Origin of the sequence: Bacteroides sp. An322 (assembly GCF_002161765.1) — a bacterium.
GTDB lineage: Bacteria > Bacteroidota > Bacteroidia > Bacteroidales > Bacteroidaceae > Phocaeicola > Phocaeicola merdavium.
Window position 1 is genome coordinate 1 of sequence record NZ_NFIN01000006.1, and the last position, 115,343, is coordinate 115,343.

Genomic DNA, 115,343 nt, shown 5'->3' on the forward strand with positions numbered 1-115,343 from the left:
GTTTGGTACCTGTAAAGATATAACATTTTTCCAATTGACCGGCTGATTCTGAATTGTATGTAGCCCTATAACATTATTCTTAAATCAATTCAAAACAGTTTCTTAATCAATATTCGTCCTCGTTGAAGAAAAAATCTTCTTTGCTGGGATAGTCAGGCCAAATATCTTCAATGCTTTCATATATTTCGCCTTCATCTTCCATTTCTTGCAAATTTTCAATCACTTCCATAGGAGCTCCTGAACGCATTGCGTAGTCGATTAACTCGTCTTTTGTTGCAGGCCATGGTGCATCTTCCAGTTTTGAGGCCAATTCCAATGTCCAATACATAGTATTTTCAGTTTATAAAGTTTATATTCGTGTTATTGAGTCACAAAAGTATAACAAATTATCTCATTTGCAACTCTTATCCCAATAAATTTCATCGTGCTGTGTTAATTGATTTAACTTTCTTGATAAAACAAACAAATAATCTGACAAACGGTTGACAAACTGCTTCACATTTTCATCTATTTCACAATTTTTTTCCACTTCCTCCAATGATAAAATGCGCCGTTCTGCCCGGCGGCATATTGTCCGGCAAACATGGCAAACCGATGCGGGAGTTGAGCCTCCCGGTAAAACAAAAGCATGGAGTTCGGGCAATGAAGCGTCCAATTCATCTATGGCTTGTTCTACCCGTTTTACATCCTCAGGGACTATGTTGCTTCCTGTATGTAAATCGGTCTTGGAAGTGTCTGTAGCCAAATAAGCCCCCAAAGTAAATAGTTTATGCTGTATGAATTGTAACAAGCTTTTATATTCTTCTTCTTCCAATAGCGAAATTAAATATCCTATTTGGGCGTTCAATTCATCAATGGTTCCATAGGCTTCCAGACGTGCATGGGTTTTAGGTACACGTGTCCCGCCTACTAATGAAGTTGTGCCTTTATCTCCTGTACGTGTATAAATCAGACTTTTTTTCATGGTCATTGCTTTTAAAAGAAGTTGACAATGCGGTGTTCTTTCACTCGTTTTTTGTCGAAGAAGACTAATCCGATATCATATAAATCAAATGTGACTCCTGTACGAGGGTCATTTATAATCTGTTTCCACCATATTTTCTTTTCGCGTGTTGCATAAGGAGAACCTATAATAAGACATGTACGTTCTGTTACGTGAGGAAGCAAACGTTCGAATATCTCCTTATAATAAGAAGTATGCCCGATATGGATTAGTTCCGGGAAACTGGCATTTGACAATATCACATCCAATAGCTGAAGGATATCCCCGTTTTGACAGACAACCTCTTTACATCCCGAAAGGAATTTGACGACATTGGGCTTGATTTCCCCTTTATCTAATGTGATGAAAGGAACTCGTTTCGCTTCTGCCATGTAACGTGTCTGCAAACCGCTTCCTGTACCTATTTCCAACATGGAAGCAGGTTGCCAATAATTGACTATCCGGAATAGAAGCCGGTCTGTTTTTTCCCGATAATGAGGCAGATACTCTAAATCTTCGCGCAGATAATGTAACGATTGGAAAGCGTAATACGGCGTTTTTTCATAAAAAACAAAGGTAATTAAGAAAAAATCAGAGGGGGAGTGTACCCCATATCCGCACCGATGTCGGAAACGGCAGCACCAACGTCCTGTTCGTCGAAGTAAATCGGTAATTGTCATAACGAGTGGAATAAAAAATACAGAGACATAAAGACTTAGAGAATTGATATACCCTATGCTTCTGTGTCTCTGTATTCAATCATTTAGCGGTATGAATTATTCGCGTGTGCCTAATTTATCATTCAAATACAAGATGCCGGCATAGTCATTGCATTTTTTCAGTTTGTCGACAATGCCTTGAGCGGTAGCTTCTTCTTCTACCTGTTCGCGGACATATCCCCACAAGAAATCTTGTGAAGCTTTGTCTTTTTCTCCAGAAGCTACGTTTACTAAGTTGTCAATCAACTCTGATACATGGCATTCGTGGTTATAAACGTGTTCGAATACTTCCAACACACTGCCCCAACCTTGCGGAACGACATCGATTTTATCTACCTTAGCTGCACCGCCACGCTTTGCGATATAATCTGCAAGGTCGTATGCATGTTGCAATTCTTCTTGAGATTGCTTGCGCATCCAATGAGCGAAACCGTCAAATCCTTCTTTTTGCAAATAGAAAGACATCGAAAGATACAGGTTAGAAGACCACATTTCTGCTGTGATCTGTTCATTCATCGCGTCTTGTAATTTTTCTGAAATCATAATCGTACTATTTAATGGGTTATTTATATTCAACTTCATTTATTCTTCCGCAAAAGAAGTGCCAAAAGACGAACATGCCAATTTGTCACTTCCGAAAAGGTTGTAGTATTTGCTCTTTTCCCCAAAAATAGGGAGAAATGTGTAAACGGTCCATGCACCAGGCTATGCCGAATGAACCATAAACCGTTATCACCATGGCTATTATCAAAAAAAGGATTCCAGAATTGTCGAATGCAAGGAAAGGAATTAAGATTTTGGAAAGCATGGTGAAGACTGGAGAAAATACCAATAGTATCAAGGTATGCGATCCGATGTAGGATGCAAATTGTTTGAAATGCAAAGGTAATATCGGATAAATGCTTAAAAGCAAGCTGATTATCAGATAAACGATGGCTGCTCCGCCTAGAGTAAAACGGTCTAGGTTAGTCGTGTATGTACTTAACCAAATTAAAGGGATAATGGCGAAAAAAGAAGGACGGAAAAAAGATGTAAACTTCAGACCTCCGTGGCGGATAGCGATGCCTGCAAGAAAATACAAGGCATTGGGCAAAGATACGACTTGAAAGCATTCCGCCAAAATGGCATAACATACACCTGTCAGAATCAAACGGGACAGTTCGTTTATTTTCCCTTTCGGATGGAACACTCCGTAATACACGAATCCGCAAAGCATGAATGTATGCAGATACCAATAAGGACCCATAGGATGCAGGAATAATTTTTCTATGAGCAGTCCGGCACTTAATGCGTCTACTTTTTCACGTACTGGAAGAACGGCAGACATAATGACATAACCGGTTTCCATAATCGCATAGGGGATAAGAATCCAGAACATCATCCGAAAAAAATCGCCCGGATGTTTTTCTATGCGCATCAGGTATCCCGAAAGAAGCAGGAAGGCAGGCATGTGGAAAGTGTATACCCATTGTTTTATCCAGAGGTACTTATCGCTGAAAAACACCAGATGAAACGCAATCATCAATAAAATGAATACGCATTTCAAGTAATCGATTTCAGCTATCCGTTTGCTCATGATTCATTTGTTATTTTCTCCAAAAGTACATAAATAATTTTAGGTGAGCAACAAAAAAAGAAAATCTGCCACGCTTTATCACAAAGAGTGGCAGATTTTGGTTAGCTTAGAGAACGAAAAACACAATGATAATTACATCGTTTTATTCGATATAAATCAATATCCCGGATTCTGGTATGCAGCTTTTTCTGCATCACTCATAGTCATGGCATCCAATTGTCCTTGCGGTATCGGGCGCAGGTAATGGAAGTCTTCAATGGTTCGGGTAAAGGTTTGTGGAGTGTGGTCTCCTGCCTGGTCTCCGCAAATTTCGTAAGTGCCAGCCACTTCTCTCCATTTTTGGGTACGAACCAAGTCGAGCCAACGGTAACCTTCGCCGTAATATTCGCGCGAACGTTCTGCCAAGATGTAATCAATGTCAATCGTAGTGGGAGTTGCTGCAATCATTTCAGCACTATGGTCTTCTATCTTTTCGCAGTTTCCGCTATTGCTCCATCTCCATTTTCCGGCACGTGCACGGATGACGTTAATCAGGTCTCTTGCAGTCATGCCGCTCTGGGTTGTAGCGCCTTTTACAGCCGCTTCTGCAGCTACAAAGTATAATTCAGAGAATTTAGCAATATTAAACGGACGGGTACTTCCTGCATTCGGTTGTCCTGGACCTGTTCCATTGTCTGTACGGTATGGACCCAGTTTCCAAAGTGACGGATACATCAGGCGGCTGATGCCTCTTGGGTTAACAACGTAATCGGCTCTGCCCGGAAGTGTTCCGGCTCCCATTGTGTTTTCACCTCCTCCAGTAGGATAAGTGATCTCAGTATCTGGTTCTTCAAAAAGGAAAGTCAAGATAGGCTCTCCCTCATTCACACGTAATCCGTTTGCATTTTTAACATATTGGTAACCTTCTGCTGCCAGTTCCTTCGACCAATTGGCACGGTATACAGTTGTAAATGTACCGTCATAACGGGAATCGTTGGTCTTGTCGGCAAAAGTTTCTGTGATAACCCCTAATGTCGGGCACATACGGGTCCATGGACGTCCGTAAGCCTGTTCTGCCACACGGCGGAGCGGATTGATAGTGACTTCGCTTCCATCAGCTTTGACGCCTATTGCTTGCATATTGGTATAGTTCCAGTTCATCATCCAGCCTGCAAAGTTATCGGGAGCACCTCCAGAACCGTATGACAAACTACCGCCATTGTAATATTCGTCTTCTTGCGTGTGGTCGGCATAGAGCATAATTTCCGAGTTACGGTCGTTCGAACCTAAATGAATGTCGTAGTAATATTCTTGCAGGCTATATGGACCAGGATTGTTGATGCCTTCTACGGCAATGTTGTATGCCTGCTGGAAATACCAATTGGCATCATGTCCGTCAGGGTCAGTACGTTGGCATTCGGGATAGGTCGGGATATTATTCGGATTTTCCAGCCACCAGCCGTATGTCAGATAAGCTTTTGCTAAAAATAAGCGGGCTACAGTTTTACAAACACCGCCGGTCACGCGCGGATTATCCGGCAAATTCTCGACTGCATTCAGCAAATCCGGGAAAATAGCGCGGGTATATACTTCAGGTACCGTATTCCGTACCGAGGTACGTACTGCGGTGATATTGAATGCCAATTCTCCGGAACCTAAATCCAAAGGTACGCCTCCAAAAGTCTGTACCAGATTGAAATAGTCGAATCCGCGGAAGAAATGGGCTTCGGCAAGCAAAGATTCGGCAACTCCGGCTGCTGTTCCGTTTTGGATGACTCCGTTAGCCGTATTGATATTAGAGAAAGATTCTCCCCAAATAGCATCCGAACGGCTTGTACTGGCGTTTAGATTGCCGACACCCGAAAGGTCTGCATCCTTGAAGTTTCCGTCTGCACTTTGGGCATAAGTGGCTTCGTCTGTACCGGTCAGGCAAGAATTGTAGTAATAGGCTTGTCCGTAAATGTTACGCAGATGCGCATACATGGAAGTGATACCTCCTTCTACACCTCTTTCGGTGTTGAAGAAATCCGGCGTATAGGAGCTACGCGGCTGTTCGTCAAGTATGTCCGAACAGGAAGCGGCAAAGAACAATGCCAATGCGGCGGTTCCTGCAACTTTCATTTTAGTGTATAGTCTTGTTTTCATAATGTCTTTCTAATTAGAAGGTTAAACTGATACCGAATAAATAATTACGTGTAGACGGAGAGTTCGTTCCTACGGTCAGCAAACGGGAAGGACCTGAAGCAACGGCAACGTTTTCATTTGCATACGAGTTGGTTTCGGGGTCAAGGCCTGTCTCTTTATGGAACGGAGAACAGATGACGAACGGATTTTGTACGGTAAAGTAAGCCCGTAAATTGTCTACGCCTAAATCTCTCAGCCATTTTTGCTTTTGATTGTCGAACGTGTAGCCCAAGGTTATGGTACGGATTTTCCAATAAGAAGCATCGAAATATCCCAATGTAGAACCGTATTTAGGATTATCACTGCTCATGATACCGCCCGGCTTCGGATATTTGGCATCGGTATTTTCTTCTGTCCAATAGTCTACATCTACGTTTCCGCGGCGTCCGCTCAACATGTTCAGGTAGCCGCTTGAAGAGTGTAATGTACTGATAAGGATACCTCCGTATTTGAATGCGCCGATGATGTTCAAGTCAAAGCCTTTATAGGCAACACGGGTGCTGAAGCCTCCTTGGAATTTCGGATTGGTGTCCAATTTCTGACGGTCTTCTGCGCCGATGGCACGTGTCGGACTTCCGTCAGGATTGCGCTCTCCTGTATATTTTACCTTAATCATACCGAGGTTTCCGCCCGGTTCCAAAATCTGGAGATATTGTGCGTCAGGGTCATCTGCATTCCAAAGCCCTAATTTTTCATAATCATAGATTACATCAATCGGATGTCCTACGAACCACCAGTTGGCTTCATCTTTCTCTGCACCCGAAGCCAGTTCGGTGATTTCATTCTTGTTCGAATAGATATTGAGGCTGGCATCCCACGTCCAACCGTTGTAGTTGTCTAAAATTGTGCCGTTGATCGTAAATTCGATACCTTTGTTTTGGGTTTTTCCGACATTTGCCATATAGCTTCCTACACCTGTAGTGCCAGGCAAGTTCACGCTTTGCAACAGGTTATTGGTCTTTTGGATGTAGTATTCCAATGTACCTGACAGGCGTCCTTGGAAGAGGGTGAAATCCAAACCGAAGTTCCAGGTCGAAGAATATTCCCAACCCAGTTCTGCATTAGGAAGGCTTGATACGTAATATCCGGTTGCATATCCTGTAGGACCGAAGTTATACGGACGGGTGCTGAGGCTTCCTAAGGTAGAATAAGGATTAACCGCCTGATTTGAAGTCTGTCCGTATCCGGCACGTATTTTCAGTTGGTCCAGCCATTTTACGTTATCCATGAAAGATTCTTCTTTGATATTCCAACCTACAGATACAGCAGGATAAGTATGCCACTGGTGTCCTTTAGCCAGACGTGAAGAAGCATCCGAACGGACTGTTGCACTGAACATATAGCGGTTGTCATACGTATACATGGCACGTGCCATGTAGGACATCAATCCGTAGCGTTGATAATTCCAGTTTCCGGGATTAACAGTGATGGTTCCGGCCGCTTGCCCTAAGTTATAATATTGCATGTATTCTGCCGGAATGTCGCGGGCTGCAATGTGTGATTTGGAATAAGTGGTTTCTTCTGCAGAGAACATGCCGACTACATTCAGGCGGTGTTTGTCATTAAATGTACGGTCGTAGGTAAGCAGATTTTCTACCGCCCAATTGACCGTTTCTTCGTGTTGCAAAGATGCGGTAGAAGGGGTGTCTACCGTTGTACTTGTCACACCTTCGCCGGTGAAGGCTCCGACTTTGCTAGAACGGTAATTCAAACCTAAATTCACACGGTATTTCAGTCCTTCTACCCATGGGCAACTCAATTCTGCAAAAAAGTTGTTGTATGTACCGATTGCGGTTCTATCGTTTACCCAACTATCATCCAGATTTTCTACTACATCACGGGTGATAGTATAATAGCTGTCATTGGGCAATGTAATGGACCTTTTCAGTGACCCGTCTTCGTTGTAAGGATTAGCGATTGGAGTCATGGTAAGTACGTTGTAGATACCCACTTGCGTACCGTTGGTAATATTGTAATTAGAGTTGGTGGTTAATCCGACACGCAAAATGTCGCCTAATTTCTGCTCAATGCTTCCGCGTAATGAATAACGGGTATATTTTTGTGTCGGAATCACGCCTTGATCTTGATAATATCCTAAGCCGAAGCTGTAATTACCGCCTTTCGTACCTCCGTTTACGCTGATATCATGACTGGTCACATATCCGTTGCGGTACATCAGGTCTTGCCAGTCGGTATTGACATCGTTCGATTCGTCCAACGAGTTGGAATATAAACCGGCATATTCGCGCATCTTAGCGAATGTAGGACCGTCCATCATCGGGTATTCCGAAAATACGGTCTTTAAGCCCACATAACCGTTATAATTGAATTTGGCAGGAGATTCCTGAATACCTTTGTTTGTAGTAATCAAGATGACACCATTGGCACCGCGTGAACCGTAAATCGCTGTAGAAGAGGCATCTTTCAGGATATCCATGCTCTTGATGTCGTTCGGGTTAATGTCTGAAATGTTTCCTGCAAACGGGATTCCGTCCAATACGATTAACGGGTCATTCGAAGCGGTCAACGAACGGGTACCGCGGATACGGATTTGGGTCGTTGCACCCGGCTGGGACGAGGTCTGAGACATATCCACACCAGCAACACGGTTTTGCAGGGCATAGGTGATATTCGTTGCAGGAACTTCGCGCAACTTATCACCGCGCATGGAAGAAATAGAGCCGGTTACATCCGATGAACGTGCTGTACCATAACCGATTACAACAACCTCATCCAAAAGTTCAGTATCTTCTTTTAAGGTAACATTGAAGGAAGTTTTGCCATTTACTGGGATTTCTTGAGACTGGTATCCCACAAATGTAATAGAGAGCACTGCATTCGATGAAACTTTGAGTTCAAAATTACCGTCGAAATCAGTAATAATACCATTGGTAGTACCTTTTTCTACAACGCTGGCACCAATGACTGGTTCGCCTGCTGTGTCTTTTACTACACCTTTTACTGTTATGCTTTGTCCGAACGCCCATAGCGGAACCATTTTTACCTTTGAATTCGGATGTTTGGGCTCATCTTCGTTCGTTGGATTCATGCCTATCAAGAAAGCTGCCAGAATGTCTGTCGGGTGCTGACAAAAATGCATACGGATGCGTTAGCTGATGAAGCTGGGTGCATCAACAATCGAAGCAGGCTTCATTAACCGATGAACTTGGCTTCATCAATATAGGCATATTGGGGTGCTTTTATCGTACTCAGATCCGGTACAAGGCATAGAAATCATAGGAAAATAAAAGAATTTATTTTCCTTATTATCAGCCATTTGTATATTTCTTATTTTCTCCATTTTTGCCATATTTTGCCCATTTCCTGTTATTCAGTACACTTTTAGTACACTTTGAAATTCCATTTTCTTTTGTACCTTTGCAATATCGGAAAACAAAAGAAAATCAATTATTTAGTGTAATCACCCGGTTACGGTATCTAAATCGGGATAAAACCTCTAAACAATGGCAAAGTTAGAAAATAAAACGAAAGAAAACCCTAAATTGGAGCAAAACAGGCTGTCGGACGGCAGAATTAGTTTGTATCTGGAGTATTATTTGGGTAGAGAGGAAAAGCCTGTATTGGATGAAAACGGTAATCAGGTGTATTATGAAAGCGGTAAGATGCAGGGAAAGCCGAAGTTCGCTATCAAGCATCACAGGCGAAAAGAGAACCTCAGCCTGTATCTGATAGAGAAGCCACGTACCCCTGCGGAACGCCAGCAGAACAAGGAAACACTGGAGCTTGCTGTAAAAATACGTGCCGAACGTGAACAGGAGTTTAAGGAAAGTATGTTGGGCTATCGCCTGAAAAAAGACCGGAACGTGAATTTCTTGGATTATTTTCAAGCCTATATCAATGACTATACCAAGAAAGACATTCGGATGGTGCAAATCGCCCTAAGCCGTTTCAAGGACTTTTTGAAGGAGCATTACCCGATGCACGAGTTCGGCATCAAGCCGGAACTTATCACGAAGGACATGATGGAACAGTTCGTAGCTTATTTGCAATCCCGGAGCGTGGGCGAAGGGGCTAAAAGCATCTTCCAGCGTTTCAAGAAGGTTATCCACTATGCGATTGACCACGATGTGATGCTGAAAGACCCCTGCAAAGGCGTTACCTGCAAGGCGGATAGCCAGATACTACGCAAGGACGTGCTTTCGCCGGAAGAAATCCAGCGGTTGATTGCGTGCCATTATGACAACGAGAACCCCAACGTAAGGCGTGCGTTTATCTTTTGCCTGTATTGTGGCTTGCGCTTCTGTGATGTGAAAGACCTTACCTATAAGAATATCGACTACGCTAATAAGCTGCTAAAATTTGAGCAGAACAAGACCAAAGGTCATTCCGCCAGTAGCGGTGTGGTCATTCCGCTCAATGACGGTCTTCTTTCGCTTGTGGGAGAACCGCCGGCAGACGGTAACAAAGACGCTCTCATCTTCAACCTGCCTTCGTATGAAAGTTGCTGCAAATCCGTCAAGCGTTGGGTGAAAAGAGCCGGGATAGATAAGCACATAAGCTGGCATTGCGCCCGTCACTCATTCGCCGTGAATATCCTCAACAATGGGGCGAACATCAAGACGGTTGCCAGCCTGCTCGGGCATAGCGGACTGAAACATACGGAGAAATACACCCGTGCGGTGGATAAATTGAAAGAGGAGGCGATAAATAGCCTGCCGGAATTAAAGTTTTAACCATAAAAGACTTACCTTTGCAATTATGGACTTTGAAGCATTAGTAAAACATATCAGCACGATACAAAGCACGTTGCAGGCGCAAGCCGCACACGCTGTAAACCTCGCCCTGACTGCCCGCAATTGGCTCATGGGCTGCTATATCGTGGAGTTTGAGCAAAACGGTGAAGACCGTGCCGCATACGGCGAACAACTGTTGAAGAAACTGGAACAGCGGTTGAATGTCAAAGGACTGAACGAGCGCAGATTTCGTGAGTTCCGGCGGTTGTATCTTGTCTATCCGCAACTGAAAGAGCCTATCGCATTGTATCTGACATCGCAAATTCGGCACACACTGTCCGCCGAATTCACAGACCCAATTCGGCGGTTATTGACCGCCAAATCTGATAATGAAATTCGGCGGTCGCCAACCGCCGAATCCACTCAACACATTCAATCGACTCAAAACAAATGGATTACCCCACCCGAAAAGTTGTTTAACCGCCTATCCTCCACCCATTTGAATGTAATTTCACCCATTGATAACCCTATAAAACGTGCTTTCTACGAAATGGAAGCCATTCGGGGCTGTTGGTCAGTAAAGGAATTGGAGCGGCAAATCAATTCCCTCTATTACGAACGCAGCGGATTATCCCAAAATAAGGAAACCTTGTCTGCCTTGGTGCAGCGGCAAGCCATGCAATTACAGCCCAAAGACATTATTAACACGCCCGTTACGTTGGAGTTTTTGGGATTGAACGACCGTACTTTGGTAACGGAAAACGACTTGGAGCAATCCATTCTCGACAACCTGCAGCACTTTCTGTTGGAAATGGGACATGGCTTCTGCTTCGAAGCACGCCAAAAGAGAATCCTGATAGACGGGGATTATTTCTTTGCCGACCTCGTGTTTTACCACCGCATTTTGAAATGCCATGTCATCGTGGAATTGAAGATAGACAAGTTCCGCCACGAATACGCTTCGCAACTGAACCTATATCTTAACTACTTCAAGGCGGAAGTGATGCAACCCGACGACAATCCGCCTGTCGGCATCCTGCTTTGCACCGAGAAGGGCGACACGTTGGTAAAATACGCCACTGCCGGATTAGACCCGAACATCTTCGTGCAAAAGTATATGATAGAACTTCCCACTGAAGAGGAAATTAAGAAGTTCATTTCAACTGCAAACTATTAGCAATAAAAAACACTACTGGCGAAAAGAAGGAAAGCCATTCTTTCTCTTTTCGCCAGCACGTTTATTACTGCCAACAAGAATAGGTTTAGGTTAGTTTGGATGTATATACAAAAGACAGAACTAAACCGTAAATGCAGACGATAATTATAGCAAGTCACTTATGATACATTCTGTTCTTCCAAGACTATATTAGCATCATTATCGCATTTTTCAGGCTTAATCCGCTCTATACGACGAATATGTTTTGCCCTATTAGCTATAATTAACGGTACACGCTCGACAACAACAACCGATGTGTCAAGCCCCAACGCACTCGGTTCTCCAATGCCTATCTTTCTAATTAAGGCATAAAGGCTCATCAGCAAATTTTGTCGGCGGTTACGGGAATCTTCAGGATAATATATCCGGTGGATAATAATAAAGCGAAAATCACCCGGTATGCCATTCTTATGCAATGAAGGATAAGAGCTTGTTAGTTCTACTTCACCATCCGCAACAAGGTCATCAACTACTTGTCGTAAATAAAGGCTCACGCGCGGTTCTATACGAAAACCTATACGCATGGTTATACTAAACAATGTCCCTTTTATTAATGTGGAACAATTATATTCAAGTGTGTCTGGTGTATCCACAAATTCAAGGTTAATAAGCCAATAATGATCTGCCCGTTTAGGCTGCTTATTAATTATGGAATACAACAATTTATCGTCCACACAACCTTCTTTGTCTGCATGATTCACATAGACAAGATTAGAAGCATATTTGGATATGCTTTCGTCCGCCTTAATATCAGAAATAATGTTGTAGTATTCACTTAACCGTTTGGAAGACATATGTTTTCGACGAATTTTGTTGGCACTTACCCATACAAACATGATAAAACATAATAATCCACCTATTAACAGCGTAAACCAACCTCCGACCATAAATTTGGACAGGTTTGCAGCAAGGAAAATACCTTCAATAACACAATATCCGCCGACAAACAGTATTGATAGAATGCGTGGAATGTTATGCATATGCAAATAGAATCCCAACAACAATGTTGTCATCAACATTGTAATAGTTATGGCAAGTCCATAAGCGGCTTCCATGTGGGTGGAATCTCGAAACAACAATATAGTAAATATTACTCCAATATACATTACAAGGTTTACCATTGGAATAAATGACTGACCTTTTACGTTGGTAGGGTGCTTAATACGCATACGAGGCCAGAAATTCAAGTTCATAGCTTCACTCAATATGGAAAATGAACCGCTTATTAGAGCTTGGCTCGCAACAATAGCTGCCCCGGTAGCCATTGCTATGGAAAACAACAGTATTTCTTGTGGCATGATTGAATAAAATGGGTTCACTGTACCTTCTGCACTTTCCGGATGATGCAATACCCACGCTCCTTGCCCCAAATAATTTAGAATAAGCATCACCTTTACAAATATCCAACTGACCGTAATATTTCGTCTGCCACAGTGCCCTAAATCAGAGTATAAGGCTTCTGCACCAGTGGTACACAAGAAAACGGCACCCAATATCAGAAACCAGTGGGGGGATTCCACTAATAACCGTATGGCATAGTAAGGATTGAATGCCTTGAATACTTGAGGATAGGAAGTCAGACTGATAGCTCCGGCGATTCCAAGAAGCAGGAACCAAAGTAGCATAAATATGCCAAATGACCGTCCTATATTTTCTGTACCAAAACGCTGAACGAAAAATATAATGGTAATAATGGTCAGTGTAATAGGAATCACAGGCAGATGCGGACTGATACTTTCAAGTCCTTCTATGGCAGTTGTGACCGTAATGGCTGGAGTGATAATACCATCAGCAAGCAAAGTGCTCGCACCGATAATGGCAATGATGTAAATCCACCTTCTTCTGTGGCGGCGTAAAAGGGCATAAAGCGCAAGTATGCCACCCTCCCCGTTATTGTCGGCACGGAGAGCCACCAGCACATATTTCACCGTAGTCTGAAGAGTAAGCGTCCATATGATACAAGACAATGCGCCTAAAACATAATTTTCATCAAGAGCTTCTCCAGTATGAATGATGGCTTTCATAACATAGAGTGGCGATGTTCCAATGTCACCAAAAACAATACCCAATGTGATGAGTAACCCGGCAAATCCAAGTTTATGTTGAATATTGCCTTCTTTTGATAAGTTTGCCATAAAAAGTAGTTTTTTGTTCTACATATATTTATTTTCCTTTTAAGCGGCGCAAATATAAAATAAAATCTTAACAATAAGATTTCACTTTTCTTTTTTCGTGAAAAATATCATATAAACCTTGACGATGGTCAAGGCTTGTCTAAAAAAATAGTCTGTTTGAATTACGTATAACTATTAAACTCAAAAGCCGAAGTTATGGGACTTATCCTTCACCTCGGCTTTTTGCTATTTACTGATTTCCTAACCTATCAGCTTCCTTTTTCAACTGCTCAGCCTGCTCATTAAGCAGCTTTGCCCGTTCCAAGGCTTCCGCCTGCCTGCGGCAACGTTCCTCAAAATCTAGTACCGAATCCGTCAGGTTGCGGATAAAACGCTCGTCCCGCTGCCACTTGAACTTATTCTCCAGTCTTTCAAGGGTATTGCCGTCCGCTTGTCCCTGCATCAGCAGATAACGGTATTTCATGTCGTTGTCCTGCAACTGCCCCATCCGTTCAGCCAGACGGACATTCAGGAACAGGGACGTGGCACAGACAATCAGACCTGCCGAAAAGAGGAATAGCTTCGGGCGTACCAAAGAAGTTACTTTGTTGTAAATCCGCCGATGAAACGGTACGGGTTTGGCTTCTTCTTTTTCTGCCATGCGCTCATCATGGTACCGCTTCATTGTTTCCAGCATTTCCTTGAGACAGCCGAAAGTGGCTACTACATAATTCTTGACCTCCCCGAAAGATTGCCGTTGTTCCTGTCCTGATTTCCGCAGTTCGGCAAGCCGGGTCAGGATGTCTTGCAACTCTCTTTCGGGAACCGCCGGGTTCCTGCGTAACTCAGACAATGCCCGTTCTATAGCCTCCAGTCGGGAAAGGGTTTCCTCGCGTCCGGCTGGCGTCACCTGCGCTTCCTGCTTCTCCTTCAGTTCCGTGACCATGGAGAGAAGCCCCTCTAAAATCAAATTTTCTTCCATATCCGTTTACAGTTTAAGTTGTCTTTTCTTTTTCTTCTTCTTTTTTCTCAGACTCCAGTCAATTTCTTCGTCCGATGGAGCAGACGGCGAAACATCGAACAAGCTGAACAAGCCGCCCATTGAAGGGCTGTCGTTCCTTTGCGGTGTTTGCTCAGGCTCCAAAATAGGTGCGGAAACTATCTGCTGGCGGCTATTTTCTACGGTATCCATTCCTGCGTTCCCGAAATGCTTATCCAGTTTGGAGAAGCTGAAATTGCGGTCTATTTCCGAACCTTTGAACGTATAGGCACCTTTGGTGAAGGAGATGCCCTGCACCTCGTCTGTACGCCCTTTATACTTGAAGCGGATTTCGATGCCCTTTCCAGCCAGCCGCTCTTGCAACTGCCGCCAGTTCCGGGATTTGCCGATTTCATCCCTCACAGCCGTGTAAATCTCGTATTTCGACTTGTCCGGCTCTTTCAGGCGGTGCCGCTTAACCAGTTCCTTGCCTTTGGCGAAGTATAGCCCGTGCTTGGCTTTCAGCTTCTTGCACACCTGCTCGTTGCGGTACATGTCGTTCCTGTCCGAGATGGTCTTGCCGTTGTTGTCTATGCGATTGAACACGATATGCACATGCGGATGCTCCCTGTCTTGGTGGCGCACGATGATGTACTGCGTATCGGTGATTTTCATCTCGCGCATATACTCTTGCGCAAGTTGTATCATCTTCTCGTCCGTCAGCTTGGGCGCATCGTTTACCGAATAGCTCAGCGCGATATGTCCGACTGGCTTGCCCAGACGGGGATTCATGGAGGCTTGCGTGCAGAAGCTGCGGATGATGTCCTGCCTGCTTTCCGCCAGTATCCCGTCCGCATGGAGCAAGACCGCCTGCTGCTTGCCCAGCACGTAGTCCACACAGCCCTTAAACCCGCTTCCTTTCCTTATTTTTCCAATCATCCGACAAATGGCTTATGATTTCCACTATCCTGTTCTTAAGTTTCACCAGTTCGACCGCCACTTTCGCAAAGCCTCCGGCATTTGCCCGGTGCGCCAGCTGGTTGATGTTGTTCGCTTCGCCTGCCAGTTTGCGGAGGATGTCCGTATCCTGCCTGTTCAGCCGGGGCGTTATCTCTGCCGACACGACAGCCTGCCGCACATACTCGCTGACACGCAGCCCGGCTTCTGACGCCCGCTTCCTAACGGCGTAATACTGCAACTCGGTCAGCTTCGTGCTGACCACACGTCTTTGCTTGTCTATCCGGTTCTTTGCCGGACGACCGCCTGATTTGTTCCTTGTATCTGTCATACATTTTTGTCTTTGGAAGTTGTCTTGAAAATTGCGACCGACGGGAGCGGTTTCCTTTGCGGGGAGCAAAGCAAGGCGGTTTCGGTCTACCGAAACATAACCTTGCTCCCCCTAAGAAACGTCTGCCCGTTGCTCACAGTGTCTATCTCCGCTGGGTTAGATTCCCCTGCCTTTCTTCTGCCTTAGCAGCAGTTTCTGTCCGTTTTTCTGTTCCTGCTTCCTGCCGCACAGGTAATCGTTCAGGCCGGAATATTCCCGGTAATTGTGCGAGAAATCCCGTACCCGATAGGAGTATTCCGCTGTGATGGCTTGCGTTGCCCGGATGCCTGCCCCGTCATTGTCGAGCAGGCAGTGGATGCGTTCATACTGCCCCAATGCGTCAATGGCTTTCTGTACATTGGCGGTGGAGTTGAGTATGACGTAATCCTGCCTGTCAAGGTTGGGCATGACAGGGCAGTTCTTTGCCCTTAGCGTGAGGAATGAAAGATAATCCATGAAGCCTTCGAACACCAGGCACTTCTCCCTCGGTTTGCCCTGTTGCTGGATATGGGTGATGTCTTTCGGGGCGATGCAGCCTTTGAAAAAGGAGTTGCGCACCTCGTAGCCGCCAGCCACATTCGGGAAACCGATGGCGAAGTAGGGCTTGCCGTCATGAGTGAAACGCAGTTCCCTGCATTCTCTTTTTGCCAGTGTAAGGTCAATGCCACGCCCCTGCAAGTAACGGAGCAATGCCGGATGGGTGAGGTCACGGACTTCCAAATGTTGAAAACTCGGTGCCGACCTTTGCTGCCGAAAAGAAAAACTGACCGGGCGGACATGCTGTGCCTGTTCTGCTATCCGGTTTAAGAGGTACGGCAGATGGTCGGAACAGTAAAGTTCCTGTGCCAGTGCGATGATGTTGCCGCCTTTGCTAGCCCCGAAGTCATACCATTGTTCCCGTTCTGTGTTTACTTTAAAGGATGCTTCATGTTCCTCCCTCAGTGGCGATTTGTACCATAGATTCGCTCCCTGCTGCTTGACGGGTGAATATCCCAGACTGTGCAGGTAATCGGCGATGGGTATTTTCTTTGCTTCTTCAATGTTCATAATGCAAACTTTTTAGTGGATGATGAATAATTGGGAAGTGTACCAGTCCGGTTTAGACCTTCATATATACGCCCGTACTGTACCGGACTTGATTGCCGGGAGTGACGGGAAACGGGAAGTCTGTTCCCCTTATATATATGTCCGAACTAAACCAAACCTGTTTTAGTAGTGAAAATCGGGATTGTAACGGTATCCCTTTCCTTCCTTTACAATCATACGCTTGTTCACGAGGAACGTGTTCAATGCCACGAGGACATTGCGTCCCCGCTCGTAGCCGATGCTTGCATAGCCCTGCTTCAACGCCTGTATGACGTTGGAATAGCCCTGCACGGTGCGCTTGCCGAAACCGTTTTCCAACGCCGTGCGGTGCTGCTGTTCAGTCAGTTCCGTAAGCGGGAAACTTTTTTCCTGCTTGGGCTGCTGGAATACATAGCCGTCCACGACTTCGGGCAATGCGCTGTCGTTGATGCGGAAGGCGAAAGGCTCGAAGTCCCGGTCGCGTATATGTGCCACCTTTACCTCGCTGATGTTCCCGTCCTGCGTGCTCTTGGTGATTTGCAGGACGGTTTCCGCCTTGTTGTTCAGTTCCGTACCGATATGTCCCCTCGTATTGTCATCCCCCTTGTTCAGATGCAGCACGGTATGAATGTGCAGGTTGTATCCGCTTGACCAGCGCATGAGCAGGTTTATCAGGTCGGTCGATTCGCTGGGGCTGTTGATGTCATACATCAGGTCGCGGATGCCGTCAATGATGAGCAGCCCCACATCGGGCATGTTCTCCAGCATATACTCGATAATCCGCTTCCGCATGTCAGGGGTCTGTTCCCTGAGCACGATGAAAACAAAGTCGTCCCTGTCCTGGTCGGTCGGCAGTCCGGCAAGCCGCAGGATGCGTTCCATCACCTTGTGGCAATGGTATCTGCTCTGTTCGGTGTCCACATAAAGGATTTTCCGTTTGTCCGGAGGCAGGCACGCCGAATAGTGCAGCACCTCGTCATTGGTCAGTGCCGCTGCAACGATGGCGGAGATGTTGAACGTCTTCTTGCTTTTCGCCTTGCCTGTGGAGGCGCTGAAGTTGCCCAGCGTCCCGATGGTGGAGCCGTTCACCCAAAGGATTTCGGGCGGCACGTCGTAGGTATCTGTCACTTTTAGGCGGATGATCTTCCAAAGAGCTGCGAAGTCCTCCTTTTTCATGATGGCACTCCCTTTAGCCTCTATGCTTTCTTTGTTTTCCATGGGCTTTACTTCTTTAAGGAACGGTTAAGGACATACTTCTGCGCTTCCTGCTCTATCTGCGTTTTGGTCTTTACCGGATTCTGGCGGAGCCATGCTTCCAGTTCAGACTTCTCGAAATAGAGCATCTTCCCCTGCGGCTTGTAGTGGGGAATCAGGTTGCCTGAAGTCAGCTTGTAGAGATAGCTTTTCGACAGGCAGAGGAATGCGCTCGCTTCATCGAAGCTAAGCACATTCTTGGTCATAAACAGCATTCTTTCGAGTTCTTCCACTCGCATTTCCAAAGTCTTTTCCATATTGTCTTTAACTTTTCGGTGATACAATATGAAGGTGCGCACCCTCGTTTCTTTTTTGATGGGGCAAAAATCGGCATCTTCCAAAACATCAACACATAAGTTACGGGTAACTCACGTGAAATATTTTTGTTTTGACCTATGCCGACATGCCGCATCGTTTTGTTAACGGGGGCAAAGTTAAAGGCTTGGAAATGAAGTCTAATTGAGCTTTGTTTGACCGCTCAGACTATGCTCAACCTTTTTGCAGTTGCTTGATGTATTTGTCTATGATTTCGTATCCTTTCGGGTAGATGCACTTCACGTTGTCTGTCGCGCTCGACAAGTCGCTGCGTGTGAGGTATTTGTCTTTTATCTTGGCAAGTACCAGCTTGTTGTTGGCTATGACGGACTGCCACTCATAAGCGATATAGTTGTAGCAGCTAAGCTGCATCATCAGATAAGCCAGCAAGCGGTTGTTGTTGGACTTCAATACCCCGTTCAGTTTGCAGGCGAAGAAGTCCGAAAGGATTTTCGGGGTGATTGTCGTGGTGAATATGTGCGCTTCGTTGATACATTCGACCAACAGTTTGATTTGTTGCGTTGTAAGGACTGATTTGAATGGATTGGATTTCCCGACTATCTTGGTCGGCTCAGGCTGTGCCTTCTCTTCTTCTTTTGGCTGTTCTTCTGATTTCTCATCCAAAGGAACAGAGGCATGACTGGCGTCCTCCGATTGTTGGAGGTATTCCAGATATTGGGTCTGCATGACAAGGTGCACAATGGAAGAAAAGAACGGAAGCTGCTCATCATAGCAAGTGGAAGATTGCAGGTATTTGTCCATATCAGAAGAAGAACATTGGAACGAAATATATTTTTTCCGCTCGTCAAGAGAGAGATTTTCGAAGAAACCGCTTTCCCAAAGGAAGTCCGGCATCAGTATGTCAAAACGTATATTGTGCAGGGCACGGTTCTTTTGGCATAGGGATACAAGGTTCTCGGTCACGTTGAAAATTTCTTGCCGGATGTAGTCATTCATTTGCGCTTCCGTCAGGTATTCACGCTTTAAGGCAAGCGCATTAGTTTTCATCCCGTATTCATGGGCAACACATTTATCAAGTAACTGCTGTATCTTTTTGAAGTTGGTTTCTCTGAAATCTTTCATATACGTTGTGCATTAAAATCGGTTTGGGTTACAAAGATAAGTGATGGATACCGTTTTCAAAGCAAACAAAAGCAGGAGAAAGGAAGAAATATGCAGCATCTTCGTTAATAAAGCATAAATATAAGGTTGCTAAAACGGCGAAAGTACTCTTTCTTTTTCTTTTCGTCAGGAAGTACACTTTTAGTACGCCCGATAAAAAGAAAAACCCTTGATAATCAACTGATTATCAAGGGTTTGAAGTACCCAAACCCGGGGTCGAACCGGGATGGATTTTACTCCACTGGTGTTTGAGACCAGCGCGTCTACCGATTCCGCCATCTGGGCAACTTTTTTCGATTGCGGTGCAAAGGTAGGGAGTTTTATTGAAACTACCAAATGTTTCTTGAACTTTTTTGAACGCAGAGGCGCAAAAACGTTTTAAGATGAATTAAAAACACAAAAACACAGAGGCACGGAGTCTTTTTATTTCATTGATTTCTCTGTGTCTCCGTGTCTCTGTGTTCAATTACGGCATACGTTGCATTAATGGTTATAAGCCGATTCACCGTGCTCGTAAATGTCGAGCCCTTCTTCTTCCACGCGCTTGTCTACCCGGAGTCCGATGGTGGAATCCACTATCTTGAAGAGGATGAAGGTGATTACGGCACTGAACACAATCGATACCAACGTTGCTACAATCTGAATCCAAAGCTGGTGCCAATCGCCGTACAACGCTCCCTGAACTCCGTCTTCGCCCGAAATGAAGCGGGTGGCAAATACACCGGTCAGGATAGAACCTACGATACCGCCTATGCCGTGTACGCCGAATGCATCGAGCGCATCGTCATATTTGAACTTAGGCTTGATGACCGCAACCATAAAGAAGCAGATAATCGGGGTGATGATGCCGATGCAGAACGCTCCTAACAGGTCTACCGTACCAGCCGCGGGGGTGATAGCCACCAGTCCTGCTACGGCTCCCGTACAAGCTCCGATGGTGGTCGGTTTCTTGTTGCATATCCAGTCGATGACCATCCAGGTGATAGCCGCCGTAGCTGTAGCTATATGCGTGACCATGAAGGCGTTAGCGGCAAGCCCGTCGGCGCATAGCCCGCTTCCGGCATTGAACCCGAACCAGCCCAGCCACAAGAACGAAGTGCCCATGAATACGAAGGTCACGTTATGCGGTGTGATGGGGTGTCCGATGCGGTAATCCATGCGCTTGCCCAACATGATTGCCATAATCAGCGCGGAAATTCCGGCATTGATATGCACTACGGTTCCTCCGGCAAAGTCGATGGCTCCCATTTCCTGAAGGAATCCTCCGCCCCATACCCAGTGTGCCATGGGGAAATAAGCCAGAATGGTCCATAACACAATGAATACGATGTAGCCCGAAAACTTGATGCGCTCGGCGAATGCGCCTAATATCAGAGCCGGAGTGATGATGGCGAACATGCACTGGAACATGGCGAAGAGGATTTCGGGTATATTCCCCGTGGTCAATGTATTGAGGGTGATTCCGTGCAGGAATGCTTTATCGAACCCTCCCATGACGCATGCCAAGGGGTTTCCCGATTCGGCGAAACTCGTGTCGAATGCCCAGCTATAGCCAAAGGCAATCCAAAGGACGCTCACCACACCCACGATGAAAAGGGTCTGCATAATGACACTCAATACATTCTTCTGGCGAACCAAGCCCCCGTAGAACAGGGCAATGCCCGGAATGCTCATCAATAAAACCAAAAGCGAAGAAGTCAGAATCCAAGCCGTATTGCCCGAGTCGAGGGCAGGTTCGCTGACCGTAACGGTCTCTTCTATAATCTCTTGTGCGGGCAAGGCAGGCGCAAACGTAAAAAGCATGAACAGGATTGCGGCATACCTTAACCAAGCGGTGCCGCCTTTTGTATATGTATCCATAATCTGTATCTCGTTTATGTGTTGTTGTGTTGTGTTTATTTCTCTTGTTCGGCGTTGTATAGCGCGATGTCTCCTCGCTCGCCTGTCCGGATGCGGACGGCGTCTTCTACAGGGATGACAAAGATGCGTCCGTCTCCGATTTCTCCCGTTTGGGCGGCTTTCAGGATGGCTTGAATGGTCTTTTCTACGTTCTTCTCGCGCACCACGATAGAGAGCAGGATGCGCTCTATCGAACTGGTGTCGTACACTACGCCCCGGTAAATGCGCCCTTCGCGGGTCTTTCCTACGCCCCGCACATCGTAATAAGAAAACCATTCGATGTCGGCATCCAACAGGGCTTGCTTTACATCGTCGAACCGGGTTCTCCGGATAATCGCTTCAATCTTTTTCATAATTGTATTTGTATTTTGTATAATTGTATTTTGTAGTTGTAATCAGAAACTTAAGCCTGCTACGAAGTAAGCTCCTTCCGTTGCCGGATTCCATATCACTTGGGCGAATAGCGGAAGCGTCCACGATTCGGTTATCTTCAATTCTTTTGTGGCTTTCACTCCCACTTCGGATACCGCGAAGCCGCTCTTGCCTCCGTTGTAGAAATCATTCTCCCAAGGCGTGGCTCCCACACATGCCGACCAGTCCAGCCCGCCTAAGCGGAAGGGTGCCTCTATCGAGAAATACGAGGCGTAGGCACGTTCTCCGTTGGCTTTATAGCCCACATTCCCGGCGAAATTGGTGTACCAGTTCAAGGCAAGCACTCCGAAGTCATATCCTACTTGAGCCTCGAACGTATGGTTCGTGTTGTGCGCTCCGTAATGGAAATACCCCGGTCCTCCGTTGAACCAATAATCGGTCACCGATACGCTGAACCCTCCTATGCCATAGCCTAACGTAAGGTCAAACTCTTTCGTGTCCGATTTCTCGAATCCTACCGAGCCCCATGCCGAGAGGGAGAACCCTTTATAACCTATTGAAACAGAGGGCTGCACGCTGACATTGCCCAAGTCCTGCCCACGCCAGATATAGCCGCTCACCAAGTCGGCTCCTACGTTGGCTTCCACCTTGTCTTGTGCCATGAGCACCGCCGGAGACGCTATCGCTATCGCCAATAGCATCTGGCATTTTTTCTTCAACAATCTTTTCATCATTCTTTTGTTTTTCTTAAACACTTCTACTGAAAACTCTCTTATTCTATTTACCTTAAAACAATCTCGTTTTTCTTTGTTCCGAGAGCAAAGGTAGAGCTTTTAGCTTTTGCTTCGTATTAGGAATACATACTTTTTTGCTTTTTGTTAAAGGAAGTTTCAATATGTAATGAATGTATGATTATGTGTTTTCAATTTGAAATTATTATTATGTAAAATAATGAAGATTGTAATGAGGTATTTTGTTTGACGAATCAATAAGTAATCGTATATTAGATTTTTCTGTCTTTTTGTTTTGCTGCGTTTGTTTTCCTTGTTGATTTGATACGGAATTTATTTAATGGCTTTTCGGGATAACTTGTTGTCAAAGTACGTGGGCTTTGAGAGAGGAATGCAGAATGTAGGTGGGATTTAGATAAAAGAAAAGCTAAGTAATTGGTTATTCAATACTTAGCTTTTATCTTCGTACCCAGACCCGCATTTGAAATATTAAATCTAGAACAATCAGTTTAAATAGCAAAACGATGAAGTTTAAACTAAACTAAACTGATTATTAAATACTTATATTAGAATATAAAAGTGATTCAATTTAATTGGATTGAAACAAATTTGGGATAAACGGGAACAATTTGGGAACAATTCACTATCTTTGGAGTGTTCAATCCAGAAATAGAATCGAAGCTTATGAAAGTGACTGCATTCATACGAAAAACGGCAAAGAAGAATGATTTGGAGACCAAAGCCACCATCTATTTCCGCCTGCGTGACGGAAAGAAAGACATCAAGGCGGCAAGTGAGCTTTCCATTAGCCCCAATCATTGGAGCCCGGAAAAGCAGGGATATAAAGACCGTGTGGCTTTAGTGCCGGAAGATGAAAAGATAGACTTGAACCATAAGGTACAGGCATTGACTCGAATGATTGAGAAAGAATATAGGGATGATGCCAACAGCGAATGGTTGGGAGAAGTAATAGACAGATTCCATCACCCGGACAAATACAAGACGGAAGAAGAACTGGCCGCTGAAAATCCGCCAACTTTTGCCGAACTGTTTGATGAGTTTTTGGAAAAGCATAGTTTATCGGAAGTGAGGAAAAAGAATTTCCGTGTGGTGAAAAGAGCTCTCATGCGCTATGAACTGTTCATCAGAGAGACAAGAAGGGGGATGAAAGACTTTTCGCTGGACATAAATACAGTTACCAAAGATACGCTTGCAGACATTTGGGATTTTATGGAGAATGAACATGCTTATGCCGAAGAATATCCTGAGATTTACGCTACTATTCCCGAAAAGCGTACTCCACAACCCAGAGGAATTATTATTTGAATTAGAGCATTAATTGTTCCAATAGATGGTCTTGAAATGTTTTCAAATTATTATACCAAAAACGTATAGAACTTGGATGATAAGGATTAATAATACATATTTTATGCTTTATATTGGGGATGCTTAAATGGCACACATACCCATCAGTTTTGATAAGTTCCTTTTTGTCTATCAGATATTTGTTATTTTTGATTGGAGTATTTACAACACATCCCCATACAATAACAATATCAGGCTTCAACTCGGTAACTACATCCAAAAAAGCATTGAAGTCTCTTGGAGATAGGTCTGACTCTTTTGTTTCTCGGTATTTTTCCCCTTCTTCTACAGGTAAGATGAATTGGACATAGTTTGTGAATGATAGATGAGACCAAATCTTTTCGTAGTCATCGGTTCCGACAAATTTGCTTATACTTGTTGCGAACCTCTTATAAGCAATTGTTTCATCTTCTATACTGTAAGTTGGCTCATTATGAAGTGTTTTTCCTTTTGACTTGTAGATTTTGCATTCTTTATCATAAGGACTTGAATCCTTTAGATTTATGTCGGTACATTTTTTGCAATCGTCATTACCGTTAATAAATGGGCAATAAAAGCTGGCACCAATTACAAGAATTTTTTTCTTTTTTGTGCCAACACCACATTCATAGTACTTCCCTTTGAACGGAATGAAAAAATTATTTTTCATATCTATGCGGCTTGTTTAATCGTTTGTTCGGCAACAAGAGTACTCATTCCTCCTGCATGGTCAATGAGTTGATGCACAGCAGAAGGCACACGGATTAAAATAGTGCTGTTCTCTACGTGATGCCATGTATAACCGCTTTCCCATAGATATCCCATTTTTTGGAATAGTGTTTCTGCAGTATTGATGTCTTTTTGGCTATCTCCAGATAAGGTACCTATATTGATTCGAAGGGTCTGGCCATTTTTATCCTTGAAAGCCACCTTCGAGAAATCAGGATATCCTTCTTTTGTAAAAGGCACTCCATCAGGGTAAAGTTTGTCTAACTTGATAAGGTCATCATAAGTTAACGAACCAAATTTCTTTAGAGTTATTGTTCCAGACCTTTTAAGACGTGCCATCAGGCCAAAATTAAGATGTGGGTTGAAATAATAAACATTACCTGCATAGACTTGTCCATTTGGCACCATACGCCCATTTGCAGTACGGGCTACCTTGCTTTTATCAACATGATTTCTTGTATTCAACCACCTCCTTATGTTTAGCTCTGGATTAGAATGAATAAGCTTTGCCAATTCTTCATCTTGCCCCATTTCGCTTAATAAATCTGCCTTTTTCTTTGTTGAGAGTCCTGTCTTAGAAGCAAACTTATTGAGTAAAGAAGCATTTTCTGCTGTTGTAAATGTATTTTTTGCTAAATAGTCAAGGTTTTCAAAAGACTCTGAAATAATCTGCTTGTTATTGGCTTTTATATCTGCCTTAACAGCCAATGGTGTTGTTCCATCATCAGCATACTTTAGAATGATTGTTGCATCAATATCGTTTCCTTTTGATGTTTGTCTGACCGTTTTGAGTTTCTTTGTCCAGTCTGCACCTAAATTCAGATTCTCTTTTGCCAACACAACATTTGATAGCAATTCATTAGCATCTATTCCGGTAGCTTCAATTTTCGAGAAACGCCCTAAATCATCAACGTGATAAAGATAAGTCATACCATTTATTCCCTTAATCTTATAAACAGCATTAGGAATGAGCGTCTTTCTCAAAATCGAATTTTGCCCAAGAAGATTTTTTTCAGCATTAAACGGTTCTTTTATTTGAAAAATTCCATCACGAAATTCGCCAATTACAGTGTTATCAGCCTCGTTGAAAAACTTTATGACGCCCATTTCGTCTTTAATTCCAATATTCCCCAAAGTATTATAAACACCAAAACGCCTTTCCAAATCTCGGCACTTCGCAAAGTATTTGAAGATGTATATATTGTCTGTCGCTTTAGGGGCATTCTTTGTGAATTGAGAAAATTCATCTATTAACCTGTTAGATGATATAAGTGCTGAATAAAAGTCATAGTCAGATTGAATAGCTTTGCCAATTTTTCGTTGGAAAGATCCATCCAAGTGTGACAATGCATCTGCAAGATTGATATTTTCTTTTTTTATCAGTTTCATCAAGTCCTTCCAATCAATTGACCGTAACTCTTTCTTGGTTAAAGTCTTTAATGTTTTCTCTGATGTTTCTTTAGCAATTCCTTTCGCAGTTTTCTCCGTTGTTTCTGTTGCTATTTTTTCAACAATCTCTTTCCCCGACTTTTTACATGAAGACATAATAAGCGGACAAAAGATTATTAAAACTATGTATATGAACTTAAAGGTTTTCATAGAATTTTGCGGTATTGTTGTTTAATGATTTTAAAAGCGTCTCATAGTCATACCTGACCGTTTGATTATGCTGTTTTTCCAAACTCTCTATTAATTTAGTATCATTTGAACTTGACATGAAAACAGAAATAACAACTATGATAATAAATACAATAACATCTATTAGGCATCCCCATAGACCAGCTATTTTGTCAATAAATAGCAAGATTATTTGAACTAATACAAACCCAAGGAACCATCCAAATATTTCTGTGCCGAATTCAATAACCAAATTGTTCCGGGAATGATTGGAGAATGCATCAAGAGTAATTGTTTCTGATGGCAAATCAATTTGAGTGTATGATGGCAATCCTTTGACTGAAAGAAATTGTTGACGTATTTCTTTGATGTCTTTTACATATTCTAAATATAAGGCGTGCTGTTCCTGGCTTACATCAAGGGAATTAAAATATTTGTTTGACATAACAATCATCGCATCATCCCAAGATTGCTTGCTTTTGAAAAGCCAGGAGAACATATTTTTGTAACTCGACAATACGCCTAATTCTTCATTTTCAAATCGCTCTAATTGTCTGGTAAATCCTGTGTTTACGAGAGAATCAAGGTCTTTTATGTATTGTTGATTAATGGATTTCTCCATTTGCATATACTGCGCTTTACTGCCTGATGACAAATTCGTCACTTTATCGGGCCTTGCATATTCTGACTGTAGTTTTTCTTTTAAAGCTACAGCATTCTTATCCTTGCATGATGTTATTAATAAGGATAAGAATGCAAAAATCAACAAGGCATATCGGTTCATTTTATTTGTTCAATGGTTGGATTAATAGAATCTACGTATGAATCTTGTATAGCATCAGGTGAACAAATTAAACTTGTAATCCAAGCAACACACCCAAATATAAGTTCTCCTATAGGAATGAGTCCTAAGACTATAGCTAATGACTCTAAATTATTATACCCTGCAATAAACCCTAAAATAATTAACATAGCATTGCCAAGCCAAAACCACCATGGGTGGTGGAAAGGGAAATTGAGGATAAAATCATACCATCCATATTCAGGGTCAACAATTGATTGCAATTTTGAGAATGATTGGTCATTTTGCATATAATACAATGACACTTCACGTATGCGTTCCTCAAATTGGGCTGTTGGTTCAGTTTCTCCGTTTCGGATTCTTTCTATAGAAGATGGCGTTACATTCATAATGCGTGCAATGGCTTCTACATCTGCATCACTACCTACATATAGATCATTCAACAGGTCTTGACTTGTACGCGATTCAACGATTTTAGCAAATTCTATTCGTTTCTCTGATTCATCTTTTGAACACGAAGAAACAGTCATGATACATAATGCAATAATAACAATGTATAGCACCTTACTTTTCATATACCTTTATTTTCTTTTATTTCGTTCTAATTCTCCATTATAGAACCCTCTACGGGAACAAAATGGGAACATTCTTAAAAGAAGAAAAGGATAAGTCGTTTATCATCAAACACTTATCCCTTATCTTCGTACCCAGACCCGGGGTCGAACCGGGATGGATTTTACTCCACTGGTGTTTGAGACCAGCGCGTCTACCGATTCCGCCATCTGGGCAACTTTTCTTAATTGCGATGCAAAGGTAGGCAAATCTTTTTAAAATACAAGCAATGGGACAGAAAAAATGAAAATATTTTTTCTAACACTATTTATAGGGGCATATAGGCGTTAATTCAAAATAAAAGGTTATCTTAGCATAAACTTTTAAAGCTATTCCGATTATCATGAACAACAACTATTATTGCATTATTATGGCTGGAGGGATGGGACGCAGGTTTTGGCCGTGCAGCCGGAAAAACCTGCCTAAGCAGTTTCTGGATTTCTTCGGAACAGGTCAAACGCTTTTGCAACAAACCTTTGACCGGTATAAACAAATCATTCCAACAGGCAATATTTATATTACTACGCATAAAGATTACGAGCCAATGGTCCGTAAGCAACTTCCTGAATTACAGGAAAGCCAAGTGTTGGTAGAGGAGGAAAGGCGGAATACCGCTCCGGCTATTGCATACGCTTCGCATGTCATTCAGAAAATCAATCCGAATGCAACGATTGTGGTAGCTCCTTCCGACCACTTGATATTGAAACAAGATGAATTTAAAGAAGCGATTTTAAAGGGATTGGATTTCGCTTCGAAGAATAATAAGTTGGTGACATTGGGCATTAAGCCCAACCGTCCGGATACGGGATATGGTTATATTCAGATGGACGAAGAGAAAGAAGGGGATTTTTATAAAGTAAAGACGTTTATAGAGAAACCTGCCAAGGAATTTGCAGAAATCTTTATTCAGAGTGATGAGTTTTATTGGAATTCAGGTATTTTCGTATGGCATGTGAATTCCATTCTAGAGGCTTTCCATGAACTTATGCCTGACTTATGTCCGCGTGTGGAGTGCGACCAGCCGGATTTTGCTTCTTGCCCGAATATTTCCATTGATTATAGCATTATGGAAAAAGCCGATAATGTATATGTGCAATTGTGTGATTTTGGCTGGGCGGATTTAGGGACATGGGAGTCATTGTATGACGCTTCGCCTAAGGATGTGAACCAAAATGTCATTATTCATAGCAATACTTTATTATATAATAGCAAAGATAACATCATTTCCCTTCCCGAAGGGCAGCTGGCGGTTATTCAAGATTTGGAAGGATATCTGATTGCGGCTCATGATAACGCATTGCTTATTTGCAAGAAAGATAATCAGGACGCTATGCGTAAGTTCATCAATGATGTAGAAATGAAATTCGGCGAGAAATATTCATAATTGTTTTTCACCATAGATTACACAGATACCATAAACAATTTCCAGTTTTATTTTTATCTGTGTAATCTGTGGTGAATGCGTTAGTATTCGAATGTAATGCCGATGGTAGGCAGGAGTGTCCCGCTTTCTTGTTTGATAGATTTCATGATGTAACGTTGTTCGGAGGGCGGGGCAGAAGGATTCTCGATTTGCCCTGTGCTCATCAAGACATCAGGCTGGCGTAATTTGCTTGCGGTAATGTTCTGAATATCCAGATAGATGCCGAACATACACTTTTTCCAATAAAACATCTTGTCTACCCGTATGTCTAATTGTCCGAAGGCGGACAAACGTTCCGTGTTATATAAACTGTAATTGTAATAGGCTTTCCCTTGTGCATTCCATGCAGAGGCCAAGGATGATTTTTCGATATCATAAGGTGTATAAGGAGAACCTCCGATGCAACTCACTTTCATTCCGACGCTCCATTGCTTGGGGAAATTATAGGTGCCGCTTACATTTAAGATAAAGCGGTTGTCCCATGCCGAAGATATGTAATCGCTTTTTTCTTGCCGGTTGCGGAATTCGCTTTTGAAAACCGTGAGCGAGGAAGAAAGATTCAGGCGTTGGACAATCAGCCATTTGAACATCAATTCTACGCCATACGACCTTCCTTCGGCATCTGAAACCAATGCTTCATTTCCGATAACGCCATAATCGTTTCCTTTGCATGACAAGGGAATGCCGTCTGCAATTGATAAAGGCATGTTTTTATAATATTTATAGAAACCTTCGGCTGATAATTCCATATTCTCATTGGGGTTCCAGGTCAGTCCGGCACTGGTTTGGGATACCGATGTATAGTCTAAATGGCGATTGACGTAGTTATTGTTTTCTCCTTTAAATCCTAAAGCTGTATAAGGCGGAAGTTGATAGTATAATCCGGTATGCCCGCTAAGGTATAGTCTATCAGCCAATTTCCAAGATACGGACAAGCGTGGCGAAAGTTGACGCCATAGTTCTTTCATTTTATCATTGTAATTATTGGCATCGGTACGGACACCTAATGAAGCGCTAAACCTTTCATCCGGAGTTGTATAGTCCATTGATGCGTATAACCCCCACCTGAATAGGTCTAAATCGGTATGATAATCAAATGTGTGAAGGACATTGGTGTAAATCTGTTGATAAGTGGTATTGGTGTAAAGGGAATAATTCAATTCGATACCAGCATTCAACTTCCATACACCCCAACGTGAAGTATTCTCTATACGGAGTTTTGTTTCTTGCTCTACGGAACGCAGGCGCAAGGTAAGGTTTTTTTCATTACTCTCATCATTGTCCCGGTATTTCAGATTCCGGTTATTCAGATAGCTATGGCTTAGCGTTATGGATTGTACATGCGGACCGGCATAATGTCGGTATACTCCGCCGAGGGTAAATGTTTCCTGTTCTATTTTCGGGAGATAGCTTAAGATGTATTCGGCATCTTCCCCGTCAATGTCTAAATTTAGTTTCATGCGGTCAATGCCTCCCAATCCCAATAAGGTTAGTTCGTTGTATGCATTGAATCGGGTCTTGACCTTAAATGAAGCATCTGTATATTTGGGAAGGAAAGGCAAACCTAAAATCTTGAATAGCATTTGCAGGTAAGATTGGCGTATGGAAACTAAATACGAAGTCTTTTCGCCTATATGTCCGTTGGAACTCAATGAAACTTCAGATGCTCCCAGTGTGGCTTTTATGGAATTGTGTTCCATGTCTCCGTCCCGCAAGCTGAAGTCGAGCACCGAACTCAATGCATTTCCCCGATTGGCGGGGAATGCGCCGCTATAGAACTTCACGTTCCGAATTAAATCGGCATCGATTAAACCGACCGGACCGCCTGAAGCTCCTTGTGTACTGAAATGGTTAATATTGGGAATCTCTACACCGTCTAAGAAGAAACGGTTCTCCGAAGGACCTCCGCCACGCACAATCAAGTCATTCCGATAGCCTATGGGGGAGAAGGCTACTCCAGGGTAATTCTGTACAACGCGGGATATATCCCGGTTGGCTCCCGGCGCTTTCTCTATTTCCTGCAAACCGATAACACGCAGGCTTACGGGGCTTTCCGTGATGCGTTGGAAAGGGGATGCAGTGACCGTGACTTCGGATAATTGTGTCCTTTCTTCTTCCATTTCTATCTGGATATGCGGAGTACGATGGTTTACCCGATATTCGGAAGTCGTGACGGTCTTATATCCCAACATTGAGGCTTGAAGTGCATAAATGCCCGGCGGGACTTGCTCGATGCAGAAATGTCCTTCTTCATCGGTGGAGGAACCGATGCCTAAACCGGCAATCAGCACGTTGACAAATTCCAGTGGTTTCCGCGTATTGCGATCTATTACAGTACCTTCTATCTGGTATTTTTGTTGTTGGGCAAAAAGCATGCTTCCTATCATCCAAATGAGCCAACCGATATAGATTCTTTTGACCATAAATGAGTGTGAAATAAAGAAAGCCATCCGGCAAGTGGGGGATGGCTTTCATGTTACATATTCTAATAGGAGGGTTTGTCTTATGCATTGCCTTCCCAGGCTTTGTTTATAGCTGAGGCTATAGACTTGAACTCTTCATCGCTCAATTGCAATTTCGGGTTGGAGAACAGCATGTCTTTCTCGCTTTGCAAGGGAATCAGGTGAATGTGTGCGTGAGGCACTTCCAATCCCAATACTGCTTCGCCTACTTTCCGGCAAGGGAATGCCTTTTGGATGGCTTGAGCCACATGTTTGGCAAATACGTGCATAGCCGCCAATTCTTCATCGTTCAAGTCGAAGATATAATCTACTTCACGTTTCGGGACAACCAATGTATGTCCTTTTACCAATGGATTGATATCCAAGAAAGCATAAAACCGGTCGTTTTCTGCTACCTTATAGCTGGGGATTTCTCCCGCAATGATTTTACTGAATATTGTTGCCATACCTTTATTATATTAAAGAAGGCAAACTTGCACGACGCAAGCCTGCCTTACCCATTAAAATGATATTCCTGTTACTTCCAAGCTGATTTTGCCTTGCGGAATGGTGATTTCCGCAACATCGCCCACTTTCTTGCCCAACAAACCTTGTGCAATCGGTGTGTTTACCGAAATCTTTCCTTCTTTCAGGTTCGCTTCTGTTTCTGATACGATGGTGTATGCCATCTTCATGCCGTTCTTCACGTTTTTCAGTTCTACACGGCTCAGAATCTGAACGGTGTCAGCTTTCAATTTGGATGTGTCGATGATTTTTGCATCGCCGATAGTCGCTTTCAGTTGGTTGATTTTCATTTCCAACATGGCTTGCGCTTCTTTGGCTGCATCATATTCTGCATTTTCCGACAAGTCGCCTTTATCACGCGCTTCGGCGATAGCCGCTACTACTTTCGGGCGTTCCACCGCTTCCAGATGTTTCAATTCAGCCACCAGTTTCTGGTAGCCTTCTTCTGACATATACGCCATAATTTTTCCTCCTTACTATTCGTTTTTTTACTTAATATAAAACAAAAAAGAATTCCGATACCATGGTTACGTATCGGAACCCTTCCTATTCTGATTTTTGACAAAGGTACGTCTTTTTATAATACCAGTCAAGTATTTACAGGTAATTCTTTTACATGCTTTGTGACATGTTATAATAAATTCTTAATTTCGGCGTCCAAATCGGTGTTGGCATCTATGCGCAAGCTTAACTCATTGCTTCGGTTGACCAAAAAACTGGTAGGCAATTGGGATACGCCGTACATGCGGACATAAGTAGAGTAAGGACCTTGCGGGTCGCGTACGCATATCCAAGGCAAATTATCGGCGGATGTTTTCCAGAAATGTTCGTCTGTATCCAAGGAAATCTGATAAATTTCCAGCCCTTGACCTTTGTATTTGTTATACAATTCGCGCAAAAGCAGATTCCGTGCGCCAGATTCTGCTGTACCGTATATGGTGAAGTCAATCAGTACCACTTTGCCTTTCAGGTCTGTCAGGTGATGCAGGTTTCCGTCTACATCCCGCAATGGGATATCAATAATAGACGTCTCTTCAATCTTATCAGCCGGTATTTGTAAAGGCTGGGTTTGCGGAGTGCGCGTATTTTTCATGCCTTTTATTACCATATTATATAGGTTGCGCGAACGGTCGGCATGTGGATACATATTGTTCATGCTTGTGGCTACGGCGGCAAAGCATTTCACGTCTTCCTTATTGCTCAGCGGGTCGAAAATCATATAGCCGTTCAGTTGTTGGAACAGGGCGAAATAGGCGTATGGCTTGTTGGGACCTGCGAAAATATAATTGCGTTTCACCGTATCCTTATATGCGTTTACTAGGCTTTGTATGCTGTCTTGAGCGATTCCGATAGGCAAACCGGATTGTGCCAGCTGGTTGACTTGTTTTTGCAGTTCAGCCTGCAACAGTACCAGTTCTTTGATTTTGGTATTGTTTTCTGAACCTTCAATCTGATACTCGGTCGAAAGATTTTTAAATCCGGCATGTATTTCTACTGTTTCCGTAGAGTCGATTGAAAAGTTTATGATTTGGTTCTCGATACGCAAGCGGTAAAATTCTGGTGCTTCAGGGCGTGCAGATGAAAAACTGAAGCTTCCGCTTTCGTTCAGTTCTGTAGAGTCAAGCGGTATAATTCCTTCTAGTCCTGTATGTTCCAAATACAGCATTTTGTCTGCTGCATCCGTTATTTCTCCTTGTACAGTAAATGCAGGCTCGTTGTTGCAGGCAGTAACACCTGCGAACAACAGAGCTGCGGCGATATAAGCATTTCTTTTCATTCTGGTTCTATATTTACTTCGGAGTGCAAAGATACGGCTTTTCACGGTTTAACAAAGCTTTTCGAAAAGTTCTTACACGATAAAAAAGAACTTTAACGTAACAACCTTGAAAAAAGTGCTTGGAAGCGGCATTATTTTTATGTCGTTTTCGCTATATTTGTATGCTAATTCTCCTTTTAATATAGCTTTATGGAAAAGAAATCTCTTAGTGAGACACGTGATTTTATCCGGTCGCGTCGTAAGGACGATGTGCATGTTTTAGCTCTTCAGGCAGGAAAATATCCTCAAGTCGATATGCAGGAAGCGGTGATTCAGATAGCTGGGTGGCAAATAGCCGAGAAAAAGATACCTTCGTGGGCAAGTACGGAAGGCATTCGCTATCCGCAGCATTTGTCGATGGAGCAATGTTCGTCCGAGATAACAGCGCGTTATAAGGCTTTGCTTGTGGAAGGGGATACTTTTGCCGACCTGACGGGCGGGTTCGGGGTGGATTGTTCGTTTATTGCCCGCCGGTTTCTTCATGCCCATTATGTGGAACGGCAAGAAACATTGTGTAAATTGGCATCGCATAATTTTGCTTTATTGGGTTTGGGGCATATCGAGGTGCATCATGCCGATGGCATAGCCTATTTGCAGCAGATAGCTCCAGTGGATTGTTTGTATCTGGACCCTGCTCGCCGGGATAGCCAAGGTGGGAAAACCGTAGCTATTTCCGATTGTGAGCCGGATGTAAGCGAGCTTGAGTCTTTGTTGGTAGAGAAAGGGAAGCGTGTCATGATTAAATTGTCTCCCATGTTAGACATCGCCTTAGCCATGCAGGAGTTGAAACATATTTCACAAGTTCACATCGTAGCTGTTAATAACGAGTGTAAAGAGTTGATAATCCTGTTAGAAAAGCAGAGGGAAGGATGTTCGGAATATGCTAATAAAGAAGTTGTTATCAGTTGTGAACAGATTGTTAATAACTTGTTGACAAAGCCGTTTTCATTTACGTTAGAAGAAGAGAGAAATGCCTTCTGCGAATATGCAGACCGGCTTGGAAAATACCTTTATGAACCGGGAGCTGCCTTGTTGAAAGCCGGTCCTTACCGCCTGCTTGCTTCCCGTTATGGAGTGAAAAAGCTGCACCCGAATAGCCATCTGTACACATCGGACACCCTTGTGGATTTTCCGGGACGTTCTTTTCAAATAGAAGCCGTATCGGGTTTCGGGAAAAAAGAGTTGAAAGCCTTCTTGCAAGGAATCGGGAAAGCAAATCTCACGATACGTAATTTCCCTTCTTCCGTGGCGGAATTGAGGAAAAAGCTGAAGGTGAAAGAAGGAGGGGATATTTATCTTTTTGCCACCACCTTAAAAGAAGGGGAAAAGGTCTTGATAAAGTGTGTAAAATGACACATACGGCTGCGATAGCCAATACATACGGGTTCGATAGCCGATGCATACGGCTGCGATGGCCGATGCATGCGGCTTCGTTTTTCATTGCATTTACGCTTCTTTCGCCTTGAATGCTAAAGCGTACATCCGTATTTGCTTCACCATAGCCAAAAGCCCGTTGCTACGAGTCGGAGAGAGGTGCTCTTTCAACCCGATTTTATCTATAAAATAAAGGTCGGAGTTTAAGATTTCATCGGGGGTATGTCCTGAGAGCACCTTAATCAGCAGGGCGATAATGCCTTTCACGATAAGCGCATCGCTCTCTGCCTGGAATACGATTTTCCCGTCTACTAAGTCTGCTTGAAGCCACACCCGGCTTTGGCACCCGTCTATCAGGTTTTGTTCGGTCTTGTATTTCTCGTCAAGAGGTTCTTGTTCGTTTCCCAAGTCGATGAGCAACTGGTATTTGTCCATCCAATCATCGAAGTCGCTGAATTCCTCGATGACTTCATCTTGCAGTTCGTTGATTGTTTTCATGTCTCTTTTGTTTATTTTTCATTATATATCACCGCCATAACGGTTTCGCCTACGGCTTGCAGGGTTACCTTGTCGATGCAATCCATGTTATCGCCCAATGTGTGCCATGTTTCGTGGAACCCTTTTTCGCTATGCGGGTCGTATCCGATGATGTCTACACACGGTATTTGGCGGAATTGGTTTACATATACATGGTCGTCCACTACCTCTCCTCCTTCTTCCTTTACGAAGAATGATTTATGCCCCAAGCGATGCGCCATGTCCCATATCTTTTTCATAGGCTGGTTGGCGGTCCGGCTGGAATAGCCTTCATAATAGAAAGACGAGCCTTTGCCTCCCACCATATCTAACAGGATGCCGAAACGCGCCTTATAGTCGGGCACATGCGGAAGGCGTCCCCAATATTGCGAGCCTAAGCACCACGTGTCTGCCTTGTAATTCCCTTCATAAAATTCGGGAATACCATAGTCTTCCGCATCAAAGAAAGCGATGTCGATACCTATTGTAGGAGCTTGTTGTTGCAGGTGACGGGCGATTTCCAATAAGACTCCCACACCGCTCGCTCCGTCATTGGCACCGTCTATCGGCGTATGGTGATGCGCTTCCTTGTCGGCATCGGCATACGGGCGGCTATCCCAGTGTGCGCATAATAGCACGCGCTTTTTCGTATCGGGATTGTATGCCCCGATGATGTTGCGTGCCTTCAATATTTTTCCGTCATAGCTGATTACATCGGCATATTGGTCATACACCTTGGCACCGAACTCCTTGAGCTTTCCAGCCAAATATTCGCCACATGCCCGATGGGCTTCTGTATTCGGTACACGAGGCCCGAAAGCCACTTGGCGTTCGATATATTGATAGGCACTATCGGCACTAAAAGCCGGTGCCTGAACAAAAGCAGCCGGTGTTTCCTGTTCGGTTTCGGATGTGTTCTTATTCTTGCTGCTCCCGCATGAAGTGAAAAGCGATGTAAGTATCGCTCCTACGCAAAACATAATGATTATAGACTTATTCATGGTTCGTATATTATTGTTTACCACAGATTACACAGATTAAATAATTGATAATTATTTTCAATTACGCCACTCGTAAGGTAATTGTCAATTAAAAAAATCTGTGTAATCTGTGGTGAAAAACATCTATTCGTTTAAATCTTTAAGCCGTCCAATATCGAAATGTAAGTTTGGATAGCCTCTTCTATTTCGCTTATCATCACATATTCATCTGCCGTATGCGAACGGGAAGACTTTCCCGGTCCCATCTTGACCGAAGGGAAGTGCATCAATGCCTGATCGGAAAGCGTAGGCGAACCGAACGGGGTCTTTCCCAATGCGATAGCCTTCTGCACGAAAGGATGTTCTTGGTCGATGTGGGATGAATTCAGGCGGAACGAGCGTGCCTTTGCTTCACATTGGATATGGGCACCTATTTCGTTAAACAACGCTTCGTTCGAATAGCATTCGTTGCTTCGGATATCCACCACAAACGTACACAAATCAGGGATGACATTGTGTTGGGTACCCGCATTGATTTGGGTCACACTCATCTTGACCGGTCCCAAAAGCGGAGAAACTTTAGGGAACTGGAAACTACGGAACCATTCGATATCGTCCAATACCTTATAGATAGCATTATCCCCTTCCTCGCGTGCCGCATGTCCGGCTTTGCCGTGTGCCGCCACATCAAGCACCATCAAACCTTTTTCGGCAATGGCGGGCTGCATCTCGGTAGGTTCTCCTACCACTCCCAATGCAATCGGGGGCAATTGGGGCAAAACGCTTTCAATGCCTCCTTTGCCTGATACTTCTTCTTCGCACGAAGCCAAGAAAATCAGGTTATAGCTCTGCTCGGTTTTAGTCAAGTAGCGGTATGCCTGAAACAAAGACACCACACTGGCTCCCGCGTCATTGCTCCCCAATCCGTATAGCTTCCCGTTTTCCATTTTGGGGGTAAACGGTTGCTTTCTCCAGCCGTTTACAGGTTTCACCGTATCGATATGCGAATTGAGCAAGATAGTCGGACGGTTGGTGTCGAACATCGGGCTGATACACCAGATGTTATTTCCCGAACGTCCTGTCATGATACCCGACTCTTCAATATAGTTCTGTAAAAAGTCGGCGGCGGCTTCTTCCTCCCTACTGATAGAAGGTATGCCGATAAGCGAATGCAGCAAGGTTAGCGCCTCCGAAGTGTAATAACTGATATCCGATAACATAAGATTCTGTTTGTTTTAGGCGCAAATATACTTCATTTATTCAAATTAAACCTTATCTTTGCAGGTAGCGGTTAAAAAATAAATAAAAATTAAATGAGTGAGTCTTATTTGTCCGGTCTGATCGGGCGGCAAGCGGGAGTTTATGGCGACCGTGCCGCATTGAAGTATCGTGATTATAAAAAAGGTGTATGGATTCCGGTTTCGTGGAATCAGTTTGCCGAGAAAGTGAGATACGTTTCTCGTGCGTTGATAGCATCGGGTGTAGGGGTACAAGAGAATATCGGCGTTTTTTCTCAAAACATGCCGGAGTGTCTGTACACCGATTTTGGAGCGTTCGGCATCCGTGCGGTCACTATCCCGCTTTATGCCACGAGTTCCGAATCGCAAGTGCATTACATCGTAGAGGATGCTTCCATCCGTTTCCTTTTTGTGGGCGAGCAATACCAATATGACGTAGCCTATCGGGTGCAGCAATTATGCAAGACGTTGAAGCAAATCATTATCTTCAGTCCCGATGTTGTCCGCTCGGCAGAAGATACGCACTCCATTTATTATACGGATTTCCTGAAGCAAGGCGAAAGCGATGAGCATCAGGCAGAAGCGGATAAGCGGAGAAGCGAATCGAGCAAGGATGACCTTGCCAATATCCTTTACACATCGGGCACTACGGGCGAATCGAAAGGCGTAATGTTGCATCATTCGTGTTATGAAGCCGCATTCCGTGCCCACGATAAAGTGTTGGTAACACTTAACGATCAGGATGTAATCATGGATTTCCTGCCCTTTACGCATGTGTTCGAACGTGCTTGGTCGTATTATTGCATCACGAAGGGATGTCTGATGTGCATCAATCTGTATCCGCAAGATATCCAAATGACCATTAAAGAAGTACGTCCTACCGCCATGTGCAGCGTGCCCCGTTTTTGGGAAAAAGTCTATGCAGGTGTACACGAAAAGATAAACGAGGCTACAGGGCTTAAAAAGAGCCTGATGCTGGATGCCCTGAAGACCGGATACGAACACAATATCCAATATCTGATGAATGGGAAGACCCCTCCTCCTTTGTTGCACTTGAAATACAAATTCTACGAGCGCACCATTTATAGCGTACTGAAGAAAACCATTGGTATCGAGCGCGGCAATTTCTTCCCTACCGCCGGAGCCGCCGTATCGAAAGAAGTAGAAGAGTTTGTCCATTCGGTAGGCATCAACATGGTGGTCGGATATGGTTTGACCGAAACAACCGCAACCGTCTCGCTTGGCTGGCTGGATGATTTCCGGACTGGTTCGGTAGGTAAGACGCTTCCAGGGCTGGAGTTGAAATTCGGAGAGAATAATGAAATCCTGCTCCGGGGCGAAACCGTGACCAAAGGATATTATAAAAAGGAGAACTTGACACGGAACCTGATTTCCGAAGACGGCTGGTTCCATACGGGAGATGCCGGTTATATGAAAGACGGTTTCTTGTACCTGACCGACCGCATTAAGGATTTGTTTAAAACCTCAAACGGGAAATACATCGCTCCGCAAGCCATCGAAACCAAGTTGGTGGTAGACCGGTATATCGACCAGGTCTCTATCATCGCCGACCAGCGTAAGTTCGTATCGGCATTGATTGTGCCCGAATACCGGCAAGTGGAGAAATACGCCCAAGAGCACGGCATCGCTTATTCCAGCCGGAAAGATTTGTTGCAGAAGCCGGAAATCATCGCTTTATTCCAAATGCGTATCGATACCCTGCAACAAGAGTTCGCGCATTACGAGCAAATCAAGAAGTTCACTTTGCTCCCCGAACCGTTCAGCATGGAAAAAGGAGAACTGACCAATACCTTGAAAATCAAACGTCCGGTCTTGATGAAGAATTATGCGGAAGAGATTGAGAAGATGTATGAGGAATGATTTTCTTCTTGCCTAATTTTCACGCTTGCGCAAAAAGTGGTAACTTTGCACCCGGAATAAAAAGAGGAATAGATAATTATGATAACAACAGACCAACTTAAAGACATAAAAGAACGTACCGAAGCGCTTTACCGTTATTTGGATATTGAGAACAAGACGGTGCAAGTGGAAGAAGAACAACTCCGTACGCAGGCTCCGGGATTTTGGGATGACGCCAAGAAAGCGGAAGCCCAAATGAAGAAGGTCAAAACCTTACAAGGCTGGATTGACGGCTACCGTGAAGTTAAGACATTGGCAGACGAACTGGAACTGGCATTCGATTTCTATAAAGACGAATTGGTGTCGGAAGCGGAAGTGGATGAAGCGTATGCCAAAGCTCTGAAAGCCGTAGAAGAACTGGAACTGAAAAATATGTTGCGTTCCGAAGCCGACCAAATGGATTGTGTATTGAAAATCAATTCGGGCGCGGGAGGTACGGAAAGCCAAGACTGGGCATCGATGCTGATGCGTATGTACATGCGCTGGGCGGAAAGTCATGGATATAAATTGTCTGTAGCCAACTTGCAAGAAGGCGATGAAGCCGGAATCAAGACGGTTACAATGAATCTCGAAGGTGCGTATGCCTACGGATATTTGAAAGGAGAGAACGGGGTGCATCGCTTGGTTCGCGTCTCTCCCTATAATGCGCAAGGCAAGCGCATGACTTCGTTTGCTTCGGTTTTTGTCACTCCGTTGGTAGATGATTCGATTGAAGTAACGGTAGAACCGGCACGCTTGTCATGGGATACATTCCGAAGCGGAGGTGCAGGAGGACAGAATGTCAATAAGGTAGAGTCGGGTGTGCGTTTGCGCTATCAGTATAAAGACCCGTATACCGGTGAGGAAGAGGAAATCTTGATTGAAAACACCGAGACGCGCGACCAGCCGAAGAATAAGGAAAACGCCATGCGCCAGTTGCGTTCTATCTTGTACGATAAAGAACTCCAGCACCGCATGGAAGAACAAGCCAAGGTGGAAGCCGGAAAGAAGAAAATCGAATGGGGGTCGCAAATACGGAGTTATGTATTCGATGACCGCCGCGTAAAAGACCACCGCACCAATTTCCAGACTTCGGATGTAAACGGGGTGATGGACGGCAAGATAGACGGCTTTATCAAGGCTTATCTGATGGAATTTTCGGATAGCGAAATGTAAAAGCGTAGAAAAAGTTGGCTCTTTTCAAAATAGTTTGTATTTTTGGGTGAGTTTAATCTAAAAATACAATCACTATGGGAGCAAAACATAACAAACAAGCCAATGGGCGTAGGGAAGAAGAGAAAGCCAATCGCGTATTCAAGAATATCTGCATCGTATTAGTTGTACTCGCTATCTTATTCATTGCGATTGCTATGATTATTTAACCCCTTTGGGAATAAATTATGGAGAAACGCAGATTTGCGCAGATTCACGCTGATGAAATAATAATTTATGATCCGTGGAAATCTGCGTTAATCTGCGTTTCTAAACAGATACGCTATATAAACAAATGATTTATGTCTCAGGAAATCGAACGCAAGTTTTTAGTGGCGGATGATTCTTACCGCCGGTTGGCATACAAGAAAAGCCGGATTGAACAAGGCTATATCTGTAGCGCGAGAGGGAAAACGGTACGCATACGCATACGGGACGACAAAGGCTATATCACCATTAAAGGGCCTTCCAACGCATCGGGTACCAGCCGTTACGAATGGGAGCAGGAAATTTCCTTGGGTGATGCCGAAGAACTGATGGCTCTGTGCGAACCGGGACGCATTGAGAAAGTCCGCTATTTAGTCGACTTCGCTAACCATACCTTCGAAGTCGATGAGTTTCATGGGGAAAACGAAGGTCTGATAGTGGCAGAGGTAGAGCTTGAATCGGAAGCCGAACAAGTAGAATTCCCTTCTTTCATCGGTGAAGAAGTGACCGGTCAGGTTAAGTATTACAATTCGTTCTTAATGAAGCAACCATATACAATGTGGTGATGTGCGGGAAAACCTCCTGTAAACTATCCGAAGAGGGGGTAAAAACTATCAGATGATAGATTTTACCCAGTGGAATACCGGATTTTAGGACATGGCGAGGCTATTTAAAGGGTAATATTGCAGTGTCAATGAGACACAAAAGAATATTAACCCATAAAGAGCAAACAAATGGTAGCAGCAAATTTTACTCAGAATTTATTGAGTGTTCAAACCGAATTACATCACTTCGCATATAAACTCACGGCAGACCGTGAAGATGCAAACGACCTTTTGCAAGAAACTTCGTTGAAGGCATTATATAATATGGAGAAGTATGCTGATGAAACTAACTTCAAGGGGTGGATGTACACCATCATGCGTAACATCTTTATCAACAATTACCGCAAGACTTTGCGTGACCAAACCTATGTAGATAAAACCGATGACCAATATTACTTGAATAAGCAATGGGATATAGAAGGAGATTCGCTTGAAAGCGGATACGATATGAAGGAAATGAGACGTATCGTAAATGCCTTGCCGAAAGAATATCGCCAACCTTTCTCGATGTATGTGGCAGGATTCAAGTATCGGGAGATAGCCGATAAGATGAACTTGCCCTTAGGAACCGTCAAGAGCCGTATTCATTTCACTCGGAAAAAATTGCAAGAAGAATTGAAAGACTTCCGCTAAAACAATTCTTGCAAGACCCGCAAGGATTTCATTTCGGGGAAATCGGGCAAGTGGAGGCGATAATATGCGTTGATAATATCCAGACAACGGTTGCGCTCGATGCGGTTCATGCCGAAAAGATGCATCGTCTCATAATTCATACGCATCAGGTTGCGGATGTGCGAAGCTTCTTCGGGGAAAACAAACATGCCATGTGCAGGGGGTGTCGGGACGAAGCAGGCATTCAGCAAATCAAAATAGTATCCCGAAATGTAGTCTTCCATATTGGGATATAACCCTAAGAAACGAGACAAACGCATCAAGAACACTAAATGGAAATTGGCAAAACTCTTTTCACAAGCATCCAGCCATTGCACTGAATGGATGAGGTAGGCGAAAAGAGGAAGATTGACCGACTCTTCTTTTAAAGCCCGATACAAGAACTCAGCCAAGAACAGGGCAATGGCAGATTTATAAGGATTGTAAGGCAAAGATTGGAATACATACCCCGCTTTTGCTTCCCGTACTGGATGTAAGTTGGCGTGTGGACGTACTTGGGCATCAAACTCTATCAGCGATAAAGGCTGGAAGAGTACCTGCTTGACCATAGACTTGCGCGAACGTTGCGCCGGAATCAGGAATGACATCCTTCCGCCTTGTTCGGTATAAATGTGTGCAATGTTTGACCGGTCATTGTATTTCATCGTATGCAGCACGATTCCTCTGTATTTTTGTAGCATAATTCTTCTTTTAATTCTTAATTTCACAAAGATACGCATTTTTTTTGCCGAAAGTTTTGCAGGAATAAAAAAACTTCCTACCTTTGCATCCGCAAACGAGAGACATGTGTCCTCGTAGCGTCAAGGATGGCCCGTTCGTCTATCGGTTAGGACGCAAGATTTTCATTCTTGAAAGGGGAGTTCGATTCTCCCACGGGCTACATAATAAACAGAATCACGAACAATATTTAAAGATTAGTCGAGATGGCAAATCACAAATCATCTATTAAAAGAATTAGACAAACTGAGAAGAGAAGACTTCACAACAGATATTATGCAAAAACTATGCGTAACGCCGTGAAGAAGCTTCGTATGACTACTGACAAGGCAGAAGCAGTAGCAATGTATCCTAAAGTACAAAAGATTTTGGATAAATTGGCAAAACGCAACATTATCCACAAAAACAAAGCTGCTAACTTGAAGTCTAAATTGGCTGCTCATATCGCTAAATTGGCTTAAGTAATCAAGTGCAGAAAAAGATAACAAGGTTGAATCTTTCCGATTCAGCCTTTTGTCGTTTATGACGGATAATCAAATGCAGAGACGCAAAAGCGCAGAGGGTGACATCGGCTCCGTGCCTATTCTTCTCTAAAAATATTTTCTTTGCGCTTCTGCATCTCCGCGTTTGGTTTTTTCAGCATTTTTATGCCGCAAAACAAGCGGAATCTCACGGAAAATCTGTAACTTTGGGCGTTTAAAACTATCATAGAAAGAAATGAGCGAAGAATTGACACAGAACGCCGGGAGCACGTATTCGGCAAGCAGCATCCAAGTGTTGGAAGGGCTGGAAGCCGTACGCAAGCGCCCCGCAATGTATATCGGCGATATTAGTGAAAAAGGGTTGCATCACTTGGTATATGAAGTGGTGGATAACTCTATCGATGAAGCCCTCGCCGGTTATTGCACCCACATAGAAGTAACGATTAACGAAGACAATTCAATCACCGTTCAAGACAACGGTCGTGGTATTCCGGTAGATTTCCACGAAAAAGAAAAGAAATCAGCCTTGGAAGTGGTTATGACCGTCCTTCATGCCGGAGGTAAATTCGATAAAGGCTCGTATAAAGTTTCCGGTGGTTTGCACGGTGTAGGTGTATCATGTGTGAATGCATTGTCTACACGCATGGTGACCAATGTATTCCGCAACGGGAAAATTTACCAGCAAGAATATGCATGTGGAAAACCACTTTATCCGGTAAAAGAAGTCGGAACGACCGATATCACCGGAACACGCCAGACATTTTGGCCCGATAGTTCGATATTCACCGTTACCGAATATAAATATAACATCCTTCAGGCACGTATGCGCGAACTGGCATACCTGAACAAAGGCATCACGATTACCCTCACCGACAAGCGTGAGAAAGAAGAAGACGGCTCGTACAAGCAAGAAGTATTCCACTCGGAAGAAGGAGTGAAAGAATTCGTGCGTTTCCTCAACTCGACCAATACCCCGCTTATCGACGATGTGATTTACCTCAATACCGAAAAGCAAGGAGTGCCCATTGAGTGCGCTATCATGTATAACACTGGATTCCGCGAAAACCTGCATTCGTATGTCAACAACATCAACACCATCGAAGGCGGTACCCACGAAGCCGGATTCCGCACCGCACTGACCCGCGTACTGAAGAAATATGCCGAAGACAGCAAGGCGTTGGAAAAAGCCAAGGTCGAGATTTCGGGCGAAGACTTCCGTGAAGGATTGATAGCTGTTATCTCGGTAAAGGTAGCCGAACCGCAATTCGAAGGGCAGACCAAGACTAAATTGGGAAACAACGAAGTGAGCGGAGCGGTTAACCAAGCCGTGGGCGAAGCCTTGACCAATTATTTGGAAGAACATCCCAAAGAAGCCAAACTCATTGTAGATAAAGTCGTATTGGCTGCTACGGCACGTATTGCAGCTCGCAAGGCACGCGAATCGGTGCAACGTAAAAGCCCCATGGGCGGAGGCGGACTTCCGGGTAAACTTGCCGATTGTTCTAGCCGTACGCCCGAAGAATGCGAATTGTTCTTGGTCGAGGGAGACTCTGCGGGCGGTTCAGCCAAGCAAGGCAGAAGTCGCCAGTTCCAAGCGATCCTGCCTTTGAGAGGTAAAATCCTCAACGTAGAGAAAGCCATGTGGCACAAAGCCTTCGAGAGTGACGAGGTGAATAACATCATCCAAGCCTTAGGTGTGCGCTTTGGTGTAGACGATTCGGAAAACAGCAAGAAGGCGAACATCGATAAGTTACGCTATAACAAGGTGATTATCATGACCGATGCCGATGTCGATGGTTCCCACATCGACACCCTTATCATGACATTGTTTTACCGCTATATGCCCGAAGTCATCCAAGGCGGGCACTTGTATATCGCCAATCCGCCCTTGTATAAATGTTCGAAAGGAAAGGTTAGTGAATATTGCTATACCGATGAAGAACGTCAGGCATTCATGCAGAAATATGGAGACGGGACCGAAGCCGGCATTCACACCCAGCGTTACAAAGGTTTGGGGGAGATGAATCCGGAACAATTGTGGGAAACCACCATGAATCCTGAAACCCGTATCCTGAAACAAGTCAGCATTGAAAATGCAGCCGAAGCCGATTACATCTTCTCCATGCTAATGGGCGATGACGTAGCTCCGCGCCGCGAATTTATTGAAAAACACGCTACTTATGCGAACATTGACGCATAAGCGGTTTTTTATAACTTCAATATTTATTCATTAAAAATCCTAAACTCGCGTCTTACAACGAGGAAAGCTCCGGTAATCCGAAAAGAATGCCGGAGCTTTTAATTTCTACATACAGGTTATATTCCTAAATTTTTCTTCGCAAAAAGTATGTGTTCTCATTTTATTTCCTTACTTTTGAGACTAACAAACTTTTAACCTTACGCGAATATGAAATTTACATTCCGCATTCAGTACCATACCGTCTGGGGAGAAGACATACGTATTATCTTGCAAGACAACGAGACATGCGCCATTCCACTTTCTACCCGGGACGGAAGCAATTGGGAGGGAAGCTGTAATTATCCTCCTGCCGAAGACAAGGATACTATCTTTTACCGTTACGGAGTCTTCCGGGATGATGTGTGCATCAGAAAGGAATTGGGTGTCATTCCGCATACGATTTATATAGGCAATGCCCAGCAACACCGGTACATTATCGACGATTGCTGGCGAGACCTTCCTGCCGAAAACTACCGGTATAGTTCCGCATTCAATGAACCACACCCGGCGGGACGTCCCAATCGGTTGAGTAACAGCATTGGGAGTTGTATCACTTTCCGTGCCTTATGCCCTAACCTTCATGCAGAAGGAAGAGTGCTGGGGATTATAGGAAGTTGCAACGCCTTGGGCAATTGGGAATATTGCCGTCCGATTCGGATGAACGAGGTGTCGCCTAATGTATGGCAACTGACGCTTGATGCATCGACCTTGAAATCGCCTTTCGAATATAAATTCGTAGCTATCAACGAAAAGACGGGAGCAGTAGAGGAATGGGAAACCCGTCCGAACCGCTTGTTCCAGATACAGCCTCTCCAGCGAGGGGAAACGTATTTGCCTGCCGAAACCGAAGTGTTCTTCAATCGACCTGCGCACCGCATAGCTGGAACTGCAATCCCGGTATTTTCGCTCCGCTCAAAAGGCAGTTGCGGAACGGGAGATTTCGGTGACTTGAAAACCTTTATCTCGTGGGCAGAAAAGACCGGACAACATGCTGTACAGATTCTTCCTATCAACGACACGGTCATGACGGGTACTTGGATGGACTCTTATCCCTATAACAGCATTTCGATTTATGCTTTTCACCCCATGTATATCGACTTGCGCCAGCTTCCGGCATTGAAGGATGAAGCAGAGATGAAGGAATTCGAAAAGCAGCGTAAAATTCTTAACAGCTTGTCTTTAATGGATTATGAGCAAGTAAATAAATTGAAACGGAAATACCTTCAATCTGTTTTTAAGCAAGAAGGGGAACGGATTTTAGAAGAACCTGAATATAAAGCCTTTTTCGCTCAAAACGAAGAGTGGTTGATTCCCTATGCGGCATTTTCGTGCCTGAGAGACCATTACGGGACTGCCGATTTCAGGCAATGGGGGAAAGATAGCGTTTATCATGCCAGTCAGGTCAAACAAATGGCTATGCCTGAAAGCCCGTTCTATCCCGCTATGGCTTTTTATTACTTCCTGCAATACGAGCTTCATGTTCAGTTGTCTGATGCCTGCACATACGGACGAGAGAAAGGGGTTATTGTCAAAGGAGATATCCCCATAGGCATCAGCCGTAATAGCGTGGAGGCATGGGTAGAACCTTATTACTTCAACATGAACGGGCAGGCAGGAGCACCCCCTGACGCTTTTTCAACGAACGGGCAAAACTGGGGCTTGCCTACTTACAACTGGCAGGTTATGGAGAAAGACGGGTATCAATGGTGGAAACGCCGCTTCCAGAAGATGGCTGAATATTTCACCGCATACCGCATCGACCACATCCTTGGCTTTTTCCGTATATGGGAAATCCCTTACCATTCCGTACACGGATTGTTGGGGCAATTCGTTCCTTCGCTTCCCATGGACAAAGACGAAATCCAAAGCTTCGGGCTTGCCTTTGACAAGGAAATGATGACGCGCCCCTATATCAGCGATGACCTTCTGGACTCGATGTTCGGCACGCATGCTCACGAGATTCGCCGCACTTTCTTGCGCCGTATGCGGAACGGACTTTATGCCTTGCGTCCCGAATTCAATACCCAACGGAAAGTGCAGGCTTATTTTGCGGAGAAAGAAGACGAAGAAAGCAAGGAAATCTGCGAAAAACTCTATTCGCTCATTAGCAATGTGTTGTTTATTGCCGACCGGGATAATCCCGAAATGTACCACCCGCGTATCGGAGTGCAGAATGAAGCCGTTTTCCAGCAACTCTCTGTAAAAGAACAAGAAGCGTTCAACCGCTTGTATAATCATTATTATTATGAACGGCATAACGAATTCTGGTATCACGAAGCCATGAAGAAAATGCCTGTCCTGCTACAAGCTACACCGATGTTGGTTTGTGGAGAAGATTTGGGCATGGTCCCGAACTGTGTGCCTTGGGTAATGGACCAACTCCAAATCCTCTCGCTCGAAATCCAACGGATGCCCAAGAAAGCTGGGCTTGAGTTCGGGAAGCTGGAAGAATATCCGTATCTTTCGGTATGCACCATCGGCACACACGATATGACTACCCTTAGGGGTTGGTGGAAAGAAGATGCGGAACAGACCGAACGTTTCTATCATAACGAATTGCATTATTGGGGAAAAGCGCCTGAAGATGCACCGGGTTGGCTTTGCGAAGAAGTTATCCGGCGCCATTTGCAATGCCCGTCCATGCTCTGCATTCTGACGTGGCAAGACTGGACTTCGATGAATGAGGCAATCCGCAATCCGAATATCGATGCCGAACGGATTAATGTTCCTGCCAATCCCCGCCACTATTGGCGTTGGCGTATGCACATCACTCTTGAGGAATTGATGAGCTTAACCGAGTTTAACCAGCATATCCGCCAAATGATTGAGGAAAGCGAAAGAGGGTATTAAATCTTTCGCTTTTTGACCGTAGGAGGAGGGTGGAGTATGCTAATGGTTATTTTTTAATGTGTATGAGCAGGTTGGCAAGTATCGCCGTAATGCCTCCTGTCGTAATACCCGATGAGAAAATGTTGCGTAGTGTATCGGGAAGTTGGCAAAGAATATCGGGAACCAATTCAACGCTTAAGCCAAACGAGAAACTTAAAGCGATGATGAGGGTTGCCTTCCGGTCAATGTGTTGCGCTGATATGATTCGGATACCTGCAGCAGCCACTGTGCCGAACATTAAAAGCGTAGCTCCGCCCAAAACCGGTTCGGGCATTAGCGAGAAGACCAATCCTACTGCAGGGAATAATCCTAGCAGAATCAACATCCCGGCAATGAAATAGCCTACGTAACGGCTGGCTACACCGGTCAATTGAATCATTCCGTTATTTTGGGCAAAGATGGAATTGGGGAATGAATTGAGACAGGCGGCTATCATGGAATTAAATCCATCGGCGAAGATGCCTCCAGCGGCACGCCGGACAAATTTTTCACCCTCTACCGGTTCGCCGGAAATAAGCGAATTGGCAGTAATGTCTCCGTATGCTTCGATTGCCGTAATCAGATAAATAAGGGCTAAGGCGATGATAGACGAAACAGGGAACGACAATCCGTAGCGGAAAGGAATGGGGGCATTTATGCCTCCATAACTTTGGATAGAGGAAAAGTCAACCTTGCCTAAAAAATAGGCGGTAATGTATCCGATAGCCAATCCGATAACAATGGAGCTCATGCGTAGGTAGCGGTTTGAACTTCGGTTGAAAAAGATGATTAATACCAGTACCAGCCCAGCTAATCCTACATGCTGCAATGCTCCGAATGTTCCGTCTGCTTGTGCTGTAGCCCCTCCGCCGCAGGCGGTAATGCCTACTTTAATCAGACTCATACCGATGAGTGTCACCACAATGCCGGATACCAATGGCGTGATAATCCGGCGGGTGTATTTTAACAGGCGGCTGATGAACATTTCTACTGAAGACGCCACCATACAGGCACCGAAGATAGCCGATAATCCCCCTGTCAGCCCTGCCGATATGATAGGGCCGATAAACGAGAAACTTGTCCCTTGGATGCAAAGCAGGCCGCATCCGATAAATCCTACGCGGCGGCATTGGATAAAGGTGGAAATGCCCGATGCGAACAATGCCATTGAGACTAAATACCCGGTAGTTTCCAAATCCAGTTTTAATGCTCCGGCAATGATAAGCGGTGGAGTAATGATAGCCACAAAAATAGCCAGTAAATGCTGGAGGGCTGCAAAAAGCGTATCCCGTAGAGGCGGTCGGTCGTTTAATCCGTAAATCAGGCCTGTGTCTTGGGTGGGGGAAACTTGTTCGGTTGCCATTGTCTTATTCTTTGATTTTGATTTCACAATTCTCTAGACTTTCGATGATAGCCAACGATTCTACATGGATGCCTTGCTCGCGTAAGTAATCGCCTCCGTGTTGGAAGGCTTTTTCTATCAGGAAGCCCATTCCAACCAATTCGGCTCCCGCTTGTCTGACCAAGTCGATAACTCCCTTTGCGGCATTCCCATTTGCCAGGAAATCATCAATAAACAATACTTTATCGCCTTTGCAAAGGTAATCGCTGCTTACACAGACATCATACGAACGGTCTTTCGTAAATGAATATACCGAAGTGACCAGCATGTTCTCCATGGTGCTGGGCTTCTTTTTCTTAGCGAAGACTACGGGAAGTTCCAATAAGTAACCCACCATAATTGCCGGAGCAATGCCGCTTGCTTCAATGGTCATTACTTTATTAATATCGGTGCTGGCAAACCGGCGGACAAATTCAACCGCCATTGATTTCATCAGGATAGGGTCCATTTGATGATTGATGAAATTATCTACTTTCAAAATACCTCCTTCGAAACATTTCCCGTCCCGCAAAATACGTTCCTTCAGTGCTTTCATATTTTCGTGAGTTCTTAAGTTTATAAGTTTTCGGCAAAGGTACGGCTTTTGTCCTACTTATGCTACATTCGTGTTACTAAATCTGTTGGGTTTGGGGTAAAAAAGCGTTTGAGGATTCAGTTTTTCCTTTTGTTTCTTCTTTGGCATTTTCTTTTCTTTATCTTTGCAGACGGTATTTGTTTGATTGTTTTTTAATAGTATAATTATGAGAAAAATTTCATTATCTCTTTTTTTAGTCCTGTTGGTTTCGTTTGCTTATGCCCAACAGGCAAAATACGTGTTCTTTTTCATTGGTGACGGTATGGGAGTCAACCAAGTACAAGGTACCGAGCTTTTCCGTGGTGAATTGGAAGGGCGAATCGGATTAAAACCTTTGGAGTTTGCCCAATTTCCCTCTGCTACCACCTGTGCCACTTATTCGGCTACAGCCGGTGTGACGGATTCTGCCGCCGGAGGCACGGCTCTTGCTACAGGTAAGAAAACCAAGAATGGCACTATCGGTATGGAGAAAGACCAACAAACATCGGTATCGAGTGTGGCGAGTTGGGCTAAAGCGAAAGGATGTCGGGTCGGTATTGCAACGAGTGTGAGCGTAGACCATGCTACTCCTGCTGCATTCTATGCACATAATCCTAACCGGAGTAACTATTACGAGATAGGGAAGGATTTGTATACGGCTGGCTTTGATTTCTATGCCGGCTCTGATTTCTTAGACCCTGATAAGAAAGGGACTTCTGAGAGCTTGTATGCTATGGCTGGGAAGAATGGCTATACAATTGCACGTGGGATAGCTGATTTCCAAACTAAAAAAAACGATGCAGAAAAGTTGATTCTTTTCCAAACGGAAGCGGCTTCGAAGATAGACCGCAATTCCATTCCGTATGCCATTGACCGGAAAGAAGGGGATTTGACATTGACCGATATTACCCGCTCGGCTATCCAGTTCATGTCGAAAGACTTGAGCAAAGGTTTCTTCTTAATGATAGAAGGAGGAAAGATTGATTGGGCATGCCATAGCAATGATGCCGCTACGGCTTTTCGTGAAGTGGAAGACCTGAATAATGCTATAAAAGAAGCTTATGCATTCTATACCCAGCATCCGGATGAGACGCTTATTGTTATTACCGCCGACCATGAGACCGGAGGATTGGTATTGGGAACAGGTGAATATGCACTCAATTTGCAGGTTTTGCAAAATCAGAAAGTAAGCGAGAGCGGCTTGACACGCATCTTGAACCAACTTCGGACAGAAACAGGAAATAAAGTGTCGTGGGAGCAAGTAGAACAGGCTTTGCGTACCAATTTCGGATTTTGGGATAAAGTGAAGCTGACTTCGGAACAAGAAAAGAGATTGCGTGAGGTATACGACCGTACGTTTACCGGAGCACAGGTAAAGTTGGAAAAGAGCGAGTATGCGCAAGACGAGCCTTTGGCATCCGAAGCCAAGCGTATCATAAACGAGATTGCTTTAGTGGGGTGGGTTAGCGGAGGCCATTCGGCAGGTTATGTTCCGGTATTTGCTATCGGAGCCGGAGCCGAACTTTTCCAAGGACGTATGGACAACATCGAAATCCCCGTACGCATCGCTCAAGCAGGCGGATATAAATAAGAATTTATTCAAACGATAAGTAGGGTGTAATTTTCTTTATATCCTCTTCTGAAAAAGCCTCGAACAGGGATAACTGGGAGAGGCTTTTTAATTTTCCCCTTTTCCGGCGGTACTCGATGATGGCTTTGGCTTTATAAAAATCCATATACGGATGCGAGCGCAGGCGGTCTAGGCTTGCACGGTTTATTTCCAGCTTGCGTAGTTCTGCCTGTTCCACCTTGAACCATTGATTCACTTTTGCATCGAGATGCGGAATCTCTTGCAATTGGGATACCGAATAAAATCCGCCTAGACGGTTCCGGTATGCCACAATCCTACGTGCCAGTCCGCTTCCAATGCCGGGCACACGTTTTAAGGAAGCTGTATCTGCCCGGTTCAGGTCGATGACGGTTCCTTCCGGATATTTGGGTAGATAAGGCAAGGTGTCGCGGACGAAAACGGTGTGCCGCATCGTATCCCGTTCCGGCTTTAAGAAGTTTTCTCCTATAATTATATAAGGCTTTAATGTTTCGAATTGGGCAGGACTTAGTCCGTACATGCGGGAAAAGTCTTCGGGTGTATGGAATATGCCTCCCTTTTCGCGGTATTTTACGACGTTTCGTGCGATGAAAGCCGGAAGCCCTAAGGTGCGTAAGGTACTCGAATCGGCGGTATTCGGGTCGAAAGGGCGAAGCCGGACTGGAACGGCTGGTTCTTTGTGATAAGAAGAAAAGGATTTCTTAGGGAAACGTTTCTTTTCTTCCAATCCTGTAAGAAACGAGTCTATCCGTTCGCTCTCTGAAAGCGAAAGTGGCGTCATGTCTTGCTTCTTCAGACGGAACCAGATGCTTCCGCCTGATAAAAGCGCGAGTAATATAAGAAGGACTAAAATCGCTCTCCGTTCCGCTTTCGTGAAATAAAAGAAGTCTTTCCACATCTTGCCTTTAGCCTAACCAGCCCAGTTCGTTGATGAATATAAGCAAAATGCCGATAGGAGTGATGTAGCGCAAGATGAAGATAAGCAACGGATAGTAAGGCGCACGGAGTGTTCCCCAATTGGTCACTTCATCACGCACCGTCTTACGGTCTAACTTCCATGAAACGAAAATCGATACGAACATGCCTCCGATAGGCAACATGATTTTAGCGGTTAGGAAATCAAGTCCGTCAAACAAGTTCATGCCCGCTATCTTTACATGACTCCAGTCGCCTAAAGCTAACGAAGAAACCACACCTATCAAGAAACTTCCTATTGTCACAATCCATGCCGCACGAGTCCGTGTAAAGCCAAACTTCTCATGCAGGAAGGCGGTAGGCACTTCATGCAGGGAAATGGTAGAGGTGAGTGCCGCCATAGCCAATAAAACATAGAAAAGCACTGCACTGATGCAGGCAAATACCGGCATCGAGCCGAATGCTTGCTGGAATACATTGGGGAGTGTGATGAAAATGAGCGAAGGTCCCGCATCGGGCTGGATGCCTACCGAAAACGCCGCCGGGAAGATGATGAATCCCGAAAGCACCGAAATGCAAGTTCCTATAACGCATACACTTACGGCGGTATGCCCCAGCCGGGTATCACGGCTGAAGTAGGAAGCGTAGGTAGACAGGCATCCCATTCCCAAACTCAGCGAGAAGAACGCTTGTCCCATAGCACCCAAAACGGCGTCTGATGTAATTTTGCTGAAGTCGGGCTTGAGCAAGAACTCCAATCCTTTCATTGCTCCGGGAAGCATCACGGCACATACCGCAAGCAACACGATGATGATGAAAAGCATTGGCATCATGATTTTCGAAGCCTGTTCGATGCCTCTTTGTACACCTTTTACGATAATGAAATGCGTCATTCCAACAAATGCCAATAGCCAAATGAGCGGGCGCCAGGGATTTTGAGAAAAGTCCTGGAACTGGGTCACGAAATCATCGGCAGACTTTCCGAGCAGGTTTCCCGTAGCCGACTGGAAGATATATTCCAAAGTCCAACCCGAAACCACCGAATAATAGCCTAAGATGAGGAAGCCCGTAAGCACGCCCAAATAGCCCACGTATTTCCAACCGCCTTTAGGGACTAATACCTTAAAAGCCTCTCCTGTACTGGCTTTGGCTCTGCGCCCGATGGTAAATTCGGCAATCATAATCGGTAATCCGAAGAGAAATACACACCCTAAATAAATAAGGATGAATGCTGCTCCTCCATGATTTCCCGTCTCGTATGGGAAACGCCATACATTGCCCAAACCTACCGCCGAACCTGCCGCTGCAAGGATTGCGCCTATCTTGCTCGCGAAACTGATGCGCTCACTATTTTGCATAAAATTGTCCTTTCTGTTTACATTTTAAAACTTGGATTCGGCAAATGTACGAAAAAGTTTGTATTTTTGCCTAAAATTTGAACAAATTAAATATGAAACATTATCCGTTATCCATTCTTGTCATTGCCATTATTTGCTATTTGTCTTTTTTCACCCCGCCCAAAACTGATATGGAGGAGATTCCGAACATTGACAAATTGGCTCATCTTTGCATGTATGGGGGCTTGACTCTCGTCTTGTGGTTTGAATATTTGCGGCATAATCCGGAAATCCGTTGGAAACGTGTCACGCTTATAGGTTTTGCACTTCCAGTCTTGATGAGCGGGATGATTGAAATATTGCAAGCGACTTGTACATCCAACCGGAGCGGGGATTGGCTTGATTTTGCGGCTAATTGCGCCGGAGTCTTATTAGGGTGTTTGTTCAGTTATTATGTTGTCCGCCCTTTTTTGAATCGATAGAACGGTTATGGATATACTCCTTATTATTATAGGTGTCATTTGCCTGATAGTTGCAATGTTGGGTTGTGTGCTTCCTTTACTTCCCGGACCGCCTCTTGCATACGTGGGCATGCTGCTTTTCCATTTCACCGACCGTTTGCAATTTACCCCTGTGCAGTTAGTCGTATGGGCGGTATTGGTCATCTTTGTGCAAGTGCTCGATTATGTGATTCCGATGTTGGGGACGAAATATGCCGGAGGTACCAAGTGGGGCAATTGGGGATGTGTTATCGGCACGGTGGTTGGTTTGTTTTTCCCGCCTTGGGGAATCATTCTCGGTCCTTTCTTCGGAGCAGTTCTCGGTGAATTGGTTGGGGATAAGAACCTGAAAGATGCTTTGCGCTCAGGCTTCGGCTCGTTGGCCGGCTTCTTGTTTGGGACGGTGATTAAGCTCATGTTGTGCGGTTATTTTGGTTGGCAATTTATTGCAGCCTTTTTTCGCCTTCAGTCCTAATAGGGTAGGACTGCTGTTTTGGCGTGTCAGTACTCCAGTCCTACCCCTGCTGGGACTTCAGTCCTACCCTATTAGGATTTTAGGAGGACTGGAATGTATCGGACGGAGCAGGCTTTTGCGTTGCCGGATGAAGCTTGTTTGAATTAGGAATGAATCTGACGTTTTATCGGATTTCAGTAGATTGAATTATGAATTACGTATGGTTGGGATAGGAACAGAGTAAAATTTATTACTTTTGCCACCGGATTGGTAATTAATTATAGATTCATTAATTGATGCGAAATATACTTTATGTACTCTTATTGGGGATGATTGTCTGCGTGCTGGCTGCTTCGTGTGGAGGTGGACAAGCCCGGCGCGAAGCTTTGCTCGACATTCTTTCATCAACCTCAACGGACGGGCAAACAGACTTCGCCCGCTTGGACTCCCTCGAAAAGGTCGCTCCCGATGCCGATGAGCACGAACGGGTGGTGCGCCGTTTGGTTCGTGCATGGCTGACCACTTTCGAAACCCAGCAAGCTGCGCCCGACTCCGTAACGGCACCCATTGTCGATTACTTGGAAAAGCACGGCACACCCCGCGAGCGGGTTCGCGCCCTCCTTCTGCATGGTATGGGCTTGGAGCGGAGGGACAATGCCGCCGATGCTCTGCTGGCGTACCAAAAGGCACTCCGCTTGGCCCGTCAAGGAGGCGACTCTACGCAAGTGCTCCTGTGCTGGATGAGGTTGGGCGAATTATATACTTTGCGTACCGAACTGCGCCATGAGATGACGGAAGCCTACGGGAATGCCATGCGCCTTGCCGAACAATTGGGCGATACGTCCCGGTTGTCCTCATGCCATGCCAACTTGGGGCGTCTGTATATAGCTGCCTTGCCCGGCGATTCTCTCTACGACCATTGGCAGGAGGGTGTCGCCCATTATCGCAAAGCGATTGAACTGGCGCACGAGGCAGGGGATGAGTTTAATGAGATGGTGGCCAAATACGAACTCGCTACACTCTACATGCACCGCCAGCATCCCTACGAGGCCCTGCCCCTGCTGCAAGAGACGAAAGACTTCGGGCTTCGCACGTTCCCCGACCAAAAAGGAGCCACGCTGTTTTCTCTGATTACTGTCTTCCTCCAACTTGACCGCCCTGACTCGGCGCAAGTCTACATCGACCAGGCTCTTGCCTTGCCTGCCCGTCAGAACAACATCCGCTACCACGTCTATGAGATGCTCTTCCAATACTATCAGGCGAAGAAGCTGCCCGACCTTGCCGCTTGGGCGGCCGACTCCCTCTTCCATTACCAACCTGCGGCTGCCCGGCAGCAGGTGTCTGTCCAGGTGGCGGAAGTCAAGGAGAAGTATGACAATGAGCAATTCTCCGAAGCCCATGCCCGCGTCAGCCGCGAGCGCAATAATAGCATCTTGATAGGCATATCCGTGGCTGTAGTTTTGTTGGTGATTATCGTTTGGGGACGCAAGGCATACCGTGACCGCTTACGCCGCCGTGAACGGCAATTGCACGAGAAGGACGAAGTCATCAATACCTTGCAAACTCATTTAGAAGAAGAAAAGGCGCATGTCGAGGAAGTTTCCGGCAGGCTATCGGATATAGAAGGTCGTGAGCACGAGTTGAGACATGCTCTGACTAACGATACGGAACTGATGCAACGTCTGCGCAAAGAGCCTAAGTTTTTGGACGATTCGGAGTGGGAAAAGCTGAAAGCGGTTGTAGACGATGTATACAAGGACTTTACGGTTCGTTTGCATGAACGTTTCCCTCAATTGTCGGAAGTCTATATACGCTATTGCATACTGATAAAGTTGCGTTTTACCGTGTCGCAGATAGCCATTCTTATGGCTGTAGCTCCCTCTTCTGTTTCCCAACAAAAGTCGCGCATTAAAAAGCGGTTACTTCAGACCGAAGGCTTTGTGTTCGGCGAAGGCGAGACGTTGGATGAGTGGATAGGACGATTTTGATGCCTTTGTATAGATTTCCTTTCTTTGATTTTGTCTATTTTGTTGATTAATAGTTGTTTGTGATTTGCCTCTTGTATAGATGTATAGCAAGGTTATGTCGGAGAAATGCACTAATTTTGTGCCGTTCATGCAATGAAAAACTTTAATGCTATACAAATATGAACAGACGAATTACTTTTCTTTGTATTTGCCTGCTGGCAACATTTGCCTTGCAGGCACAGACCTCGATTACGGGTAAGGTCGTGGACGAGAAGAGCCAGCCCTTGCCATACGCCAATGTAGTGTTGTTATCCCTTCCCGATTCCGCTTTCGTGACGGGAACGGTAAGTGACGAATCGGGTGCTTTCACCTTGCGGAGCGAGAGACCGAATCTGTTGCTTCGGGTTTCCTCCATCGGTTATGCCACTCTATATAATAAGGTAGAGAAATCGGATATAGGGGTGATTCAGCTTTTGCCCGATGCGCAGTTGTTGGGAGAGGTAGTAGTGAAAGGTGATTTGCCCAAGGTGCAGTTGAAAGGGGATGCACAGGTGACGAATGTACAAGGCACAATCTTGGAGAAAGCAGGTACGGGCAATGATTTGCTGAGCAAGCTTCCCGGTGTATCGGCTGATGAAGGAGCGGTAAACGTGTTCGGAAGCGGTGCGGCTGAAATCTACATCAACGGGCGCAAGATGCGCAACGCATCGGAATTAGACCAGCTTTCATCGGATAACGTGAAGCGGGTAGAGGTAGTCCGCAATCCGGGCGCAAGGTATGACGCTACAGTAAAAGCCGTGGTGCGCATCTATACCAAGAAGGCACAGGGCGAAGGTTTTGGTTTTGATAACCGCTTTTCCACTTATTACAAGTACGGATGGATGGTACTCGATCAGTTTAATTTTAATTACAGCAAGAACAAGTTTAACTTAAGCGGAATGCTGTATGGATCGAATACGCACGGAGGGGACGACAAGACGCTGGTGACCGAAACTTTTCTTGATAAGGTGTGGAGGCAGTCGAACGATTTGCGTACTCGGGGGCATGATCAGGATTTGACCGCTATGCTTTCACTCAACTACCAGTTTAACGAGAACCATTCGGCTGGCGTACGTTACGAGTTTGACCGTATGCCTCGGTATATGTGGGATATTAATTCATACGCCGAAGTGACGCAAGACGCAGCACTTTATGAAGAGAACGTCAGTACAGGCTGGCAGAACCGTCCCGGAACTAGCCATTCGTTGAATGCTTACTATAACGGGCAGGCTGGAGATTGGAACATCGACTTCAATGCCGACGGACTTTGGTCGTATAGGAAGATGTTGCAGGATATGATTGAACGGTACACCTTGGCGGGGGAGGCTCCGCAAGAGCAGCGTGTCACAAGTTATAACAAAGACAAGAATACTCTTTATGCCGCTAAGTTGGTGGTGAGCCGTCCATTATGGGAGGGTAATCTTTCGTTTGGGGGCGAATATACTTACACTGACCGCATTAATAATTACGTCAATGAGCAAGGCATCCTCAGCGATGACCATAGCAATATCCGCGAAGATGCTGTTTCGGCTTTTGTTGAATATGCCCGGAGCTTCGGTCCGTTGCAGGTCCGGGCAGGTGTGCGTTACGAACACTTGGTTTCCGATTACTACGAAAACGGTATCCGCATCGATGAGCAAAGCCGTACGTACGACAATGTATTTCCCTCTTTCTCGCTTTCCATGCCTGTGGGCAAGGCCGATCTTTCGCTCAGTTATACAAGCAGCATTTACCGGCCTGCTTACTGGTATTTGCGCAGCAATGTCACTTATGTCAATCGTTATACTTACGAGAGCGGAAATCCTTTGCTTCGCCCTTCGCTCATAAACCGTCTTTCGCTGGATGCTTCGTACAGATGGATTTATTTCAACGTTCGCTACATCCATGGTAAAGATGCCATTGTGCAGGCTTGCAATGCTTATTCGGAAGAGAATCCTACCATATCGTTGTTAGTCAATGTCAATAAGTATAATTCTGATAAGTTATATGCTACGTTGACTTTATCGCCTACTTTCGGTGTCTGGTCGCCCCAACTTACGCTGATGTTTCTTCAGCAATGGTATCAAGTAGATACGCCCCACGGACAGGTCAACTTTAATAATCCGATAGGCAACTTCGTGTGGCGTAATAATTTCCGTCTGCCGCTTGGCTTTAGTTTCGATGTAGACTTGGGGCTTGATACGCCCGGTGATAACGAGACTTATCATCTGAACGATATAGCTTGGTATGCCAATGTCGGTATTCGCAAATCGTTTTGGAATGAGCGTTTTAGCTTGCATCTGCAAGGTACAGACGTGTTTTCTTCTAACCGTATGTGTGGCACATTTTATAGCGGCAATCGGTTGATGACCATTGATCAAGACCCTCGTCGTTTGATTCGTCTTACCCTGCGTTATAAGTTCAATGTCGCAAAGAGCAAGTACAAAGGTACGGGTGCAGGTCAGGATCAGCGGAGCAGAATGTAATTGGTTAATAATGAATAGTGAATAACGGATAATGGGGTGTTGGTGTCCCGTTATCCGTTATTTGTTTATAGGCTGTTGATTTCTTCTTCAGACAAGCCGCTGCATTCAGCAATTATGTTAATGGCAACTCCTTTAGCTTTCAGGCTTCGTGCCATTTCCATCGCTTTCTTCTTTTCTCCTTTTTCGATTCCGATTTTCTCTCCTTCTTTGAGTCCCTCCTCACGTCCTTCCTCCTTCGATTTAATCTTCGCTGTCTCGATGGTATTTATCCAGTCTCGGTACACTTTCAGGCTTTCTTCGTAACTGTCGTATTCTGCTTTGGTAAATTTGGCAACTTCTGCAGCTTCAAACAGCTTGGTGAATATCCGTTCTTGCAAAGCTTTGGGGCGTTCTAATAAGCGGGACAGGTTGCGTAGCACGAAGAGCCATTTCTCGAACATGTCGTTTAGTTCTTCTTCTTTCTTATTGAACTTCGGCATTTCCAAATAGATAAAAGTCAGCTTGTCGTAGAACACTTCCTTGGTGCGGGTGTCTATGAGCTTCACTTCGTGGTGATAGTAGTCATTGCTCTGCTCGTCGAAAGTGAAATTGAGTATACCGATGACGTAGACGGCTTTCAGGCGGTAATTCCATTCGCCTTTCTGCCCTTGCTCGCGGATAGGGAAGGTGGCGTAGTAGAGGCTGCGGTCTTTGAAGAACTGCTGTTCCCCGCGTTGCATTTCGACGAGTATCTTTTCGCCGTTCTCGTTTTCGCAATAGACATCGAACACTGCCTTTCGGTCTGCTTCGCTTGTGCCGAGGTGTTCGGTGTTAAGGTAAGTGAGGTCTTTTACCACTTCCTTTCCGCTCAGCAGGCTGTTGATGAAACTGATAAGTAGGTCTTTGTTCATTTCCGTCCCGAATAGCTTCTTGAATCCGAAGTCGGTATAGGGGTTGACGTAGCGGTCTTTAAGTTCTCTGCTGTCCATAAGTCGATGTGTTTTAGAGATGTGACGTATGCAAAGATAACGGATTTTTTGTAATCCGGCAATGCTCGTTGTGTTCGGAATCATATTATTTATATCTTTGTACCGGAAAATATGTACTTCAATGAAACCGAATGCCGTAACTTGTCTTTTGTTGATTGCCTGTGTGTTGAACTTGTTGTTCGGCTGTTCTCATCGGAAAGCAGTTCCTTTGCCCGAATTGGAGCAGGCGGAAGCGGTGATGTTCGAGCATCCTGATAGTGCCTTGCATATCTTGCAGCGTATGCCGAAGCCTACGGATAAAGAGCAGCACGCCTTGTGGTGCCTGTTAGTGACGCAAGCGGAATGCAAACAATTATTGCCTGTTCCTTCCGATTCGTTGATTCGGATAGCATACGATTATTATAAGCCTACGGATGATGCGCGGCGTAAGGCAATGGCTGCGCTTTATATGGGAACTGTAAATTATAGCTTGTGTAATGCAAAGGAAGCGCAGGCTTTTTACTTGGAAGCTGCGGAGGAGATGAAGAAAACGGATGATTATAAATTGGGGTATTTAGTAATGTCGGGATTGGGGAATCTTTATCTTTATCGTGATTTGACGGATTATGCATTGGAAGCTTGTCAAAAAGCTTTAGATTATGCGGTAAAAGATTCGAATAAACGTTATGAGATGGCTTCTTCCCGTTTGTTGGCAAGATGCTATAGCCTTAAAAAGGACTTTAGTAAATCGATAGCGTTTTATATGCGTGCGATTGATTTGGCAGACAGTTTAAAGCGTTGGCATTTTTGTTGTGCAACAAAGGCGGAATTGGCAAATGTCTATTCTGGTTTAAAACAATATGATAGAGCCTTGTTTATAGAAAGGGAAGTATTAAAGAGCGGTTTTGTATCTGAACAATTATATTATGGAATAGGGATGAAACTTTCTTGAATGAACGGCTCAGCCTGCAATTGCAAGGTACGGATTTGTTTAACTCTAGCCAAGCACGCGCTGTCCAATATAACAGCAAGCGTACAACAATGCTTGACCAGCAAGCCCGCCGCTCTTTCCGCCTTACGTTGCGTTACAAATTCAACGTCACAAAGAGCAAGTATAAAGGTACGGGAGCAGGGCAGGAGCAGCGGAGCCGTATGTAATCAGTTCATAGTAAAGAATGAATAGGAAATAGTGGATAATTAGTTGATTGATTCTTGCTTATTATTGTTTTAGCTGGCATCCTTTTACGGTTTCCGTCCCAAAAACGTACGGTTTTGCATCGGAGAACGTATGTTCTTGGTATGGAAACCGTACGTTTTTGGGACGGAGACCGTAGAAGGGAGACTATAGGGAAGAGATTTTGATAGAAGATAGAAGAAAATTTCATCATTCTCAGAATTTTATGCGAAAACAGTTTGTGCATTAAAAAGTTATTTGTAATTTTGCAGCCCGAAATGTATAGTTTCGGCTACGAATGAAGAAAACAATAAATACAATAATATAAATAATTAAAAATCAAACAAAATGCCTACTATTCAACAGTTAGTAAGAAAAGGAAGAAAGGTTTTGGTTGAGAAGAGTAAATCGCCTGCATTGGATTCATGTCCTCAAAGACGTGGCGTTTGCGTGCGTGTTTACACTACAACTCCGAAGAAACCGAATTCTGCAATGCGTAAAGTTGCTCGTGTGCGTCTGACAAACTCTAAGGAAGTGAACTCTTACATTCCGGGAGAAGGCCACAACTTGCAAGAACACTCTATCGTATTGGTACGTGGCGGTCGTGTAAAAGACCTTCCGGGTGTACGTTACCATATCGTTCGTGGAACCTTGGATACTGCCGGTGTTGCCGGACGTACTCAAAGACGTTCTAAATACGGTGCTAAGCGCCCGAAACCGGGACAAGCTGCTCCGGCAAAAGGTAAGAAATAATCCGTCTGCCGAGCGTAACTAATTTAATTTATTCATTCGTTTTGGTTTGCAGGAAAGGCTTTAAGGTTGAGTAAATGTCTTGGAGGAGACGTTGAAGAAGACGAAAAAGGTACAGCCCCAAACTGAACATTATTATCAAACAAAATGAGAAAAGCAAAACCTAAAAAACGTGTCATCCTTCCGGATCCGGTGTACAACGACCAGAAGGTGTCTAAATTCGTAAACCACTTGATGTACGACGGTAAGAAGAATACTTCTTACGAAATCTTCTACAAGGCAATGAACTTGGTAGGAGCGAAGCTTCCGGGCGAAGAAAAATCAGCTTTGGAAGTGTGGAAAAAAGCATTGGATAATGTAACTCCTCAGTTGGAAGTGAAATCTCGCCGTATCGGTGGAGCTACTTTCCAGGTTCCGACTGAAATCCGTCCGGAACGTAAAGAGTCAATTTCAATGAAAAACCTGATTGCTTTCGCACGTAAACGTGGCGGAAAGTCGATGGCTGATAAATTGGCTGCTGAAATTTTGGATGCGTACAACGAACAAGGCGGTGCTTTCAAACGTAAAGAAGATATGCACCGTATGGCTGAAGCTAACCGTGCATTCGCTCACTTCAGATTCTAATTCAAGTATATAACTAATTAAGAAGGATTTAAAATGGCTAAACATGATTTGCATTTGACCCGTAACATCGGTATCATGGCTCACATCGATGCGGGTAAAACCACTACTTCGGAACGTATTCTGTTCTATACTGGTTTGACTCACAAGATTGGTGAAGTTCATGACGGCGCTGCTACGATGGACTGGATGGAACAAGAGCAGGAACGTGGTATCACTATTACCTCTGCTGCTACTACCACTTATTGGAATTATGCCGGCAACAAGTACAAAATCAACTTGATTGATACTCCGGGACACGTGGACTTTACCGCTGAGGTAGAACGTTCGTTGCGTGTGTTGGACGGTGCTGTAGCTACATATTGTGCTGTAGGTGGTGTTGAACCTCAGTCGGAAACCGTATGGCGTCAGGCTGACAAATACAGCGTGCCTCGTATCGGTTACGTAAATAAAATGGACCGTTCGGGTGCTGACTTCTTCGAAGTTGTCCGCCAGATGAAAGATGTATTGGGTGCTAATCCGTGTCCGGTGGTTATTCCTATCGGTGCCGAAGAAAACTTCAAGGGATTGGTTGACTTGATTAAGATGAAGGCTATTTATTGGCACGATGAAACCATGGGTGCTGACTATTCTGTAGAAGAAATTCCTGCAAACTTGGTTGATGAAGCTAACGAATGGCGTGATAAGATGCTGGAAAAAGTAGCTGAATTCGATGAGGCATTGATGGAAAAATACTTCGAAGATCCTTCTACGATTACCGAAGAAGAAATCCTGCGTGCGTTGCGTGCCGGAACATTGAAGATGGAAATCGTGCCGATGTTGTGCGGTTCTTCATTCAAGAACAAAGGTGTGCAGACGTTGTTGGATTATGTCTGCGCTTTCTTGCCTTCTCCGCTGGATACTCCGAACATTATCGGAACAAACCCGAATACCGGAGCTGAAGAAGACCGTAAGCCGAGCGAAGATGAAAAAACAGCTGCTTTGGCATTTAAGATTGCTACCGACCCGTATGTAGGTCGTCTGACTTTCTTCCGCGTTTACTCAGGTAAGGTTGAGGCAGGTTCTTACATCTACAACTCTCGTTCGGGCAAGAAAGAACGTGTGTCTCGTTTGTTCCAGATGCACTCTAACAAGCAGAACCCTGTAGAGGTAATCAGTGCAGGTGATATCGGCGCAGGTGTAGGATTCAAAGATATCCGCACCGGTGATACATTGTGCGATGAAACCGCTCCTATCGTATTGGAATCTATGGACTTCCCCGAACCGGTTATCGGTATCGCGGTAGAGCCGAAGACTCAGAAAGACTTGGACAAGCTGTCTAACGGTTTGGCTAAGTTGGCTGAAGAAGACCCGACATTCACTGTACGTACAGACGAGCAAACCGGTCAGACGATTATCTCTGGTATGGGTGAGCTTCACTTGGATATCATCATCGACCGTCTGAAACGTGAATTTAAGGTAGAATGTAACCAAGGTCGTCCGCAGGTTAACTACAAGGAAGCTATCACGAAGACCGTTGAATTGCGTGAAGTGTACAAGAAACAGTCAGGTGGTCGTGGTAAGTTCGCTGACATCATCGTTGCTGTAGGTCCGGTTGACGAAGATTGGAAGCAAGGCGGGTTGCAGTTCATCGATGAGGTGAAAGGTGGTAATGTGCCTAAGGAATTTATCCCTTCTGTACAGAAAGGTTTCCAAACCGCTATGAAGAATGGCGTGTTGGCAGGATTCCCGCTTGATTCGTTGAAGGTTGTGTTGAAAGATGGTTCGTTCCACCCGGTAGACTCTGACCAGTTGTCATTTGAAATCTGTGCAATCCAAGCATATAAGAATGCTTGTGTGAAGGCAGGTCCGGTTTTGATGGAGCCGATTATGAAGCTGGAAGTAGTTACTCCGGAAGAAAACATGGGTGATGTAATCGGTGACTTGAACAAGCGCCGTGGCCAGGTAGAAGGCATGGAAACAAGCCGTTCGGGTGCCCGTATCGTGAAGGCAATGGTTCCGCTGGCAGAAATGTTCGGCTATGTAACTGCTTTGCGTACGATTACTTCAGGCCGTGCTACTTCGTCAATGACTTACGATCACCATGCACAGGTATCTTCTTCTATTGCTAAGGCTGTGTTGGAAGAAGTAAAAGGTCGTACAGACTTGGTATAATAAAAGAATCGTTTGAAGCTGATGAGGGTTAGCGAATGACTCTTAACCCTCATGCTTCATTCGCATGTATAATTAATAAGGTAAATAAAATGAGTCAGAAAATTAGAATTAAATTGAAATCTTACGACCACAACTTGGTAGATAAGTCAGCTGAGAAGATCGTAAAGACAGTGAAGGCAACCGGCGCTATTGTAAGCGGTCCGATTCCATTGCCTACTCACAAGCGTATTTTTACAGTGAACCGTTCGACTTTCGTTAACAAGAAGTCGCGTGAACAGTTCGAATTGTCTTCTTACAAGAGACTGATTGACATCTATAGCTCGACTGCAAAGACAGTAGACGCTTTGATGAAATTGGAATTGCCGAGTGGGGTAGAAGTAGAAATTAAAGTTTAATGAATTTAAAAATTAACTGAAATGCCAGGATTATTAGGAAAGAAAATCGGAATGACATCCGTTTTCAGTGCTGATGGTAAGAATGTACCATGCACTGTTATCGAAGCTGGTCCTTGTGTAGTTACTCAGATTAAGAGTGTAGAAAAAGATGGCTATGCAGCTGTTCAGTTGGGCTTCCAAGACATGAAGGAAAAGCATACAACTAAACCGTTGATGGGTCACTTCAAAAAAGCTGGAGTAACTCCCAAGAGACACTTGGCCGAGTTCAAAGATTTCTCAGAAGAATTGAATTTAGGTGACACCATTACTGTAGAATTGTTCAATGACACTCCTTACGTGGATGTTATCGGAACTTCTAAGGGTAAAGGTTATCAGGGAGTTGTAAAACGCCATGGATTCGGTGGTGTAGGTCAGACTACTCACGGTCAGCACAACCGCGCACGTAAGCCGGGTTCTATCGGTGCATGTTCATATCCTGCTAAAGTATTCAAGGGAATGCGCATGGCTGGACACATGGGCTGCGACAGAGTGACTACTCACAACTTGCAAGTATTAAAAGTTATCCCCGAACACAATCTGCTTTTGATTAAGGGCTCTGTTCCGGGTTACAAAGGTTCAATCGTAATAATTGAGAAATAATGGAAGTTAATGTATTAAATATTAAGGGTGAGGATACCGGAAGAAAGGTTGTCTTGAACGACGCTATCTTCGGGATTACTCCAAATGACCACGCTATTTACATGGCTGTAAAGCAGTACATGGCTAACCAACGCCAAGGTACTCACAAGTCAAAGGAAAGAAGCGAAATCAGTGGTTCTACTCGTAAATTAGGTCGTCAGAAAGGTGGTGGCGGTGCACGTCGCGGTGATATCAACTCTCCGTTGTTGGTTGGTGGTGCTCGTGTATTCGGTCCGAAACCTCGTGATTATAGCTTTAAGTTGAATAAGAAAGTGAAACTTTTAGCTCGTAAATCTGCTTTGTCATACAAAGCTCAGGCTAACAACATTGTAGTGGTTGAAGACTTCACATTTGAGGCTCCAAAGACAAAAGATTTCGTAAATGTTGTGAATAATCTTAAAGTAGCTGGTAAGAAGTTGCTTATGGTTTTGCCGGAAGCAAATAAAAACGTATATTTGTCAGCTCGAAATTTAGAGCGTACGAATTTGGCGATTGCTTCTGCGCTGAATACCTATACGGTATTGAACGCAGAAACTCTTGTTGTTACGGAGAATGCATTGAAAGCTATCGAGGAAACCTTAGTTAAATAATTAAAGGAGGCAGATGTAATATGGGAATAATTGTAAAACCGTTGGTTACAGAGAAGATGACGGCAATATCTGACAAGATGAACAACCGTTTTGGCTTTATTGTGCGTCCTGAATTCAACAAATTAGAAATTAAGCGTGAAATCGAAGCTACGTATAATGTTACAGTGTTGGATGTAAACACGATGCGTTATCAGGGAAAGAATAAAACCCGTTATACAAAATCAGGCTTGCTCAAGGGTCGCAAGAATGCTTTCAAGAAAGCGATTGTAACCTTGAAGGAAGGTGATACGATTGATTTTTATAGTAATATTTAAATAGAAGATGGCAGTACGTAAATTTAAGCCCACAACACCGGGGCAGAGACACAAAATTATTGGTACTTTTGAGGAAATTACTGCATCGGTACCAGAAAAATCTCTTGTGTATGGTAAGCGTTCTACAGGTGGTCGTAACAATGTAGGTAAAATGACAATGCGCTACATGGGTGGCGGTCATAAGAGAAAATACCGTATCATCGATTTCAAGAGAAATAAAGACGGTGTTCCAGCAGTGGTAAAAACAATCGAGTACGATCCGAACCGTTCGGCTCGCATCGCTTTGTTGTTTTATGCTGATGGAGAAAAAAGATATATTATTGCTCCTAATGGATTGCAAGTAGGCAGCACATTGATGTCTGGAGCGAATGCGGCGCCAGAGATTGGTAACGCACTTCCTTTAGAGAATATCCCTGTAGGTACTGTGATTCATAACATTGAATTGCGTCCGGGACAAGGTGCAGCTTTGGTTAGAGCGGCTGGTAATTTCGCTCAGTTGACTTCGCGTGAGGGTGATTATTGCGTTATTAAGTTGCCTTCGGGTGAGTTGAGAAAGATCCTGTGTACTTGTAAGGCTACCATTGGTAGTGTAGGTAATTCAGACCATGCGTTGGAGTCTTCAGGTAAGGCAGGTCGTTCGCGTTGGTTAGGACGTCGCCCGCACAACCGTGGTGTTGTTATGAACCCTGTTGATCACCCGATGGGTGGTGGTGAAGGACGTCAGTCAGGAGGTCATCCGAGATCACGCAAAGGTTTGTATGCTAAGGGCTTGAAGACAAGAGCTCCGAAGAAGCAGTCTTCTAAGTATATAATTGAAAGAAGAAACTAATAACAACTGATTTTAATTGAGAAAATTATGAGTCGTTCATTAAAAAAAGGTCCATATATTAATGTAAAACTGGAAAAAAAGGTGCTTGCAATGAATGAAAGCGGCAAGAAGTCAGTTGTTAAGACGTGGGCCAGAGCTTCAATGATTTCGCCTGATTTCGTTGGGCATACAATTGCAGTTCATAACGGAAATAAGTTTATTCCTGTTTATGTTACAGAAAATATGGTAGGACATAAGTTGGGTGAGTTTGCTCCGACGCGTACGTTCCGTGGCCATGCTGGTAACAAGAAAAAATAACAGGAGCTTTTTGGAATAATAAAAAGTGAATAATAATGGGAGCAAGAAAAAAAATATCGGCTGAAAAGAGAAAAGAAGCCCGCAAGACCATGTATTTTGCAAAATTGCAAAATGTGCCAAGTTCTCCGCGTAAAATGCGTCTCGTGGCAGACATGATTCGCGGTATGGAGGTGAACCGTGCACTTGGCGTTTTGAAGTTTTCTTCAAAAGCAGCTTCTGCAAAAGTAGAAAAATTGTTACGCTCTGCTATTGCGAACTGGGAAACTAAGAACGAGCGCAAGGCTGAGGATGGCGAACTTTATGTAACCAAGATTTTTGTTGATGAAGGAGTTACTCTGAAAAGAATGAGACCGGCTCCACAGGGTAGAGGTTACAGAATTCGCAAACGTTCTAACCATGTGACTTTGTTTGTTGATTCTAAAAATACTAATGATAAAAATTAAGAGTAGATGGGACAGAAAGTTAATCCGATAAGCAACCGTTTAGGAATAATCAGAGGATGGGATTCTAACTGGTACGGTGGCAAGAATTATGGTGACGCTTTGTTGGAAGACAGCAAAATTCGTAAATATCTGAATGCCAGACTTGCAAAAGCCAGCGTTTCAAGAATCGTGATCGAACGTACTCTGAAATTGGTAACAATTACTGTATGTACTGCTCGTCCGGGTATTATCATTGGTAAAGGTGGTCAGGAAGTTGATAAGTTGAAAGAAGAGTTGAAGAAGATCACCGACAAGGATATTCAAATCAATATCTTTGAAGTAAAGAGACCTGAACTTGATGCTGTGATTGTGGCTAATAACATTGCCCGTCAGGTAGAAGGTAAAATTGCTTACCGCCGCGCAATCAAGACAGCTATTGCCAATACCATGCGTATGGGTGCTGAAGGCATCAAAGTATTGATTTCTGGTCGTTTGAACGGAGCTGAAATGGCACGTTCAGAGATGTATAAGGAAGGTCGTACACCGTTGCATACTTTCCGTGCAGATATCGATTACTGCCATGCTGAAGCTTTGACTAAAGTCGGTCTGTTGGGTATTAAAGTATGGATTTGCCGTGGTGAAGTTTATGGAAAGCGTGAATTGGCTCCTAACTTTACTCAGACGAAAGACAACGGTCGTGGTGGAAACGGAAATAATAGTGGTAAGAATTTCCGTAGAAAGAAAAATAACAATCGCTAACGAATTTGAATTTTAGGAATTATGTTACAACCGAAAAAGACAAAATTCAGAAGACAGCAGAAAGGCAGCGCAAAGGGAAATGCTCAGCGTGGTCATCAATTGGCTTTCGGAACTTTTGGCATCAAGTCTTTGCAGACTAAATGGATTACTGGACGTCAAATTGAAGCAGCTCGTATTGCTGTAACTAGATATATGCAACGTCAAGGTCAGATTTGGATCCGTATATTCCCGGATAAACCAATTACCCGTAAGCCTGCTGATGTACGTATGGGTAAAGGTAAAGGTAATCCGGAAGGCTTTGTTGCTCCAGTAACTCCGGGACGTATCCTGATTGAAGTAGAAGGAGTATCTTTTGAAGTAGCAAAAGAAGCTTTGCGCCTGGCGGCTCAAAAACTTCCTGTTACAACTAAGTTTATTGTTAGACGTGATTACGACGCAAGTCAAAATGCTTAATTGATATGAAGATTGCAGAAATTAGAGAAATAGCTACCAATGAATTGGCTGAAAGAATTCAGACCGAAGTTGCTAATTATAATCAAATGGTGTTGAACCATTCAATTTCTCCATTGGAAAATCCTGCACAAATCAAGTCATTGCGTAGAACTATTGCGCGCATGAAATGTGAATTGCGTCAGAGAGAACTTAACAACAAATAATGGGTCTTATGGAAGGTAGAAATTTAAGAAAGGAAAGAACAGGTGTTGTAATCAGCAACAAGATGGATAAGACCGTTACTGTTGCTGCTAAGTTTAAGGAGAAACACCCTATTTATGGTAAGTTCGTTTCTAAAACGAAAAAATACCATGCTCATGATGGAAAGAACGAGTGTGGAATCGGTGATACAGTACGTATCATGGAGACTCGTCCGTTGAGCAAAACTAAAAGATGGAGAGTGGTTGAAATAATCGAAAGAGCTAAGTAATTATGATACAAGCAGAATCCAGACTTACAGTATGTGATAACAGTGGCGCAAAAGAAGCTCTTTGTATCCGCGTGTTGGGTGGTACAAAGAGACGCTACGCTTCTGTTGGGGATGTGATTGTTGTTTCTGTTAAGAGCGTAATCCCCTCAAGTGATATTAAAAAAGGTGCAGTATCTAAAGCTTTGGTGGTACGTACTAAGAAAGAAATCCGTCGTGCTGACGGTTCTTACATTCGTTTTGATGATAATGCATGCGTGCTGTTGAATAACGCAGGCGAAATTAGAGGAAGTCGTATCTTTGGACCAGTAGCGAGAGAGTTGCGTAGTGCGAATATGAAAGTGGTTTCACTTGCACCTGAAGTACTTTAATTTTGTAAAAGAGTAAAGTAATGAGTAAGTTACATATTAAAAAAGGCGATACAGTTTACGTAAACTCTGGCGAAGACAAGGGTAAAACTGGACGTGTGTTGAAAGTTCTTGTAAAAGAAGGACGGGCAGTGGTTGAAGGTATCAACATGGTATCTAAGAGCACTAAACCTAATGCAAAGAATCCTCAGGGAGGTATTGTGAAGCAGGAAGCTCCTATTCACATCTCTAACTTGAATCCGGTTGACCCGAAGACAGGTAAACCGACACGTATTGGTAGAAGAGAAAGTTCTGATGGAAGAACATTTGTACGTTACGCTAAAAAATCGGGAGAGGAGATTAAATAATGAGTAATACTGCTAGCCTTAAGAAAGAATATGCAGAGCGTATTGCTCCTGCATTGAAGAATCAATTCCAGTATTCTTCGACTATGCAAATTCCTGTACTCAAGAAGATTGTAATCAATCAAGGTTTGGGTATGGCTGTTGCTGATAAGAAAATTATTGATGTTGCAATCAACGAGTTGACTGCTATTACTGGTCAGAAAGCTGTTGCAACAGTATCACGTAAGGATATCGCAAACTTCAAGTTGCGTAAGAAAATGCCGATTGGAGTGATGGTTACTTTGCGTCGTGAAAGAATGTACGAATTCCTTGAAAAACTTATTCGTGTGGCTTTGCCGCGTATCCGTGACTTTAAAGGTATCGAAAGTAAGTTTGATGGAAGAGGTAACTATACATTGGGTATTCAGGAACAGATTATCTTCCCTGAAATCAATATCGATGGCATTACCAAAATTTTAGGAATGAACATTACTTTCGTAACTTCTGCTAAAACAGACGAAGAAGGTTATGCGCTGTTGAAGGAATTCGGTTTACCGTTTAAAAACGCTAAAAAAGACTGATAGATATGGCAAAAGAATCAATGAAAGCTCGTGAAGTTAGAAGAGCTAAGCTGGTAGCCAAATATGCAGAAAAACGTGCTGCTTTGAAGAAAATTGTGAAATCAGGTGATCCGGTTGCAGCTTTCGAAGCATCTCAAAAATTGCAAGACCTGCCTAAGAACGCAAATCCGATCCGCTTGCACAACCGTTGTAAGTTGACGGGACGTCCTAAAGGCTATATGCGCCAGTTCGGAATTTCACGTATCCAATTCCGTGAAATGGCATCTAACGGACTTATTCCGGGTGTAAAAAAAGCAAGTTGGTAACGAGTGTTTATTATTAAATATTGTCAGGGTAGTCCTGATTAATTTAACGATTAAATTTATGACAGATCCAATCGCAGATTATCTCACAAGGTTGAGAAATGCAATTAGTGCAAAGCACAGAGTTGTGGAAGTGCCTGCTTCAAATTTGAAAAAGGAAATTACAAAAATCCTGTTTGACAAAGGTTACATCCTGAATTACAAATTTGTTGAAGATGGTCCTCAGGGTACTATCAAAGTGGCTTTGAAGTATGATGCCGTTAATAAGGTGAATGCTATTAAAAAGCTGATTAGAGTATCTACTCCGGGTATGCGTAAGTATACAGGTTACAAGGACATGCCGAGAGTTATTAACGGATTAGGTATTGCTATTATATCTACTTCCAAAGGTGTAATGACTGATAAAGAAGCTTCTGCTTTGAGAATAGGCGGCGAAGTTCTTTGTTATGTATATTAATGGAGGGTAAGCTATGTCAAGAATAGGTAAATTGCCAGTTGTTATTCCTGCAGGAGTGACTGTTACTCTGAAGGATAATGTAGTAAATGTGAAAGGGCCGAAAGGTGAGTTGAACCAATATGTGAATCCCGCTATTGAAGTGACGATCGCAGATGGACATGTGGTGTTGAAAGAAAATGAAAATGAAATGCTTGACAATTTGAAACAGCGTCATGCATATCATGGCTTGTATCGTGCTTTGATTCACAATATGGTTGTGGGCGTTTCAGAAGGTTATAAAAAGGAACTGGAATTGGTCGGCGTAGGTTATCGTGCATCAAATAACGGTAATATCATTGATTTTGCCTTGGGATATACGCATAATATTTTTATGCAGTTGCCTCCTGAAATCAAAGTAGAGACCAAATCTGAAAGAAATAAGAACCCTCTTATTATCTTGGAATCTTGTGACAAACAACTGCTTGGTCAGGTTTGTGCAAAGATACGTTCTTTCCGTAAGCCTGAACCTTATAAAGGAAAAGGTATTAAGTTTGTTGGTGAAGAAATTCGTAGAAAGTCTGGTAAGTCGGCTGGTGCTAAATAATTCTTATAAAATCGAATAATTATGACAACAAAAATAGAAAGACGAATCAAGATTAAATATAGAGTACGCAACAAGATTTCTGGTACTCCGGAACGTCCGCGTATGAGCGTTTTCAGAAGCAATAAGCAGATTTATGTTCAAGTTATTGATGACCTGAACGGAAAGACTTTAGCTGCTGCCTCTTCTTTGGGTATGGCTACCATGCCTAAAAAGGAACAAGCTGCTAAGGTAGGTGAGCTGATTGCTAAAAAAGCACAGGAAGCTGGAATTACGACTGTCGTATTCGACCGTAATGGTTACTTGTATCATGGGAGAGTAAAGGAAGTAGCTGATGCTGCTCGTAACGGTGGACTTAAATTTTAATGAATTATGGCAGTTAATAACAGAGTTAAGATCACTAGTGATATTGAGTTAAAAGACAGACTGGTTGCTATAAACCGTGTAACTAAGGTTACAAAAGGTGGTAGAACTTTTAGTTTTGCTGCAATTGTAGTAGTAGGAAATGAAGACGGTGTTATAGGCTGGGGTCTTGGAAAAGCAGGTGAAGTAACAACTGCGATTGCTAAAGGTGTAGAAGCTGCAAAGAAGAACCTGACACGTGTTCCTGTTTTGAAGGGTACTGTACCTCACGAACAGAGTGCTAAATTCGGCGGTGCTCAGGTTTTCATTAAACCGGCTTCGACTGGTACCGGTGTAGTGGCAGGAGGTGCAATGCGTGCTGTATTGGAAAGTGTAGGTGTTACCGATGTTTTGGCTAAGTCTAAAGGCTCATCTAACCCTCATAACCTTGTGAAAGCTACAATCCTTGCTTTGAGTGAAATGCGTGATGCACGTATGGTAGCTCAAAACAGAGGCGTAAGTTTGGATAAAGTATTTAGAGGATAAGGAGGTTTGTATATGTCAACTATTAAGATTAAACAAGTTAAAAGTAGAATTGGTGCTCCCGCAACTCAAAAGAGAACATTGGATGCACTGGGACTTCGTAAATTGAATCATATGGTTGAACGTGAAGCTACTCCTTCAGTTCTGGGTATGGTTGAAAAGGTAAAGCACCTTGTTACAGTCATTAAGTAATAATTAATAAAGAATTTTGCAATTATGAATTTAAATAGTTTACGTCCTGCAGCTGGTTCTACTAAGGCTAGAAAAAGAGTTGGTCGTGGTGCCGGTTCTGGTTTAGGTGGTACTTCTACAAGAGGACATAAAGGAGCAAAATCAAGATCGGGTTATTCTAAAAAGATCGGTTTTGAAGGAGGTCAGATGCCGCTTCAGCGCCGTGTCCCCAAATTTGGTTTTAAGAATATTAATCGTATTGAATACAAGGCTATCAATCTGGAAACTGTTCAAAGCTTGGCTACAGCTAAGAATCTGTCAAAGGTTGGTGTAAATGACTTGATTGAAGCCGGTTTTATTTCTTCTAATCAATTAGTGAAAGTTCTTGGTAACGGTAGTTTAACTACGAAGCTCGATGTAGAAGCTCATGCTTTTTCAAAGAGTGCAGTAGCTGCAATCGAAGCCGTTGGTGGTAATGCAGTAAAACTCTGATTCAATGAGAAAATCTATTGAAACATTAAAGAACATATGGAATATTGAGGATCTGAGACAGCGGATCCTCATTACTATATTGTTTGTCGCAATCTACAGATTCGGTTCGTATGTGGTTCTTCCAGGTATCAATCCTGATATGTTGTCAAAATTGCATGAACAAACAAGTGAAGGTCTTCTTGCCTTGTTGAACATGTTCTCTGGTGGAGCTTTTTCCAATGCATCTATTTTTGCGTTGGGAATTATGCCGTACATCTCTGCATCCATTGTGATTCAGTTGTTGGCGATTGCAGTTCCTTATTTCCAGAAACTACAGCGTGAAGGTGAGAGTGGACGTAGGAAAATTAATCAGTATACACGTATTCTGACAATTTTCATTTTGATTTTCCAGGCACCATCTTATCTGATCAACTTGAAAATGCAGGCAGGTCCGGCTCTTAATGCTTCATTAGATTGGACTTTCTTTATTATTACTTCTACCATCATTTTGGCAGCTGGAAGTATGTTTATCTTATGGCTGGGTGAAAGAATCACGGATAAAGGTATAGGAAACGGTATATCGTTGATTATCATGATTGGTATCATTGCTCGTCTTCCTCAAGCTTTTTCGGGTGAATTCGTTTCCCGCCTTGCTTCACCGGGAGCTGGTGGTATCATTATGTTCTTGTTGGAAATTGTGGTGTTGATTTTGGTAATCGCTGCTGCAATTCTCTTGGTGCAAGGTGTCCGTAAAATCCCTGTGCAATATGCGAAACGTATTGTCGGGAACAAGCAATATGGTGGTGCAAGACAATATATTCCTTTGAAGGTAAATGCTGCAAATGTAATGCCGATCATTTTTGCGCAGGCTATTATGTTTATTCCTATTACTTTTATCGGATTTTCAAATGTAGCTTCAGCAAGCGGTATCGCACGTGCTTTTGTTGACCATACTAGTTTTTGGTACAATTTGGTATTTGCTATTTTGATTATTGTATTTACGTGGTTTTATACTGCCATTACAATTAATCCGACGCAAATGGCTGAAGACATGAAGCGGAATAATGGCTTTATTCCAGGAATCAAACCAGGAAAAAGTACTGCAGATTATATTGATACGATTATGTCTCGTATTACTTTGCCGGGTTCTTTATTCTTGGCTATTATTGCTATCCTTCCTGCATTTGCCGGTATTTTCGGGGTTCAAGCTGAGTTTGCGCAATTCTTTGGCGGTACGTCTTTGTTGATTCTTGTAGGTGTTGTACTTGATACTTTGCAACAAGTAGAAAGTCATTTATTGATGCGTCATTATGATGGTCTGTTAAGTTCTGGAAGAATTAGAGGCCGTTCAGGCGTAGCTGCATATTAATTGCATTCAATATGATATTTCTAAAAACAGATGATGAAATAGAATTGTTACGCCAAAGTAATCTCCTTGTGGGGAGAACTTTGGCTGAACTTGCTAAGTTAATAAAGCCGGGGATTACGACAAGGCAACTTGATAAAGTAGCAGAAGAGTTTATCCGAGACCATGGTGCTGTTCCTACTTTCAAGGGATTTCCTAATCCTTATGGCGGTCCTTTTCCAGGTTCAATCTGTACTTCTGTAAATGATCAGGTTGTACATGGTATTCCTAATGATAATCCTTTAAAGGATGGGGATATTATTTCGATTGACTGTGGAACATATATGAACGGGTATTGCGGAGATTCTGCGTATACATTTTGTGTCGGTGAAGTAGAACCTGAAATCTTGGCTCTTTTGACAACAACAAAAGAGGCTTTATACAAAGGAATTGAAAATGCTGTTCATGGGAAGCGATTAGGAGATATTGGGTATGCTATTCAGCAACATTGCGAGGCTCATTCGTATGGTGTTGTCCGTGAATTTGTCGGACATGGAATAGGTAAAGAAATGCACGAAGACCCTCCTGTCCCTAATTACGGAAAACGCGGTACTGGCACTTTGTTGAAGAAAGGGATGTGTATAGCTATTGAACCTATGATTACATTAGGGGATAAGCAAATTGTTATGGAGAACGATCGTTGGACTATTCGGACGCGTGACCATAAATGTGCAGCCCATTTTGAACATACGGTAGCAGTTGGTTTAGGTAAAGCTGACATTCTATCATCGTTTGAATATATAGAAGAAGTATTGAAAAATAACAGATAAATTAATATATGGCAAAACAATCTGCAATTGAACAAGATGGAGTTATCGTAGAAGCATTGTCAAATGCAATGTTTCGTGTAGAGCTGGAAAATGGACATGAAATTACTGCTCATATTTCCGGGAAGATGAGAATGCATTATATTAAAATATTGCCGGGTGATAAGGTGCGTGTTGAAATGTCTCCTTATGACTTATCAAAAGGAAGAATCGTGTTTAGATATAAATAAAAAAGAAAATAGATATGAAAGTAAGAGCATCATTAAAAAAACGTACGCCGGATTGCAAAATCGTGAGACGTAATGGCCGTTTGTATGTTATTAATAAGAAAAATCCTAAGTATAAACAACGTCAAGGATAATTTATTATTATTTTTGCAGAAAAAATAATTTAAGTATATGGCTATAAGAATAGTTGGTGTAGATTTACCTCAAAATAAGAGAGGTGAGATTGCGTTGACATACATTTTTGGTATCGGACGCAGTAGTTCAGCGAAAATTTTGGATAAGGCAGGTGTTGACCGTGATCTGAAAGTTAAAGATTGGACTGATGATCAGGCTGCTAAAATTCGTGAGATTATTGGTGCTGAATATAAAGTGGAAGGTGATCTTCGTTCAGAAGTCCAGTTGAACATTAAACGATTAATGGATATAGGATGCTATCGTGGTGTTCGTCATCGTTTGGGTCTTCCTGTAAGAGGTCAGAGCACAAAGAATAATGCTCGTACACGTAAGGGAAGAAAGAAAACTGTTGCAAATAAGAAAAAAGCTACTAAATAATAATTGTTGATATGGCAAAAAAAACAGTCGCAGCTAAAAAAAGAAATGTGAAAGTCGATGCGAATGGACAGTTACATGTACATTCATCATTTAACAACATTATCGTTTCTTTGGCAAACAGTGAAGGTCAGATCATTTCATGGTCTTCAGCTGGAAAGATGGGATTCAGAGGTTCTAAGAAGAACACTCCTTATGCAGCTCAAATGGCTGCTCAAGATTGTGCAAAAGTGGCATACGATCTTGGCTTGAGAAAAGTGAAAGCTTATGTGAAAGGTCCTGGTAACGGACGTGAGTCTGCTATCCGTACGGTACATGGTGCTGGAATTGAAGTTACTGAAATTATTGATGTAACTCCATTACCTCATAACGGTTGTCGTCCTCCGAAGAGAAGAAGAGTATAATCAATTAGAGATAACCTATTTAAATGTAACTTGATTTTGTTAAATAATTGGATTGCACTTCCTTTCTGTAATCGCGGCTGCAACAAATTGAGTTCATGAGTAACAATTAATTTTAAATTAAAGAAAATGGCTAGATATACTGGACCAAAAACAAGAATTGCGCGTAAATTCGGTGAAGCAATCTTTGGAGCTGATAAAGTTTTGTCTAAGAAAAACTATCCTCCAGGACAACATGGAAATACTCGCCGCAGAAAGACTTCTGAATATGGAGTCATGTTGGCTGAGAAACAAAAAGCTAAATATACTTACGGTGTATTGGAAAAACAATTCCGTAATTTGTTTGAGAAAGCAGCAAGTATGAATGGTATTACCGGTGAAATCTTGTTGCAGAGTCTTGAATGTCGTTTGGATAATGTTGTGTTCCGTTTGGGTATTGCTCCTACTCGTGCTGCAGCTCGCCAATTGGTAGGTCATAAGCATATTACTGTGGATGGCAAAGTGGTAAATATTCCTTCTTTTGCTGTTAAGCCCGGACAGTTGGTAGGTGTGCGTGAAAAATCTAAGTCTTTGGAAGTTATTGCAAACTCTTTGGCTGGATTCAATCATAGCAAATATCCTTGGTTGGAATGGGATGAAAACTCAAAAACAGGCAAGCTGTTGCATGTTCCGGAAAGAGCAGACATTCCTGAAAACATTAAAGAACACATGATCGTAGAATTGTACTCTAAATAAAATAATTAATTTCATGGCGATATTAGCATTTCAAAAACCTGATAAAGTATTAATGTTGGAAGCGGATTCTAAATTTGGAAAGTTTGAATTCCGTCCGCTTGAACCCGGTTTCGGTATTACCGTTGGTAATGCTTTACGCCGTATTCTTCTTTCTTCGCTGGAAGGTTATGCGATTAACACGATTCATATTGAAGGTGTTGAACATGAGTTTGCGACCGTCCCCGGAGTTAAGGAGGATGTCACTAACATTATCTTGAACCTGAAACAAGTACGGTTCAAGCAAATAGTTGAGGAATTCGAAAACGAAAAGGTAAGCATTACCGTTGAGAATTCTACTGAATTTAAGGCAGGAGATATTGGTAAGTATTTGACCGGATTTGAAGTGTTAAATCCTGAATTAGTTATTTGCCATTTAGATTCAAAAGCAACTATGCAGATAGATCTTACAATCAACAAAGGTCGTGGATATGTACCGGCTGATGAAAACCGTGAGTTCTGCACCGATGTGAATGTAATTCCTATCGATTCTATTTACACGCCGATTCGTAATGTTAAATATGCGGTAGAAAACTATCGTGTAGAACAAAAAACCGACTACGAAAAGTTGGTACTGGAGATTACGACGGATGGTTCCATTCACCCGAAAGAAGCGCTGAAAGAAGCTGCAAAGATTCTGATTTATCACTTTATGTTGTTCTCTGATGAAAAGATTACATTGGAAACTTCAGATGCTGATGGTAATGAAGAATTTGATGAAGAAGTTTTGCACATGCGCCAGTTGCTGAAGACCAAGTTGGTTGATATGGACTTGTCAGTTCGTGCACTAAACTGTTTGAAAGCTGCTGATGTAGAAACATTAGGAGATTTGGTACAGTTTAATAAGACCGATTTGTTGAAATTCCGTAACTTCGGTAAGAAATCGCTCACGGAGCTTGATGATTTGCTCGAGAGTCTGAATCTGTCGTTTGGAACAGATATTTCTAAGTATAAATTAGATAAAGAATAAAAAATGAGACACAATAAGAAATTTAACCATTTAGGTCGTACTGCTTCTCACAGACACGCTATGTTGTCTAATATGGCATGTTCTTTGATTAAGCACAAAAGAATCACTACGACTGTTGCGAAGGCTAAAGCTTTGAAGAAGTTCGTTGAACCGTTGATCACTCGTTCTAAAGATGATACAACTAATTCACGCCGTGTGGTGTTCAGCTATTTGCAAGACAAATACGTTGTAACCGAACTTTTCAAGGAAATCTCTGTAAAGGTTGCAGACCGTCCGGGTGGATACACTCGTATTATCAAGACTGGTCACCGTTTGGGTGATAACGCAGAAATGTGTTTTATCGAATTGGTTGACTACAATGAAAATATGGCTAAGACCGCTACTAAGAAGACTACTCGCACACGTCGTTCGAAAAAGTCTGCATCTGCAGCTACTGCTGAAGCTCCTGTAGCAGAAGCAACTGCAACTGAAGCACCGACTACAGAGGAAGCCCCTAAAGCTGAATAATTCTGTAAATGCTATATAATTTAAGAAAACCGGAGTCAATTAAAGATTCCGGTTTTTTTATGCGTTATTTTTCGTGTTTTGTATTTTTGTGTAAAAAGAATGTGTGGATATGTTGTTGCCTTGTTTACATAAAGATTTGATTGAGGCAGGTTGTGACGAAGCCGGACGAGGCTGTTTGGCTGGGGCTGTTTATGCAGCATCTGTTATATTGCCTGCTGATTATCAGAATGACCTACTGAATGATTCCAAAAAGTTGACGGAGCATCAGCGTTATGCGCTTCGGGAAGTAGTCGAACGAGATGCTTTGGCGTGGGCGGTAGGTATTGTTTTGCCTGAAGAGATAGATAAAATCAATATTTTGAATGCTTCATTTTTGGCTATGCATCGGGCGATAGACCAGTTGGTTGTACGCCCACAGCATTTGCTGATTGACGGAAACCGGTTTAAGTCTTATTCAAATGTGCCTCATACCACTGTAGTGAAAGGAGACGGGAAATATCTTTCTATTGCGGCTGCTTCGATTCTAGCGAAGACCTATCGGGATGATTATATGAACCGATTGCATGAAGAATATCCGGTGTATGATTGGAAAGATAACAAAGGCTATCCTACGAAAGTGCATCGCGAAGCAATCCGCTTACATGGTATTACGCCTTATCATCGGAAGAGCTTCAATCTGTTGGGAGACTCTCAATTGTCTTTCGATTTTTGATATGCAAAAAAGTCCGTCTTTACGAACGGACTTTCTTGCTCTTCAGGTTGGACTTGAACCAACGACCCTCTGATTAACAGTCAGATGCTCTAACCGACTGAGCTACTGAAGAGTGTTTGCAATTTGATGAGCTCTTCAGGTTGGACTTGAACCAACGACCCTCTGATTAACAGTCAGATGCTCTAACCGACTGAGCTACTGAAGAGTGTTTTTCTCAATTGCGTGGCAAAGGTACTAGCTTCTTTTGAAATATGCAACAACTTTGGCGAAAAAATATTGCATGAATCCTTATTTTATTGATTTTTTTAGCTAAGATGGCGTGAAAAGGCTGCAACAACTAAGTAAAGTTAAATCTTGGCATTGTTCTGCTAGCCGAAACAGAATAATGTGTTTCTTTGTAATTCGGAATTTAGATAAAGGAGTTATGAATACGAAAAAAATACTTTTAAGTGCATTTGTAGTGTTGATAGGATTGGGATTATCCAGCTTTACTGATAAAGACGATGACCGTAATTTTCAAGTGGCGAAGAATTTGGATATTTTCAATGCAATCTTCAAGGAACTTGACTTGTTTTATGTTGATACCATCAATCCTGAAAAGATGATTCAGAATGGGGTAAACGGAATGTTGGCTTTGACAGACCCGTATACCGAATATTATCCTGAGGAGGAAATGAGCAGCCTGAAGGAGATGATTACCGGAAAATATGGAGGTATAGGGGCAGTAATCCGTTATTATGAGAAAAAGGATCGCATTGCTATCATTGAGCCGGTGGAAGGTATGCCGGCAGCAGAAGCCGGAGTAAAGGCTGGAGATATTATACTTTCGGTAGGTGGGAAAGAAATGGTGCGTGGTGATATGAAACCGCAAGACTTCTCTTCGAAAGTCAGTGATGCTTTACGTGGCGAGCCGGGTACTTCGTTTATATTGAAGGTACTCCGTCCCATGAAAAATGACAGTACGGTTATGGAATTTAAGCTAACCCGTAAGAATATCCGCAACAATCCGGTGCCTTATTATGGCATGGTGCAGGATAGCGTCGGTTATTTGGCGCTTTCGAGTTTTACCGATAATTGTTCAAAGGATGTGAAAAAAGCGTTTATTGAACTGAAAGATAAAGGTGCGAAGGCATTGATTTTCGATTTGCGCGACAATGGCGGAGGTTCGTTGCAGGAAGCGGTCGACATTATCAATTTCTTTGTGCCGAAAGGAAAGGAGATTGTGGTGACTAAAGGAAAGCTCCGGCAGGCGGCAGGTTCTTTTAAGACAACGAATGAGCCGATTGATACCGAGATTCCGCTTGCCATATTGGTGAACGGGATTACAGCTTCGGCTTCTGAAATATTGAGCGGTTCGTTGCAGGATTTAGACCGTGCTGTTATTATCGGCACCCGCACGTATGGGAAAGGATTGGTGCAGACTACGCGCCAATTGCCTTATAACGGCACTTTGAAGGTGACCACTTCAAAATATTATATTCCCAGCGGGCGTTGCATTCAGGCGATAGATTATGCCAAGAAGAATGCCGACGGTTCAGTTGCCCCTATTCCCGACAGCCTGACGAATGTGTTCCATACAGCGGCTGGGCGTGAAGTGCGCGATGGGGGAGGAATCCGTCCCGACATAGAAGTAAAGGGAGATAAGTTTCCGAACATTTTGTTTTATTTGGTGAATGAAGATTTGATTTTCGATTATGCCACTCAGTATTGTTTGGACCATCCTGTGTTGGCATCGATTGATTCCTTACAGATTACAGATGCCGATTATGCCGATTTCAAGAAATTGGTAAAAGCGGCGGATTTTACCTATGACCGCCAAAGCGAACAGCTGTTGAAGACCTTGAAAGAAGTGGCAGAGTTCGAAGGATATATGGAAGGTGCTAAAGAAGAGTTCAAGGCACTTGAGCAGAAGTTAAATCATAATCTCGACCGCGACTTGGATTATTTTGCCAAGCCGATTAAAGAACAGATAGCCGAAGAAATCGCGACCCGTTATTTCTACCAGCGCGGGGCGGCCATACAGCGCCTGAAAGATGATGCTGACTTAAAGAAAGCTATTGAGGTACTGGCTTCGCCTGAAGAATACCGTAAGATTCTTTCGGGACCGGATATGAATGTTAAACTTTAAAATAGAATACAGATGACTATAATTGCTAACCCTATATACGATTCGGTGTTCAAGTTCCTATTGGAAGATGAACGTGCGGCAAAAGTGTTGCTTTCCGCTTTGTTGAAACAGGAAGTGTGTGAGTTGAAAATGCGGCGCAATGAATATACAAATGTGCGGCAGACACGTATTTCTTTGTTTCGCATCGACTTTTCCGCAAAGATTCGGAATGCAGCAGGAGAAGAACATTTGGTGTTGATTGAATTGCAGAAAACATGGCTTTCTACCGAGACGTTGCGTTTCCGGCAGTATTTAGGTGCGCAGTATCTCAATAATGAGAATGTACCGGAAGACGGGAATCCGGGTGGTTATGGTTTGCCTATTATTTCTATTTATATATTAGGACATAAATTAGGTGATTTGCAAGAGCCTGTGGTATATGTTCGCCGCCGTTATTTGGATTATGAGAATAATATCATAGAGGGGGGAGTGCCTGATCCCTTTATCGAGAGTTTGACTCATGATAGTATTATTGTGCAGCTTCCTTATTTGAAGGGGCGTACCCGTAATCATTTGGAGCGTATTCTTTGTGTGTTCGATCAGGAATACAGGATTGCTTCTGATGATCATTTGCTTAAAATAGACGATGAAGATATGGATAAAGACGGGCGTTTGTTGGTCAATCGTTTGGTGATGGCTGCAGCTTCTCCTGAGGTTCGTAGGGAAATGCAGGTAGAGGATGAAATCCTTTCCGAAATAGAAGCGCGTGATACAACGATTATGCTGAAAGATAAACAGATTCAGGAAAAGGAGCAGGTAATTCAGGAGAAGGATCAAGCTATTCAGGAGAAGGAGCAGGCTATTCAGGAGAAGGAGCAGGCTATTCAGGAGAAGGAGCAGGTAATTCAGAAGAAGGATCAGGCTCTTGAAGAACAGAAGCAAGCTCTTGAAGAACAGAAGCAAGTTTTAGCTGAAAAAGATAGCTTGCTTCGCGAGCAACAAGAGGAAATCAAACGTCAGAAAGACGTGTTGTATGCGGCTGCAAAGAATTTATCTTTGCGTGGAATGTCTTCTGCAGAAATAGCAAATGTGCTTTCAGTTTCGGAAGACACTATAAAAACATTGCTTGGATGATGATTGCGTCATTTTGTGAATGAGTTTAATAAAAAATCCAATCTGGCTAACGATAATCGCGAAAAGTTTGCTATTTTTGTAAGCGGTAAATTAATAATCATTTTAAGTAAATAATCATGGAAAACGAAAATAAGAACAATCAAGGGCAGTTGCAGATTGAGCTGAAAGACGAAGTGGCTCAAGGTACATACGCCAATCTAGCAATTATTTCCCATTCCACATCCGAATTTATTCTTGATTTTGTCTGCCTCATGCCGGGAACTCCGAAAGCCAACGTACAGTCGCGCATCGTAATGACTCCTGAAAACGCTAAACGGTTGCTTTTTGCTCTGCAAGACAACATTACGAAATATGAAAGCAATTTCGGACCTATCCGTATGCCAGAACAACAACGTGCCGACAAGACTTTTATTCCGCCATTGAGCGAATTCAAGGGAGAGGCATAAGCTTCACGTAAAGCACTTAGAACTAGATAAAATACCGGTCGGAATCGATACAAATCGTTTGTTGGTTTGTTTGATTTGCGATCGGTTTTTTTGTGTCTTGATATATTGTCAATATGTCAGTCGGGTGCTGACAAAAAAGCATACGGCTTCATCGGGTGATGAAGCCGTATGTGTTTGTGAATGCATCTAGCTTCGAAAGCTGATGCATCTTGCTTCGTTTTTATTTTGTTATGCCTTCTGTTGTCATTTGGATGCGTTTAATGGTGCCGTCTTCGTTATAATAAAGGCGGTCGATGCAGAGTGCACGGCGGAAACCGCATCCGTTGGGATTGATGCTTCCATTGTGATAGATGAAGTATGATTTGCCTTTGAAGTCGATAATTGCTTGGTGGTTGGTATTCGAATTGCCGGCTATTTCGTTTAATATGCCCTTGTATTCCCATGGTCCGTTGATGCTCCGGCTCATGGCGTAGCATATTTTTTCGGGGAATTCGGACGCGAATGAGAGGTAATACCAGCCGTTGTGCTTGTGTATCCATGGCGCTTCGGTGAAGCGAGGCAATTGGATTGGTTTAATCGGACCGTCCAACTCTATCATGTTTTCTTTTAGTTTCGCATAATAACATTGGGTATTTCCCCAAAAGAGGTAAGCTTGTCCGTCTTCGTCTATATAAACGGTGGGGTCGATGTCGTCCCAGCGGATAGAGGTGTACTCGGTGGTCATGTCGTTGGTTATTAAGGCAGAGCCTCGTGCGTCTTTGAATGGACCGAGGGGCGAGTCGGCTACGGCAACCCCGATAGATTTGCCGGGAATGGTGGCATGTTCCACCGTGACATACCAATAGAATTTCCCGTTGCGCTCGATGACTTGGCTTGCCCATGCTTCACCTTTTGCCCATTTAAAGTCTTTGGCTTTCAGTGTATAGGCGTGTTCGGTAAAGGTTTTCATGTCGGTGGTCGACAAGATGCACCATTCGTTCATCAAGTAATATTGTTCGGGAGGAGGACATTCATCGTGTCCGGCATAGATATAGACCGTCCCGTCATAGACTAAAGCCGCAGGGTCGCCCAAGTATTTATAGCTCACGATAGGGTTGCCTGATGCCACGAAAGTAGTGTCTTTTTCAGCGGCGGAAGCCGGAAGCCAGCTTGCACATAACAAGAGTGCCAGTAAAATCATGTTGAGTTTTCGATTCATGTTTTTCATGTTTAATTTTATATTTAATAATGTATACTGATATTACAAAGATAGGTGTGCCGGTCTGGATTGAGGTGGATATTTGCCTTTCTTTAGTGGATTTTTGGCATTTTGTGCTTATTTTTCCCTTCGTTTCTCTTATTTGTTTGATAAAAATAATTATATTTGTTGAAGAAAGATGAAGGTCTCAAGTATTATGAAGATACACGTTGGGTTATTGGCTGTATGGATGTGTATTTTTTTGTACACACTTCCGGCTGCGTCACAAAACGGAGAGGGCAATTACCTGTTTACGCATTTGACTATGGACGATGGTTTGCCTAGCAATTATGTGGAGGACTTGATGAAAGACCGCCAAGGTTTTTTATGGGTTTCTACGGGCGGTAATGGGGTGACCCGTTTCGATGGTTATCGTTTTGAGACATTTAATGCTTTTTCAGGTGAAACCCGTCTGAAGAGTAACTTTATCCAAAAGTTTTGTGAAGACCGTTTTGGGCGGATTTGGCTGGCTGGCGAACAGGGAATCGATATTCTTGATGCACACCACTTGCATCTAGTAGCTCCGGAGGAACTGGGCGAAGCGTATGTTGCCAATCAGTTCCGGTCTGCTAGTTTCGTTTATTGCTCTTCTGCAGGAAATATGTGGGTGGGGGCTGACAATGCGTTGTATAAAATCTCTTTTTCCGAAGACGGTCGGGCGAGTGCCGTTATTCGGATTTGTGACCTCCATTTGTATAACCGCAGTTTGGGATTTTGTGAGCACGAGGGCTATCTTTGGTTTGACTATTTAGGCTCGTTGTCTGTGTTGAAGGAAGATGTGTCTGCCCCGCAAAAGCCGTTGCCGATAGATGAACACTTGCAGCTTCCGCCGGGTGCCGTCATGTTGTGTATCGCTTTTTGGCAAAACGATGTTTGGCTTGGCACCGATGTCGGTTTGTTTCGTTATAATATCGGAAAACGTATCCTGAAATCGTATACCTATAATGAGCACGATTCCTCTTCCTTGTCGCAAAGTTATGTAACGGATATCGCGGTGATGTCAGACGGTACTTTGCTGGTGGGGACATTGAAAGGATTGAACTTATATAATGCTGTGACCGATAATTTTACCCGTATCCAGCAACGGGAGAACGGGGGTATCGGTTCGGGTTTGAATTGCAATTTCATTAATTGCATGCTCGCTGATGAAGATATGGTATGGATAGGAACTGAAGTGGGGGGCTTGAACCGGATGGGAGTCTCGCGTTTGCAGATTCAGAACCATTTGCATTCTCCCGAAGTTCCGGGCAGTTTGTCGGGCAATTTAGTGAATGCGATTTTAGAGGAAAAAGACGGTTCGCTTTGGTTAGGAACTGTAGAAGCAGGGCTGAACTTACGGCGGGCAGGAGGCCAGGATTTTGAACATTATACGACTGCAGCTCCGGCGCATCTAAGTCATAATTCGGTCAGTGCGTTGGCTTCCGATGGCAAGGGGCGCATCTATGTCGGCACATGGGGCGGAGGATTGGGCTGGATAGACGGGAAGAATCTGTCTAACAAGGCTTTTCATCCCATTTTGACCGCCAATCCTGATTTAGCACAGGCTTATGTCAGTGTTTTGCTTTACGATACTTTGAATCAGGTGCTTTGGATAGGGACGAACCGTGAAATACTGGTTTATCATCCAGACACGGGCAAGGTAAGCGATCCGTTTCAAGGCAGACGGAAGGGCAGCATTTTCGGTACATTGGGCGGATGCATCACCCGTGAAGGAATTTTGTGGATAGGGGCAACTCCTGGGTTGTATCAGATAAACCTGCATTCTTACGGGAAAGACTCGTTGGACTATATTCTTTATGACCATAAGCTGGACAATCCTTCGGAACGGACTGCCGAACGCATCACTTCGATATGCCAGGGCAAGAGCGGAACGGTATGGGTAGCCACCAATGGGAATGGATTTTATCAGGTTACGGGCGAAGGAAAAGATTGCCGTTTTAAGGCATACAATGTCGGTAATGGCTTGATTCATAACAGTGTAATAGGTGTTTGGGAAGGAGAAAACGGTTATGTATGGCTTACTACAAACAATGGTTTGTCATATTTTAATCCGAAAGACGGTTCTTTCCAAAATTATACCCGTCATGACGGTTTGCCCAGCAATCAGTTTTATTGGAATGCGATTGGCGGTTCGAAAGACGGTAGCTTGTATGTAGGCAGTACGGGAGGATTTTCGGAAATCCGTTTATTGCCTCGTGTCGAAACGGAAAAACATTTTCCGTTGGTATTTACGGGCTTCACTTGTTTCGACCGGGAGGTGAAACCTGCTGGAGATGTCCTTACCATTCATGAACGCGACAAACGGCTTACGCTTAGTTTTGCTTCGCTGGATTATCATCCGACGGCATTGGCACGTTATGCTTACCGCTTAAATGGGTTCGATGATAAATGGATTTATTTGCCTGCCAGCCAGCATGTTGTGTCGTTTACTAATTTGCGTCCGGGTGAATATGTGTTTGAATTGCGTTACGCTTCAGACGGAAATAATTTCGTTACCCCTACTCAGACTTTGAAAATAAAGGTAATTCCGTATTTTTATCGGACAATTTGGTTTAAACTGGTGATTGTACTGGTGGTTGTGATAGCACTTTATTTGCGGTTCCGTTCGTTGAGGCGCCAACAAAAGTTGCTTCATATCATGGTAGAGGAGCGCACGCATGAATTGGAAGAGCAGAAGAAACTGTTGTCTGACCAGACCGAAGAACTTTCGCACCAGAACAAGTTGCTGAAAGAATCGAACGAGAAAATCACTGCACAGAAAAACCAAATCTTGGAAATGTCGCGAAAGGTAGAAGAGTTGACGATTGATAAACTGGCTTTTTTTACCAACATCACCCACGAGTTCCGTACGCCACTGACGCTGATTATCGGTCCGATAGAGCGTGCCTTGAAGTTGAGTTACAACCCGCAAGTCATCGAACAGCTTCAGCTGGTAGACCGTAATTCGAAGTACCTGCTTTCGCTGATTAACCAATTGATGGATTTCCGAAAAGTAGAAGAGGGTCGGATGAAGATTGTGCCTAATTACGGTAATTTGCGCCGTTTTTTGGATGAGTTTACCCCATCGTTTGCTGATTATGCACAGGCACGGGGGATTACATTCAGGTGCTGTGTCCGTTTGGCGAATCCGTTTATGATGTTTGCGGAAGATATTTTGCGGAAGATACTGACCAATCTGATTAGCAATGCTTTGAAGTTTACGCCACGAGGAGGAGAGGTGACGGTATATGTCGCTTCGTTGCGTGCAGACAGAGGCGAACAGCTTTTCATCGGTGTGTGTGATACGGGAAAGGGTATTCCGGGAGAGGACCTGAACCGGGTGTTTGAACGGTTCTATCAGTCTGACAATCAAAGCCAAGAGTCGGTTAGCGGTCAGAGTGGTACAGGCATCGGATTGTATCTTTGCCGGAAACTGGTAGAACAGTTGGATGGCAAAATTGGTGTGAAAAACAATCCGACAAAAGGAGCTACCTTCCATGTCTTGTTCCCGATTGTGCGTAGGGCAGATAGCGAAGAATCGTCTAACGAAGTGGAAGAGATTCGCCCAGAGCTTCTGAAGAATAGTAAACTGACGGTACTTGTGGTGGAAGACAATAAAGATATGCGCGACTATACCCGTTCGATTTTGCGCGAATATTATAATGTATTGGAAGCGGTAGACGGACGAGAAGCCCTTCATATATTAAAGAACTACAACGTAGACTTTATTATCAGTGACTTGATGATGCCAGTGATGGACGGAGTGGAATTGTCGCGTCGAGTACGGAGTGACTTTTCTATTTCACACATTCCTTTCTTGATGCTTACTGCCAAGACTTCTGACGAAGCCCGTCTGGAAAGTTATAAGATGGGAGTGGATGCTTATTTGCTGAAGCCTTTTGATGAGAATATGCTGTTGGCACGTATATCAAGCATTTTGGAAAACCGTAAACGTTTCCAGCAGAAATTCTCAATTGATATGAATACCGATTCTTTGAATTTAGGAGAAGAAGACTCGGAAGATAAGAAGTTCTTGGAACATGCCATGAAGGTGGTGAAAGAGAACTATAAGAATCCGGAGTTTGAAGTTAGTGATTTCATCAACGAGATGGGTATCAGCAAAAGTCTGCTCTATAAGAAGATGCAGAGCCTGACCGGACAGTCGGCTGGGCAGTTTATCCGGAACTACCGATTGAACCTTGCCCGTGAGTTGCTGTTGAGGAATAAGGTGAACCGTACAATGAATATATCAGAAATAGCATACGAGGTAGGATTTAACGACCCGAAGTACTTTACTCGCTGTTTTACAAAGCATTTCAATGTAACACCGAGCAGTTTAATGGGGGAATGAATAGAGTGGAAAAGACAATTATCCACCCTTTATATACTTTTGTCCCCACATGTATGCCGTTTTAATGATAATTTTGTAACCTGATTAATGAACCCTAATAAATAACAACCAAAAATCAGTATTATGAGGACAAACAGATGGCGGCAATGGCGGATAGTCTTAGCCGCAGTAGTTACAGCCTTTTGCTTTGGAGCCTGTCAGGAATGGGGGCAAATGGACCCACCCGCTGGAACAGACATCTATCCAAAGACTGAAAAAGTGGGTGAGTATTCATTCGATGAAGCTATTGACCCACAAGTTATGCAAACTTTTGCTTATGCGAACGGCGATACGCCGGACTTGGTGCAGGATGCCGATTTAGGCAGTCAAGTGCTCCATTTCAATGGCGGCTACGTTCGTTTCTTCAACCCGATGCTCGCGACTTCTGCAGAAGAAGCCGTGTCGATGACGTTTTGGGTAAAACAAGCAGCGTTGGACGAAGCCGAGGTAGCAGCCGGTACGGCTGTTAAGGATATAAACAGCGCGCTTTTCGCATTCCAAAACGAAAACGGCACAGAGTCGTTGTACATGACGGGTAATGGTGCTTTGGTTTACGAAGGCATGGACGGGAATCTTTCTGTCAATACGGCAGATGAGGCTACCACGGGCATGTTGGACGAACCTGGTGTATGGCATTATGTGGCTTTGATGGTGCATAATGACGGTTATACGGTGTATGTAGACGGCAATAAACGTATTGACCAATACATTCCCGATTTTGATTGTTCTAAGTTAGTGCAGTTCATGGCGAATACACCTTATTTATATATAGGCTATGGCGCAGAAGAGAACAAAGAATGGTGGATAGATGATTTGATAATCTATCGCAATAAGATTAGCAGTACGCAAATTGCTGTGCCTGGTACTGGTGGCGGTGGTGCAGGTGACTTCGGCAATTATATTACCATTGGTGCAGAAGACTGTTCTACAGCATGGTGGACTGCATTTTCTGATTTGGTTCATTTCAAGAACAGTGTGCACTTTGGTTTCTACAACTACAATAATAATACTACTAATAACTGGTGTAATTGGGTGGTAGTTGTAACTAACGGTAAAAACCGTGATGAAGAAGGTTATGCTGAATATTTTGTATTACGTTCGGATGCATACGGTTGGGGAGATGCTAATTACGATGCTTCTAAAATTACCCATAATTTCGTATTTGATGCAAACAATACGTTCAATCTTGATATGAACGGAGCTTACGTGGATTTGACTTTGACACGTGACGGCAATAATATTAATATGAATACAGTAGTGACCACAGCGTCGGGGACTGTCTACAACTATTCATTCAGCTATACTGGAGAATTAGAAGAGACTATCGGTGCGTTCCTTACTTGTGAAGGCTCTTATTTGCAGATAGATGTTGAAGATACCTATACTGAAGGTGAAAGTTTCGAAGAAGGCAGCTATTTGGTGGGTGCTGAAGATTGCTCAGACGGATTCTGGGTTTCCTTCTCCGATGCTTATACCATTGAAGGTAATACGGAATATCCGTTTGGATTTATTTTCACTAACACGAACAATGGTGCTGTTAATAACTGGGAAAATTGGCTTTTAGTTGTAGCAACCGCTGAATTAAACGGTCCTGGTTATTCAGAATATCTTGTTTTGCGCTCGGATGCATACGGTTGGGCAGGCATTTATGAGGGAGGTACTGTCAATAGCGGATTTAATTGGGATACCTTCCCCGCAGATATGGACGGCGCATACGTCAGAGTGTTTGTCACCCGTGGCGGCACCACTTTGAATACTTTAGCTAAGGTGAGAACTGCAGCTGGAACTACACTCAGTGATTACACGTTCCAAGGTGATGGTATCACAACCGAACAGATAGTCGTGTTCCTTACGGAAGAAAAGGCATGTTTGGATATTCATAAAGTGGGTTATTTCCCATTTGCTGACAATATAGAAAAATAATATAAACCATACAATTTGTATTTTATATGAAAGATAATCAAACATATTCCCAAACTTCACGAGGCAGGTTGCTCGTGCGGTGGCTAGCTGTATTTTGTATACTGTTAGCGGGAACATCCGTTTTTGCCCAGACCAAACAGGTGACGGGTGTTGTAAAGGATGCCACAGGAGAAACTGTAATTGGTGCCAGTGTGGTAGAGAAAGGTACGACTAATGGAGTGATTACCGATTTCGACGGTGTATTCAAACTGACCGTCAGCGAGAATGCAGTGTTGCAGATATCATATATCGGTTATCAGACCCAAGAGGTTAAAGTAGCCGGAAAAACGACATTAGACATTACGTTGCGTGAAGATACCGAAATGTTGGAAGAAGTAGTCGTTGTAGGTTACGGTGCGCAGAAGAAGGAAAGTGTGATTGGTGCCATTTCACAAGTGACGTCCAAAGATTTGCTTTCCACACCTTCTGCAAACATTTCGCAAGCTATCTCTGGTAAGATTACCGGTGTGATTACTTCGCAGACTTCCGGTGCTCCGGGTGCCGATGATGCACAAATCTATATTCGTGGACGTGCTACTTTTGCGGGCGATGCTCAACCGTTGGTATTGGTGGACGGCGTAGAACGTTCGTTCTCACAAATCGCTCCCGATGATATTGAAACGATTTCTGTCCTGAAAGATGCTTCGGCTACAGCCGTTTACGGTGTACGTGGTGCGAATGGTGTTATGTTGATTACCACCAAACGTGGTAAAGAACAGAAACCGGTAGTGAGTTTGACCGCTAACTGGCAGATTCAAAGTCCGACACGTAAGGATACGTATTTGGATTCTTACCAATCGGTGATGTTGTTGGAAGAAGCATTGGCTAACGATGGTCTGCCTTCGCAGTTCTCTGCAGACGATATCGAGATGTACCGCCGTTCGGTAGCAGGCGAACTGAGCGGGAGAGATGCCATGCTTTATCCAAATGTGGATTGGTATGACCAAGTATTGAGCAATACGGCTCCCGCACAGCGTTATAACGTAAGTGTTACGGGTGGTACGAAACGTATGCGTTACTATGCTTCAGGTGAATTCTACGACCAGAAATCTATTGTGAAGAACCTGAGTAACGACCAGTTCGGCAATACCTCAAGTCCTGGTTTCCGCCGTTATTCGTTCCGTGCCAATACCGACTTCTTCTTGACTACGGATTTGACATTCTCGGTGAATTTCGGTACACGTTTCGAGGAACGCCGGGGACCGAATACAAACGACTCTGCCCCTAATTATAGTGAAATTTTTTATGAGTTGAATCATACTCCGGGCTGGTTGTTCCCGGTATCCTATTCCATACCGAACGGTGAAAGTACCCGTACGCTTTATGCAGGTACTTCACAGTATCAGAATAACATCGTGGCTCGTCTGACCGAAGCCGGTTATTACAAGTCGACCAATGTGGTGAACGAAACCAACTTCATCGTGGATTATAAGATGGACTGGCTGACTGAAGGATTAAGTGTGAAAGGTATGCTTTCGTTCGACTACGAAAATTTACACCGCAATAATTACACCCGTAACTTCGCGACTTACGAACTGAATGACGATACTAACTATGAGTCGTTAACGGCTTATAATAAGTTTAATACCGATACTGAGTTAACACATGGAAGCGAATTTACTTCTATTTATAAACTCTATATGGAGGCGCAAGTGAATTATGCACGCAAGTTCGGTAAGCATGATGTAACTGCTATGGCGTTGTATATGCAGAACGATTACCGTAGCAAGGCGGATTTGGCAAAACGTTACCAAGGTTTGGTAGGTCGTGTCACTTATGCATGGGATGACCGTTACCTGGCAGAGTTCAATGCCGGTTACAACGGTTCTGAAAACTTCATGAAAGGCAAGCGTTTCGGTTTCTTCCCCGCTTTCTCTATCGGTTGGCGTTTGAGCAATGAACCGTTTATGCAGAAATATTCCGACTGGTTGAATAATCTGAAAATCCGTGCTTCATACGGACAGGTAGGTAACGATGTATATCAGGTGAACGGTGTGCAACAACGTTTCCTTTATGAACAGAAGTGGTCGCAAATCACCAATGACTATTATTTCGGAACTACCGGACAGACCGGTATCTACGATGCGCAATATCCGAACTACGGAGTGACTTGGGAACGTGCCCATAAATATAATGTCGGTATCGAATTCGGTTTCTTCAACGGTATGTTGACCGGTAATGTCGATGTCTTCTATGAAAAACGTAACGACATCCTTACTACGTATCTGACCCGTCCGGAATGGGTCGGTGTGGTAATGGCTGCCGCAAACTTGGGTAAGACGAAGAACCAAGGTTATGAAATCGAGTTGAAACACAGCAACCACATCGGCAGTGATTTCCATTACACAATCGGATTTAATTTCTCTCATGCGCGGAATGAAATCCTCAGTATGGATGAACCGTCCATCAAAACAGATTACCGTAAGCGTGAAGGACATCCCATCAACCAATATTTCGGCTTGATTTGCGATGGCTATGTGACACAAGCCGATTTGGATAGTGGCAATTTGCCTGATTCCCGTTTCAGTAGTGATGTAAAAGTGGGTGACTTGAAGTACCGCGATATGAACCAAGACGGTTTTATTGACGACCGCGACGAAACGTTCATCGGTTATAGCGATATCCCGGAAAATATGTATGCGCTTAATTTGAGTGCCAATTACAAGAACTGGGGATTCAGCGTTATGTTCCAAGGTGTAGATCATGTGAGCCGTTATTACGATGCTGAAGCCATGTTTGCCTTTATCAATGGCGGTAAAGTGAAAGAACATCATTTGGAACGTTGGAATCCGGCAGAATCAGAAGCTTATAACTTGGCACATGCTAAGTATCCGTTGTTGCATTACAACGATTATGGCGATCATAACCAACGTCAGAACTCTTACTTCTTGAAGAATGGTGCTTTCCTGCGTTTGAAGAATATCGAGTTGAGCTATACGTTGCCCGAACGCTGGAGCCACAAAGTAGGTATGAGTGATTGCCGTTTGTATATTAACGCCAATAACCTCGTTACCTGGGATCACTTGGATGGTCTGACCGACCCGGAAAGTAACGGCTCGAACCGTTTCCCCATTATGAAAACTGTTAACTTTGGAGTAAATATTAAATTCTAACGGATTATGAAGAAATTTTTAGTATACAGTATATTTGCATTGGGCGTAGGTGCCGCGACACTGACTTCGTGCGAAGATATGTTCGGAGGGTTCCTTGACAAACAGCCCAGCAACGAGGTGACCGAAGAAGAAACTTTCGGGTCTTGGAACTTGATGGTACAGTTCCACTATGACACTTATAACTTTTTGCGTCATGGTGCCAACCGTATCAACAATACGTGGTTGGATGCTGCTACCGATTTAGGTGAGACCAGTTTCCCGGGTGGCGTGAAGTCTTCGTTCAATCGAGGCGACTATTTTAGTACAACCGGTGCACCGGAACTGACCAGTACGTGGGAATCTTATTATCGGGGTATCCGTAAGACAAATATGATTATTACCCGTATTGATAATGTGCCCAAGGATATCGAATTGAGCGATGAGCAATACGAGCAAGACAAATTGCATTATACTTCCGAGGCTCGTTTCCTCCGTGCATGGTTCTATTGGGAAATGTTCTTGCGTTACGGTCCGATTCCTATTGTGACCGAAGTACTTGACCCGAATGGTGACTTGCTGTCCGGTTATACGGAACGGCCGACAATAAAGGAATATGTGGTGGATTTCATTCTGAAAGAATTGCAGGAATGTGAGTCTGGTTTGCTGAGTAAGGCAGATGCTTGGAACAGTGCTCGTGCCGGACGTATTGCGCAACCTATGGCACGTGCCCTTTACTCGCGTATCATGCTTTATATGGCAAGTCCGCGTTACAGTGCCGACTCAGGCATTACGTGGCAACAGGCAGCTGATGCAGCCAAAAGTTTCATTGATGATTACGGGAACGATTTCAGTTTGATGACTTCTTTTGATGCTCAGACAGGATTGCCCATTGGTATTGAAGGGTACACCAACGCCTTGTTGCGTACAGCTTATGACGGCAATACGGAGGTGATTTTCTATCGCAACGATGTTCAGATAGGTTGGGCGGGTATCCAGAATGATACGCCGGTAGGTGAAGGAGGTAACGGCGGTCTCTGCCCGTCACAGAACTTAGTGGATATGTATGATATGGCAGACGGATCTTCACCGTTTGCCCAATATGACGAAACAGGTGCCCCTGTTTACAACACGGCTACTCTTACTCCGGACACTGTTTGGGCGAGCGGTTATGACGATGCACACATGTGGGAAAATCGTGACCCGCGTTTGGCAGCCAGTGTCCTTTATCAGGGAAGAACATGGGGTAACGGTGCTATCAACGTAATTTTCGGACAACGTGATAATCCGAAAGGCAACACGAATGTTACTCCTACCGGTTACTACTTGCGTAAGTATATTCCGGAAGCCATTCTGAATGCAGAACATACCGGTTCGGCTTACCGTCTGTGGACGATTATCCGTTATGCGGAAATCTTGCTGAACTATGCTGAAGCTTTGAATGAGGCGCAGGGACCTTGCCAGGAAGTGTATGACATGTTGGATCAGGTACGTTACCGTGCAGGCATCAGCGGAAGTGTGGCAGACCGTGCAGATTTGAAATCTCAGGAAAGTTTGCGTAACTTTATCCATAAGGAACGTACGGTAGAATTCGCTTTCGAAGAACATCGCTGGTGGGATGTTCGTCGTTGGAATGTGGCTGTAGAAGCTTTGTCACGTCCTATTTATGGTATTACGGTGAACGAAGACGGTTCGATTGAACGTAAAGTAGCTCAAGAACGTGTCTTTGAGGATAGAATGTATCTCTATCCGATACCGGAAGCTGAATATTGGAAAACAAATATTGAGAATAATCCCGGCTGGGAATAACCTTTGGTCGGTAACCTTAAAAAGAAATGAATATGTGTATCAACATAAACAATATGACAACGAAACTGTCTGACGCAGGACGTACCTTGCTGTCGACAGCCTTGGTGATGGTAGCCGGATTTACGTACGCCCAACAGCCTGGTGTGCTGAATGGGCGCGTTGTGGATGCCGAAGGCAACGGCGTTGTAGGTGCCATCGTGAATGTAGCTGAACAAAGCCGTATCGCCCTGACGGACGCCGACGGTTATTTTAGCTTGAAGAATGTAAAGGACGGTGACGAAATTTGCGTCACTTGTGTAGGGTATAAAAATGCTTCGGCAACAGCTGCCTTGAATGGTTTTCAAGTAGAGATGGAAGAGGATATTGATGAATATGCTCACGAAGTGTCTGTAGGTTTTAGTACCAAACAGAAGAAGTTTATGACAGAATCCACTTCTTCCGTTTCGGGGGAATTGTTGCAAAAATATCCTATTACAGTGCTTCAGAATGCTTTCTCTTCTACTTTGACGGGTGTAGAAACTTACGAATGGTCTAGCGAACCGGGTTGGACAGAATCCGCTATGTATATCCGTGGTATCCGCACCATGAATTCCAATGCCCGTGCCCCGTTGATTATCGTGGACAACGTGGAGCGTGACCTTTCTTTCCTTGATGCGTTCCCTATTGAAAGCATTACGGTGTTGAAAGATGCTGCCGCTGCCGCAATTTACGGTATGCGAGGTGCCAACGGTGTTATTCAGGTAACTACCAAACGTGGTGCAGCAGGAAAGACGAATATCGATTTTACCCAAGAAGTCGGATTCCAGTTCTTGAGTAACCGTATGGAAAATCAGAATGCTTACAATACCGCATTGACCCGTAACCGTGCCCGTTACTTGAGCGGTCAAGACCCGCTTTATACGGAAGAACAGATTGAAAACTACCGTCGTGTATCGAATGGAGAAACATTGGAAGGCATGGACCGGTATCGGTATTTTGATACCAACTGGTTTGACGAACTCTATCGTGACATGGCACCGACGTATAAGACGAATTTACAAATCAGCGGTGGTAATAACCGTGCCCGTTACTATGTATCGTTCTCTTATTTGCGTCAGGAAGGTATGTGGAATTCCCAGTGGACCGGTTATAATGAGGATTTCGATACCCAGCATAAGCTGAACCGTTATAATTTGCGTTCGAACTTGGATATTGACGTAAACAAATACTTGAATGTGTCTTTGGATTTGGGCGGTCGTATCGATAACATCACCCAACCATTGACCAGTGTGTTCAACTTGGTAACATTCGGTGCGGTAGAAGCCAATCCTATGGAGCCGACAGTTACTCCTAACGGATTGATTTATTTGAGTGAAACAGCTCAAAATCCGGCTTATTTGTTGGCATCTTCCGGTCAGGACAAGAACCGTCGCCGTAGTTTGTATTCAACTTTAAACGTAACGGGAGATTTGTCTGAATTGGTTCCCGGATTGAAAGCCAACGTAATGGTAAGTTTCGATGCTTTCGATGTGTTCCAGTCTCAACAGAGCAACAGTATTGACGCTTATAGCTACGACTATGCGAATATGGCTGTAACGGATGTTTCGCAGTATACTTATACTCGAACCAGACAATATTCGGCTTTGACTAATCCTTCTGCCATTGAACGTGCCAATAACTATACGGTGAACTTCAATGCCGGTTTCCATTACAACTATACGTTTGGCGGAAAACATGCGGTGAACGCACGTGCTTTTATCCGTACTTATCAGATGCGTGAGAATGTGCGTGAAGCGAACAACCATACTCCCAGTCAATTGTCTTCCAATCGTTATCTCTCTTGGAACGGGCAGGCTACTTATGTATATGACAACCGTTACATTGTGTCGGGAAATATTTCCCGTATGGGTAGTGACAATTATGCTCCCGAAAACCGTTGGGGTACTTTCTGGGGAGCATCTGCCGGATGGGTTGCTTCGGAAGAGCCGTGGTTGAAGAATGCAAACATTAACCTTTTGAAACTTCGTGCTTCTTTCGGACATACCGGACAAGCCAATACGTATGCTGTAGGTCAAGGCCGTTATCCTTTCCAAAGCACATGGGGGTCGGGTACAGGTTACAGTTTCGGTACATCGTCCACTTTTATCAACGGTATGAATGAAACCATGATTGGTAACTACAACAACCGTTGGGAGGTTTCTGATATGTTCAACTTTGGTTTGGATTTCGATTTCTGGAATAAGAAGTTATACGGTTCGTTTGATGTATTCAAAGAATGGCGTTCTAATATTTTGGTTACCCGTTCTAATACACCGACCCTGCTTGGTGTGGCTGTGTCACAGGATTCTTACGGTAAAGTAGAAACTAAAGGTGTTGAACTGACAATCGGACATCGTAATAAGGTGGGTGATTTCAATTATTATATTGAAGGTTTATTTACATTCAACCGGAACAAGATTACTGAAATGGATGAAACCGAGCCGCGTGAAGAATGGTTGCGTAAAACGGGTAAGCCTATCTTCGATTATACTTCCGTACAAGGCTTGTATGAAAGTTCGTTTAATAATACGGTCGGAGGTTGGAATATGTACCAATTTGAGCAATGGGCAAGTGATCCGAACTTAATTGCTACTAGTCATCAAGATGCTATTGACCATCCAGAGAAATATCCGTATAGTACATTTGCCAGTGGTACTCAGAAATTAGGTACAGCTGTGTTTAAAGACTTGAACGGCGACCGTCAGATTAATTCCGACGATATGTGTCCGATGGGATATACCATTATTCCGGAAATCACACCGTCTGTTACGTTCGGTGCTGAATTCAAAGGGTTTGATATTCGTGCTACGTTGACGGCTTATCTGAATCGTTCGGTATTCCTTTCTCCGGCTATCGGTTATTCCGGCTGGAGTAATAACGCTACACACGAGGTGGTTAATACATGGGGGTATTATACGGATGATCCGAATGACCCGCGCAATATTAGTGCCAAGTATCCGCGTATCCGTTACGGAGGTTTTAATACGGAAGACAGTGACCGTGATAATGGTTCTTACCAAAATACTATTTGGATTCAGAACGGAAATTATCTCTCGTTACGCAATATAGAAATCGGTTATTCACTTCCGATTCGTTTGATTGCTAAAGCCGGAATGACTAAATGCCGTTTCTATTTTAGTGGTTATAACTTGTATAACTGGAGTAAACTGCCTAAAGACATTGACCCTGAAAAACCTATGAGCTACTGCTGGTGGTATCCTAAAACTCGTACTTTCTCAGTAGGTGTGAACATTGGTTTCTAAACTTAATTTTCAAATATATATGAATATGAAAAAGATAATAACCTATACAACCGCTTTTGCTCTGGCTATTGGTTTTGCCGGATGCAGCGACTTTTTGGATAAAGAGGTTGACCTGACCTTGACTGAGGAGCAGGTGTTCAGTAGTTATGAGAACACCCGTGGTGTTTTGGCTAACCTTTACGATTATCTGCCGGATGCGTTCCGCGCTATCAATGACGGTGCTTATAATTCGCCTCGCGATTGTATGACCGACAATGCTTTGTGTTATTGGCCAAGTTGTCAATATTATGGTATTCTGGATGGTAGTTATGGAGCAACGAACCACCCGTTGGCAGAATTCTTTTGGCAGAGAAATACGGAAGGGATTCGTAAAGCCAATAAGTTTTTGAAGAATGTACGCGAAGATGTGGTCGGCAACTACGATGAAGAAGGGGATGATAATCATCTTTATGACCGTTACCGTGCCGAAGCCCGTGTACTTCGTGCTCTTTGTCACATGGAATTGGTGGGTTACTTTGGTGATATGTTGATTATCGGTGACGATGAGAACGGTGAGCCTATCATATTCGAGCAGAACGATCCACGGATGAACAGTCCGCGTACGGATGCTGCAGAAGTGTTGAAATGGATTGCCGATGAATGTGATGCCGTAAAGGATGACCTGCCTTTCCGTTATAGCAACGAGGAGGAAAACTGGGGGCGTGTAAATGGTGCTGCAGCGTATGCGTTGCGTGCAAGAGCCTTGCTTTATCGTGCTTCTGCACTTCATAATCCGACAAATGACGTGACTTGGTGGCAGGAAGCCGCTCAAGCTGCCAGCGATTTTATCGAAGTAAACAGCCGTCAGGTACATCCATACGTATTGTGTACTACCGATGATAACGATCCGAATGAAAATTATTACAATTGTTTCATTACCAATCCTTATTATAATGATGAGTATATCCTTACCCGTTCTGTATGGACGGTGAATACGGTGGAATTCTACTTGACTCCTTGTGGATTCAGTGGTAGTATTCAGTCAAACGGTCGTTGCAATCCGACACAGAATTTTGTAGATTGTTATGAAATGGCTAACGGTTTGCCGATTGATGACCCTAACAGTGGCTATGACCCGCAGAATCCGTATGTTAACCGTGACCCGCGCTTGGAACAGACCATTCAGCATCATGGCTCGATGTGGGGAGATGTTATAAACGAAGAATATCGTGCGATTGACATATCTTATCCCGAAGGTTTGGATTATCAACTTCAGTTTGGTGGCACGTTGACAGGTTACTATACTAAGAAGTATTGCAACAACATGTCTTTCAAGAGCCCGTCTACTTATCGCCATGTTTGTCCGATTTTCCGCTATGGCGAAATCTTGCTGAATGCGGCTGAGGCTTACAATGAAGCATACGGTCCAGACCGTGCTTATCAATACATTAACGAATTGCGTGCCCGTGTTGGAATGCCTGCATATAGCGGTATGAGCCAAACAGAATTGCGTGAGCGCATCCGTAACGAACGCCGCATTGAATTGGTGTTTGAAGACCACCGTTTCTTCGATGAGCGTCGTTGGATGTTATTCGAAAACCAGACTCCTTCGAGTGAAACGAGTCTGCCGCGTTACAAGCAAGTTTATAACCTGTATGGTGTAATCATTACTCCGGAAGCTGGTACGGTTTATAATTACGGCGCAGCAGAAAGAACCACTCGCCGTACTTTCGTAAGTCCGCGTGATTATTATTTCCCGATACCGGACGATGAACTCAAGAAGTTGCCGAACTTAGGACAGAATGAAGGTTGGTAATTATAAAAACAGAAGAAGGGAATGCGCTTTCGTGCATTCTCTCCTTTAATAAAAGCAGAAAATAGTTATGAAACGATTTTATTGGATTAATTTGCTATTGGCATGTGTATTCATGTTGGTGGCATGTGACGATGATGAAAATACAGGCTTTGGTCCGGAAGGTGTACGGATTGAAACTCCGCAGATTGTGGAAATGACAGATGCAGGAGCTACTATCAGTGCTGCTTTTAGTATACAAGAAGGTGTGCGTTATACTGGTATAGGATTCTGTTATAGTACGGACAATGAACCTACTATTTATGATTCGGCTGTAAAGGGAACCGTGTCTAACGGTACTGTAACTGCAATATTGAACACTTCGGAACTTCCGGCTATTTGCTATGTGCGTGCTTTTATCTGTATCTATAATGGAGCCACTGTTTACTCGGAAGCAACATTAGTAGGTGGAGATGAACAATTGCTTAATTATCAGGCTCCTACATATCCTGATGATTATACTTCAATAGCAGGTTGGGAAAGCCGTGACCAATGGAATCTGGCAAATGTGCACGATCCGTCTGTGATGAAAGCAGATGATGGATATTATTATATGTATCAGACGGACGCTTCGTATGGTAATGCACATGAGGCAGGCGGACATTTTCATTGCCGTCGTTCACAGAATCTGGTGGATTGGGAATATTTAGGTGGTACGATGCAAGAAGCCCCGGCATGGGTAAAAGAAAAACTGAACACACTCCGGGCAGAAGAAGGACTAGCACCGATTGAGAATCCCAATTATGGTTATTGGGCACCGGTTGTACGTAAAATTCGTAACGGTCTGTATCGAATGTATTATTGCATTGTGGTAAATGATAACATTGATGGAGAAAATTCATGGGGAGAACGCGCTTTTATTGGTTTGATGGAAACTGCTGATCCGGCATCCAACCAATGGGAAGATAAAGGATATGTGATATGTTCTTCTTCCGATAAAGGAATGAACGATTATGGTCGTCCGAGTGCAAGTGACTGGAACGCTTATTTTAAGTATAATGCCATTGATCCGACATTAGTGATTACTTCAGATAACCGTCATTGGCTGACATACGGTTCGTGGCACAGTGGATTTGCAACTATTGAATTGAATCCTGAAACAGGTAAGACTATGAACGAACTTCCTTCTCCATGGGCTATTCAAGATAATTCATACGGTGCATTGGTCGCTACTCGTGGGGATAGCAATAACCGTTGGCAAGCATCGGAAGGACCGGATGTTGTATATCGTGACGGTTATTATTATATGTTTATTGCTTACGGACAGTTGGAAGTGGCATACAATACACGTGTCGTACGTTCGGTAAATCCAGAAGGACCATACGTGGATATGTTGGGTAATTCGGCTACAAGCGGACAGGATATGTATCCGGAAGTAACTGCACCGTATAAATTTGCCGGTAGTGAAGGATGGGTAGGCATTTCTCATTGCGGTATCTTTGACGATGGAAATGGAAATTGGTTCTATGCATCTCAAGGACGTTTCCCCGTAAATGTGGGTGGAAATCAATACAGTAATGCCATTATGATGGGGCATATACGCAGCATTCGTTGGACAGAAGACGGATGGCCCGTGGTGATGCCGGAACGTTATGGTGCTGTGCCTAAGGTTGCGATAACTCAATCAGAATTGGTTGGCGAGTGGGAATTGATCCAGTTCAAGCCTACGCCGGAAAACAGTACGTTGAATGATAATGCAGAACAATATGGTTCGGTAGTTATTACGTTGCAAGAAGAAGGAACGGTAGTTTCAAATGCATGGGGAGAAGGTACTACGTGGAGTTTCGATGCAGATAATAACGTTTTGTCGATTGGTGATAACAAGATTTATATCCAGCGTGAAGTGGATTGGGAAAAGTCGCCTCGTGGTCTCACAATTGTGGGAGGTGGTTATGAAAATGGTGGCAGAATCACCAATTGGATGAAGAAAATTTGATAATTCGAAAATTAAATAAAACGCAGAGACGCAAAAGTGCAGAGCGTATTTAAAGAGGAGGCTCCGCGTTTTGCGTCTTTGTGTTTATAAAATGACTATTAATAAATAAACGAATATGAGACATTTATGTGTAATGGTTGTATGGGTCTGTTTTGCTTTAGGCGGATTAGCCCAACAGCCGGCAACGACTGACAGCCCTTTGGCTCACGATCCGGTAATGGCGAAACAGGGTGATACATATTATCTGTTTGCTACAGGGCAAGGTGTATCGGTCATGTCTTCGAAAGATTTGAAGACGTGGAAATTTGAGAAACCGGTATTTACTGAAGCGCCTCAATGGGCAGTAGAGACCGTGAAAGAATACAAAGGGCATACATGGGCGCCCGATATTATTTTTCATAATGGGCTATACCATTTGTTTTACTCTTGTTCGGCTTTTGCGAAAAATACGTCAGCCATCGGACATGCTACGAATCCGACCCTTGACCCTGCCGACCCGAATTTTAAATGGACTGATCACGGGAAGGTTATTCAGTCGGTACCGAATCGGGATATGTGGAATGCCATTGACCCCAATATCATTGTAGATGAGAACGGTACGCCATGGATGAGCTTCGGCTCTTTCTGGGATGGTATCAAGATGGTAAAATTAATCGATGACATGATGCAGGTAGCACAACCCGAAGAATGGCATTCGCTTTGCCGCCGCGAACGTTCGTTTGAATTGGATGATAAAGATCCGGGCGACGGTGCTGTGGAAGCTCCATTTATTATGAAACACGGAGATTATTATTATCTCTTTGTTTCGTTCGACTATTGTTGTCGGGGTAAGGACAGTACCTATAAGGTGGTAGTAGGACGTTCGAAATCAGCAATCGGTCCTTATGTAGATAAGGAAGGTAGACCGATGGCAAAAGGCGGAGGTTCGTTGGTGATAGAAGGAAATACTGATTATGCAGGTATCGGACATAATTCCGCTTATCATTTTGACGGAAAAGATTATTTCCTTTGTCATGCTTATTCCGTAGCCGAAGACGGTGCACCCAAGCTTTTCATCCGTGAAATGACATGGACTCCCGATGGTTGGCCCGTAGTGAATTATTGAATTTTGTCAAACGCAGAGACGCAAAAGCGCAGAGTTTTTAATTAAAATTGAACACAGAGACACAGAGGCACAGAGAAATTAAAACTCTGTGCCTCTGTGTTCAATTTTAATTATTCAGTATCTTTTGCAATCAGTTCCAATAGCTTTTCTACCGCTTGCTCTTCGGGAATATTCTTTTCGATGCATTCTTTCTTGCGGTAAAGGCTGATTTTGCCTCTTCCGGCACCTACATAGCCATAGTCGGCATCTGCCATTTCACCCGGACCGTTCACGATGCACCCCATGATACCTATCTTCAAGCCTTTCAGGTGAGAGGTAGCAGCCTTGATACGGGCAATGGTTGCCTCTAAGTCGTAGAGTGTGCGTCCGCATCCCGGGCAAGAGATGTATTCGGTTTTCGAAGTCCGCAGGCGTCCTGCCTGTAGGATGCCGAATGCCGTTTCGTCTATCTTGGTGTCGGGAATCGCGTCACCGTTATTGTAGAGCAAAATACCGTCGCACAAACCGTCGATGATTAATGCACCCATATCGGTAGCGGCTTTCAGTTGGAAGTCTTCGATGTCGGTTTCTTGGTAGAATTGGAAGAAGACCAACGGATTCTTCAGCCCCAATGTCATCAGTTGGTGAGCCAAGCCGCGGAATTCGCCCAATCGGTTCGCGTGATTGCTTTGTGCGATGATGACGGTTTCCGGATGGCGGCGCAGGCAGGCAATGGCTTCTTCATCTAATGTCATATAAGTAAGGAAGAGGAATTTCCGTTCCGCCTGGCTGAAATGAAGTTCCATCAGTTGTTTGTGGCTGAATGCCGGATATGTGCCTTCGCTTCCGTCCCAACGGTTCGCGTCTACGATGTAGCCGATGTCTGCACGGCGTTCTTCGGGCAAAGTTTGTCCGCAATAGATATAGTCCGGGCAGAACTGTTCGCTGGTATCCATCTTTCCGTTGAGGCGTGCCGAAATAACTACGGGCACATGGTCTCCACCGATATTCCCCACGGGATTTGTGGTGCGGCGGACTGGGTCGGTATAACAAAAACCTTCCGCTTCTTTTCCCGGTATATATACATGGTCTTTCCGTTTCGCGATGTAATCTGTTAACTTGCGTGCTACAGGTATTTCAGCTTCGGGAGCTTCGGTAAGCGAGACGCGGATGGTATCGCCTAATCCGTCACACAGCAAGGCTCCGATGCCCAATGCCGACTTGATGCGTCCGTCTTCTCCGTCTCCTGCTTCGGTCACTCCCAAATGAAGCGGGAAATTCATGCCCTCTTTCTCCATCTGTTCCACCAATAAGCGGACGGTTTTCACCATAATGACGGTATTTGAAGCCTTAATGGAAATGACTACATTTTTGAAATCTTCTTCCATGCAGATGCGCAAGAACTCCATGCACGATTCCACCATGCCGGCAGGCGTATCGCCATAGCGCGACATGATGCGGTCGGATAACGAGCCGTGGTTTACTCCGATGCGGATAGCGGTGTGGTTTTCTTTGCAGATATTCAAGAAGGGAACCAGCCGGGCACGGATTTTCTCGATCTCCTGCGCATATTCTTCATCGGTATATTCCAATTTCTTGAAGGTGCGTGCGGCATCTGTGTAATTGCCCGGATTGATGCGTACTCCTTCGGCATAAAGTGCAGCTACTTCTGCTACCTTCGGATTGAAGTGCACATCGGCTATTAGCGGTGTGTCGTAACCTCGTGAGCGCAAACCGATGTTGATGTTCTTCAGGTTCTCGGCTTCGCGTGTGCCCTGGGTAGTGAGCCGTACGTATTCGCCTCCTGCTTCGATGATGCGTATGGCTTGCTCTACACAGGCTTCGGTATCGGTGGTAGGCGTGTTGGTCATGCTTTGTATCCGGATGGGATGGTTGCCTCCCATCGGTACTCCGCCTACATAGACTTCGCTTGCCTCGCGGCGTGAATAGTTGAAATAATCCATTATTTTCTGATTTTAAGAATAAACGCGGAGACGCAGAAGCGCAAAGTCTTATTTTTAGAGTAAGTAAAGCGCACAGAGTCTGATGCCTTTGTGGACTCTCGTTTTCTCTAACATATATCTTTGCGCTTCTGCGTCTCTGCGTTTATAATGATAAGATTAATCCACTTTATACTCGTATTTCACCTCTTTCAGTTCTTGGTTGGCTTTTACGATTTTGTTCTTCAAGCCTTCTTTGTATGCGGCAAACTTCTGCGCCAGTGTTTCATCGGACAGGGCAAGCATCTGCACGGCAAGGATAGCGGCATTCATCGCTCCGTTGATAGCAACCGTAGCTACAGGAATGCCGGGAGGCATCTGGATAATGGAATACAGAGCGTCTACTCCGTCAAGCGTGGAGCCTTTGATAGGAATACCGATAACGGGCAATGTGGTATTGGCTGCGATTACGCCCGGCAATGCAGCTGCCATGCCTGCACCTGCAATGATGACTTTCAGTCCTCTGCCTGCGGCTTCACGGGCGAATTTTTCTACTTCAGCGGGCGTGCGGTGAGCGGAAAGTGCGTTCATTTCGAACGGTATTTGCATCTCGTTGAGCAGGGCTGCCGCTTTTTCCATAACGGGAAGGTCGGAAGTGCTTCCCATGATAATGCTTACAATTGGTTTCATGTTTGTTCTTATTAATATAGGTGTTGCTTCTCAGAACACAAAGACACGGAGATTTTTTAACTCTGTGCCTCTGTGTCTCTGTGTTCAATCGCTTTATTCATTAATCAGCTGTTTGTATGCATCCGCATCTAACAATTCGTCCAATTCCGATGCATCAGTCGGCTTGATGCGTACCAGCCAGCCTTTGCCGTACGGGTCTTGGTTTACCAGTTCTGGATGTTCTTCCAGTTCCGGATTTACTTCCAATATTTCTCCTCCGATGGGAAGGAACAAGTCGGATACGGTCTTTACAACTTCTATCGTGCCGAATGTTTCGCCTTTTTCCAGCGTTTCGCCTTCGGTAGGGATGTCTACAAAGACAATGTCACCTAATTGGTCTTGTGCGTAATCGGTAATACCTACGTATGCTTCTTCGCCTTCCAAACGAATCCATTCGTGTTCGTTCGTGTACTTTACATTAGTCGGGAAATTCATAATTCGAGATTTTAAAGGTTTATATTTCCTGCAAATGTAACGAATTTAAATGAAGAATGAAGAATGAGGGGGAAGAATTTTCATTTTGTTCTTATTTCCGATAGGTTGTAGATGTGTTTTTGATAGTATGATAATTTATGAGAAGCTGTATTAGTTTTATATTCCGCCGGCTGGAACGTACATTCCGCCAGCCGGAACGTATATTCCAGCGGGCGGAATGTATATTCCACGGGCTGGAATATAAAAGGTAGCTGGCTTTATGCAGAAATCAATCCTTTTGCAAGCAGATTATTATCAGTTCTTCTCCAGCCATTCCAACCGGCGTTGGTCGGGGAGATGCTTTACCTTAAAGTGCTCGAACGTTACGTTGAATCCTTTTCCATCGGGGCAAGTTTTCCTCTATTTGTATATTTATCAGACTTATCTTTGTTCCTGCCAACGGAATGAGGCAACGGCATTTGCCGGAATCGTATAGTTAAATTGATGATTCCCCTCAACTACGGTTATCGGTTGTTTTGTATCGTTCCCGTTTGCCACAACCAAGGCATAGCTGCCGTCTGTATTTTTAAAACAACAATAGGAAATCTTGTCTTTGGTTACGGCATTCGTTCCGATACGGACCGCACCGGGCTTCACAACCGCCGCAATGTGTGCCATGGCATAGTAGTGTGAATTGCGGGTAATGGTGGAATAATCTTTATTGTTTACATCCACCGCTCCGTAACAAGTGGCACAAGCACCCGGCCCTCCATGCGGACCTTGATCGCTGTCTAACATCAGATTCCAGACAATGGCACCTACACACCAATTGTTTACTGTACCGATAGCTAAATCTTCCACATCTCTTAACAAGGATTTTGAAAGGTCACGCCCGTTGTTCCACTCTCCGATGGACGCTTCCGAGAAGATTAACTCTTTATCGGGAGCAGCTTCGTGTATTTTCTGCATCTCGCTACGGTGTCCGCCATAGTTATGGTAAGCGGCACCGGCAAAATAGGCAGCCGCTTCCGCATCTTCGTAAATCCGCAAAGGATATTGCGCCTGGTCTTCCTTATCGTCATAATTATAGTTATGGTCGAAGGCATAAATTTTTACGTTATCCAGCCCTGCCTCTTTCAGTGCCGGTCCTAATGCCGTCTTTACGAAATCACGCTCCTCATCCCAAAACATCAGCATAGAAGCCGAATTGCCCGGGTTTAACGGCTCGTTTTGCGGTGTAAGGCTATAAATCGTAATGCCTTCCGCCTGAAAAGCTTGAATCCATTTCACAAAATAGGTTGCATAGTCTTGGTAATAGGTAGGATTTAAATGTCCTCCAGTCCACGAATCATGTGGACGCTTATTCTTGAGATTATCCACTTTCATCCATTTGGGAGCAGTCCAAGGCGTTCCCATAATCTTCACTTCTGGATTAATGGCAAGTATTCGCTGATTTCTTACACTGCTCTCCGCAAACGGTTTACAATAACCGGTTGAAAATGCGTAATCGTGCAAGTATTCCTAAAGAAACATTGCAGATACAGTAAAATCTTTAGGGAAGATACAGCAATAATATGATTATACCATTTACTTTTCTCCATTTTATTTCTACATATTTGTTTTGTTAAAGTATTAATAACGAATGCTTTACGGTTTTTAATGTCTACTCCCTACATTTACTTACAGAAGTAACATGTTTCTTATATATGTACATTTGCGATACATAATCAATGCACATGTAAACGTATTTGTAAATGTAAAATAAGAAATTATGGAAGCCATTTATTCACGGTTCTTGGGAAAAAACGAAGAAAAATTGACGTTGTGTCAATTGAACTCCTCTCAATTCAAAGACGTAGAAATTCAACCGCCGGAGACTGAATGCAGGTCTCGAAATGGGGAAAAATATTCCTCAAAAAAGTAATATATATTGCATTGCTATTCGCAATTATCTTCTTCAGTCTACACATATATCTAACTTGGCTGATGCTAATATAAAAGATTGGACAATGAATAAATATTTATTTTTTATAGTATGGCAAATAGTATTTGCCGTTGGAATCGCTAATGCGCAATCTATTAACATCCTTTCCTTAAATAACAGTCTGATTGATTACAATAATCAGCCGATGATGTTTAATGAGATGGTTAAAATGATGGGAAAAGATGCACAATGGAATGCACGTACACAATTGGGACGTACGTTGTTATACCATTATAATGATCCTGTTTCCCGCAGTCTGGCGATGTCTGGAAATTGGAATTACATTATTTTGCAAGAACAAAGTTCCCTTCCTAAAGACTATCCTGAAATTCTGATGCAAAGCGTTATGTTATGGAAGCGTGCATTACTGGAAACATCGGACGATAATGTCCCCACAATTATTTTGCCAATGAATTGGGCTTATAATGATGACTGGAATCATTTTAAAGAATCTTCGGCAAAGCTTAAACGTTCTTATCGTGATGTATGTCGTGAGATTCCCGGAATTGTTATTTGCCCTATAGGATTGGCGTATGAACTGCTCTTCGACCGTAAAGGGGCAGAGGTTTGTTCCCAATTATATACAGACAACCGACATCCCTCGTTGAAAGCGTCTTATCTTGCTTCATGTATGGAATATGCCGTCATATTTCATGAAAGTCCTTTGACCATTACTTATGTTCCTCAAGGATTGTCAGAAACAGATGCATTGACCATGCGTGAATTGGCAGATTCGGCTTTGAGCGAATGGGATAAAGAAATGAAAACTTCACGATAAATGATTAACTTAAAAAACATAAAGGATGAAAAAGCAAATTATAAAACAAACAATGCTATTTTGTGTTGCAGGGCTTGTCGCTATTTCTGCCTACGCCCAACATAACGATACATCACAGAACCAGTCAAGTGAAGAACAAATAGAAAGTATATTGTCACGCTTGACTTTAGAGGAAAAAATAGCTATGACGCATGCTCAGTCTAAGTTCTCTTCTCCTGGTGTAAAACGATTGGGGATTCCTGAATTTTGGACTACAGACGGTCCGCATGGTGTCCGCCCCGAAGTGTTATGGGACGAATGGGATCAAGCTGGTTGGACCAATGACTCTTGTGTAGCATTCCCGGCATTGACTTGTCTTGCAGCTACATGGAATCCGGATATGGCTTTGCTTTATGGAAAAAGCATCGGTGAAGAAGCACGTTATCGCAAGAAAGACGTGTTGTTAGGTCCGGGAGTCAATATTTACCGGACTCCACTGAACGGACGCAATTTTGAATACATGGGTGAAGACCCTTATCTGACTAGTAAAATGGTAGTGCCTTATATTCAAGGTGTACAACAGAATGGTGTGGCAGCCTGCGTAAAGCATTATGCATTGAACAATCAGGAAATCAACCGCCACACAACCAATGTTATCGTAGATGACCGTGCTTTGTATGAAATTTACCTTCCAGCCTTTAAAGCGGCTGTACAGGAAGGAAAGGCGTGGGCTATCATGGGCTCGTATAATCTTTATCAAAACCAACACGGATGTCACAACCAGCGTTTGTTGAACGATATATTAAAAGGTGAATGGGGATTTGACGGTGTGGTCATTTCCGATTGGGGAGGTACACACGATACGGAAGAAGCCATCCGTAACGGCTTGGATATGGAGTTCGGAAGCTGGACCAACGGACTTTCCGACGGAACCAGTAATGCATACGATAATTATTACCTGGCAAATCCTTATCTGAAACTGATAAAAGAAGGGAAAGTGGGAACGGAAGAATTGGATGACAAAGTAAGGCGTATCCTTCGTCTGGCTTTCCGTACAACAATGAACCGCAACAAGCCATACGGTTCTCTTTGCTCGGAAGAACATTATGAAGCGGCACGCCGCATTGGGGAAGAAGGCATTGTTTTGCTGCAAAACAACGGGAATTTGCTCCCTCTTGACTTGAACAAGATGAAACGAATTGCGGTTATTGGCGAAAATGCCATTAAGATGATGACCGTAGGTGGAGGAAGCTCTTCATTGAAAGTGCAACATGAAATTTCCCCGTTGGAAGGAATCCGCAGACGAATAGGCGATAAAGCCGAAGTCGTTTATGCACGCGGTTATGTAGGTGACCCTTCGGGAGAATATAATGGAGTGAAATCAGGACAAGACCTTACCGACAATCGCACGCCGGAAGAGCTGATAGCCGAAGCGGTAAAGGTAGCTAAAGAAGCTGATTGCGTTATCTTCATAGGCGGGTTGAATAAAAGTTCCGGACAAGATTGTGAGGATTCTGATCGTAAGAGTCTGAATCTTTCTTATGGACAAGACAAGCTAATAGCGGCATTGGCTGAAGTGAACAAGAATATCGTTGTGGTGAACATTTCAGGAAATGCTATTGCAATGCCTTGGGTTAAAGACGTTTCAGCTATTGTACAAGCTTGGTTTTTAGGTTCGGAAGCCGGAAATTCCATTGCTGCTGTGCTTATGGGTGATGTAAACCCTTCAGGCAAATTGCCTTTCACTTTCCCGGCTTCGTTGGAAGACGTAGGTGCGCACAAATTAGGAGAATATCCGGGCGTAATGCGGACAGACGGGAGTAACATTTGGGACGTAAAATACAATGAAGGCATTTTTGTCGGTTATCGTTGGGCGGATAAGGAAAAGACTACACCGCTCTTCCCGTTCGGACACGGACTGAGTTATACGACTTTTGCGTATGGGAAAGCTGTTGTAGATAAAACGACGTTTAAGTCGGATGAGACTCTTACGGTAACTGTACCTATAACTAATACGGGTAAGCGTGAAGGGGCAGAAGTAGTTCAGCTTTATATTCGTGATGTGAAATCTGCCCTTCCACGTCCTGTTAAGGAATTGAAAGGCTTTAAAAAAATCAGGTTGATGTCTGGAGAAACGTGTGAGGTAACTTTTACGATTGATAAAGAGGCTCTCAGTTATTTTGATGATACCCGTCATGAATGGGTTGCAGAACCTGGTAAATTTGAGGCGATTATAGCAGCTTCGGCTATAGATGTTCGGTCGAAAGTTACATTTACATTGAGTGATAACCATTAAAAATAATTTATATCCGCAATTTCCATACAAAGGATGTTGCGGATATATTTTGACCGTCACAGGCAGGAGATATTGAAAAAACTTCAGGTGCGCAATTCGATTGAGGCTTGCAGGGTAGCGGGTGAGTTGGGGATATTACGGTGAGATAAGGTTATTCGGGTTTGTCACGAAACAAAGCAATCGTGTCGCTGAATTGTTGGGCGATGGATACAAATTGGGGATGGTCAGGACGAAGAATAAGGGCAACGTAGTTCCAAATGCCGTATTCGTCTGGCAATTCTGCTGTCATTAAAACAAATGTTTTCTGATACCCCGATGAGCGGAACCACGATTCAAACAAACGGCTCCGATATTTCTGCCGGTTGTCGCCCGTTTCACATAAATAAAGCATAACGGCATTCCGCTGGCGGAAAAATTCATAAATCAAGGACAAAATGGCTTGACGTAGCTTGTAGTCACGCGGAGACTTGCGGTTGTTCGTGTTAGATATCGCAAACTCATAAGCGTCATATTCCGACATAAGGTCACTTGGCATAAAACTTATTGTGTAGTTTACGCCATAGTCCGTAGTTAACATATATGACAGCTCAGCATAAGGTGCAGGTTTGACGGTATAAAGAGCGTTTGCATTAACACGTATAAGATCAATTGTTACCATACTTCTATTGATTCTGGTTCTTGTCCTGTACGTTTTTTATATTCTGCTCTTAAACATTCTTCCATTTGTCGGATAAGTTCTTGCTTTTTTCTCTTATGTTCCCTCATCCGTCTCCACACTTCTTCCTTTGTTAACGGTGTCTTCTTTTCCTGTGTTTGCAGATTTTGTTCCATAGTGTTGTGTATATAATTGATTTACGGGACAAAGATACTGATTTTTCTTTGTATTCCCTTCTTTTTTAATAGTTTTCATCCAATTGTGATTTTCTTTTTCATACTGCTTTCCCGTATCTGAAGTGAGGTAGGTATCACCACTTGGCGCACGGTGTGGTCTCCTCGCAACTGGTCTATCAGGAGACGGCATGCCGTTTCGCCCATTTTATAAGTCTGATGGCATACCGAGGAAAGTTTAGGCTCGACGTAATTGGCATGGCGTTCGTCGGTATAGCCTATCAGGGCGATATTTTGCGGAATGCGCAGACCGTGGCTTTTGATGACTTCCATGGCGGCAAAAGCCAAGGTGTCATTCATAGCTAAGATGGCATCGGGCGGATTGGGCAGGGCAAGCAAGGCTTCGGTAGCCCGCATTCCTTCATCGTAGTCGATGCGGCGGCATTCGACTAATTCTTTTTCAATGGGAATCTTATTGGCACGTAGGGCTTCCAAATAGCCGTGTTTCCGTTGCTTGACGATATACAGGTGATTGGCACCTCCGATGAATGCTATCCGCTTGCTTCCACTATCCAACAGATGTTGGGTGGCGGCTTGTGCCGATTGGGCTCCGTCAGCAACGACGGAAGAAAAGCGGTCGGTCAGGCATACGCGGTCGAAAAAGACGAGCGGCATATTGATGTCTGTTAATGATGCCCAATGCGAATAGTCGGTAGTCTCTTGCGAA

General features: G+C 43.8%; 108 protein-coding genes, 5 tRNA genes and 4 pseudogenes (1 of these 117 running past the window's edge). 69 read left to right on the forward strand and 48 right to left on the reverse strand.

Translation table 11 applies throughout. The features are described 5' to 3' along the window. Positions 1-106: 106 nt before the first annotated feature. The 7 genes from B5F91_RS04635 to B5F91_RS04665 form a co-directional block, all read right to left on the reverse strand. On the reverse strand, positions 107-328 hold the full coding sequence (locus tag B5F91_RS04635; protein ID WP_013618052.1) for a DUF2795 domain-containing protein: 222 nt from the start codon (positions 326-328) through the stop codon (positions 107-109). A 63-nt stretch (positions 329-391) separates the two neighbouring features. Continuing rightward, positions 392-964, reverse strand: coding sequence for a cob(I)yrinic acid a,c-diamide adenosyltransferase (locus tag B5F91_RS04640; RefSeq protein WP_087428061.1), 573 nt, complete (start codon positions 962-964; stop codon positions 392-394). Positions 965-975: 11 nt separating this feature from the next. After that, complete coding sequence (locus B5F91_RS04645; RefSeq protein WP_087427951.1) at positions 976-1,662, reverse strand: hypothetical protein; 687 nt, start codon at positions 1,660-1,662, stop codon at positions 976-978. Between the two features lie 96 nt (positions 1,663-1,758). Beyond that, positions 1,759-2,244, reverse strand: a complete 486-nt coding sequence (locus B5F91_RS04650; RefSeq protein ID WP_087428062.1) for a ferritin — start codon at positions 2,242-2,244, stop codon at positions 1,759-1,761. 85 nt (positions 2,245-2,329) lie between these two features. Then, on the reverse strand, positions 2,330-3,277 hold the full coding sequence (locus B5F91_RS04655) for an acyltransferase family protein (RefSeq protein ID WP_087427952.1): 948 nt from the start codon (positions 3,275-3,277) through the stop codon (positions 2,330-2,332). Between the two features lie 156 nt (positions 3,278-3,433). Continuing rightward, complete coding sequence (locus B5F91_RS04660; protein ID WP_087427953.1) at positions 3,434-5,401, reverse strand: RagB/SusD family nutrient uptake outer membrane protein; 1,968 nt, start codon at positions 5,399-5,401, stop codon at positions 3,434-3,436. Positions 5,402-5,414: 13 nt separating this feature from the next. Further along, positions 5,415-8,438, reverse strand: coding sequence for a TonB-dependent receptor (locus B5F91_RS04665; protein ID WP_239416259.1), 3,024 nt, complete (start codon positions 8,436-8,438; stop codon positions 5,415-5,417). Between the two features lie 466 nt (positions 8,439-8,904). On the opposite strand from B5F91_RS04665, the gene B5F91_RS04675 reads away from it, so the two are divergent. Together B5F91_RS04675 and B5F91_RS04680 are read left to right on the forward strand one after the other, a co-directional pair. Next, a complete protein-coding gene (locus B5F91_RS04675) occupies positions 8,905-10,134 on the forward strand; it encodes a site-specific integrase (RefSeq protein WP_087427954.1) in 1,230 nt (409 codons plus the stop codon). Positions 10,135-10,159: 25 nt separating this feature from the next. Beyond that, on the forward strand, positions 10,160-11,311 hold the full coding sequence (locus B5F91_RS04680; RefSeq protein WP_087427955.1) for a PDDEXK nuclease domain-containing protein: 1,152 nt from the start codon (positions 10,160-10,162) through the stop codon (positions 11,309-11,311). Between the two features lie 158 nt (positions 11,312-11,469). On the opposite strand, the gene B5F91_RS04685 is transcribed toward B5F91_RS04680, so the two are convergent. From B5F91_RS04685 to B5F91_RS04740, 12 genes are all read right to left on the reverse strand, one after another. Next, a complete protein-coding gene (locus tag B5F91_RS04685) occupies positions 11,470-13,485 on the reverse strand; it encodes a KUP/HAK/KT family potassium transporter (protein ID WP_018710110.1) in 2,016 nt (671 codons plus the stop codon). A 229-nt stretch (positions 13,486-13,714) separates the two neighbouring features. Beyond that, positions 13,715-14,446, reverse strand: coding sequence for a hypothetical protein (locus B5F91_RS04690; protein WP_087427956.1), 732 nt, complete (start codon positions 14,444-14,446; stop codon positions 13,715-13,717). Positions 14,447-14,452: 6 nt separating this feature from the next. Beyond that, positions 14,453-15,382 carry a relaxase/mobilization nuclease domain-containing protein gene (locus B5F91_RS04695; protein WP_087427957.1) on the reverse strand — a complete coding sequence of 310 codons (930 nt, stop codon included), beginning with the start codon at positions 15,380-15,382 and terminating at the stop codon, positions 14,453-14,455. After that, positions 15,348-15,731 carry a MobC family plasmid mobilization relaxosome protein gene (locus B5F91_RS04700; RefSeq protein ID WP_022456182.1) on the reverse strand — a complete coding sequence of 128 codons (384 nt, stop codon included), beginning with the start codon at positions 15,729-15,731 and terminating at the stop codon, positions 15,348-15,350. The genes B5F91_RS04695 and B5F91_RS04700 overlap by 35 nt, the downstream gene beginning before the upstream one ends. A gap of 156 nt (positions 15,732-15,887) precedes the next feature. After that, the gene (locus B5F91_RS04705; protein ID WP_087427958.1) at positions 15,888-16,817 is read right to left on the reverse strand and encodes a toprim domain-containing protein; all 930 of its coding nucleotides are present in this window, start codon (positions 16,815-16,817) and stop codon (positions 15,888-15,890) included. Positions 16,818-16,979: 162 nt separating this feature from the next. Continuing rightward, on the reverse strand, positions 16,980-18,053 hold the full coding sequence (locus B5F91_RS04710; protein ID WP_087427959.1) for an AAA family ATPase: 1,074 nt from the start codon (positions 18,051-18,053) through the stop codon (positions 16,980-16,982). A gap of 5 nt (positions 18,054-18,058) precedes the next feature. Continuing rightward, positions 18,059-18,346 (reverse strand): helix-turn-helix domain-containing protein, encoded by a 288-nt coding sequence (locus tag B5F91_RS04715; RefSeq protein WP_087428064.1) that lies wholly within the window; start codon positions 18,344-18,346, stop codon positions 18,059-18,061. A gap of 232 nt (positions 18,347-18,578) precedes the next feature. Continuing rightward, a complete protein-coding gene (locus B5F91_RS04720; RefSeq protein ID WP_087427960.1) occupies positions 18,579-19,487 on the reverse strand; it encodes a hypothetical protein in 909 nt (302 codons plus the stop codon). 240 nt (positions 19,488-19,727) lie between these two features. Continuing rightward, positions 19,728-19,811: transfer RNA gene (locus B5F91_RS04725), tRNA-Leu, on the reverse strand. Between the two features lie 198 nt (positions 19,812-20,009). Further along, complete coding sequence (locus B5F91_RS04730; RefSeq protein WP_239416261.1) at positions 20,010-21,329, reverse strand: ammonium transporter; 1,320 nt, start codon at positions 21,327-21,329, stop codon at positions 20,010-20,012. 92 nt (positions 21,330-21,421) lie between these two features. Beyond that, a complete protein-coding gene (locus tag B5F91_RS04735; RefSeq protein WP_087427961.1) occupies positions 21,422-21,778 on the reverse strand; it encodes a P-II family nitrogen regulator in 357 nt (118 codons plus the stop codon). Between the two features lie 42 nt (positions 21,779-21,820). Beyond that, a complete protein-coding gene (locus B5F91_RS04740) occupies positions 21,821-22,528 on the reverse strand; it encodes a hypothetical protein (protein ID WP_087428066.1) in 708 nt (235 codons plus the stop codon). 684 nt (positions 22,529-23,212) lie between these two features. Here B5F91_RS04740 and B5F91_RS04745 point away from each other — a divergent pair. After that, positions 23,213-23,842, forward strand: a pseudogene (locus B5F91_RS04745) (recombinase); the annotation flags it as partial. 13 nt (positions 23,843-23,855) lie between these two features. On the opposite strand, the gene B5F91_RS04750 reads toward B5F91_RS04745, so the two are convergent. The 5 genes from B5F91_RS04750 to B5F91_RS04770 all read right to left on the reverse strand — a co-directional run bounded on the left by B5F91_RS04750 (position 23,856) and on the right by B5F91_RS04770 (position 27,808). Next, a complete protein-coding gene (locus tag B5F91_RS04750; RefSeq protein WP_087427962.1) occupies positions 23,856-24,542 on the reverse strand; it encodes a hypothetical protein in 687 nt (228 codons plus the stop codon). A gap of 2 nt (positions 24,543-24,544) precedes the next feature. Further along, on the reverse strand, positions 24,545-26,200 hold the full coding sequence (locus B5F91_RS04755; protein ID WP_087427963.1) for an HNH endonuclease: 1,656 nt from the start codon (positions 26,198-26,200) through the stop codon (positions 24,545-24,547). Further along, entirely contained in the window at positions 26,187-27,002 is an 816-nt protein-coding gene (locus B5F91_RS04760) for a hypothetical protein (protein WP_087427964.1), read from the reverse strand. Before B5F91_RS04760 ends, B5F91_RS04755 begins: the two co-directional genes overlap by 14 nt. Further along, positions 26,999-27,595 (reverse strand): hypothetical protein, encoded by a 597-nt coding sequence (locus tag B5F91_RS04765; RefSeq protein WP_087427965.1) that lies wholly within the window; start codon positions 27,593-27,595, stop codon positions 26,999-27,001. The genes B5F91_RS04760 and B5F91_RS04765 overlap by 4 nt, the downstream gene beginning before the upstream one ends. 129 nt (positions 27,596-27,724) lie before the next feature. Next, positions 27,725-27,808 (reverse strand) — tRNA-Leu (locus B5F91_RS04770). Positions 27,809-27,972: 164 nt separating this feature from the next. Here B5F91_RS04770 and B5F91_RS04775 point away from each other — a divergent pair. Beyond that, on the forward strand, positions 27,973-29,016 hold the full coding sequence (locus B5F91_RS04775) for a mannose-1-phosphate guanylyltransferase (protein ID WP_087427966.1): 1,044 nt from the start codon (positions 27,973-27,975) through the stop codon (positions 29,014-29,016). Positions 29,017-29,096: 80 nt separating this feature from the next. Here B5F91_RS04775 and B5F91_RS04780 read toward each other — a convergent pair whose 3' ends face one another. The 4 genes from B5F91_RS04780 to B5F91_RS04795 all read right to left on the reverse strand — a co-directional run bounded on the left by B5F91_RS04780 (position 29,097) and on the right by B5F91_RS04795 (position 33,798). After that, positions 29,097-31,478: a TonB-dependent receptor gene (locus B5F91_RS04780; protein ID WP_087428067.1), complete on the reverse strand. Its 2,382-nt coding sequence runs from the start codon at positions 31,476-31,478 to the stop codon at positions 29,097-29,099. An 80-nt stretch (positions 31,479-31,558) separates the two neighbouring features. Continuing rightward, positions 31,559-31,963: an HIT family protein gene (locus tag B5F91_RS04785; protein WP_087427967.1), complete on the reverse strand. Its 405-nt coding sequence runs from the start codon at positions 31,961-31,963 to the stop codon at positions 31,559-31,561. 54 nt (positions 31,964-32,017) lie between these two features. Continuing rightward, positions 32,018-32,482 (reverse strand): transcription elongation factor GreA, encoded by a 465-nt coding sequence (greA, locus tag B5F91_RS04790; RefSeq protein WP_087427968.1) that lies wholly within the window; start codon positions 32,480-32,482, stop codon positions 32,018-32,020. Positions 32,483-32,652: 170 nt separating this feature from the next. Then, complete coding sequence (locus tag B5F91_RS04795; protein WP_087427969.1) at positions 32,653-33,798, reverse strand: TlpA disulfide reductase family protein; 1,146 nt, start codon at positions 33,796-33,798, stop codon at positions 32,653-32,655. A 189-nt stretch (positions 33,799-33,987) separates the two neighbouring features. Here B5F91_RS04795 and B5F91_RS04800 point away from each other — a divergent pair, with 189 nt between their 5' ends. Beyond that, positions 33,988-35,190, forward strand: a complete 1,203-nt coding sequence (locus tag B5F91_RS04800) for an SAM-dependent methyltransferase (RefSeq protein WP_087427970.1) — start codon at positions 33,988-33,990, stop codon at positions 35,188-35,190. A gap of 93 nt (positions 35,191-35,283) precedes the next feature. Here B5F91_RS04800 and B5F91_RS04805 read toward each other — a convergent pair whose 3' ends face one another. From B5F91_RS04805 to B5F91_RS04815, 3 genes are all read right to left on the reverse strand, one after another. Further along, complete coding sequence (locus B5F91_RS04805) at positions 35,284-35,709, reverse strand: SufE family protein (protein WP_087427971.1); 426 nt, start codon at positions 35,707-35,709, stop codon at positions 35,284-35,286. A gap of 11 nt (positions 35,710-35,720) precedes the next feature. After that, positions 35,721-36,707, reverse strand: coding sequence for a M28 family peptidase (locus tag B5F91_RS04810; RefSeq protein ID WP_087428068.1), 987 nt, complete (start codon positions 36,705-36,707; stop codon positions 35,721-35,723). Between the two features lie 152 nt (positions 36,708-36,859). Then, positions 36,860-37,927 (reverse strand): M20 family metallo-hydrolase, encoded by a 1,068-nt coding sequence (locus B5F91_RS04815; RefSeq protein ID WP_087427972.1) that lies wholly within the window; start codon positions 37,925-37,927, stop codon positions 36,860-36,862. A 93-nt stretch (positions 37,928-38,020) separates the two neighbouring features. Here B5F91_RS04815 and B5F91_RS04820 point away from each other — a divergent pair, with 93 nt between their 5' ends. The 5 genes from B5F91_RS04820 (at position 38,021) to B5F91_RS04835 (ending at position 42,501) form a co-directional block, all read left to right on the forward strand. Further along, positions 38,021-39,826, forward strand: coding sequence for a long-chain fatty acid--CoA ligase (locus B5F91_RS04820; protein WP_087427973.1), 1,806 nt, complete (start codon positions 38,021-38,023; stop codon positions 39,824-39,826). Between the two features lie 78 nt (positions 39,827-39,904). After that, a complete protein-coding gene (gene prfB, locus B5F91_RS04825; protein WP_087427974.1) occupies positions 39,905-41,020 on the forward strand; it encodes a peptide chain release factor 2 in 1,116 nt (371 codons plus the stop codon). A 74-nt stretch (positions 41,021-41,094) separates the two neighbouring features. Beyond that, positions 41,095-41,226, forward strand: a complete 132-nt coding sequence (locus tag B5F91_RS15505; protein ID WP_255376656.1) for a hypothetical protein — start codon at positions 41,095-41,097, stop codon at positions 41,224-41,226. Between the two features lie 132 nt (positions 41,227-41,358). Further along, entirely contained in the window at positions 41,359-41,829 is a 471-nt protein-coding gene (locus tag B5F91_RS04830) for a CYTH domain-containing protein (protein WP_087427975.1), read from the forward strand. Between the two features lie 168 nt (positions 41,830-41,997). Further along, complete coding sequence (locus B5F91_RS04835) at positions 41,998-42,501, forward strand: RNA polymerase sigma factor (RefSeq protein ID WP_087427976.1); 504 nt, start codon at positions 41,998-42,000, stop codon at positions 42,499-42,501. Here the strand turns inward: B5F91_RS04835 and recO are convergent. Then, positions 42,498-43,220 carry a DNA repair protein RecO gene (gene recO, locus B5F91_RS04840; protein ID WP_087427977.1) on the reverse strand — a complete coding sequence of 241 codons (723 nt, stop codon included), beginning with the start codon at positions 43,218-43,220 and terminating at the stop codon, positions 42,498-42,500. The two genes, B5F91_RS04835 and recO, sit on opposite strands and share 4 nt — an antisense overlap. Positions 43,221-43,348: 128 nt before the next feature. Here recO and B5F91_RS04845 point away from each other — a divergent pair. The 4 genes from B5F91_RS04845 to B5F91_RS04860 all read left to right on the forward strand — a co-directional run bounded on the left by B5F91_RS04845 (position 43,349) and on the right by B5F91_RS04860 (position 48,828). Beyond that, positions 43,349-43,420 (forward strand) — tRNA-Glu (locus tag B5F91_RS04845). A 43-nt stretch (positions 43,421-43,463) separates the two neighbouring features. After that, entirely contained in the window at positions 43,464-43,718 is a 255-nt protein-coding gene (gene rpsT / locus B5F91_RS04850; RefSeq protein ID WP_087427978.1) for a 30S ribosomal protein S20, read from the forward strand. 256 nt (positions 43,719-43,974) lie between these two features. After that, positions 43,975-45,939, forward strand: a complete 1,965-nt coding sequence (gene gyrB / locus B5F91_RS04855; protein ID WP_087427979.1) for a DNA topoisomerase (ATP-hydrolyzing) subunit B — start codon at positions 43,975-43,977, stop codon at positions 45,937-45,939. Positions 45,940-46,146: 207 nt separating this feature from the next. After that, on the forward strand, positions 46,147-48,828 hold the full coding sequence (locus B5F91_RS04860; protein ID WP_087427980.1) for a 4-alpha-glucanotransferase: 2,682 nt from the start codon (positions 46,147-46,149) through the stop codon (positions 48,826-48,828). Positions 48,829-48,874: 46 nt separating this feature from the next. On the opposite strand, the gene B5F91_RS04865 is transcribed toward B5F91_RS04860, so the two are convergent. Both B5F91_RS04865 and xpt read right to left on the reverse strand, forming a co-directional pair. After that, entirely contained in the window at positions 48,875-50,209 is a 1,335-nt protein-coding gene (locus B5F91_RS04865; protein ID WP_087427981.1) for a nucleobase:cation symporter-2 family protein, read from the reverse strand. A 4-nt stretch (positions 50,210-50,213) separates the two neighbouring features. Continuing rightward, positions 50,214-50,783, reverse strand: coding sequence for a xanthine phosphoribosyltransferase (xpt, locus tag B5F91_RS04870; protein ID WP_087427982.1), 570 nt, complete (start codon positions 50,781-50,783; stop codon positions 50,214-50,216). Positions 50,784-50,988: 205 nt separating this feature from the next. On the opposite strand from xpt, the gene B5F91_RS04875 reads away from it, so the two are divergent. Then, on the forward strand, positions 50,989-52,392 hold the full coding sequence (locus tag B5F91_RS04875; RefSeq protein ID WP_087427983.1) for an alkaline phosphatase: 1,404 nt from the start codon (positions 50,989-50,991) through the stop codon (positions 52,390-52,392). A 4-nt stretch (positions 52,393-52,396) separates the two neighbouring features. On the opposite strand, the gene B5F91_RS04880 is transcribed toward B5F91_RS04875, so the two are convergent. After that, positions 52,397-53,308: a helix-hairpin-helix domain-containing protein gene (locus B5F91_RS04880; RefSeq protein WP_087427984.1), complete on the reverse strand. Its 912-nt coding sequence runs from the start codon at positions 53,306-53,308 to the stop codon at positions 52,397-52,399. Positions 53,309-53,315: 7 nt separating this feature from the next. Beyond that, positions 53,316-54,683 carry a sodium-dependent transporter gene (locus B5F91_RS04885; protein WP_087427985.1) on the reverse strand — a complete coding sequence of 456 codons (1,368 nt, stop codon included), beginning with the start codon at positions 54,681-54,683 and terminating at the stop codon, positions 53,316-53,318. Positions 54,684-54,775: 92 nt separating this feature from the next. On the opposite strand from B5F91_RS04885, the gene B5F91_RS04890 reads away from it, so the two are divergent. The 4 genes from B5F91_RS04890 (at position 54,776) to B5F91_RS04905 (ending at position 60,087) form a co-directional block, all read left to right on the forward strand. Beyond that, a complete protein-coding gene (locus B5F91_RS04890) occupies positions 54,776-55,144 on the forward strand; it encodes a VanZ family protein (RefSeq protein WP_162611694.1) in 369 nt (122 codons plus the stop codon). A gap of 7 nt (positions 55,145-55,151) precedes the next feature. After that, the gene (locus B5F91_RS04895; protein WP_087427987.1) at positions 55,152-55,637 is read left to right on the forward strand and encodes a DUF456 domain-containing protein; all 486 of its coding nucleotides are present in this window, start codon (positions 55,152-55,154) and stop codon (positions 55,635-55,637) included. A 275-nt stretch (positions 55,638-55,912) separates the two neighbouring features. Continuing rightward, on the forward strand, positions 55,913-57,604 hold the full coding sequence (locus B5F91_RS15360; RefSeq protein ID WP_239416245.1) for a hypothetical protein: 1,692 nt from the start codon (positions 55,913-55,915) through the stop codon (positions 57,602-57,604). Positions 57,605-57,762: 158 nt separating this feature from the next. Further along, positions 57,763-60,087 (forward strand): outer membrane beta-barrel protein, encoded by a 2,325-nt coding sequence (locus tag B5F91_RS04905; protein WP_087427988.1) that lies wholly within the window; start codon positions 57,763-57,765, stop codon positions 60,085-60,087. 65 nt (positions 60,088-60,152) lie between these two features. Here the strand turns inward: B5F91_RS04905 and B5F91_RS04910 are convergent, their stop codons facing one another. Beyond that, positions 60,153-61,055 (reverse strand): Rpn family recombination-promoting nuclease/putative transposase, encoded by a 903-nt coding sequence (locus B5F91_RS04910; RefSeq protein ID WP_087427989.1) that lies wholly within the window; start codon positions 61,053-61,055, stop codon positions 60,153-60,155. A 121-nt stretch (positions 61,056-61,176) separates the two neighbouring features. Between B5F91_RS04910 and B5F91_RS04915 the strand changes: the two genes are divergently transcribed. The 36 genes from B5F91_RS04915 (at position 61,177) to B5F91_RS05090 (ending at position 81,383) form a co-directional block, all read left to right on the forward strand. Continuing rightward, positions 61,177-61,986: a tetratricopeptide repeat protein gene (locus tag B5F91_RS04915; RefSeq protein WP_087427990.1), complete on the forward strand. Its 810-nt coding sequence runs from the start codon at positions 61,177-61,179 to the stop codon at positions 61,984-61,986. After that, positions 61,983-62,192: a hypothetical protein gene (locus B5F91_RS04920; protein ID WP_087427991.1), complete on the forward strand. Its 210-nt coding sequence runs from the start codon at positions 61,983-61,985 to the stop codon at positions 62,190-62,192. The genes B5F91_RS04915 and B5F91_RS04920 overlap by 4 nt, the downstream gene beginning before the upstream one ends. A gap of 364 nt (positions 62,193-62,556) precedes the next feature. Continuing rightward, positions 62,557-62,961: a 30S ribosomal protein S12 gene (rpsL, locus tag B5F91_RS04925; protein ID WP_087427992.1), complete on the forward strand. Its 405-nt coding sequence runs from the start codon at positions 62,557-62,559 to the stop codon at positions 62,959-62,961. Between the two features lie 144 nt (positions 62,962-63,105). Continuing rightward, complete coding sequence (rpsG, locus tag B5F91_RS04930) at positions 63,106-63,582, forward strand: 30S ribosomal protein S7 (protein WP_087427993.1); 477 nt, start codon at positions 63,106-63,108, stop codon at positions 63,580-63,582. A gap of 33 nt (positions 63,583-63,615) precedes the next feature. Continuing rightward, the gene (gene fusA, locus B5F91_RS04935; RefSeq protein WP_087427994.1) at positions 63,616-65,733 is read left to right on the forward strand and encodes an elongation factor G; all 2,118 of its coding nucleotides are present in this window, start codon (positions 63,616-63,618) and stop codon (positions 65,731-65,733) included. A gap of 89 nt (positions 65,734-65,822) precedes the next feature. Continuing rightward, positions 65,823-66,128 (forward strand): 30S ribosomal protein S10, encoded by a 306-nt coding sequence (gene rpsJ, locus B5F91_RS04940; protein WP_005941888.1) that lies wholly within the window; start codon positions 65,823-65,825, stop codon positions 66,126-66,128. 21 nt (positions 66,129-66,149) lie between these two features. Beyond that, on the forward strand, positions 66,150-66,767 hold the full coding sequence (gene rplC / locus B5F91_RS04945; RefSeq protein WP_087427995.1) for a 50S ribosomal protein L3: 618 nt from the start codon (positions 66,150-66,152) through the stop codon (positions 66,765-66,767). Further along, positions 66,767-67,396 carry a 50S ribosomal protein L4 gene (gene rplD / locus B5F91_RS04950; RefSeq protein WP_087427996.1) on the forward strand — a complete coding sequence of 210 codons (630 nt, stop codon included), beginning with the start codon at positions 66,767-66,769 and terminating at the stop codon, positions 67,394-67,396. Before rplC ends, rplD begins: the two co-directional genes overlap by 1 nt. A gap of 20 nt (positions 67,397-67,416) precedes the next feature. Continuing rightward, positions 67,417-67,710 (forward strand): 50S ribosomal protein L23, encoded by a 294-nt coding sequence (gene rplW / locus B5F91_RS04955; protein WP_087427997.1) that lies wholly within the window; start codon positions 67,417-67,419, stop codon positions 67,708-67,710. 7 nt (positions 67,711-67,717) lie between these two features. Continuing rightward, positions 67,718-68,539, forward strand: coding sequence for a 50S ribosomal protein L2 (rplB, locus tag B5F91_RS04960; protein WP_087427998.1), 822 nt, complete (start codon positions 67,718-67,720; stop codon positions 68,537-68,539). Positions 68,540-68,566: 27 nt separating this feature from the next. After that, entirely contained in the window at positions 68,567-68,836 is a 270-nt protein-coding gene (gene rpsS / locus B5F91_RS04965; RefSeq protein WP_013618002.1) for a 30S ribosomal protein S19, read from the forward strand. 35 nt (positions 68,837-68,871) lie between these two features. Then, positions 68,872-69,279 carry a 50S ribosomal protein L22 gene (gene rplV, locus B5F91_RS04970; protein ID WP_087427999.1) on the forward strand — a complete coding sequence of 136 codons (408 nt, stop codon included), beginning with the start codon at positions 68,872-68,874 and terminating at the stop codon, positions 69,277-69,279. A 6-nt stretch (positions 69,280-69,285) separates the two neighbouring features. After that, on the forward strand, positions 69,286-70,017 hold the full coding sequence (gene rpsC / locus B5F91_RS04975; RefSeq protein ID WP_087428000.1) for a 30S ribosomal protein S3: 732 nt from the start codon (positions 69,286-69,288) through the stop codon (positions 70,015-70,017). A gap of 21 nt (positions 70,018-70,038) precedes the next feature. Next, positions 70,039-70,470 carry a 50S ribosomal protein L16 gene (gene rplP / locus B5F91_RS04980; RefSeq protein ID WP_013617999.1) on the forward strand — a complete coding sequence of 144 codons (432 nt, stop codon included), beginning with the start codon at positions 70,039-70,041 and terminating at the stop codon, positions 70,468-70,470. Positions 70,471-70,475: 5 nt separating this feature from the next. Next, a complete protein-coding gene (rpmC, locus tag B5F91_RS04985) occupies positions 70,476-70,673 on the forward strand; it encodes a 50S ribosomal protein L29 (protein ID WP_013617998.1) in 198 nt (65 codons plus the stop codon). Positions 70,674-70,681: 8 nt separating this feature from the next. Next, positions 70,682-70,939, forward strand: coding sequence for a 30S ribosomal protein S17 (gene rpsQ, locus B5F91_RS04990; protein ID WP_087428070.1), 258 nt, complete (start codon positions 70,682-70,684; stop codon positions 70,937-70,939). Positions 70,940-70,941: 2 nt separating this feature from the next. Further along, positions 70,942-71,307: a 50S ribosomal protein L14 gene (rplN, locus tag B5F91_RS04995; protein ID WP_013617996.1), complete on the forward strand. Its 366-nt coding sequence runs from the start codon at positions 70,942-70,944 to the stop codon at positions 71,305-71,307. 20 nt (positions 71,308-71,327) lie between these two features. Continuing rightward, positions 71,328-71,651 carry a 50S ribosomal protein L24 gene (gene rplX, locus B5F91_RS05000; protein WP_013617995.1) on the forward strand — a complete coding sequence of 108 codons (324 nt, stop codon included), beginning with the start codon at positions 71,328-71,330 and terminating at the stop codon, positions 71,649-71,651. Further along, positions 71,651-72,208 carry a 50S ribosomal protein L5 gene (rplE, locus tag B5F91_RS05005; protein WP_087428001.1) on the forward strand — a complete coding sequence of 186 codons (558 nt, stop codon included), beginning with the start codon at positions 71,651-71,653 and terminating at the stop codon, positions 72,206-72,208. Before rplX ends, rplE begins: the two co-directional genes overlap by 1 nt. 5 nt (positions 72,209-72,213) lie before the next feature. Beyond that, positions 72,214-72,513, forward strand: coding sequence for a 30S ribosomal protein S14 (gene rpsN, locus B5F91_RS05010; protein ID WP_087428002.1), 300 nt, complete (start codon positions 72,214-72,216; stop codon positions 72,511-72,513). 58 nt (positions 72,514-72,571) lie between these two features. Then, positions 72,572-72,967: a 30S ribosomal protein S8 gene (rpsH, locus tag B5F91_RS05015; protein WP_087428003.1), complete on the forward strand. Its 396-nt coding sequence runs from the start codon at positions 72,572-72,574 to the stop codon at positions 72,965-72,967. A 13-nt stretch (positions 72,968-72,980) separates the two neighbouring features. After that, positions 72,981-73,550, forward strand: coding sequence for a 50S ribosomal protein L6 (gene rplF / locus B5F91_RS05020; RefSeq protein WP_087428004.1), 570 nt, complete (start codon positions 72,981-72,983; stop codon positions 73,548-73,550). 21 nt (positions 73,551-73,571) lie between these two features. Beyond that, positions 73,572-73,913 (forward strand): 50S ribosomal protein L18, encoded by a 342-nt coding sequence (rplR, locus tag B5F91_RS05025; protein ID WP_087428005.1) that lies wholly within the window; start codon positions 73,572-73,574, stop codon positions 73,911-73,913. 6 nt (positions 73,914-73,919) lie between these two features. Then, a complete protein-coding gene (gene rpsE / locus B5F91_RS05030; protein ID WP_162611695.1) occupies positions 73,920-74,435 on the forward strand; it encodes a 30S ribosomal protein S5 in 516 nt (171 codons plus the stop codon). 12 nt (positions 74,436-74,447) lie between these two features. Beyond that, positions 74,448-74,624, forward strand: coding sequence for a 50S ribosomal protein L30 (rpmD, locus tag B5F91_RS05035; protein ID WP_087428007.1), 177 nt, complete (start codon positions 74,448-74,450; stop codon positions 74,622-74,624). A 24-nt stretch (positions 74,625-74,648) separates the two neighbouring features. After that, positions 74,649-75,095, forward strand: coding sequence for a 50S ribosomal protein L15 (gene rplO, locus B5F91_RS05040; RefSeq protein WP_087428008.1), 447 nt, complete (start codon positions 74,649-74,651; stop codon positions 75,093-75,095). 4 nt (positions 75,096-75,099) lie between these two features. Next, a complete protein-coding gene (gene secY, locus B5F91_RS05045; RefSeq protein WP_087428009.1) occupies positions 75,100-76,443 on the forward strand; it encodes a preprotein translocase subunit SecY in 1,344 nt (447 codons plus the stop codon). A gap of 11 nt (positions 76,444-76,454) precedes the next feature. Beyond that, positions 76,455-77,249, forward strand: coding sequence for a type I methionyl aminopeptidase (gene map / locus B5F91_RS05050; RefSeq protein ID WP_087428010.1), 795 nt, complete (start codon positions 76,455-76,457; stop codon positions 77,247-77,249). An 8-nt stretch (positions 77,250-77,257) separates the two neighbouring features. Next, positions 77,258-77,476: a translation initiation factor IF-1 gene (gene infA / locus B5F91_RS05055; protein WP_002558052.1), complete on the forward strand. Its 219-nt coding sequence runs from the start codon at positions 77,258-77,260 to the stop codon at positions 77,474-77,476. Between the two features lie 14 nt (positions 77,477-77,490). Then, on the forward strand, positions 77,491-77,607 hold the full coding sequence (gene ykgO, locus B5F91_RS05060) for a type B 50S ribosomal protein L36 (RefSeq protein ID WP_013617983.1): 117 nt from the start codon (positions 77,491-77,493) through the stop codon (positions 77,605-77,607). Between the two features lie 37 nt (positions 77,608-77,644). Then, a complete protein-coding gene (rpsM, locus tag B5F91_RS05065) occupies positions 77,645-78,025 on the forward strand; it encodes a 30S ribosomal protein S13 (RefSeq protein WP_087428011.1) in 381 nt (126 codons plus the stop codon). Between the two features lie 11 nt (positions 78,026-78,036). Further along, positions 78,037-78,426, forward strand: a complete 390-nt coding sequence (gene rpsK, locus B5F91_RS05070; RefSeq protein ID WP_007567382.1) for a 30S ribosomal protein S11 — start codon at positions 78,037-78,039, stop codon at positions 78,424-78,426. A 126-nt stretch (positions 78,427-78,552) separates the two neighbouring features. Continuing rightward, on the forward strand, positions 78,553-79,158 hold the full coding sequence (gene rpsD / locus B5F91_RS05075) for a 30S ribosomal protein S4 (protein WP_087428012.1): 606 nt from the start codon (positions 78,553-78,555) through the stop codon (positions 79,156-79,158). A gap of 13 nt (positions 79,159-79,171) precedes the next feature. Next, positions 79,172-80,164, forward strand: coding sequence for a DNA-directed RNA polymerase subunit alpha (locus tag B5F91_RS05080; protein ID WP_013617979.1), 993 nt, complete (start codon positions 79,172-79,174; stop codon positions 80,162-80,164). A gap of 3 nt (positions 80,165-80,167) precedes the next feature. Further along, complete coding sequence (rplQ, locus tag B5F91_RS05085) at positions 80,168-80,671, forward strand: 50S ribosomal protein L17 (protein WP_087428013.1); 504 nt, start codon at positions 80,168-80,170, stop codon at positions 80,669-80,671. A gap of 109 nt (positions 80,672-80,780) precedes the next feature. After that, on the forward strand, positions 80,781-81,383 hold the full coding sequence (locus B5F91_RS05090; protein WP_087428014.1) for a ribonuclease HII: 603 nt from the start codon (positions 80,781-80,783) through the stop codon (positions 81,381-81,383). Positions 81,384-81,421: 38 nt separating this feature from the next. Here the strand turns inward: B5F91_RS05090 and B5F91_RS05095 are convergent. Together B5F91_RS05095 and B5F91_RS05100 are read right to left on the reverse strand one after the other, a co-directional pair. Then, positions 81,422-81,495, reverse strand: a tRNA-Asn gene (locus B5F91_RS05095). 19 nt (positions 81,496-81,514) lie between these two features. Next, a tRNA-Asn gene (locus B5F91_RS05100) sits at positions 81,515-81,588 on the reverse strand. Between the two features lie 219 nt (positions 81,589-81,807). Here B5F91_RS05100 and B5F91_RS05105 point away from each other — a divergent pair. The 3 genes from B5F91_RS05105 to B5F91_RS05115 all read left to right on the forward strand — a co-directional run bounded on the left by B5F91_RS05105 (position 81,808) and on the right by B5F91_RS05115 (position 85,070). Next, a complete protein-coding gene (locus B5F91_RS05105; RefSeq protein WP_087428015.1) occupies positions 81,808-83,511 on the forward strand; it encodes a S41 family peptidase in 1,704 nt (567 codons plus the stop codon). Positions 83,512-83,523: 12 nt separating this feature from the next. After that, positions 83,524-84,624, forward strand: coding sequence for a hypothetical protein (locus tag B5F91_RS05110; protein ID WP_087428016.1), 1,101 nt, complete (start codon positions 83,524-83,526; stop codon positions 84,622-84,624). A gap of 116 nt (positions 84,625-84,740) precedes the next feature. Beyond that, entirely contained in the window at positions 84,741-85,070 is a 330-nt protein-coding gene (locus tag B5F91_RS05115; protein ID WP_087428017.1) for a DUF3467 domain-containing protein, read from the forward strand. A gap of 220 nt (positions 85,071-85,290) precedes the next feature. Here B5F91_RS05115 and B5F91_RS05120 read toward each other — a convergent pair whose 3' ends face one another. Continuing rightward, positions 85,291-86,268 (reverse strand): glycoside hydrolase family 43 protein, encoded by a 978-nt coding sequence (locus tag B5F91_RS05120; protein WP_087428071.1) that lies wholly within the window; start codon positions 86,266-86,268, stop codon positions 85,291-85,293. Positions 86,269-86,464: 196 nt separating this feature from the next. Here B5F91_RS05120 and B5F91_RS05125 point away from each other — a divergent pair, with 196 nt between their 5' ends. The 8 genes from B5F91_RS05125 to B5F91_RS05160 all read left to right on the forward strand — a co-directional run bounded on the left by B5F91_RS05125 (position 86,465) and on the right by B5F91_RS05160 (position 105,689). Then, entirely contained in the window at positions 86,465-90,637 is a 4,173-nt protein-coding gene (locus tag B5F91_RS05125; protein ID WP_087428072.1) for a two-component regulator propeller domain-containing protein, read from the forward strand. A gap of 123 nt (positions 90,638-90,760) precedes the next feature. After that, complete coding sequence (locus B5F91_RS05130; RefSeq protein WP_087428018.1) at positions 90,761-92,599, forward strand: LamG-like jellyroll fold domain-containing protein; 1,839 nt, start codon at positions 90,761-90,763, stop codon at positions 92,597-92,599. 26 nt (positions 92,600-92,625) lie between these two features. Further along, a complete protein-coding gene (locus B5F91_RS05135; RefSeq protein ID WP_087428019.1) occupies positions 92,626-95,751 on the forward strand; it encodes a TonB-dependent receptor in 3,126 nt (1,041 codons plus the stop codon). A 6-nt stretch (positions 95,752-95,757) separates the two neighbouring features. Then, positions 95,758-97,536: a RagB/SusD family nutrient uptake outer membrane protein gene (locus B5F91_RS05140; protein WP_087428020.1), complete on the forward strand. Its 1,779-nt coding sequence runs from the start codon at positions 95,758-95,760 to the stop codon at positions 97,534-97,536. Between the two features lie 26 nt (positions 97,537-97,562). Next, positions 97,563-100,817 (forward strand): TonB-dependent receptor, encoded by a 3,255-nt coding sequence (locus tag B5F91_RS05145; protein ID WP_162611696.1) that lies wholly within the window; start codon positions 97,563-97,565, stop codon positions 100,815-100,817. A 25-nt stretch (positions 100,818-100,842) separates the two neighbouring features. After that, complete coding sequence (locus B5F91_RS05150; protein ID WP_087428073.1) at positions 100,843-102,612, forward strand: RagB/SusD family nutrient uptake outer membrane protein; 1,770 nt, start codon at positions 100,843-100,845, stop codon at positions 102,610-102,612. Positions 102,613-102,679: 67 nt separating this feature from the next. Beyond that, the gene (locus B5F91_RS05155) at positions 102,680-104,584 is read left to right on the forward strand and encodes an arabinan endo-1,5-alpha-L-arabinosidase (RefSeq protein ID WP_087428022.1); all 1,905 of its coding nucleotides are present in this window, start codon (positions 102,680-102,682) and stop codon (positions 104,582-104,584) included. A gap of 115 nt (positions 104,585-104,699) precedes the next feature. Continuing rightward, complete coding sequence (locus B5F91_RS05160; RefSeq protein WP_087428023.1) at positions 104,700-105,689, forward strand: arabinan endo-1,5-alpha-L-arabinosidase; 990 nt, start codon at positions 104,700-104,702, stop codon at positions 105,687-105,689. Between the two features lie 110 nt (positions 105,690-105,799). Here the strand turns inward: B5F91_RS05160 and B5F91_RS05165 are convergent, their stop codons facing one another. The 5 genes and pseudogenes from B5F91_RS05165 to B5F91_RS05180 form a co-directional block, all read right to left on the reverse strand. After that, on the reverse strand, positions 105,800-107,632 hold the full coding sequence (locus B5F91_RS05165; RefSeq protein WP_087428024.1) for a 4-hydroxy-3-methylbut-2-en-1-yl diphosphate synthase: 1,833 nt from the start codon (positions 107,630-107,632) through the stop codon (positions 105,800-105,802). 156 nt (positions 107,633-107,788) lie between these two features. Beyond that, complete coding sequence (gene purE, locus B5F91_RS05170; RefSeq protein ID WP_087428025.1) at positions 107,789-108,298, reverse strand: 5-(carboxyamino)imidazole ribonucleotide mutase; 510 nt, start codon at positions 108,296-108,298, stop codon at positions 107,789-107,791. A 93-nt stretch (positions 108,299-108,391) separates the two neighbouring features. Next, the gene (gene gcvH, locus B5F91_RS05175; protein ID WP_087428026.1) at positions 108,392-108,772 is read right to left on the reverse strand and encodes a glycine cleavage system protein GcvH; all 381 of its coding nucleotides are present in this window, start codon (positions 108,770-108,772) and stop codon (positions 108,392-108,394) included. A gap of 294 nt (positions 108,773-109,066) precedes the next feature. Next, a pseudogene (locus B5F91_RS14850) lies at positions 109,067-109,162 on the reverse strand (DUF1349 domain-containing protein); the annotation flags it as partial. 30 nt (positions 109,163-109,192) lie between these two features. After that, positions 109,193-110,203, reverse strand: a pseudogene (locus tag B5F91_RS05180) (glycoside hydrolase family 30 beta sandwich domain-containing protein); the annotation flags it as partial. 443 nt (positions 110,204-110,646) lie between these two features. Here B5F91_RS05180 and B5F91_RS05185 point away from each other — a divergent pair. From B5F91_RS05185 to B5F91_RS15365, 3 genes and pseudogenes are all read left to right on the forward strand, one after another. Beyond that, entirely contained in the window at positions 110,647-111,513 is an 867-nt protein-coding gene (locus B5F91_RS05185) for a DUF4886 domain-containing protein (protein WP_144025076.1), read from the forward strand. Positions 111,514-111,538: 25 nt separating this feature from the next. After that, complete coding sequence (locus B5F91_RS05190) at positions 111,539-113,788, forward strand: glycoside hydrolase family 3 C-terminal domain-containing protein (RefSeq protein ID WP_239416247.1); 2,250 nt, start codon at positions 111,539-111,541, stop codon at positions 113,786-113,788. Positions 113,789-113,842: 54 nt separating this feature from the next. Continuing rightward, positions 113,843-113,932 (forward strand): annotated as a pseudogene (locus tag B5F91_RS15365) (helix-turn-helix transcriptional regulator); the annotation flags it as partial. A 7-nt stretch (positions 113,933-113,939) separates the two neighbouring features. On the opposite strand, the gene B5F91_RS05195 reads toward B5F91_RS15365, so the two are convergent. From B5F91_RS05195 to B5F91_RS05205, 3 genes are all read right to left on the reverse strand, one after another. Then, the gene (locus B5F91_RS05195) at positions 113,940-114,323 is read right to left on the reverse strand and encodes a DUF6169 family protein (RefSeq protein ID WP_144025077.1); all 384 of its coding nucleotides are present in this window, start codon (positions 114,321-114,323) and stop codon (positions 113,940-113,942) included. 116 nt (positions 114,324-114,439) lie between these two features. After that, complete coding sequence (locus B5F91_RS05200) at positions 114,440-114,619, reverse strand: hypothetical protein (RefSeq protein WP_087428030.1); 180 nt, start codon at positions 114,617-114,619, stop codon at positions 114,440-114,442. 75 nt (positions 114,620-114,694) lie between these two features. Then, positions 114,695-115,343 carry the 3' portion of a LacI family DNA-binding transcriptional regulator gene (locus B5F91_RS05205; protein WP_087428075.1) on the reverse strand. 383 nt of this gene lie beyond the right edge of the window, so 649 of the gene's 1,032 nt are visible here — the last part of the coding sequence; its start codon lies off the right edge, out of view; its stop codon occupies positions 114,695-114,697.

Coding starts and splice junctions, on each gene's coding strand:
- B5F91_RS04635 (WP_013618052.1), bottom strand. CDS start 328: ATGTATTGGACATTGGAATTGGCCTCAAAACTGGAAGATGCACCATGG.
- B5F91_RS04640 (WP_087428061.1), bottom strand. CDS start 964: ATGAAAAAAAGTCTGATTTATACACGTACAGGAGATAAAGGCACAACT.
- B5F91_RS04645 (WP_087427951.1), bottom strand. CDS start 1,662: ATGACAATTACCGATTTACTTCGACGAACAGGACGTTGGTGCTGCCGT.
- B5F91_RS04650 (WP_087428062.1), bottom strand. CDS start 2,244: ATGATTTCAGAAAAATTACAAGACGCGATGAATGAACAGATCACAGCA.
- B5F91_RS04655 (WP_087427952.1), bottom strand. CDS start 3,277: ATGAGCAAACGGATAGCTGAAATCGATTACTTGAAATGCGTATTCATT.
- B5F91_RS04660 (WP_087427953.1), bottom strand. CDS start 5,401: ATGAAAACAAGACTATACACTAAAATGAAAGTTGCAGGAACCGCCGCA.
- B5F91_RS04665 (WP_239416259.1), bottom strand. CDS start 8,438: ATGGTTCCGCTATGGGCGTTCGGACAAAGCATAACAGTAAAAGGTGTA.
- B5F91_RS04675 (WP_087427954.1), top strand. CDS start 8,905: ATGGCAAAGTTAGAAAATAAAACGAAAGAAAACCCTAAATTGGAGCAA.
- B5F91_RS04680 (WP_087427955.1), top strand. CDS start 10,160: ATGGACTTTGAAGCATTAGTAAAACATATCAGCACGATACAAAGCACG.
- B5F91_RS04685 (WP_018710110.1), bottom strand. CDS start 13,485: ATGGCAAACTTATCAAAAGAAGGCAATATTCAACATAAACTTGGATTT.
- B5F91_RS04690 (WP_087427956.1), bottom strand. CDS start 14,446: ATGGAAGAAAATTTGATTTTAGAGGGGCTTCTCTCCATGGTCACGGAA.
- B5F91_RS04695 (WP_087427957.1), bottom strand. CDS start 15,382: ATGATTGGAAAAATAAGGAAAGGAAGCGGGTTTAAGGGCTGTGTGGAC.
- B5F91_RS04700 (WP_022456182.1), bottom strand. CDS start 15,731: ATGACAGATACAAGGAACAAATCAGGCGGTCGTCCGGCAAAGAACCGG.
- B5F91_RS04705 (WP_087427958.1), bottom strand. CDS start 16,817: ATGAACATTGAAGAAGCAAAGAAAATACCCATCGCCGATTACCTGCAC.
- B5F91_RS04710 (WP_087427959.1), bottom strand. CDS start 18,053: ATGGAAAACAAAGAAAGCATAGAGGCTAAAGGGAGTGCCATCATGAAA.
- B5F91_RS04715 (WP_087428064.1), bottom strand. CDS start 18,346: ATGGAAAAGACTTTGGAAATGCGAGTGGAAGAACTCGAAAGAATGCTG.
- B5F91_RS04720 (WP_087427960.1), bottom strand. CDS start 19,487: ATGAAAGATTTCAGAGAAACCAACTTCAAAAAGATACAGCAGTTACTT.
- B5F91_RS04730 (WP_239416261.1), bottom strand. CDS start 21,329: ATGCTTTTTACGTTTGCGCCTGCCTTGCCCGCACAAGAGATTATAGAA.
- B5F91_RS04735 (WP_087427961.1), bottom strand. CDS start 21,778: ATGAAAAAGATTGAAGCGATTATCCGGAGAACCCGGTTCGACGATGTA.
- B5F91_RS04740 (WP_087428066.1), bottom strand. CDS start 22,528: ATGAAAAGATTGTTGAAGAAAAAATGCCAGATGCTATTGGCGATAGCG.
- B5F91_RS04750 (WP_087427962.1), bottom strand. CDS start 24,542: ATGAAAAATAATTTTTTCATTCCGTTCAAAGGGAAGTACTATGAATGT.
- B5F91_RS04755 (WP_087427963.1), bottom strand. CDS start 26,200: ATGAAAACCTTTAAGTTCATATACATAGTTTTAATAATCTTTTGTCCG.
- B5F91_RS04760 (WP_087427964.1), bottom strand. CDS start 27,002: ATGAACCGATATGCCTTGTTGATTTTTGCATTCTTATCCTTATTAATA.
- B5F91_RS04765 (WP_087427965.1), bottom strand. CDS start 27,595: ATGAAAAGTAAGGTGCTATACATTGTTATTATTGCATTATGTATCATG.
- B5F91_RS04780 (WP_087428067.1), bottom strand. CDS start 31,478: ATGGTCAAAAGAATCTATATCGGTTGGCTCATTTGGATGATAGGAAGC.
- B5F91_RS04785 (WP_087427967.1), bottom strand. CDS start 31,963: ATGGCAACAATATTCAGTAAAATCATTGCGGGAGAAATCCCCAGCTAT.
- greA (WP_087427968.1), bottom strand. CDS start 32,482: ATGGCGTATATGTCAGAAGAAGGCTACCAGAAACTGGTGGCTGAATTG.
- B5F91_RS04795 (WP_087427969.1), bottom strand. CDS start 33,798: ATGAAAAGAAATGCTTATATCGCCGCAGCTCTGTTGTTCGCAGGTGTT.
- B5F91_RS04800 (WP_087427970.1), top strand. CDS start 33,988: ATGGAAAAGAAATCTCTTAGTGAGACACGTGATTTTATCCGGTCGCGT.
- B5F91_RS04805 (WP_087427971.1), bottom strand. CDS start 35,709: ATGAAAACAATCAACGAACTGCAAGATGAAGTCATCGAGGAATTCAGC.
- B5F91_RS04810 (WP_087428068.1), bottom strand. CDS start 36,707: ATGTTTTGCGTAGGAGCGATACTTACATCGCTTTTCACTTCATGCGGG.
- B5F91_RS04815 (WP_087427972.1), bottom strand. CDS start 37,927: ATGTTATCGGATATCAGTTATTACACTTCGGAGGCGCTAACCTTGCTG.
- B5F91_RS04820 (WP_087427973.1), top strand. CDS start 38,021: ATGAGTGAGTCTTATTTGTCCGGTCTGATCGGGCGGCAAGCGGGAGTT.
- prfB (WP_087427974.1), top strand. CDS start 39,905: ATGATAACAACAGACCAACTTAAAGACATAAAAGAACGTACCGAAGCG.
- B5F91_RS15505 (WP_255376656.1), top strand. CDS start 41,095: ATGGGAGCAAAACATAACAAACAAGCCAATGGGCGTAGGGAAGAAGAG.
- B5F91_RS04830 (WP_087427975.1), top strand. CDS start 41,359: ATGTCTCAGGAAATCGAACGCAAGTTTTTAGTGGCGGATGATTCTTAC.
- B5F91_RS04835 (WP_087427976.1), top strand. CDS start 41,998: ATGGTAGCAGCAAATTTTACTCAGAATTTATTGAGTGTTCAAACCGAA.
- recO (WP_087427977.1), bottom strand. CDS start 43,220: ATGCTACAAAAATACAGAGGAATCGTGCTGCATACGATGAAATACAAT.
- rpsT (WP_087427978.1), top strand. CDS start 43,464: ATGGCAAATCACAAATCATCTATTAAAAGAATTAGACAAACTGAGAAG.
- gyrB (WP_087427979.1), top strand. CDS start 43,975: ATGAGCGAAGAATTGACACAGAACGCCGGGAGCACGTATTCGGCAAGC.
- B5F91_RS04860 (WP_087427980.1), top strand. CDS start 46,147: ATGAAATTTACATTCCGCATTCAGTACCATACCGTCTGGGGAGAAGAC.
- B5F91_RS04865 (WP_087427981.1), bottom strand. CDS start 50,209: ATGGCAACCGAACAAGTTTCCCCCACCCAAGACACAGGCCTGATTTAC.
- xpt (WP_087427982.1), bottom strand. CDS start 50,783: ATGAAAGCACTGAAGGAACGTATTTTGCGGGACGGGAAATGTTTCGAA.
- B5F91_RS04875 (WP_087427983.1), top strand. CDS start 50,989: ATGAGAAAAATTTCATTATCTCTTTTTTTAGTCCTGTTGGTTTCGTTT.
- B5F91_RS04880 (WP_087427984.1), bottom strand. CDS start 53,308: ATGTGGAAAGACTTCTTTTATTTCACGAAAGCGGAACGGAGAGCGATT.
- B5F91_RS04885 (WP_087427985.1), bottom strand. CDS start 54,683: ATGCAAAATAGTGAGCGCATCAGTTTCGCGAGCAAGATAGGCGCAATC.
- B5F91_RS04890 (WP_162611694.1), top strand. CDS start 54,776: ATGAAACATTATCCGTTATCCATTCTTGTCATTGCCATTATTTGCTAT.
- B5F91_RS04895 (WP_087427987.1), top strand. CDS start 55,152: ATGGATATACTCCTTATTATTATAGGTGTCATTTGCCTGATAGTTGCA.
- B5F91_RS15360 (WP_239416245.1), top strand. CDS start 55,913: ATGCGAAATATACTTTATGTACTCTTATTGGGGATGATTGTCTGCGTG.
- B5F91_RS04905 (WP_087427988.1), top strand. CDS start 57,763: ATGAACAGACGAATTACTTTTCTTTGTATTTGCCTGCTGGCAACATTT.
- B5F91_RS04910 (WP_087427989.1), bottom strand. CDS start 61,055: ATGGACAGCAGAGAACTTAAAGACCGCTACGTCAACCCCTATACCGAC.
- B5F91_RS04915 (WP_087427990.1), top strand. CDS start 61,177: ATGAAACCGAATGCCGTAACTTGTCTTTTGTTGATTGCCTGTGTGTTG.
- rpsL (WP_087427992.1), top strand. CDS start 62,557: ATGCCTACTATTCAACAGTTAGTAAGAAAAGGAAGAAAGGTTTTGGTT.
- rpsG (WP_087427993.1), top strand. CDS start 63,106: ATGAGAAAAGCAAAACCTAAAAAACGTGTCATCCTTCCGGATCCGGTG.
- fusA (WP_087427994.1), top strand. CDS start 63,616: ATGGCTAAACATGATTTGCATTTGACCCGTAACATCGGTATCATGGCT.
- rpsJ (WP_005941888.1), top strand. CDS start 65,823: ATGAGTCAGAAAATTAGAATTAAATTGAAATCTTACGACCACAACTTG.
- rplC (WP_087427995.1), top strand. CDS start 66,150: ATGCCAGGATTATTAGGAAAGAAAATCGGAATGACATCCGTTTTCAGT.
- rplD (WP_087427996.1), top strand. CDS start 66,767: ATGGAAGTTAATGTATTAAATATTAAGGGTGAGGATACCGGAAGAAAG.
- rplW (WP_087427997.1), top strand. CDS start 67,417: ATGGGAATAATTGTAAAACCGTTGGTTACAGAGAAGATGACGGCAATA.
- rplB (WP_087427998.1), top strand. CDS start 67,718: ATGGCAGTACGTAAATTTAAGCCCACAACACCGGGGCAGAGACACAAA.
- rpsS (WP_013618002.1), top strand. CDS start 68,567: ATGAGTCGTTCATTAAAAAAAGGTCCATATATTAATGTAAAACTGGAA.
- rplV (WP_087427999.1), top strand. CDS start 68,872: ATGGGAGCAAGAAAAAAAATATCGGCTGAAAAGAGAAAAGAAGCCCGC.
- rpsC (WP_087428000.1), top strand. CDS start 69,286: ATGGGACAGAAAGTTAATCCGATAAGCAACCGTTTAGGAATAATCAGA.
- rplP (WP_013617999.1), top strand. CDS start 70,039: ATGTTACAACCGAAAAAGACAAAATTCAGAAGACAGCAGAAAGGCAGC.
- rpmC (WP_013617998.1), top strand. CDS start 70,476: ATGAAGATTGCAGAAATTAGAGAAATAGCTACCAATGAATTGGCTGAA.
- rpsQ (WP_087428070.1), top strand. CDS start 70,682: ATGGAAGGTAGAAATTTAAGAAAGGAAAGAACAGGTGTTGTAATCAGC.
- rplN (WP_013617996.1), top strand. CDS start 70,942: ATGATACAAGCAGAATCCAGACTTACAGTATGTGATAACAGTGGCGCA.
- rplX (WP_013617995.1), top strand. CDS start 71,328: ATGAGTAAGTTACATATTAAAAAAGGCGATACAGTTTACGTAAACTCT.
- rplE (WP_087428001.1), top strand. CDS start 71,651: ATGAGTAATACTGCTAGCCTTAAGAAAGAATATGCAGAGCGTATTGCT.
- rpsN (WP_087428002.1), top strand. CDS start 72,214: ATGGCAAAAGAATCAATGAAAGCTCGTGAAGTTAGAAGAGCTAAGCTG.
- rpsH (WP_087428003.1), top strand. CDS start 72,572: ATGACAGATCCAATCGCAGATTATCTCACAAGGTTGAGAAATGCAATT.
- rplF (WP_087428004.1), top strand. CDS start 72,981: ATGTCAAGAATAGGTAAATTGCCAGTTGTTATTCCTGCAGGAGTGACT.
- rplR (WP_087428005.1), top strand. CDS start 73,572: ATGACAACAAAAATAGAAAGACGAATCAAGATTAAATATAGAGTACGC.
- rpsE (WP_162611695.1), top strand. CDS start 73,920: ATGGCAGTTAATAACAGAGTTAAGATCACTAGTGATATTGAGTTAAAA.
- rpmD (WP_087428007.1), top strand. CDS start 74,448: ATGTCAACTATTAAGATTAAACAAGTTAAAAGTAGAATTGGTGCTCCC.
- rplO (WP_087428008.1), top strand. CDS start 74,649: ATGAATTTAAATAGTTTACGTCCTGCAGCTGGTTCTACTAAGGCTAGA.
- secY (WP_087428009.1), top strand. CDS start 75,100: ATGAGAAAATCTATTGAAACATTAAAGAACATATGGAATATTGAGGAT.
- map (WP_087428010.1), top strand. CDS start 76,455: ATGATATTTCTAAAAACAGATGATGAAATAGAATTGTTACGCCAAAGT.
- infA (WP_002558052.1), top strand. CDS start 77,258: ATGGCAAAACAATCTGCAATTGAACAAGATGGAGTTATCGTAGAAGCA.
- ykgO (WP_013617983.1), top strand. CDS start 77,491: ATGAAAGTAAGAGCATCATTAAAAAAACGTACGCCGGATTGCAAAATC.
- rpsM (WP_087428011.1), top strand. CDS start 77,645: ATGGCTATAAGAATAGTTGGTGTAGATTTACCTCAAAATAAGAGAGGT.
- rpsK (WP_007567382.1), top strand. CDS start 78,037: ATGGCAAAAAAAACAGTCGCAGCTAAAAAAAGAAATGTGAAAGTCGAT.
- rpsD (WP_087428012.1), top strand. CDS start 78,553: ATGGCTAGATATACTGGACCAAAAACAAGAATTGCGCGTAAATTCGGT.
- B5F91_RS05080 (WP_013617979.1), top strand. CDS start 79,172: ATGGCGATATTAGCATTTCAAAAACCTGATAAAGTATTAATGTTGGAA.
- rplQ (WP_087428013.1), top strand. CDS start 80,168: ATGAGACACAATAAGAAATTTAACCATTTAGGTCGTACTGCTTCTCAC.
- B5F91_RS05090 (WP_087428014.1), top strand. CDS start 80,781: ATGTTGTTGCCTTGTTTACATAAAGATTTGATTGAGGCAGGTTGTGAC.
- B5F91_RS05105 (WP_087428015.1), top strand. CDS start 81,808: ATGAATACGAAAAAAATACTTTTAAGTGCATTTGTAGTGTTGATAGGA.
- B5F91_RS05110 (WP_087428016.1), top strand. CDS start 83,524: ATGACTATAATTGCTAACCCTATATACGATTCGGTGTTCAAGTTCCTA.
- B5F91_RS05115 (WP_087428017.1), top strand. CDS start 84,741: ATGGAAAACGAAAATAAGAACAATCAAGGGCAGTTGCAGATTGAGCTG.
- B5F91_RS05120 (WP_087428071.1), bottom strand. CDS start 86,268: ATGAATCGAAAACTCAACATGATTTTACTGGCACTCTTGTTATGTGCA.
- B5F91_RS05125 (WP_087428072.1), top strand. CDS start 86,465: ATGAAGATACACGTTGGGTTATTGGCTGTATGGATGTGTATTTTTTTG.
- B5F91_RS05130 (WP_087428018.1), top strand. CDS start 90,761: ATGAGGACAAACAGATGGCGGCAATGGCGGATAGTCTTAGCCGCAGTA.
- B5F91_RS05135 (WP_087428019.1), top strand. CDS start 92,626: ATGAAAGATAATCAAACATATTCCCAAACTTCACGAGGCAGGTTGCTC.
- B5F91_RS05140 (WP_087428020.1), top strand. CDS start 95,758: ATGAAGAAATTTTTAGTATACAGTATATTTGCATTGGGCGTAGGTGCC.
- B5F91_RS05145 (WP_162611696.1), top strand. CDS start 97,563: ATGAATATGTGTATCAACATAAACAATATGACAACGAAACTGTCTGAC.
- B5F91_RS05150 (WP_087428073.1), top strand. CDS start 100,843: ATGAAAAAGATAATAACCTATACAACCGCTTTTGCTCTGGCTATTGGT.
- B5F91_RS05155 (WP_087428022.1), top strand. CDS start 102,680: ATGAAACGATTTTATTGGATTAATTTGCTATTGGCATGTGTATTCATG.
- B5F91_RS05160 (WP_087428023.1), top strand. CDS start 104,700: ATGAGACATTTATGTGTAATGGTTGTATGGGTCTGTTTTGCTTTAGGC.
- B5F91_RS05165 (WP_087428024.1), bottom strand. CDS start 107,632: ATGGATTATTTCAACTATTCACGCCGCGAGGCAAGCGAAGTCTATGTA.
- purE (WP_087428025.1), bottom strand. CDS start 108,298: ATGAAACCAATTGTAAGCATTATCATGGGAAGCACTTCCGACCTTCCC.
- gcvH (WP_087428026.1), bottom strand. CDS start 108,772: ATGAATTTCCCGACTAATGTAAAGTACACGAACGAACACGAATGGATT.
- B5F91_RS05185 (WP_144025076.1), top strand. CDS start 110,647: ATGGGGAAAAATATTCCTCAAAAAAGTAATATATATTGCATTGCTATT.
- B5F91_RS05190 (WP_239416247.1), top strand. CDS start 111,539: ATGAAAAAGCAAATTATAAAACAAACAATGCTATTTTGTGTTGCAGGG.
- B5F91_RS05195 (WP_144025077.1), bottom strand. CDS start 114,323: ATGCCAAGTGACCTTATGTCGGAATATGACGCTTATGAGTTTGCGATA.
- B5F91_RS05200 (WP_087428030.1), bottom strand. CDS start 114,619: ATGGAACAAAATCTGCAAACACAGGAAAAGAAGACACCGTTAACAAAG.